The 115,343-nt window shown below is 46.4% G+C and carries 101 protein-coding genes (1 of these 101 running past the window's edge); 58 read left to right on the top strand and 43 right to left on the bottom strand.

The features are described from left to right. Positions 1-414, top strand: partial view of an aldose 1-epimerase gene (locus FHW36_RS21990; RefSeq protein WP_145672044.1) — the 3' end only. 540 nt of this gene lie to the left of the window's left edge; only the last 414 of its 954 coding nucleotides appear in the window; its start codon lies beyond the left edge, outside the window; it ends in the stop codon at positions 412-414. Positions 415-584: 170 nt separating this feature from the next. After that, complete coding sequence (locus FHW36_RS21985) at positions 585-1,307, top strand: carboxypeptidase-like regulatory domain-containing protein (RefSeq protein WP_145672041.1); 723 nt, start codon at positions 585-587, stop codon at positions 1,305-1,307. A gap of 108 nt (positions 1,308-1,415) precedes the next feature. Here FHW36_RS21985 and FHW36_RS21980 read toward each other — a convergent pair whose 3' ends face one another. Both FHW36_RS21980 and FHW36_RS21975 read right to left on the bottom strand, forming a co-directional pair. Further along, positions 1,416-2,549, bottom strand: coding sequence for a S1C family serine protease (locus FHW36_RS21980; RefSeq protein WP_145672039.1), 1,134 nt, complete (start codon positions 2,547-2,549; stop codon positions 1,416-1,418). Beyond that, a complete protein-coding gene (locus tag FHW36_RS21975; protein ID WP_145672037.1) occupies positions 2,524-3,099 on the bottom strand; it encodes an RNA polymerase sigma factor in 576 nt (191 codons plus the stop codon). The genes FHW36_RS21980 and FHW36_RS21975 overlap by 26 nt, the downstream gene beginning before the upstream one ends. A 130-nt stretch (positions 3,100-3,229) precedes the next feature. On the opposite strand from FHW36_RS21975, the gene FHW36_RS21970 reads away from it, so the two are divergent. From FHW36_RS21970 to FHW36_RS21935, 8 genes are all read left to right on the top strand, one after another. Beyond that, positions 3,230-3,466 (top strand): hypothetical protein, encoded by a 237-nt coding sequence (locus tag FHW36_RS21970; RefSeq protein WP_145672035.1) that lies wholly within the window; start codon positions 3,230-3,232, stop codon positions 3,464-3,466. A gap of 563 nt (positions 3,467-4,029) precedes the next feature. Then, positions 4,030-4,854 (top strand): prephenate dehydratase, encoded by an 825-nt coding sequence (locus FHW36_RS21965; protein WP_145672033.1) that lies wholly within the window; start codon positions 4,030-4,032, stop codon positions 4,852-4,854. 8 nt (positions 4,855-4,862) lie between these two features. Continuing rightward, positions 4,863-6,026: a pyridoxal phosphate-dependent aminotransferase gene (locus FHW36_RS21960; RefSeq protein WP_145672031.1), complete on the top strand. Its 1,164-nt coding sequence runs from the start codon at positions 4,863-4,865 to the stop codon at positions 6,024-6,026. Further along, entirely contained in the window at positions 6,023-6,865 is an 843-nt protein-coding gene (locus FHW36_RS21955) for a prephenate dehydrogenase (protein ID WP_145672029.1), read from the top strand. The genes FHW36_RS21960 and FHW36_RS21955 overlap by 4 nt, the downstream gene beginning before the upstream one ends. 33 nt (positions 6,866-6,898) lie before the next feature. Continuing rightward, entirely contained in the window at positions 6,899-8,002 is a 1,104-nt protein-coding gene (locus FHW36_RS21950) for a chorismate mutase (RefSeq protein WP_246121211.1), read from the top strand. 90 nt (positions 8,003-8,092) lie between these two features. Next, positions 8,093-9,118, top strand: coding sequence for a 3-dehydroquinate synthase (gene aroB, locus FHW36_RS21945; RefSeq protein WP_145672027.1), 1,026 nt, complete (start codon positions 8,093-8,095; stop codon positions 9,116-9,118). 40 nt (positions 9,119-9,158) lie between these two features. Beyond that, positions 9,159-10,421, top strand: coding sequence for a 3-phosphoshikimate 1-carboxyvinyltransferase (aroA, locus tag FHW36_RS21940; protein WP_145672025.1), 1,263 nt, complete (start codon positions 9,159-9,161; stop codon positions 10,419-10,421). A gap of 70 nt (positions 10,422-10,491) precedes the next feature. Beyond that, positions 10,492-11,499: a chorismate synthase gene (locus FHW36_RS21935; protein WP_145672023.1), complete on the top strand. Its 1,008-nt coding sequence runs from the start codon at positions 10,492-10,494 to the stop codon at positions 11,497-11,499. A gap of 45 nt (positions 11,500-11,544) precedes the next feature. Here FHW36_RS21935 and FHW36_RS21930 read toward each other — a convergent pair whose 3' ends face one another. The 4 genes from FHW36_RS21930 to FHW36_RS21915 form a co-directional block, all read right to left on the bottom strand. Beyond that, positions 11,545-12,264, bottom strand: coding sequence for an FKBP-type peptidyl-prolyl cis-trans isomerase (locus FHW36_RS21930; protein ID WP_145672021.1), 720 nt, complete (start codon positions 12,262-12,264; stop codon positions 11,545-11,547). A 140-nt stretch (positions 12,265-12,404) separates the two neighbouring features. Then, positions 12,405-14,297 carry a CocE/NonD family hydrolase gene (locus tag FHW36_RS21925; protein WP_145672019.1) on the bottom strand — a complete coding sequence of 631 codons (1,893 nt, stop codon included), beginning with the start codon at positions 14,295-14,297 and terminating at the stop codon, positions 12,405-12,407. 79 nt (positions 14,298-14,376) lie between these two features. Further along, positions 14,377-14,724: an MmcQ/YjbR family DNA-binding protein gene (locus FHW36_RS21920; RefSeq protein WP_145672017.1), complete on the bottom strand. Its 348-nt coding sequence runs from the start codon at positions 14,722-14,724 to the stop codon at positions 14,377-14,379. Positions 14,725-14,932: 208 nt separating this feature from the next. Further along, positions 14,933-15,445 (bottom strand): hypothetical protein, encoded by a 513-nt coding sequence (locus tag FHW36_RS21915; RefSeq protein WP_145672015.1) that lies wholly within the window; start codon positions 15,443-15,445, stop codon positions 14,933-14,935. A 311-nt stretch (positions 15,446-15,756) separates the two neighbouring features. Between FHW36_RS21915 and FHW36_RS21910 the strand changes: the two genes are divergently transcribed. Continuing rightward, positions 15,757-17,010, top strand: coding sequence for an alkaline phosphatase family protein (locus tag FHW36_RS21910; protein ID WP_145672013.1), 1,254 nt, complete (start codon positions 15,757-15,759; stop codon positions 17,008-17,010). A gap of 74 nt (positions 17,011-17,084) precedes the next feature. Here the strand turns inward: FHW36_RS21910 and gcvP are convergent, their stop codons facing one another. Beyond that, entirely contained in the window at positions 17,085-19,952 is a 2,868-nt protein-coding gene (gene gcvP / locus FHW36_RS21905; protein WP_145672011.1) for an aminomethyl-transferring glycine dehydrogenase, read from the bottom strand. A 164-nt stretch (positions 19,953-20,116) separates the two neighbouring features. Between gcvP and FHW36_RS21900 the strand changes: the two genes are divergently transcribed. Beyond that, positions 20,117-20,611, top strand: coding sequence for a YkgJ family cysteine cluster protein (locus FHW36_RS21900; RefSeq protein WP_145672008.1), 495 nt, complete (start codon positions 20,117-20,119; stop codon positions 20,609-20,611). A 36-nt stretch (positions 20,612-20,647) separates the two neighbouring features. On the opposite strand, the gene FHW36_RS21895 is transcribed toward FHW36_RS21900, so the two are convergent. Next, entirely contained in the window at positions 20,648-21,895 is a 1,248-nt protein-coding gene (locus FHW36_RS21895) for an MFS transporter (RefSeq protein WP_145672739.1), read from the bottom strand. A gap of 91 nt (positions 21,896-21,986) precedes the next feature. Between FHW36_RS21895 and FHW36_RS21890 the strand changes: the two genes are divergently transcribed. Together FHW36_RS21890 and FHW36_RS21885 are read left to right on the top strand one after the other, a co-directional pair. Further along, a complete protein-coding gene (locus FHW36_RS21890) occupies positions 21,987-23,216 on the top strand; it encodes a PQQ-dependent sugar dehydrogenase (RefSeq protein WP_145672005.1) in 1,230 nt (409 codons plus the stop codon). A 208-nt stretch (positions 23,217-23,424) separates the two neighbouring features. Then, positions 23,425-25,545 carry a carboxy terminal-processing peptidase gene (locus FHW36_RS21885; protein ID WP_145672000.1) on the top strand — a complete coding sequence of 707 codons (2,121 nt, stop codon included), beginning with the start codon at positions 23,425-23,427 and terminating at the stop codon, positions 25,543-25,545. 164 nt (positions 25,546-25,709) lie between these two features. Here FHW36_RS21885 and FHW36_RS21880 read toward each other — a convergent pair whose 3' ends face one another. Further along, a complete protein-coding gene (locus FHW36_RS21880) occupies positions 25,710-27,317 on the bottom strand; it encodes a S41 family peptidase (protein ID WP_246121210.1) in 1,608 nt (535 codons plus the stop codon). A 215-nt stretch (positions 27,318-27,532) separates the two neighbouring features. On the opposite strand from FHW36_RS21880, the gene FHW36_RS21875 reads away from it, so the two are divergent. From FHW36_RS21875 to FHW36_RS21840, 8 genes are all read left to right on the top strand, one after another. After that, positions 27,533-28,381 carry a BadF/BadG/BcrA/BcrD ATPase family protein gene (locus tag FHW36_RS21875; protein WP_145671992.1) on the top strand — a complete coding sequence of 283 codons (849 nt, stop codon included), beginning with the start codon at positions 27,533-27,535 and terminating at the stop codon, positions 28,379-28,381. A gap of 19 nt (positions 28,382-28,400) precedes the next feature. Next, on the top strand, positions 28,401-29,219 hold the full coding sequence (murQ, locus tag FHW36_RS21870; RefSeq protein WP_145671990.1) for an N-acetylmuramic acid 6-phosphate etherase: 819 nt from the start codon (positions 28,401-28,403) through the stop codon (positions 29,217-29,219). Between the two features lie 22 nt (positions 29,220-29,241). Further along, positions 29,242-29,805 carry a hypothetical protein gene (locus FHW36_RS21865; RefSeq protein WP_145671988.1) on the top strand — a complete coding sequence of 188 codons (564 nt, stop codon included), beginning with the start codon at positions 29,242-29,244 and terminating at the stop codon, positions 29,803-29,805. 187 nt (positions 29,806-29,992) lie between these two features. Continuing rightward, complete coding sequence (locus tag FHW36_RS21860) at positions 29,993-30,676, top strand: succinate dehydrogenase cytochrome b subunit (protein WP_145671986.1); 684 nt, start codon at positions 29,993-29,995, stop codon at positions 30,674-30,676. A 19-nt stretch (positions 30,677-30,695) separates the two neighbouring features. Then, the gene (locus FHW36_RS21855; RefSeq protein WP_145671984.1) at positions 30,696-32,669 is read left to right on the top strand and encodes a fumarate reductase/succinate dehydrogenase flavoprotein subunit; all 1,974 of its coding nucleotides are present in this window, start codon (positions 30,696-30,698) and stop codon (positions 32,667-32,669) included. A 63-nt stretch (positions 32,670-32,732) separates the two neighbouring features. Next, a complete protein-coding gene (locus tag FHW36_RS21850; RefSeq protein WP_145671982.1) occupies positions 32,733-33,497 on the top strand; it encodes a succinate dehydrogenase/fumarate reductase iron-sulfur subunit in 765 nt (254 codons plus the stop codon). Positions 33,498-33,687: 190 nt separating this feature from the next. Continuing rightward, complete coding sequence (locus FHW36_RS21845) at positions 33,688-35,073, top strand: Gfo/Idh/MocA family protein (protein WP_145671981.1); 1,386 nt, start codon at positions 33,688-33,690, stop codon at positions 35,071-35,073. 137 nt (positions 35,074-35,210) lie between these two features. Beyond that, complete coding sequence (locus FHW36_RS21840) at positions 35,211-37,259, top strand: S9 family peptidase (protein ID WP_246121209.1); 2,049 nt, start codon at positions 35,211-35,213, stop codon at positions 37,257-37,259. Positions 37,260-37,310: 51 nt separating this feature from the next. On the opposite strand, the gene murI is transcribed toward FHW36_RS21840, so the two are convergent. Both murI and FHW36_RS21830 read right to left on the bottom strand, forming a co-directional pair. Then, entirely contained in the window at positions 37,311-38,126 is an 816-nt protein-coding gene (gene murI / locus FHW36_RS21835; RefSeq protein ID WP_145671976.1) for a glutamate racemase, read from the bottom strand. Positions 38,127-38,128: 2 nt separating this feature from the next. Next, complete coding sequence (locus FHW36_RS21830; protein WP_145671974.1) at positions 38,129-38,791, bottom strand: carbonic anhydrase; 663 nt, start codon at positions 38,789-38,791, stop codon at positions 38,129-38,131. 274 nt (positions 38,792-39,065) lie between these two features. On the opposite strand from FHW36_RS21830, the gene FHW36_RS21825 reads away from it, so the two are divergent. Beyond that, a complete protein-coding gene (locus tag FHW36_RS21825) occupies positions 39,066-40,709 on the top strand; it encodes an ABC-F family ATP-binding cassette domain-containing protein (RefSeq protein ID WP_145671972.1) in 1,644 nt (547 codons plus the stop codon). A gap of 84 nt (positions 40,710-40,793) precedes the next feature. Here the strand turns inward: FHW36_RS21825 and FHW36_RS21820 are convergent, their stop codons facing one another. Next, complete coding sequence (locus tag FHW36_RS21820; protein ID WP_145671970.1) at positions 40,794-41,186, bottom strand: response regulator; 393 nt, start codon at positions 41,184-41,186, stop codon at positions 40,794-40,796. A 563-nt stretch (positions 41,187-41,749) separates the two neighbouring features. Further along, positions 41,750-42,712: a hypothetical protein gene (locus FHW36_RS21815; protein ID WP_145671968.1), complete on the bottom strand. Its 963-nt coding sequence runs from the start codon at positions 42,710-42,712 to the stop codon at positions 41,750-41,752. Between the two features lie 106 nt (positions 42,713-42,818). On the opposite strand from FHW36_RS21815, the gene FHW36_RS21810 reads away from it, so the two are divergent. From FHW36_RS21810 to FHW36_RS21800, 3 genes are read left to right on the top strand one after another with little or no spacing between them, the layout of a single operon-like run. Next, positions 42,819-43,544, top strand: a complete 726-nt coding sequence (locus tag FHW36_RS21810) for a ribonuclease H-like domain-containing protein (protein ID WP_145671966.1) — start codon at positions 42,819-42,821, stop codon at positions 43,542-43,544. Positions 43,545-43,556: 12 nt separating this feature from the next. Next, complete coding sequence (holA, locus tag FHW36_RS21805; protein ID WP_145671964.1) at positions 43,557-44,552, top strand: DNA polymerase III subunit delta; 996 nt, start codon at positions 43,557-43,559, stop codon at positions 44,550-44,552. 30 nt (positions 44,553-44,582) lie between these two features. Continuing rightward, the gene (locus tag FHW36_RS21800) at positions 44,583-45,125 is read left to right on the top strand and encodes a hypothetical protein (protein ID WP_145671959.1); all 543 of its coding nucleotides are present in this window, start codon (positions 44,583-44,585) and stop codon (positions 45,123-45,125) included. Here the strand turns inward: FHW36_RS21800 and FHW36_RS21795 are convergent. After that, positions 45,122-46,054, bottom strand: a complete 933-nt coding sequence (locus FHW36_RS21795; RefSeq protein WP_145671957.1) for a bifunctional riboflavin kinase/FAD synthetase — start codon at positions 46,052-46,054, stop codon at positions 45,122-45,124. The genes FHW36_RS21800 and FHW36_RS21795 overlap by 4 nt on opposite strands. Before the next feature lie 137 nt (positions 46,055-46,191). On the opposite strand from FHW36_RS21795, the gene FHW36_RS21790 reads away from it, so the two are divergent. After that, positions 46,192-47,370 (top strand): AIR synthase related protein, encoded by a 1,179-nt coding sequence (locus FHW36_RS21790; RefSeq protein ID WP_145671955.1) that lies wholly within the window; start codon positions 46,192-46,194, stop codon positions 47,368-47,370. 88 nt (positions 47,371-47,458) lie between these two features. Here the strand turns inward: FHW36_RS21790 and FHW36_RS21785 are convergent, their stop codons facing one another. The 3 genes from FHW36_RS21785 to FHW36_RS21775 form a co-directional block, all read right to left on the bottom strand. Next, the gene (locus tag FHW36_RS21785; protein ID WP_145671953.1) at positions 47,459-47,914 is read right to left on the bottom strand and encodes a TonB family protein; all 456 of its coding nucleotides are present in this window, start codon (positions 47,912-47,914) and stop codon (positions 47,459-47,461) included. A gap of 90 nt (positions 47,915-48,004) precedes the next feature. Next, entirely contained in the window at positions 48,005-49,687 is a 1,683-nt protein-coding gene (locus tag FHW36_RS21780; protein WP_145671951.1) for a M56 family metallopeptidase, read from the bottom strand. Further along, positions 49,684-50,055: a BlaI/MecI/CopY family transcriptional regulator gene (locus FHW36_RS21775; protein WP_145671949.1), complete on the bottom strand. Its 372-nt coding sequence runs from the start codon at positions 50,053-50,055 to the stop codon at positions 49,684-49,686. Before FHW36_RS21775 ends, FHW36_RS21780 begins: the two co-directional genes overlap by 4 nt. Before the next feature lie 132 nt (positions 50,056-50,187). On the opposite strand from FHW36_RS21775, the gene FHW36_RS21770 reads away from it, so the two are divergent. The 3 genes from FHW36_RS21770 (at position 50,188) to FHW36_RS21760 (ending at position 53,820) form a co-directional block, all read left to right on the top strand. Further along, positions 50,188-50,916: a cell division ATP-binding protein FtsE gene (locus FHW36_RS21770; RefSeq protein ID WP_246121208.1), complete on the top strand. Its 729-nt coding sequence runs from the start codon at positions 50,188-50,190 to the stop codon at positions 50,914-50,916. Between the two features lie 148 nt (positions 50,917-51,064). Next, the gene (gene rpsO, locus FHW36_RS21765; RefSeq protein WP_145671947.1) at positions 51,065-51,337 is read left to right on the top strand and encodes a 30S ribosomal protein S15; all 273 of its coding nucleotides are present in this window, start codon (positions 51,065-51,067) and stop codon (positions 51,335-51,337) included. Positions 51,338-51,462: 125 nt separating this feature from the next. Next, complete coding sequence (locus tag FHW36_RS21760; RefSeq protein WP_145671945.1) at positions 51,463-53,820, top strand: polyribonucleotide nucleotidyltransferase; 2,358 nt, start codon at positions 51,463-51,465, stop codon at positions 53,818-53,820. Positions 53,821-53,906: 86 nt separating this feature from the next. Here FHW36_RS21760 and FHW36_RS21755 read toward each other — a convergent pair whose 3' ends face one another. Beyond that, complete coding sequence (locus FHW36_RS21755) at positions 53,907-54,476, bottom strand: hypothetical protein (RefSeq protein ID WP_145671944.1); 570 nt, start codon at positions 54,474-54,476, stop codon at positions 53,907-53,909. A gap of 92 nt (positions 54,477-54,568) precedes the next feature. On the opposite strand from FHW36_RS21755, the gene prmA reads away from it, so the two are divergent. From prmA to FHW36_RS21740, 3 genes are all read left to right on the top strand, one after another. After that, positions 54,569-55,387, top strand: a complete 819-nt coding sequence (gene prmA / locus FHW36_RS21750) for a 50S ribosomal protein L11 methyltransferase (RefSeq protein WP_145671942.1) — start codon at positions 54,569-54,571, stop codon at positions 55,385-55,387. Between the two features lie 123 nt (positions 55,388-55,510). Beyond that, entirely contained in the window at positions 55,511-56,152 is a 642-nt protein-coding gene (plsY, locus tag FHW36_RS21745) for a glycerol-3-phosphate 1-O-acyltransferase PlsY (protein ID WP_145671936.1), read from the top strand. A 106-nt stretch (positions 56,153-56,258) separates the two neighbouring features. Beyond that, positions 56,259-57,062, top strand: coding sequence for a M48 family metallopeptidase (locus FHW36_RS21740; RefSeq protein ID WP_145671930.1), 804 nt, complete (start codon positions 56,259-56,261; stop codon positions 57,060-57,062). Positions 57,063-57,156: 94 nt separating this feature from the next. On the opposite strand, the gene FHW36_RS21735 is transcribed toward FHW36_RS21740, so the two are convergent. Continuing rightward, positions 57,157-58,101 (bottom strand): hydrogen peroxide-inducible genes activator, encoded by a 945-nt coding sequence (locus FHW36_RS21735; protein WP_145671929.1) that lies wholly within the window; start codon positions 58,099-58,101, stop codon positions 57,157-57,159. Between the two features lie 107 nt (positions 58,102-58,208). Beyond that, positions 58,209-59,426: a hypothetical protein gene (locus tag FHW36_RS21730; RefSeq protein ID WP_145671927.1), complete on the bottom strand. Its 1,218-nt coding sequence runs from the start codon at positions 59,424-59,426 to the stop codon at positions 58,209-58,211. A 298-nt stretch (positions 59,427-59,724) separates the two neighbouring features. On the opposite strand from FHW36_RS21730, the gene FHW36_RS21725 reads away from it, so the two are divergent. Genes FHW36_RS21725 through FHW36_RS21715 form a run of 3 tightly spaced genes read left to right on the top strand, consistent with a single transcriptional unit; the run spans position 59,725 to position 62,109 of the window. Next, positions 59,725-60,462 carry a glycosyltransferase family 2 protein gene (locus tag FHW36_RS21725; protein ID WP_145671925.1) on the top strand — a complete coding sequence of 246 codons (738 nt, stop codon included), beginning with the start codon at positions 59,725-59,727 and terminating at the stop codon, positions 60,460-60,462. A 16-nt stretch (positions 60,463-60,478) separates the two neighbouring features. Further along, complete coding sequence (locus FHW36_RS21720; protein WP_145671923.1) at positions 60,479-61,276, top strand: O-methyltransferase; 798 nt, start codon at positions 60,479-60,481, stop codon at positions 61,274-61,276. Positions 61,277-61,311: 35 nt separating this feature from the next. Further along, the gene (locus FHW36_RS21715) at positions 61,312-62,109 is read left to right on the top strand and encodes a carboxylesterase family protein (protein WP_145671921.1); all 798 of its coding nucleotides are present in this window, start codon (positions 61,312-61,314) and stop codon (positions 62,107-62,109) included. Between the two features lie 75 nt (positions 62,110-62,184). Here FHW36_RS21715 and FHW36_RS21710 read toward each other — a convergent pair whose 3' ends face one another. The 11 genes from FHW36_RS21710 to hemA form a co-directional block, all read right to left on the bottom strand. After that, positions 62,185-63,618 (bottom strand): TolC family protein, encoded by a 1,434-nt coding sequence (locus FHW36_RS21710; protein ID WP_145671919.1) that lies wholly within the window; start codon positions 63,616-63,618, stop codon positions 62,185-62,187. Next, positions 63,611-66,751, bottom strand: coding sequence for an efflux RND transporter permease subunit (locus tag FHW36_RS21705; protein ID WP_145671917.1), 3,141 nt, complete (start codon positions 66,749-66,751; stop codon positions 63,611-63,613). The genes FHW36_RS21710 and FHW36_RS21705 overlap by 8 nt, the downstream gene beginning before the upstream one ends. A 22-nt stretch (positions 66,752-66,773) precedes the next feature. After that, positions 66,774-67,892 (bottom strand): efflux RND transporter periplasmic adaptor subunit, encoded by a 1,119-nt coding sequence (locus FHW36_RS21700; RefSeq protein ID WP_145671915.1) that lies wholly within the window; start codon positions 67,890-67,892, stop codon positions 66,774-66,776. Between the two features lie 136 nt (positions 67,893-68,028). Further along, positions 68,029-68,448: a hypothetical protein gene (locus FHW36_RS21695; RefSeq protein ID WP_145671913.1), complete on the bottom strand. Its 420-nt coding sequence runs from the start codon at positions 68,446-68,448 to the stop codon at positions 68,029-68,031. 190 nt (positions 68,449-68,638) lie between these two features. Next, positions 68,639-69,925: a glutamate-1-semialdehyde 2,1-aminomutase gene (hemL, locus tag FHW36_RS21690; protein WP_145671911.1), complete on the bottom strand. Its 1,287-nt coding sequence runs from the start codon at positions 69,923-69,925 to the stop codon at positions 68,639-68,641. A 37-nt stretch (positions 69,926-69,962) separates the two neighbouring features. After that, the gene (gene hemB / locus FHW36_RS21685) at positions 69,963-70,934 is read right to left on the bottom strand and encodes a porphobilinogen synthase (protein ID WP_262713401.1); all 972 of its coding nucleotides are present in this window, start codon (positions 70,932-70,934) and stop codon (positions 69,963-69,965) included. Positions 70,935-70,956: 22 nt separating this feature from the next. Beyond that, a complete protein-coding gene (gene hemF, locus FHW36_RS21680; RefSeq protein WP_145671899.1) occupies positions 70,957-71,874 on the bottom strand; it encodes an oxygen-dependent coproporphyrinogen oxidase in 918 nt (305 codons plus the stop codon). Between the two features lie 39 nt (positions 71,875-71,913). Then, positions 71,914-72,942: a uroporphyrinogen decarboxylase gene (hemE, locus tag FHW36_RS21675; protein WP_145671897.1), complete on the bottom strand. Its 1,029-nt coding sequence runs from the start codon at positions 72,940-72,942 to the stop codon at positions 71,914-71,916. Further along, entirely contained in the window at positions 72,939-73,682 is a 744-nt protein-coding gene (locus FHW36_RS21670) for a uroporphyrinogen-III synthase (RefSeq protein ID WP_145671895.1), read from the bottom strand. The genes hemE and FHW36_RS21670 overlap by 4 nt, the downstream gene beginning before the upstream one ends. Then, entirely contained in the window at positions 73,672-74,592 is a 921-nt protein-coding gene (gene hemC / locus FHW36_RS21665) for a hydroxymethylbilane synthase (protein WP_145671893.1), read from the bottom strand. The genes FHW36_RS21670 and hemC overlap by 11 nt, the downstream gene beginning before the upstream one ends. A gap of 3 nt (positions 74,593-74,595) precedes the next feature. After that, positions 74,596-75,849: a glutamyl-tRNA reductase gene (gene hemA, locus FHW36_RS21660; protein WP_145671891.1), complete on the bottom strand. Its 1,254-nt coding sequence runs from the start codon at positions 75,847-75,849 to the stop codon at positions 74,596-74,598. A 299-nt stretch (positions 75,850-76,148) separates the two neighbouring features. On the opposite strand from hemA, the gene hemH reads away from it, so the two are divergent. From hemH to FHW36_RS21625, 7 genes are all read left to right on the top strand, one after another. Beyond that, positions 76,149-77,195, top strand: coding sequence for a ferrochelatase (gene hemH, locus FHW36_RS21655; RefSeq protein ID WP_145671885.1), 1,047 nt, complete (start codon positions 76,149-76,151; stop codon positions 77,193-77,195). A 9-nt stretch (positions 77,196-77,204) separates the two neighbouring features. Further along, on the top strand, positions 77,205-78,551 hold the full coding sequence (hemG, locus tag FHW36_RS21650; protein WP_145671878.1) for a protoporphyrinogen oxidase: 1,347 nt from the start codon (positions 77,205-77,207) through the stop codon (positions 78,549-78,551). A 61-nt stretch (positions 78,552-78,612) separates the two neighbouring features. Next, positions 78,613-79,743: a Re/Si-specific NAD(P)(+) transhydrogenase subunit alpha gene (locus FHW36_RS21645; protein ID WP_145671872.1), complete on the top strand. Its 1,131-nt coding sequence runs from the start codon at positions 78,613-78,615 to the stop codon at positions 79,741-79,743. A gap of 28 nt (positions 79,744-79,771) precedes the next feature. Beyond that, positions 79,772-80,083, top strand: coding sequence for an NAD(P) transhydrogenase subunit alpha (locus FHW36_RS21640; RefSeq protein WP_145671870.1), 312 nt, complete (start codon positions 79,772-79,774; stop codon positions 80,081-80,083). 120 nt (positions 80,084-80,203) lie between these two features. Then, positions 80,204-81,613, top strand: a complete 1,410-nt coding sequence (locus FHW36_RS21635; RefSeq protein ID WP_145671868.1) for an NAD(P)(+) transhydrogenase (Re/Si-specific) subunit beta — start codon at positions 80,204-80,206, stop codon at positions 81,611-81,613. Between the two features lie 63 nt (positions 81,614-81,676). Further along, on the top strand, positions 81,677-83,080 hold the full coding sequence (locus FHW36_RS21630) for a methyltransferase RsmF C-terminal domain-like protein (protein WP_145671866.1): 1,404 nt from the start codon (positions 81,677-81,679) through the stop codon (positions 83,078-83,080). 281 nt (positions 83,081-83,361) lie between these two features. Next, positions 83,362-84,348, top strand: a complete 987-nt coding sequence (locus FHW36_RS21625; RefSeq protein ID WP_145671864.1) for a LysM peptidoglycan-binding domain-containing protein — start codon at positions 83,362-83,364, stop codon at positions 84,346-84,348. A 71-nt stretch (positions 84,349-84,419) separates the two neighbouring features. On the opposite strand, the gene fmt is transcribed toward FHW36_RS21625, so the two are convergent. Continuing rightward, positions 84,420-85,352, bottom strand: coding sequence for a methionyl-tRNA formyltransferase (gene fmt / locus FHW36_RS21620; RefSeq protein WP_246121207.1), 933 nt, complete (start codon positions 85,350-85,352; stop codon positions 84,420-84,422). 38 nt (positions 85,353-85,390) lie between these two features. After that, positions 85,391-86,557, bottom strand: coding sequence for an exo-beta-N-acetylmuramidase NamZ family protein (locus FHW36_RS21615; RefSeq protein ID WP_145671862.1), 1,167 nt, complete (start codon positions 86,555-86,557; stop codon positions 85,391-85,393). Between the two features lie 104 nt (positions 86,558-86,661). Here FHW36_RS21615 and FHW36_RS21610 point away from each other — a divergent pair, with 104 nt between their 5' ends. Further along, complete coding sequence (locus tag FHW36_RS21610) at positions 86,662-87,090, top strand: FKBP-type peptidyl-prolyl cis-trans isomerase (RefSeq protein ID WP_145671860.1); 429 nt, start codon at positions 86,662-86,664, stop codon at positions 87,088-87,090. A 53-nt stretch (positions 87,091-87,143) separates the two neighbouring features. Here FHW36_RS21610 and FHW36_RS21605 read toward each other — a convergent pair whose 3' ends face one another. Both FHW36_RS21605 and metE read right to left on the bottom strand, forming a co-directional pair. After that, positions 87,144-87,353 carry a cysteine-rich CWC family protein gene (locus FHW36_RS21605; protein ID WP_145671858.1) on the bottom strand — a complete coding sequence of 70 codons (210 nt, stop codon included), beginning with the start codon at positions 87,351-87,353 and terminating at the stop codon, positions 87,144-87,146. Positions 87,354-87,361: 8 nt separating this feature from the next. Beyond that, entirely contained in the window at positions 87,362-89,659 is a 2,298-nt protein-coding gene (gene metE / locus FHW36_RS21600; protein WP_145671856.1) for a 5-methyltetrahydropteroyltriglutamate--homocysteine S-methyltransferase, read from the bottom strand. 194 nt (positions 89,660-89,853) lie between these two features. Here metE and pepT point away from each other — a divergent pair, with 194 nt between their 5' ends. From pepT to FHW36_RS21585, 3 genes are all read left to right on the top strand, one after another. Beyond that, positions 89,854-91,101: a peptidase T gene (gene pepT, locus FHW36_RS21595; protein WP_145671854.1), complete on the top strand. Its 1,248-nt coding sequence runs from the start codon at positions 89,854-89,856 to the stop codon at positions 91,099-91,101. An 85-nt stretch (positions 91,102-91,186) separates the two neighbouring features. Next, positions 91,187-91,903, top strand: a complete 717-nt coding sequence (locus tag FHW36_RS21590; protein WP_145671852.1) for a MotA/TolQ/ExbB proton channel family protein — start codon at positions 91,187-91,189, stop codon at positions 91,901-91,903. Positions 91,904-91,914: 11 nt separating this feature from the next. Beyond that, complete coding sequence (locus tag FHW36_RS21585) at positions 91,915-92,310, top strand: ExbD/TolR family protein (protein WP_145671851.1); 396 nt, start codon at positions 91,915-91,917, stop codon at positions 92,308-92,310. Between the two features lie 97 nt (positions 92,311-92,407). Here FHW36_RS21585 and prmC read toward each other — a convergent pair whose 3' ends face one another. Next, positions 92,408-93,259 carry a peptide chain release factor N(5)-glutamine methyltransferase gene (gene prmC / locus FHW36_RS21580; protein ID WP_186452558.1) on the bottom strand — a complete coding sequence of 284 codons (852 nt, stop codon included), beginning with the start codon at positions 93,257-93,259 and terminating at the stop codon, positions 92,408-92,410. 108 nt (positions 93,260-93,367) lie between these two features. Here prmC and ribD point away from each other — a divergent pair, with 108 nt between their 5' ends. The 6 genes from ribD to FHW36_RS21550 all read left to right on the top strand — a co-directional run bounded on the left by ribD (position 93,368) and on the right by FHW36_RS21550 (position 103,445). Beyond that, the gene (gene ribD / locus FHW36_RS21575) at positions 93,368-94,411 is read left to right on the top strand and encodes a bifunctional diaminohydroxyphosphoribosylaminopyrimidine deaminase/5-amino-6-(5-phosphoribosylamino)uracil reductase RibD (RefSeq protein ID WP_145671847.1); all 1,044 of its coding nucleotides are present in this window, start codon (positions 93,368-93,370) and stop codon (positions 94,409-94,411) included. Positions 94,412-94,436: 25 nt separating this feature from the next. Further along, positions 94,437-95,039 (top strand): IMPACT family protein, encoded by a 603-nt coding sequence (locus FHW36_RS21570; RefSeq protein ID WP_145671846.1) that lies wholly within the window; start codon positions 94,437-94,439, stop codon positions 95,037-95,039. Positions 95,040-95,326: 287 nt separating this feature from the next. Continuing rightward, on the top strand, positions 95,327-97,135 hold the full coding sequence (locus FHW36_RS21565) for a type VI secretion system Vgr family protein (RefSeq protein ID WP_186452557.1): 1,809 nt from the start codon (positions 95,327-95,329) through the stop codon (positions 97,133-97,135). A 17-nt stretch (positions 97,136-97,152) separates the two neighbouring features. After that, positions 97,153-98,526, top strand: coding sequence for a hypothetical protein (locus tag FHW36_RS21560; RefSeq protein WP_145671844.1), 1,374 nt, complete (start codon positions 97,153-97,155; stop codon positions 98,524-98,526). A gap of 39 nt (positions 98,527-98,565) precedes the next feature. Continuing rightward, on the top strand, positions 98,566-102,924 hold the full coding sequence (locus FHW36_RS21555) for a DUF6531 domain-containing protein (RefSeq protein ID WP_145671843.1): 4,359 nt from the start codon (positions 98,566-98,568) through the stop codon (positions 102,922-102,924). Positions 102,925-102,926: 2 nt separating this feature from the next. After that, complete coding sequence (locus FHW36_RS21550) at positions 102,927-103,445, top strand: hypothetical protein (RefSeq protein WP_145671841.1); 519 nt, start codon at positions 102,927-102,929, stop codon at positions 103,443-103,445. 366 nt (positions 103,446-103,811) lie between these two features. Here the strand turns inward: FHW36_RS21550 and FHW36_RS21545 are convergent, their stop codons facing one another. Both FHW36_RS21545 and FHW36_RS21540 read right to left on the bottom strand, forming a co-directional pair. Continuing rightward, positions 103,812-104,699: a 3-hydroxyacyl-CoA dehydrogenase family protein gene (locus FHW36_RS21545; protein WP_145671838.1), complete on the bottom strand. Its 888-nt coding sequence runs from the start codon at positions 104,697-104,699 to the stop codon at positions 103,812-103,814. A 60-nt stretch (positions 104,700-104,759) separates the two neighbouring features. Continuing rightward, entirely contained in the window at positions 104,760-105,425 is a 666-nt protein-coding gene (locus tag FHW36_RS21540) for a carboxypeptidase-like regulatory domain-containing protein (protein ID WP_145671833.1), read from the bottom strand. Between the two features lie 129 nt (positions 105,426-105,554). Between FHW36_RS21540 and FHW36_RS21535 the strand changes: the two genes are divergently transcribed. Next, positions 105,555-106,652 (top strand): Mrp/NBP35 family ATP-binding protein, encoded by a 1,098-nt coding sequence (locus FHW36_RS21535; protein WP_145671831.1) that lies wholly within the window; start codon positions 105,555-105,557, stop codon positions 106,650-106,652. Between the two features lie 331 nt (positions 106,653-106,983). Next, positions 106,984-107,808, top strand: a complete 825-nt coding sequence (gene pyrF, locus FHW36_RS21530) for an orotidine-5'-phosphate decarboxylase (protein WP_145671827.1) — start codon at positions 106,984-106,986, stop codon at positions 107,806-107,808. A 61-nt stretch (positions 107,809-107,869) separates the two neighbouring features. Here the strand turns inward: pyrF and FHW36_RS21525 are convergent, their stop codons facing one another. Continuing rightward, complete coding sequence (locus tag FHW36_RS21525; protein ID WP_145671821.1) at positions 107,870-108,307, bottom strand: YciI family protein; 438 nt, start codon at positions 108,305-108,307, stop codon at positions 107,870-107,872. Positions 108,308-108,388: 81 nt separating this feature from the next. On the opposite strand from FHW36_RS21525, the gene FHW36_RS21520 reads away from it, so the two are divergent. After that, a complete protein-coding gene (locus FHW36_RS21520) occupies positions 108,389-109,567 on the top strand; it encodes an acyl-CoA dehydrogenase family protein (protein ID WP_145671814.1) in 1,179 nt (392 codons plus the stop codon). 50 nt (positions 109,568-109,617) lie between these two features. Further along, positions 109,618-110,634 carry an FAD:protein FMN transferase gene (locus tag FHW36_RS21515; RefSeq protein WP_145671808.1) on the top strand — a complete coding sequence of 339 codons (1,017 nt, stop codon included), beginning with the start codon at positions 109,618-109,620 and terminating at the stop codon, positions 110,632-110,634. A gap of 74 nt (positions 110,635-110,708) precedes the next feature. On the opposite strand, the gene FHW36_RS21510 is transcribed toward FHW36_RS21515, so the two are convergent. The 4 genes from FHW36_RS21510 to FHW36_RS21495 all read right to left on the bottom strand — a co-directional run bounded on the left by FHW36_RS21510 (position 110,709) and on the right by FHW36_RS21495 (position 114,149). Further along, on the bottom strand, positions 110,709-111,329 hold the full coding sequence (locus FHW36_RS21510; RefSeq protein ID WP_145671802.1) for an outer membrane beta-barrel protein: 621 nt from the start codon (positions 111,327-111,329) through the stop codon (positions 110,709-110,711). A gap of 32 nt (positions 111,330-111,361) precedes the next feature. After that, positions 111,362-112,000: a DUF4136 domain-containing protein gene (locus tag FHW36_RS21505; RefSeq protein WP_145671796.1), complete on the bottom strand. Its 639-nt coding sequence runs from the start codon at positions 111,998-112,000 to the stop codon at positions 111,362-111,364. A gap of 208 nt (positions 112,001-112,208) precedes the next feature. Beyond that, positions 112,209-112,826, bottom strand: a complete 618-nt coding sequence (locus FHW36_RS21500; protein WP_145671791.1) for an HAD family hydrolase — start codon at positions 112,824-112,826, stop codon at positions 112,209-112,211. 30 nt (positions 112,827-112,856) lie between these two features. Continuing rightward, complete coding sequence (locus tag FHW36_RS21495; RefSeq protein ID WP_145671785.1) at positions 112,857-114,149, bottom strand: DUF2130 domain-containing protein; 1,293 nt, start codon at positions 114,147-114,149, stop codon at positions 112,857-112,859. A 260-nt stretch (positions 114,150-114,409) separates the two neighbouring features. Between FHW36_RS21495 and FHW36_RS21490 the strand changes: the two genes are divergently transcribed. Then, entirely contained in the window at positions 114,410-115,105 is a 696-nt protein-coding gene (locus FHW36_RS21490; protein WP_145671780.1) for a type II toxin-antitoxin system HipA family toxin, read from the top strand. Positions 115,106-115,343 lie beyond the last annotated feature (238 nt).

Genomic DNA, 115,343 nt, shown 5'->3' with positions numbered 1-115,343 from the left:
CATCCCTATTTTAGCACGGGTACGCATGTAGATGAACTGGAACTGACTTTCGCATCCAAAGAAATCGTGGAATTCAATGATAAACTGCTGCCTACCGGGAAGCTGTTGCCCTATACCGAATTCGCACAGGGTAAGTTGCTGAAAGGAGTAGAACTGGATAATTCCTTTGTGCTCGATAATGGCCAATCTCAGCCGCTGGCTACGATCCACGATCCAAAGAAAAACATCCGTATTGCTTTTTACCCGGGCAATAGTTACCCGATTTTACAGATCTATATTCCACCTCACCGCACCAGTATTGCGGTGGAAAACCTCAGCGGTGCACCCGATGCCTTTAATAATGGCCTGGGACTGGTTCAGCTGGCTTCCGGCGAAAGTAAAGTCTTTGATACGCGTATACAGGTGTCGCTGTAACAAGTATCACGCAAATAATCGAATCCTTCTGTTAACAGACAGAAGGATTTTTCTTTTTTAACACGGCCGCATTTCGTTTAATTTGTACTTTCATAAAGGATATGAACAATGTCTATAGAGATATGTTTGAAAGAGAGGAGAGGGTTCAGCAGTCAAATTATTATATTTATATGAAGGTTCTATTACGCGCCATAGCGCTAGGCGGTATACTCAGCATGGCATTTGCTCCACTGGTACAGGCACAGGTAACTGTTACCGGGATGATTTCAGACAGTAATAAACTGGTGTTGCCTTATGCCACGATCAGCAATATCAGTTCAGGAAAACGTTCCTTGTCTGATCAGGGTGGTTTCTATAAGATATCCGCTTCCCGCAATGACCGCCTGGTATTTACTTTTGTGGGCTATAAGCCCGATACCCTGATTGTGGGACAGTCTTCCGGTACGCAAACCACCAATATCATCATGGAACCTGCCGGAAAGTTCCTGAAAGGCGTAGAGGTTACCTCTCAATACACCCCTTACCAGCGCGATTCTATGGAAAGACGCCAGCAATATGGTTATATACTGGATTTACCAGATCAGCCGCTGGCTGGTGGCAGTACCCCGGTGGGAGCAGGCATTGTGGTAAGTCCCATTACCCGTTTTTCCAAGAAGGAAAAGCAAAAGCGGCAGTTTAAAAAGAATTACGAAGAGATGGAGAAACAAAAATTCATCGATTCCCGTTTCACACCGTTATTGGTCAACAAGGTAACCGGGTTAACAGGCGATTCTTTACATTTATTTATGAGAGATAATTACCCGGATTATGGCACCATGAGGGCGCTCGCCAACAACGACCTGCTGTACTGGATTACAGATAAGTACAAAGCCTGGGTAAAACAGGGGCACTGATAAGATTTACAATACGTATAAAAGCCACTGAGGCGAATGAACAATGCGGGAGTTATCCGCTAAGTTCATTCGCCTCAATAGCTTTATGCCGAATACTAATTAATTCGCTCAGTTATACACCTTTACCATGTATACGAAGTCTTCCAGTTTTTTGATCTGGTCAACCCTGTTCATACCTTCCAGGTGGCTTTTATGATTCCAGTCCTTACGGGGTTGCTTGTCTTTAGGCATTTCATCGAGCAGGTGTTTCAAATGGGCTGATTTTACCGCAAAGGCAATACCATCTGAGGTAGTTTGCTTGCCGGTAACGATACCCACTACGTCCCCTCTACTGTCGAGCAGGGGAGCGCCACTGTTGCCCGGATTTACCGGGATAGACACCTGGTAGGCAGTAGTATCTCCGTTAAAACCTGTTTTAGCGCTGATATACCCTTTACCATATACAATTTCATCCCTTGGGAAGCCCATGGTGAATACTTCTTCCCCGATTTTTACGCTTTGTGGTTTCAAAGCATAGGGGAGTGGCTGGCTTTTAAAAGTGGAATCTGCAATTTTTAATACGGCCAGGTCACTGGAAATATCCTCAAATATGCTGACTGCTTTAAACGCTTCACCCTTGGTATTTTGTACATATACAGAATCGGCACCGGCTACTACGTGGTAGTTAGTAACGATATAACCGTTGCCAGATACAGCAAAACCGGTACCTCCGTAGGTGCCTGGGTTTAATGGTGCTTTACTCTTGCTGTTGATATCATTGATGAGTGCATTCTGGGAACGTTGAATATTATTCAACACCCGTCTTACATCTTCATATTGTGCGGTAGACTTGTTCCGGGTTACATTTTGAATCACGGCAATGGTCGATAGGGAAGTAACGAGGGCAATACAGGCGGCAGCGGCCAGGTTGGTAATGGTTCTGCGGCGTATAGACAATCGTTTGGCGGCCTGGTTGCTTTCCTGGGCTTGTTGGCGCAGGGCAGGCATATCCAGTTGCTGATGGATCCGGTTCAGTTTAGCTTGTAATTGCTGCCGTTGTCCATAATTACCCAGGTGAAGGAGAAATAACTGGTGTTCTTCTACCTGTTTGTTAATCAGGGGATTAGTACGGCGTAATTCTTCGAAAGCAGTTTTTTCCTGTTCGCTCATTTCCCCTTCCAGGTAACGCTCAATATCACGTAATAAACTCATTTCCTCTTTCATGGCTGCTTTCTGCTTATAATGATGTGTTGTACTGATCAAAAAATAACTTCTTCAAACGCATGAGGCATTTGTACTTCTGATTTTTCGCATTTTCAGCGTTGGTATATCCAAACTTCTCTGCTATTTCCTGCATCGATCTTTTATGCAGGTAATAATCTTCCAGGATTGCCTGGCAGGGCTGACCAATATTGCTCATGGCCCCTTCCATAATCCGGAACTCCTGATCCTTGGCCTGATGTGCTTCCAGTTCTTCCGTGGCAGGAATCACTTCTTCCAGTTCGGGCGATAGGCTGTATAATCCGTAGGTACGTTGTACTTTTTTTAACCAGAGATGGCGACAAACCGAATAAAGAAAGGTTTTAAGCCGGCTGCTTAACGTAAAGTCGTTGTTTTGCACCTTTTCATATAAGACTATAATGGCCTCCTGGAAAATATCCTTGGCATCGTCTTCGGAGCCATTGTGTTGCAGGATCATTCTTAATACCACCGGAAAATTCTCAGAATAGATGATTTCCAATGATTTATCCTCACCTTTTGCCAGTCCCAGCAATAATTCCCTGTCTCTTGTTATGTCTTGATGTTGCTTCACTCTTAATACAGTTATTAGGCATTTGGTAACCCAAAGTACCGAAAAAAAATATTTTTAAAAGTTGGGTTACCTTTTAGGTGACCCTGGTATAAAGGTTAAATCATTCAAAAACAACTTAAATAATTGTATCATGAAGAACGTAATTAAAATCGGTTTCTTAGCTCTGTCTTTCGGTATCTTCGCTGTAGCTTGCGGTGGTGGTGCTAAAACTGAAAATGCTACTGACTCAACTGCAACTGCTGCAGGTAACACTATCGATTCTGCTGCTAAAGCTGCTACTAACGTAGTTGATTCTGCTGCTAAAGCTGCTACTGCTGTTGTTGATTCTGCTGCTAAGAAAGTAGATTCAGTTGCTGCTCACAAATAATTAAACCTTTAGGTTTTAATAAAATGACCGTCCCGGCTTAGCCAGGACGGTTTTTTTGTGCCCGTTTGGCCACGAAAATATGTTTTTTTGAAAGTTATTCAATAAATGGTCTTTATTATTGAAAAAAGTATATTTTTTGATATTAGCCCTTGGATAATTAAAATCGTGCCGTATTTTTGTCCTACACTCATAGAGAATAACAATTCAGATGAAACTACAAGCGACTTTCGGTTTTTATGGCTTTTATTATTTCTGGCACCAGAAGTAGGAAGGTCGTTTGTATAAAAATAAAAGATACTACAAGAGGCCTTCCGGTAAACGGAAGGCCTTTTTTTAATCGCATTAACACACAGACAGTATAGTATATGTTATCACCTTCAAACAACAACTTTTTTTATTACTTCTCTTACTTCTTTTATGCGAAGAAGCAGGGGACTCGTTTGCAATAACATACTTACTCATAAAAAGTACAGCGCAAAGGGTCCCACGGATGGGGCCCTTTCTGTTTTAAATAGCTAGTTGCTACAGCAACTATAAATAAATCAAAAATCAATCACATACACATGAAAATTGCCATACAGGGATTTGAAGGATGTTTCCACCAGGTTGCCGCCCAGGGATATTTCGGTAAGCAGATAGATATCGAATGCTGTGCGTCCTTTGCTGAGCTGGTGAAGAAAACAAAACAACAGCCCGATGTAGATGCAGGTATCATGGCTATCGAAAATTCTATCGCTGGCAGTATCCTCCCTAACTACAGTCTCATCAAAAACTCCGGTCTGCACATCATTGGTGAAACTTACCTGCAGATCAACCAGCACCTGATGGTATTACCCGGTCAGACGATGGAAGATCTCCGGGAAGTACATTCCCATCCTATGGCCTTATTACAGTGTATGGATTTCCTGGAAAAATACCCGCATATCAAGCTGGTAGAAACAGAAGATACGGCACTCAGCGCCAGGCATGTACGCCAGAAAAAACTGAAAAGCACAGCCGCTATTGCCGGTAAACTGGCCGCAGAAATCTTTGAACTCGACATCATCGCGCCTAATATCCATACCAATAAAAATAATTATACCCGCTTCCTCGCGGTATCACGTACACCGGTGGCCACAGCGGAAGATGCCAATAAAGCTTCGGTGTATTTTCAAACCAGCCACGATCGCGGTAGCCTTGCCAAGGTATTAACACAAATCGCCGTTGCCGGTATTAACCTGTCTAAACTGCAGTCTTTCCCTATCCCTGCCAAAGAATGGAACTATTACTTCCACGCAGATATGGAATTCGACAATGCCGCACATTTCGAAAAAGCACTGGAGAAAATTGCACCGCTGACAGAACACCTGAAAGTATTGGGTATTTACAAAAAAGGAAAAACACATTAATCAGTTTTATGCAGATACAGGTTGCTAAAAGATTGCAAGGCACAGAAGAATACTACTTCTCCAAAAAGCTCAGGGAAATTGAGGAAATGAACCAAACAGGTACCAGGGTAATAAATCTCGGTATCGGTAGCCCGGATCTACCTCCTCATCCTGCAGTGGTGGCTGCATTAAACGAAAATGCTGCTTTGCCTAATACCCACAACTACCAGGGGTACAAAGGTATTCCGGCACTCCGTAAGGCCATGGCCGGCTGGTACCAGCAATACTACCGGGTAACACTGAACCCGGATACGGAAGTATTGCCGCTGATAGGTTCCAAGGAAGGTATTATGCACATCTGCATGACCTACCTGCAGGAAGGCGATGAAGCATTGATCCCTAACCCGGGATACCCTACTTACCGCTCTGCCGTGAGTCTGAGCGGTGCTACCGTGGTGGATTACGACCTGGTGGCAGAAAATAGCTGGTTACCCGACCTGGATGCCCTGGAGCAAACAGACCTGAGCCGTGTAAAACTGATGTGGGTAAACTATCCGCATATGCCTACCGGTGCTAAATTTAACCGGGAGTTCGCCGCTAAACTGATTGCATTTGCCAAACGCCACCAGATATTGATCTGCCACGATAATCCCTATAGCTTTATCCTGAATGAGCAACCGGAAAGCCTGTTGCAGTTTGAAGGAGCAAAAGATGTAGTACTGGAATTAAACTCGCTCAGTAAATCATCCAACATGGCAGGCTGGCGTATAGGCATGCTCGTTGGAAAAGGGGAATGGATTGCACAGGTATTGCGCTTTAAAAGTAATATGGACTCCGGCATGTTCCAACCTATGCAAATGGCCGCAGTGAAGGCTTTGCAGCTGGGAAAAGACTGGTATGATAACCTGAACAGCATTTACCGCGCCCGCAGGGAAAAAGTATTTGCATTGCTGGAGCTGCTGCATTGCACCTTCGATAAAAACCAGGTAGGAATGTTTGTATGGGCAAAAATTCCCGCTACTATCGATAACGGATATACGCTTACTGATGAAATATTGCAAAAAGCCCGTGTATTTATTACACCCGGCGGTATATTCGGTAGTAACGGCAACGGCTATATCAGGGTGAGCCTGTGCCAGGAGGAAAAGGTTTTCCAGGAAGCGATAGATCGCATCAAAACAAACGTAAAATGATCGCAACAATAATAGGAACTGGTTTAATAGGTGGGTCGCTCGCCATCACGCTGAAAGAAAAAGGCGTGGCAGAACGGATCATCGGGGTAGATCAGAATGAGGCGCATTTGCAAAGAGCGCTGGATCTGAATATCATCGATGAAAAAGCTACCCTGGATGAAGCGATGCTTCGTTCCGACCTGGTAATACTGGCTATCCCGGTAGATGCCCTGCTGAAGGCCCTGCCAGCAATTATGGATAAAGTACGTCCCAACCAGGTAATTATGGACGTAGGTTCTACTAAAGAAAAAATACTGCAACTCGTTGCCGGTCATCCTAACAGAGGTCGCTTCGTGGCGGCTCACCCGATGGCCGGCACCGAGTATTCCGGCCCTGATGCTGCTGTCCGCAACCTGTTCGTACATAAAACGATGGTGTTGTGTGATGTAAAAAACAGTGATGAAGATGCCCTGGAACTTGTGGAAAATATGGTAGATCAGCTGCAGATGCGCACCGTATATATGAACGGAGAAGAGCATGACCTGCACACCGCCTATGTATCTCACATTTCCCACATCACTTCTTTCGCACTGGCATTGACGGTGTTGAAAAAAGAAAAAGAATCGGGCCGCATTTTCGAACTGGCCAGCGGTGGTTTCGAATCTACCGTGCGCCTGGCTAAAAGCTCTCCCGATATGTGGGTGCCTATTTTCAAGCACAACCGCAACAATGTACTCGATGTACTGGATGAGCATATCAGTCAGTTACAACAGATGAAATCGTTGCTGGAAGAAGAGGACTACGACGCGTTTTATAAATTGATTCAAAAATCAAATAAAATCAGGAAGATCCTGAAATAATTAAATTCTGATAATCTACTTAACTTCAATACTATGGTACAGACAATGGAACAAATATTATCCAAAACCAAATTCTCTGATCCGTCTTCCGATAAAAAGCCGCTGATCATTTCCGGACCCTGCAGTGCAGAAACCGAAGAGCAGGTATTAGCCACCGCGTTGGCCCTGCAAAAAACAGGTAAAGTAGACGTATTACGCGCTGGTATCTGGAAACCACGCACCCGCCCCGGTTCTTTCGAAGGTATCGGCACCAAAGGGCTGGCATGGCTGCAGAAAGCCCGCGAGCTGACCGGTTTACCTTTAGCGGTAGAAGTAGCTACTGCCAAACAGGTAGAAGACGCGCTGCACTTTGGCGTGGATATTTTGTGGGTAGGCGCACGTACTACCGTAAACCCATTCTCTGTACAGGAAGTAGCTGATGCCCTGAGAGGAGTGGATACTACTGTATTGATTAAGAATCCTATCAATCCCGATCTCGAACTGTGGATTGGTGCAGTAGAAAGAATTCAGAAAGCAGGTATCTCTAAAGTAGGTTTAATCCACCGCGGATTTTCCAGCTATGGTAATACGCAATACCGTAATGCCCCCATGTGGCACCTGGCTATTGAGCTGAAACGCCGTATGCCTGAACTGCCTATGATCTGTGATCCTTCCCATATCTCCGGCCGCCGCGATATCCTGCAGGAAGTATCTCAGGAAGCGATCGACCTGGATTACGATGGTCTGATGCTGGAAACACACGTAGATCCAGATAACGCATGGAGCGATGCCAAACAACAGGTAACCCCTGAAAAACTGGCTGAAATCCTGGATGGTATTACCTGGAGAAGAGAACATTCTGATAAGAAAGATTTCAACTCCGCCCTGGAAAAACTGCGCGCGCAAATCAACCAGGTAGATGATGAAATTATGCTGCTGCTGGGTAATCGTATGAAGATTGCAGAAAAGATCGGTATGTACAAAAAGGAAAATAACATTACCATCCTGCAAACAAATCGCTGGAATGAAATCCTGGACCGCAACATCGCAAAAGGCGAAAAGCTGGGCCTGACCAAGGAATTCATCCTGAAATATTTCGATGCGGTGCACCTGGAGTCCATCAACCGTCAGAACAAGGTGATGAACGAAGAAAAATAGCTATACAGCTGTTAGCCTCTGGCTGCCGGCCTTTATCACCGGTAGCCTTAGGCGCAGCCATTTTCCTGAATGCTAAAAGCAAATTGCTCCATGCAAAAACAAACCCACCAGTTTCAACAACAGGAAACTACCTACTTCTTAGGCGAAAGCCTGTTGCAACTGGGCAACCACGTAGACCCGAACAGGGCGGTACTGGTCATAGATGAAAATGTGGAACAACATCACGGTCATCATCTCCATAACTGGAAAAAAATCGTGGTACCGGCAGGCGAAGAAGTGAAGAACATGGCTACGATAGAAAGGATCATCGACGGACTCACCGCTTACGAAGCCGACCGCAAAACTACGCTGGTAGGCATCGGTGGCGGTATGATCACAGACGTGGCCGGATTTGCAGCCAGCATTTATATGCGCGGCATTCCCTTTGGCTTTGTACCTACTACTTTACTGGCCCAGGTAGATGCATCTATTGGCGGTAAAAACGGAGTGAGCCACGGTAAACATAAAAACCTGCTGGGTATTATCCGTCAACCGGCTTTTATCCTGTTCGATTATACGTTACCGTTAACTATGCCTGCAGAAGAATGGCATAATGGTTTTGCCGAAATCATCAAATATGCCTGTATCATGGATGCAGCGCTGTTTGATTATCTCGAAAAAAATAAAGACAAAGCACTGGCACGTGATGTAGCCGTACTGGAATACCTGGTGGAAAAATCAGTGGCTGCAAAAACAAAGGTGGTTCTGGAAGATGAGCTGGAAAACGGCCCCCGTCGATGGCTGAACTTCGGTCATACCCTTGGGCATGCAGTGGAAAAGCTGGAGCATATTGCGCATGGCAAAGCAGTAGCTATTGGCATGGTAGCAGCCACCCGTTTTTCTGAAAAACTGATGAACCTGCCCGCAGATCAGACGACACGCCTGATCCGGCTAATCAACGATTACCAATTGCCTGTTGCATTTACGTCGGATAAGGAAGCAGTGTTTGATATTTTCAAACTGGACAAAAAACGGGAGAAGGACGTGATACATTTTGTATTACTGGAAGAGATAGGAAAGGCGACTACGATGCCGATACCTATTGCAGAACTGAAACAGTTACTGCAGGAATTGTAAAACATTTTCTAATTCATTTAAAGGCGGACGAAATACACATATGCAAGTTACTGTATCACCAGCTATCATTAAAGGGACCGTTACGGCCAATCCCTCCAAGAGTGCTATGCAACGCGCAGTAGCTGCGGCCTTGCTGGCTAAAGGGACCTCTATCATCCGTAATCCGGGCCTGAGCAATGACTGCCTGGCAGCCCTGGAAGTAGCCGAAAATCTGGGCGCTAAAATTAAAAGAGAGCACGATTATTTTGAAATCACCAGCAACGGCGTACAACCGTTTTACGATGAAATCAATTGCGGCGAATCAGGGTTAGGTATCCGTATGTTTACCCCCATCGCATCGCTCTCTTCCCTGGCTATCACCATTGAAGGACATGGCAGTTTAACCACCCGCCCGATGAACTTCTTCGAAGAAGTGTTGCCGCAGCTCGGCGTAAAATGCAGTACCCGGGAAGGGAAATTACCGCTGCATATACAAGGCCCACTGCAACCTAAAGATATTACCATCGATGGTTCTCTGAGCTCCCAGTTCCTGACAGGGTTGCTCATGGCTTATGGTGCAGTGGCAGAAAACGCCACCATCACAGTAACAGACCTGAAAAGTAAACCATACATTGCGTTAACCCTGCAACTGATGGCACATTTTGGCGTGCAGGTGGAAGAAAAGAATTTTGAAACATTCCATTTTGGAAAGAAGCAGGCCTATAACCCTTGCGACTATACGGTGGAAGGCGACTGGAGCGGCGCCGCATTTCTGCTGGTAGCAGCGGCGGTAGCTGGTAAAGCAGAAGTGCAGCACCTCAACGTAGCCTCTGCGCAGTCTGATAAAGCCATCCTGGAAGCGCTGGAAAAAGCGGGTGCTCACATGATGTCTGGCGTGTTTACCGTAAATATTGAAAAAGGTGGCCTCCGGGCTTTTGAAATAGATGCCACTGATTGTCCGGACCTGTTTCCTCCTTTAGTAGCGCTGGCAGCTAACTGTAAAGGCACTACGAAAATAAAGGGTGTAAGCCGCCTGGCGCATAAAGAAAGTGACCGTGGTGTAACATTGCAGGAAGAGTTTGGTAAAATGGGTATTCAGATCGATCTGCAGGGCGATATCATGCTCGTACACGGTGGCACTGGTATTAAAGGTGCTACGGTGCATTCCCACAATGATCACCGTATTGCCATGGCTTGCGCTGTAGCTGCCCTCACGGCAGATGGACCCGTAGTCATTGAAAATGCAGAAGCGATCAATAAATCTTACCCGGAATTTTATGATCACCTCGCATTATTAGGTGGTAAGGTAGCCATCCTGGCGTAATTTAGCAGCAGGCACCCTGCTTTGACAGCTCAAAGCAGGATGCTGTTTTTTCACTTTAAATCATCAGCGTGTGAACAGTTTTGGCAGATTATTCAGGGTCAACGTTTTTGGAGAATCGCATGGCGCCAGCGTAGGCGTAAATATAGATGGGATACCGGCAGGTATACCCTTGAAGCAGGAAGACTTTTTAGCCGACCTGGAACGCCGCAAAGGCGGATCAAGGGGCACCACTCCCCGTAAAGAGGAAGACCTTCCCTTTATCAAATCCGGCGTATTTAACGATCATACTACCGGCGCCCCGGTAACGATACTTTTTGAAAACAGCAATACACGCAGCGCAGATTATGAAAAGCTGCGTGAATTTCCCCGTCCGGGTCATGCCGACTTTGTAGCCACTGAAAAATTCGGGGGCTTCGAAGACTACCGTGGCGGCGGGCATTTCAGCGGCCGCCTTACCTTAAACCTGGTAGCGGCAGGTGTAATTGCCAAGAAAATTTTAGGCAGCCATATCCAGGTAAATGCCACCATTACAGAAGTGGGAGGATATGCCAATGCGGAAGAGGGATTGGAAGCTGCCATTGCCGCTAAAGATTCGGTAGGCGGTATCGTGGAATGTGTGGTAGAGGGACTACCTATTGGTTTGGGAGAACCATTCTTTGACTCATTGGAGTCGGCGCTCGCACATGCGGTATTTGCAATTCCGGCAATTAAAGGCATTGAATTCGGTGCTGGCTTCGCTGCCGCAAAGATGAAAGGACTGGAACATAATGACGCCATCCTGGATAAAACCGGTAAAACAGCTACCAACCATGCCGGTGGGGTAGTAGGAGGAATTTCCAATGGTAATCCACTGGTGTTCAGGATTGCGGTTAAACCTACCTCCAGCACACCTAAGGAACAACAGACACTGAATATAAAAAGTGGAGAAGTGGAAACATTCAGCGTAAAAGGTCGCCATGATCTTTGTATCGCGCTCCGCGTACCCGTTGTACTGGAAGCGGTGACCGCAATGGTGCTGGCAGACTTTATGCTGCTGGAACAGCGCAGGCCCCGTGTATGGCCAGCTACAGGCTTTTAAATATAAATGTCCGGCTTTCTGCATACAGAGAGCCGGACATTATTACTATTGTTCGATCGCGAGTAATTCTACATCAAAAACCAATGCCGCTCCGGGGCCAATTTTAGGACCAGCACCACGGTCGCCGTACGCCAGCTCAGAAGGAATAAACAAGCGCCATTTGGAACCTACCGGCATTAATTGCAGCGCTTCTGTCCAACCCTTAATCACACCGCTCACAGGGAAAGAAATAGGTTGACCTCTCTCTACAGAACTATCGAATACAGTACCGTCAATTAAAGTACCATGATAATGTGTTTTTACTTTATCATTGATGGTAGGTTTAGGACCATTACCTTCTTTCAGGATCTGGTATTGTAACCCATCAGGAAGCGTTACAACACCTGGTTTCACTTTATTTTCCGCCAGGAATTTCAGTCCTGCTTCGCGGTTTTTGCTTGCTTTCTCAGCTTTCAGCTGTTGCAGATAGTTACTAATGCTCATATCTATTTGATCTTTTGGCAGTAATGATGTTTGATTTTTCAGTGCCGCCTGTATGGCTTGTGCCAATATAGCAGTATTAATATTCTCCAATCCCTGTGCTTTCAGGTTTTCAGCGATACTAACACCTATGCCATAGCTCACGGTATCCAGGCGTGTTTTCAATACCGGCGCTTTAACGGCTGCAGGTTTGGTTACTGGTTTCTTCGGTGTAGGTTTGGCTTGACTGAAACCTTGAACAGACAAGCATCCCAGCGCACCTATAAACAGGTATTTTTTGTACATAAATGAATGATTATCGAAATAATAAGTAAAATAAGGGTTTTTAAGAAAGTGCAAGTTAATATTTTACCCGATACCGCCGGGGCGGCCAGCACATTTAGCATGTTGTGGCTATCCACCACAGCATGCTAAAAGGCCTGTTATTATTTTACTACTGGCAACATCACGTTGGACGGATGCTGAGCATCGTGGTAGATGCGGATCGTAGCTTTTTTAAAGTCTTTATCAGTGGCTTTATAGATATCCATGAACTGTTGCGGATTGCGGTCGGCCAGCGGGAACCAGCTGCTCTGTACCTGTATCATAATGCGGTGTCCCTTCTGGAAGGTATGGGCAACATCCGGTAAGGTGAACTTTACAGGGGTAGGCTGATCAGGAACAAATGCTTCCGGCACTTCATAGCTGTTGCGGAATTTTCCTCTCATGATATCGCCCCGTACCAGCATCTGGTAACCGCCCATGGGATAAGTAGCAGAAGGTATCCGGCGATGGTCGCTGGCTTCAGCTTCTTCATATTTAAAATCATCTGGGAATACATCTATCACTTTCACTACAAAATCGGCGTCTGTGGTGCTGGTGCTGGCTACCAGGTCGGCTACCACTGGGCCTGCCAATGTAAGATCCTGGTCCAGGACTTCGCTTTCAAAAACGGCTACATCGGGTCTGCGGGCAGCAAAGCGCTGATCGTCGGTCATGTAGTTGATGGTCCGGTTAAAATGCACATCTTCGGTATAAGGCACTGGTTTGGCAGGATCACTCACGTATTCGCTGAAGCTATTGCTGGCAGATGGTTTGCTGAAAGAGAGCTTGCCGTTTTCCTGTAAATAAACAGGCGCTTCCTGCATAGCTGCCGGAGGCCATTTAGGCAATTGCTTCCAGTTGTTTTCTCCGGTAAAGAAGACAGTGGCTTCTGCTATAGCAGGGGCTTGTCCTTTACCTTTCAGGTAGTAGTTAAAGAAAGGGATCTCGATATTATTAGCATAGTATTCAGATGTGTTGCTGCCAAAGCGAACATTGCCCAGGTGGGTACCGTCGTTGGATGCCCATTGTCCGTGATACCAGGGACCCATTACGATGCGGTTATTGGTATTCGGATTTTTTTCTTCTATTGTTTTGTAAGTATTCCAGGCGCCAAAACAATCTTCTGCATCAAACAGGCCGCCTACTTCCAGCATAGCGGGCTTTACATCCCCGAGGAAGTTACGTACGTTGCGGGCTTTCCACCAGCTGTCGTAAGTAGGGTGGGCATACATTTCATTCCAGAAAGGAACGCTGTCGCCAATAATTTTGGAGAAGTTAGGCAGTGCGCCGGTTTCGAGATAATATTTATAGTTGTCGTGTGTATAATAGCTGATGCCTTTAGGCCCTTCTGTGGTAGGCTTCGGATGCGGGTGATCGAAAACCGTGTAAAAAGAGAAGGCATCGGTGAGCATAAAAGCGCCGTTGTGGTGAAAGTCATCACCTATAAACCAGTCGGTCACAGGCGCCTGCGGGCTCACGGCCTTCAGCGCCGGATGTCTGCTCAACGCCGCCATGGTAGAGTAGAAGCCGGGATAAGAAATCCCAAAAACGCCCACGTTGCCATTGTTGCCGGTAATATTCTTTACCAGCCAGTCGATGGTATCGTAGGTATCGCTGGCTTCATCGACATCTTTCTTTCCTTTTTTAGCGGGATTAAAAGGGCGGACGTTCACAAATTTCCCCTCACTCATCCAGGTTCCTCTCACATCCTGGATCACCATAATATAGCCTTCTTTCAGGTATTCTTTATAGTGATTTTTGTATAAAGGACGAAAGGTATTTTCCCCGTAGGGTGCGCAGGAATAAGGCGTCCGGGTCATTAAGATCGGGTGCTTTTCAGACTGATCTTTGGGGATATAAATGGAGGTAAATAATTTTACTCCGTCGCGCATAGTGATGTACACTTCTTTCTTGGTGTAATGTTCGTACATCCAGAGGGAGTCCTGGTTAACGGCTTTACACGCAACCGGTAACAAGAACATCACGGCGCAGGCCAGCAGCAGCCATTTTCTCATAAACAGTAATTTTAGATTTAGATGGTGACTAATGTAATAAAAAAAACGGGGACGGCCCCGTCTATGTGGGGAATGGTGATTACCCCAGCTTTTCCCGTTCTTTTTTCGGCAAGCTGGCTACTACCAGATTATACGAGTTTTTGATCCACTCCAGCAGCAGTTTGTTGGGAATACCCGAATGTACATCCACCGTATTCCAGTGTTTTTTATTCATGTGATAACCAGGAATCACCCCTTCATATCGTTCGCGTAATTCAATAGCTTCTTCGGGATCGCATTTCAGGTTAACAGATCCGAAGTCAACGATGTTGGCGAGGGCGAATACTTTTCCTTTGACTTTATACACAAGGGTTTCCTCTCCGAAGGGAAATTCTTCCGTTACGCCGGGAAGGGCCAGGCAATATTCCTGAAATTGAGCCAGGTTCATAATGGATGCAGTTTACAGATTTTTGTATGCAGATGTTTGCATACAAAAATCTGTAAAATTTGGGAGATATACATGACGATCCTTTTCCCTACTTAACCGTGCTGAAGTCAGGTTGACGAATAACAAATAAATAGCCTTCACAACAAATTGGCTGCAATTTAACTGCATCCTTTGTCATGAAGGCTATTTATTTAGATCAGGATAAACTTTACTTCTTGCTGATACTGATAATCACACGGGAATATCTTGCATAGGTGATTTCTACTTCCTGGCCGGCGCGATAACCTTCCAGCGCTCCCCGCATCCAGTAAAACAAACGTTTCTTTTTGTTTTCCAGCAATATCATAATATTGGTCTGACTATCGTTGTTTTCCAGGTAAACGGCTTCCATAGGCGCCTGCACTGTACCCTTCTGTAAGGCAGTAAGGTCCTTTTTTATGGCCCAATAACGGATATCTGTCACTTTGATCAGGGCAAATACCAATGCTACTACGAAGCTCAACAACCATATCCAGAACCAGAAATTCTTGAACGACAACAAGGAGTCGTCTGCATCACCCAGTTTGTTATGTGTGTACAGATAGATTTGAGGAATAACAGCAGCTACCATTAATAAACCAAAACCAATTAAAGCAAACTTGGTTAACTGTTGTTTGTTCTTTTTCAGCGCATCCTGCAATAAAAAATGTTCCTCTGTGGTGATAAAGGTATAGTCAGACATAGTGTTGAAATGGTTTTTCAGTTGGCTAATATATAGATAAACAATTAATTAATATAATTTATATATATAAAATTTTACTCAGTGATTATGATTTTGCTTGATTGTTGCTCTTTTGTGGTAAACTGTGTTAAAATATTATTATACATGAGAGGGATGGAAACCGATAAATGTTAGGACCGCTACAAGCCTGTTAACGTATATATAATTTCTCCATGTCGCCATGAGTGAAAATAGTTTTCTAATTTGCGACCCATCTAACCCATCATTTGTTATACTTCCCATCTAAACCTGTTAATAATAAAACGACAATAGTGAAAAGGATTTTTTTATTCGCCGCCGCCCTGTTGCTGATCAACATAGGCAGCCAGGCGCAGGATACCACCCAGTTAACGGTACCGGAACGGAAAAACAGCGCTACGCAACAAACCAGGCCTTATGTCATCATGATATCGATAGACGGATTTCGCTATGACTACGCCGAAAAATATAATGCCACACAACTATTGCAGCTCTCCGGCAACGGGGTACGGGCTACAGCCATGCAACCCTCTTTTCCTTCCCTCACTTTTCCTAATCACTATTCCCTGGTCACCGGCCTGTACCCGGCGCACCACGGACTGGTAGACAATCTTTTCTACGACCGTAAAAGAGATGCTGTCTATAAAGTAGGCAACCGCGATGCCGTAGAAGATGGCACCTGGTACAATGGTGTCCCATTGTGGGTACTGGCAGAAAAACAGCAAATGCTCAGCGCCAGCTACTTCTGGGTAGGATCGGAAAGCGCTATTCAAAATGTGAGACCCACCTATTATTTCAAATACCAGGAGAAAACAGGTATCGATCAACGTATTCAAACAGTGGTAAACTGGCTGCAACTGCCCGAAGAACAGCGCCCACACCTCATTACCTTCTACTTCCCCGAAGTAGATCATATGGGGCATAAGTATGGACCCGACTCCGACAGCACCCGCAACGCGGTGAAGTTTGTCGACGCCGCCATCGGCAAAATGGTAGCCGCCGTGAATCAACTTCATCTCCCGGTCAACTTTATCGTGGTGTCCGATCACGGTATGATGGAAGTAGATACGGTGCACACCATCAGCATACCCGATGCCCCGCAATTAGAGCCATTGAAGAAAATGCCCGGCAATGAAAAGGTGATGTATTACGGGAAAAATGAAACCGAAATAAAAGCAGCATACGATTATCTGAAGAAAAATGAAAATCATTATACTGCGTACCTGAAGCAGGAAACACCCGCCAGGTGGCATTATGGACAAGAGGATATCTACAACCGCATTGGCGACATCGTGTTGGTAGCTGAAGCGAATTACGTATTTGGTGAGCCAGGCAAAATGCAACATCCCGGACATCACGGGTATGATAATAATCTCACTAACATGAATGCCATATTCATGGCCTGGGGGCCGGCTTTCAGGAACAATACCCGCATCGCTACTTTCGAAAACGTACAGGTGTATCCGTTAGTCGCCCAGATCCTGGGCCTGGATATTACCCAGCCCATCGATGGCAAGCTGGAAGTATTGGAACCTATCCTAAAGTAACCGGAAAGTATATACATAAAAAGGGCGAATCACCATGATTCGCCCTTTTTATATATGTTTAATGGCCGCAGCGTTTAGATGCTCACTGCTTCTTCTGCATAAGCACTGGCAGGTTCGCAGGTGCATATCAGGTTTCTGTCGCCGAAGGTGTTGTTGATACGGCTTACAGATGGCCAGAACTTATTGGCTTTTACATAGTCCAGCGGGAAGGCTGCTTGTTGACGGCTGTATGGACGTGTCCATTCGTCGGCAGTGATCAGCAGCTGTGTATGTGGCGCATTTTTCAATACGTTGTTTTGTTTGTCCACACTACCGTTTTCTACTGCGCGAATTTCTTCGCGGATAGATAACAGCGCATCACAGAAACGATCCAATTCACCTTTATCTTCACTTTCGGTAGGCTCAATCATAATAGTGCCCGGAACCGGGAAGCTCATGGTAGGAGCGTGGAAACCATAGTCCATCAAACGTTTGGCTACGTCTTCTGCTTCTACCCCGGCGGAGGCTTTAAACGGACGGAGGTCTACGATAAACTCGTGCGCACAGGTACCGTTAACACCTGTATACAGGATATCATAAGCTTTTTCCAGTCTTGCCTTCATATAGTTGGCATTCAGTATAGCATATTCAGAAGCTTGTTTAACACCGTTGGATCCGAGCATACGAATGTAGGCGTAAGAAATCAACAGGATGCTGGCAGAACCAAATGGTGCAGCAGATACGGCGTTAGATTTTTTACCATCGTTCAGGCTAACGTGACCAGGCAGGAACGGAGTCAGGTGTTTGGCCACACAGATCGGACCCATGCCAGGGCCACCACCACCGTGAGGAATAGCAAATGTTTTATGCAGGTTCAGGTGACATACGTCCGCACCAATCAGGCCGGGAGCAGTTAACCCCACCTGCGCATTCATATTGGCGCCATCCATGTATACCTGTCCGCCATGTTCGTGGATGGTAGCACAGATATCTTTTACGCTTTCTTCGTATACACCGTAAGTAGATGGGTAAGTGATCATGATACCCGCCAGGTCTTTGCTATAAGCAGCTGCTTTCGCTTTCAGGTCTTCTACATCGATATAACCGTTTTCCAGCGCTTTTACAATCACTACCTTAAATCCTGCCATTACCGCAGAGGCAGGGTTGGTACCGTGTGCACTGATAGGAATCAGCATCACGTTGCGGTGTCCCTGGCCAATGCTTTGTTGGTATGCTCGGATCACCAGCAAACCTGCGTACTCGCCTTGCGCACCACTGTTGGGCTGCAGGCTGCATGCATCAAAGCCGGTAATCTTGCTCAGGTATTCACTCAGTTCGTTAGCCATCTGTAAATAACCACCTACCTGGTTCTTAGGTGCAAATGGGTGCATTTTGCTCCAGTGTGCCCAGCTTAAAGGAATCATCTCAGTGGCTGCATTCAGTTTCATGGTGCAGGAACCGAGCGATATCATAGAAGTATTCAGGGAAAGATCTTTATTTTCCAGCATTTTCAAGTAGCGCATCATCAATGACTCGCTGTGATAGCTGTTAAACACGGTATGCGTGAGATAAGCAGAAGTACGCTGTAAGTCGGCTTGAATACCAGTGGCGCCTGCCGTTACTTCAGCAGCATCTGTTTTTCCTGCGCCAAACAGGTGCAGGATATCGTTTACATCTGCAATGGTAGCTGTTTCATCCAGGGAAATACCTACGCTGCCGTTAGCAAAATAACGGAAGTTGATACCCGCTGCTTCTGCGGCAGATTTTACATCTGCATTTTCCACTACAATGGTATCGAAGAAGTTGTCAGCAGCCAGTTTCAGCCCTTTCGCCTTCAGTTTCTGCGCCAGTGTATTGGTGAGCAGGGAAATGCGGGTTGCAATGTTTTTCAGTCCTGCCGGGCCATGGTATACGGCGTACATAGCGGCCATATTCGCCAGCAATGCCTGGGCAGTACAGATATTGGAAGTAGCTTTTTCACGTTTGATGTGCTGCTCACGGGTTTGCAGTGCCATACGCAGCGCGCGGTTGCCCTGTGCATCGATGCTCACACCAATGATACGGCCGGGAATGGAACGTTTAAACTCGTCCTTCACTGCAAAGAATGCAGCGTGCGGACCACCAAAGCCCAATGGAACGCCAAAACGTTGAGCAGAACCAAAGGCTGCGTCAGCACCCATTTCGCCCGGAGAGGTGAGCAGGGTCAGCGCCAGCAGGTCGGTAGCTACACCAACAAAAGCGCCGGTAGTGTGTACACGCTCAATAAACGCACGGTAATCGGCAGTTGCTCCTACGTTATCAGGATACTGTACCAGCGCACCGAAATAACTAGCGTCAAATTCGGCTGTTTTATAATCGCCTACTACTACTTCGATATGCAGCGGTGTGGCACGGGTATAAATAACATCCAGTGTTTGCGGATATACGTTGTTGTCTACAAAAAACTTAGGTCTGGTTACGTGATCATGATCTTTGTTCAACGCATTGAAGAACATGGTCATTGCTTCAGCCGCTGCAGTGGCTTCATCCAGCAGGGAGGCATTGGCAATCGGCAAACCGGTCAGGTCAGCTACCATCGTCTGGTAATTCAGTAAGCTCTCCAGGCGGCCCTGAGAAATTTCTGCCTGGTAAGGAGTATACTGGGTATACCATCCCGGATTTTCAAATACATTACGCAGGATAACACTCGGGGTAATGGTATCAAAGTAACCCTGGCCAATATAGTTGCGATATACCTTGTTCTTCAGTGAAACTTCTTTCAGGTGACGGAGGTAATCACTCTCACTCATTGCAGCAGGAATCGCCAGCGGCTGTTGCATACGGATGGCGCCCGGAACGGTTTTGCTGATCAGCTGGTCCAGGTTGGAGGCCCCAATGGTTTCCAGCATCTGGTTGGTCTCCCCTTCATTCGGCCCTATGTGACGGTGCACGAATTCATTTTGTTGAATATCAAAAAGATTCATGATGTAAGCAGGTAATTTGAAATAGAATGCGCAAAGCTATGCAGATTTTGTACAACGGCCAAACAATCAGCAGGGGCGGGGTAAAACGGTGATAAAAGCCACCCCCTCGGATGTCGACTATGTCATAATTTTGTCCATCTGTTAATTACTTATCTTTGCGGCAAATGAACAAAATACTAGAAGACTGGGAACAGAAAGCCCGGGATAAGCAAAAGGTAAATAAACAGTTTCTGGCCAAACTGCAAACCCGCCGTGGAAAAGGAGTAGAGAAGATGCTCCCGGAACTGCATGAAGAAGCATTCAGTAAAATTGATTGCCTGCAATGCGGCAACTGCTGTAAAACCATCAGCCCCCGCTTTAAAGGACCCGATATCCGCCGCATTTCCAAACACTTAGGAATGAAAGAAGGCGAATTTATCGATACCTATCTCCGGATCGACAGCGATGAAGATTATGTGGTGAAATTTACGCCCTGTCCCTTCCTGGGCGCTGATAACTATTGCAGCATCTACGAAGTACGCCCCGGCGATTGCGGCAACTATCCCTATACAGATAGCTACGACTTCTTTAAACGGCCTAAAATTACTTACGAAAACAGCACCGTATGCCCCGCCGTTTACTACGTGTTGGAAAAGTTGAAAGAAAAAATGAATTTATAAGATGCCAGCTTTCAGTAATACACTGAAAGCTGCCCGCTATGCTTTTAAGTCCAGCTTACGCATCGCTGGTGATATCACGTAAGTAGTGATCACTACGCCCAGCGTAACACAGCCCCCAAATACTACAGAAGGCACCAGTCCCATAGCCCTGGCCATAAAGCCGCTTTCAAAGGCGCCCAGTTCGTTCGAGGAGCCCACAAACATAGAGCTCACAGAAGCTACCCGCCCACGCATGTCATCAGGCGTTTTTAATTGCAGGATCGTTTGACGGATAATGACACTGATGCCATCCAGTGAGCCACTGATCAGCAAAGCAAATATGGACAGGTAGAAGTTTTTTGATAAACCGAAGAGTATGATGGTCAACCCAAAGCCGAAAACTGCCGCCAGCAGCTTAATGCCCGGCTTGTACACCAACGGCCGGTGCGCCAGGATAAACATAGTCACCAGCGCGCCAACGGCCGGAGCCGAGCGCAATAATCCATACCCGAAAGAACCTACATGCAGTACGTCCGTTGCGAATGCCGGCAACATGGCCACTGCTCCTCCAAACAATACGGCAAACATGTCTAATGCCATCGCATTCAATACCACCTTGGTTTTCCACACAAACCGCATCCCCTTCGTCAATCCATCCAGGAAACCTTCGCCCCTGGCCTGGTAGTAAACCGGCTTGGGCGCTATTTTTATGATGCTGAATAATGGGGGAAACAACATGAAAACAACGATCAGCATCGACCAGTGTACACCAAACCAGTGTATGAAAAGCCCGCCCAGCGCAGGACCCAGCACACCGCCGATCTGCCAGGCCGAACTGCTCCAGGTAGAAGCATTAGCGTATAACTCACGCGGTACCAACAGAGAAAGTAAAGTGAAATTGGCCGGACTCGTAAAAGCCCTGATAATACCGCCCAGGAAAACCAGCATATAAATGAGATTCAGTACCCATTCTTTGGAAATGCCGGTTACGGCACGATCCCAGGTGAGAAGGAACAACCCGGAACTAATAAACACATAGGCAATGATACATTTCATCAGCATCCCCCGCTTCTCCCGTTTATCTACCAGGTGACCGGCAAAAGGCGCCAGCAGCACAGCTGGTATCACTTCCGACAATCCAATCAATCCCAGGGAAAAAGGATCTTTGGAAATCTCATATACTTTCCACTCTATAATGGCAAATTGCATGGCTAATGCAAATACAATTGCAAAGCGGATAACAAGATAATAATTGAATTCAGGGAACCGCAACGATGCGTAAGGGTCATTCTTTTTCGGTGCCATCGTGTCCAAGCTGTGGTATTTTGCTTGCGAAGATACATATAAAGCTTTCTGCTTTCTTCATTATATTTATTCTGCACTAATACTGCATGCTATGAAGCTATTTCCCCGGATGTTGCGGGCATTATTGCCGGTATTGCTTGTCCAGGCAGCTTGCGCAAACAATGCCTCCAAAGAAAAGGCCGGTAAACAGCCGGATGCCCCGGTATATAAAGCGAAACTCCAGTTGGTCACCGATGCTTTCATCTCTCCCGTAAACATGGCAGTACCCGGAGATGGCTCCGGCAGGTTGTTCTTCTGTCAGAAAGAAGGAAAAGTATGGATCGTACAGCAAAACAAGCTGTTACCGGCTCCTTTTCTCGATGTAAGCCGGGAACTGGTAAATATCAACCCGGGTTATGATGAAAGAGGGCTGTTGGGAATGGCCTTCCATCCTGAATTCCGCACTAACCATAAGTTTTATGTGTATTACAGCGCGCCGGCAGAGAAAAAAGGGTATAACCATACCAGCCGCCTGGTAGAATTCACCGCCAGCGCTACCAACCCCAATGTGGCCGACCTAGCCTCCCGGCGGATAGTGATGGAGGTAGATGAACCGGAATCTAATCACAACGGTGGTCAGCTTCAGTTTGGTCCCGATGGCTATCTCTATATCGGCCTGGGCGACGGCGGTGGTGGCGGAGATAGACACGGTACCATTGGCAATGGGCAGGACCTGTCGACCTTACTGGGAAAGATATTACGGATTAATGTAAATGGTACGCCCTATGCAGTCCCGCCAGATAACCCTTTTGTGAATCATCCTGGCGCCAGGGGTGAGATATGGGCCTACGGCCTGCGCAATCCCTGGCGTTTTTCGTTCGACAGGAAAAGTAAAATGCTCTTTGCTGCGGACGTAGGACAAGATAAGTATGAAGAGGTAGACGTTATCATTCGGGGAGGCAACTATGGCTGGCGCATCATGGAAGGCCTGCACGATTACCAGGTGCCTGCCGGTACCAATAAATCCGGCCTGATAGCGCCTATTCATGAATATAGCCACGATCTGGGGATAAGTATCACCGGTGGCTACGTATACCGGGGCAATATGATCCCGGCACTGAAAGGGGCCTACGTTTTTGGCGATTACAACGGGAAATCTTTTGTATTGATTCCCCAGGGGAAAAGTTGGCAACGCGTCAACCTCGAACTGGTGGGCCTTCCGGCCGAAAATATGCAGATCCTCAGCTGGGGAGAGGATGAACAGGGAGAATTGTATATGCTGACCAGTATTTCGGGGAGAAATGGTTTCCAGGGCGCCATCTATAAGTTGATAAAAGCCTAGGGATGCCCAACATTTCAAATGTTTTTTTCGTTTAATACCCCGGAGCGGGCGTAGTTTAAACCCGCCGCCAGCAGGCCGCGGAGAGCCGCATATCTGGCCCGGCGCCCGTTTGGCCCAATTTTTTGTTAAAAGGAAATAAATTACTCAGGCAACGGGTGATTTTATTTTATATTTGATTTGACAACATTTAAGTTCAATTGAGATACATATGAGACTGAAAGTGATTATACCGGTTGTGCTGCTTAGCATCTCCGCAGGGGTGTTGGCTTTTAATAAGCTTGGACATACAGACGATCCGCCCGGACGTTATGAGGTGATTATGAACCTGGTAGGCCAGATGCTGAAAGAAGGGCACTATCAACCGAAGGCAATAGACGATAAATTCTCCACCGAAGTTTTTAATAAATACCTGCGTAGCCTGGACACTGAAAAGAAGTTTTTCCTCAAATCTGATGTGGAAAAACTACTGCCCTTATCCACGCATATCGACGATGAGCTGAAAGGTGCTCCCATCGATTGTTTCCGCAGTATCAATGCATTGATTAAACAACGCGTGGCAGAAGCAGCCGCTATCTACCCGGAAATTCTTGCCCAGCCGTTCGATTTTACTGTGGATGAGAAAGTTACCCTCGACCCCGATAAAATCGACTACCCTGCCGATGAAAAAGCACGCAGGGAAGCATGGCGCAAAGTGCTGAAATATCGTACGCTCGAGAAACTTACCGACCTCCAGGAAATGAGGGAGAAAGATAAAGGGAAAGACAGCGTAAAAGCAAAAACAGATACAGAACTGGAAGCAGAAGCACGCGTAAAAGTAAAACAATTGTATGATCGCTACTTCGACCGTTTAAAGACCAGGCAGAACGATAACGATCGCTTCAACCTATATGTAAACGCAATCACCACTACCATGGACCCGCATACCGACTACTTCCCGCCCGACGAAAAACGCGCGTTCGAAGAACAAATGGCCGGTAAATTCTTTGGTATCGGTGCACAACTGAAAGAAGAAGGTGATAAAATCAGGGTGGTAAGCATCGTTACGGGTAGCCCCAGCTGGAAGCAGGGACAACTGAAAGCCAACGATGTGATCCAGAAAGTAGCCCAGGGAAATGCAGAACCAGTAGACATTACCGGTTATCCTGTGGAAGATGCTGTAAAACTGATCCGCGGTAAAAAAGGCACACCGGTAAAACTCACGGTGAAAAGCGCCGATGGTACCGTAAAAGACATTACCATCGTCCGGGATGAAATTGTTACAGAAGAAACTTTTGCTAAATCCGCTATCATCAACGGTCAGCATAAAATTGGTTATATCTATCTGCCGGAATTTTATGCGGACTTCAACGACCGCAACGGCGCCCGCAGTGCCGACGACGTAGCGAAAGAAGTGGCTAAACTGAAAGCGGAGAAAGTAGAAGGCATCATCCTCGATCTCCGTTTCAATGGCGGTGGATCTTTACAGGACGTAGTACAAATGGCCGGTCTCTTTATTCCTGAAGGCCCGGTAGTACAGGTACGCTCCCGTGGCGGTGATGCGGTGGTACTCCGCGACCGAGATAAAAACGTACAATATGATGGCCCGCTGGCGATTATGGTAAACGAATACAGCGCTTCTGCCTCCGAAATTATGGCCGCTGCTATGCAGGACTATAAACGTGCAGTGATCATTGGCAGCACCCAAACCTTTGGTAAGGGCACCGTACAGCGCCTCTTTAACCTGGATGATTTCTATCCGGTAAAGGATGGGGGCAGCCTGGGCGCCCTGAAACTCACCCAGCAGAAGTTTTACCGGGCAAACGGTGGTTCTACCCAGTTGAAAGGCGTTGCAGCTGATATCGTGTTACCAGATCCCTACTACGAAATTGCAGAGCGTAAGGATTCTGATGCCCTGGCCTGGGACGAAATTCCCCGCGCTAGCTTTGCCGCCTGGTACAACCCGGTGAATGCAGAATCTCTGAAAAGAAACAGTGAAAAAAGAATGGCCGCCAGCCCAGCCTTCAAACTGCTCAACGAAAACCTGAGCACATTGAAGAAACTGGAAAAGCAGGAGACTTATTCACTGAACCTGCAGACCTATAAATCAGAACAGAAGTCTAACACCGCTGCGCTGAAAAAATACGATGCAGTAAACGATAAAGTGAAAGAACTGAACATCATCAATATCAAATCTGATATGGAGAAATTTGGTGGTGACTCTTCCAAAATAGCCCGTAACAAAGACTGGCTCAAGGTAAGAACCAAAGATATCTATCTCGATGAAGCAGTAAATGTAATGAACGACCTGATTGTGCAATCGCTGCCAAAAATGCAACGTAAGAATCAGTAAGCACTTCCTTCGACAGTAAGTACAAAACAACATAAAAGTGAGCCCGTCTACGGACGGGCTTATTTTATATACCAGGTAACTGTTACGTCGCCAGCTGGTCTGGCGTAAAAAAGCCCCCGTTCTGATCAACAGAACGGGGGCTTTTCTTATCTTTCTGAACCGGATTAATCTTTCTCTTTTTCTACTACTTCCAGCGCTTTTTTCACCATCGGGTCGTCTGCATTGATCGCTTCATAGAAGCCTTCTGTTCTGTATAGCTGACGGGCCAGCATGGCTTTTAATCGCTGGTGAATTTCTTTTTCATCGCGAGGGGTGAGGTGGTCCATACCCGGAACGCTGTCTTTCTTCGCATATTCCCTGAACTCATTGAACAGATCTGCACCTGGTTGGTAGGATTTGATGAAATCTTCCGCATTCTTATAAGATTTAAATGCGTCCCTATGTGAAGTATAGTACTGGTAAGCAAAATTGCTGAAGGTATTACGGGTATAGATAGCCGTTAAAGTAGGCGTGAAGCGGGAGGTGTCAAACGGAATAAAGATATCCGGGGTAATACCACCACCACCATATACTGTGCGGCCGGCGGCCGTTTTATACACAACGGTATCCGTGATTTTAATACTGTCTTTATTTACCAGTTCTCCATGATGATAGCGTTCGGCAATATCTTCATCGTAGTCATCATGTCCCTTACCATAAGGTTTCTGTATACTTCTGCCGGAAGGAATATAGTAGCGGGCTACAGTAAGGCGTAGGGCGCCGCCGTTGTCGAGGTCATATTGTTCCTGTACCAGGCCTTTACCGAAGGTGCGGCGACCGATAACGGTACCACGGTCCCAGTCCTGTATAGCACCGGAAAGGATTTCGCTGGCGGAGGCAGAGCCTTCATCAGTTAACACAGCCAGGGAGCCTTTTTCAAACATACCAGGGCGTTTGGTTTTATAGTCGGTACGTGGAAAATCTTTTCCCTTGGTATATACAATGAGTTTGTCATCTCCCAGTAACTCATCAGCAATGCGGGTAGCCGCATCCAGGTAGCCGCCAGGATTTTGCCGGAGGTCGATGATCAGCTTTTTCATGCCCTGTTTATCCAGTCCGCGGATCGCTTTCATGAATTCGTCGTAGGTAGTGGCGGAAAACTTACTGATCTTGATGTAGCCCACACCCGGAGCTGCCATATAACTGGCGTCGACACTATATAAAGGAATAACGCCTCTTTTGATAGGGACTTGAATTTTCTTTTGCTGGCGTAGGATCTCGGTATTTACCAGGGAGCCGGCCGGGCCGCGCAGCAGCTTGCGGATTCTGTCTGGCGTTATATTGTTGCCCGCTACCAGGCTGTCATTTACCTTGAGGATCTTATCGCCGGTTTGCACGCCTGCGGTTTCAGAAGGGCCGCCACTCAATACGCTTACTACGTTTACCGTATCGGCGGTGATGTTGAATTCTACCCCTATGCCTTCGAAATTACCCTCCATGTCTTCATTAACCCGTTGCAGTTCTGAAGGTGGAATATAAATGGAATGTGGATCGAGGTGGCTCAACAAGCCGTCGATAGCTTCCTGTTGTAAGTCATCGGTATTAAGTGAATCAACATATTTGGCTTTGATCAGATCCATTACCTCCTGCAGGGGCCCTTTATTGGGCTTGGCAAAGAATACGGTGGCTCCTCCATTATTCGATCCGGGCATTTTATGCCCGAGAAACATTCCCAGGGCTAGTACAACCGCAAAGAGCAGAGGTAAAAAAACATTCAACTTCCTGTTAGACATAATCAGATTATTATCCCGCTAATTTTATATGACCAATCTTTAGACATGTGGTGTAAGGACCTGGCGGAAAGCCGCCTGCCGCACACATGAATCATCATCATTTAAACTTAAAAGGCCTATTTGCTTATATGATGCCCTTTTGTTTAAATTGTGACAAAAATAGCATAAATCAGGTGCAAACTTTTAGGATTCTTTAATTTCATAAATTACCGGATATGGGCACTGGAATAAAGCTGATAGCAGATAGTGGATCTACCAAGACCGAATGGGGCGTTTTGGGCGCTGGAGAACCAATTATATTGAAAACGCAGGGGGTAAGCCCCTATTTTCAGTCGGCAGAGCAGATCAGGGCCATCCTGGCAACAGAGCTGCAGCCGCAATTGCCCGCCAATAGCCAGGTGACAGCCGTCTATTTTTATGGCACCGGTCTATCCCAGCCAAAGAATTTGCAACTGGTTACCGATGCTATTAAGGCCATTTGGCCACAGGCAGAAGCAGAGGTACAACACGATCTGATGGGGGCTGCCCGCTCACTTTGCGGACGGGAAGAAGGCGTAGTCAGTATTTTGGGTACTGGTTCCAATTCCTGTTATTATGATGGTAAGGAGATTGTAAAGAATAATCCCGGCCTGGGATATATCCTGGGCGACGAAGGTAGTGGCGCTTACCTGGGCAGAAAAGTGCTGCAGTACTACCTCTACAACAGTTTTGATGAAGACCTGCATGCCCGCTTTGAATATAAATACAAAACCAATAAAGATGAAATACTGGAAAACGTATATCGTAAACCGTTAGCCAACCGCTACCTGGCCGGGTTTACAACGTTTCTCTCGGAAAACCGCCAGCATTTTATGATTGAAAATATCCTGGAAGATGGTTTAAACGACTTCTTCTTTAATCATATTTATAAATACCGGGAAAGCTGGACCACCTCCCTGCATTTTACCGGTGGGGTAGCCTGGACTTTCCGCGACATCCTCACGGAGTTGTGCGAACTATATGAATTACCCATGGGTAAGGTAGTACGTACGCCTATGGATGGGCTGCTGAAGTATCATCGTTAATCATTTTCAAGTTATCAATATGTCATTTATTAAAGTAACGGAACAGGCTTCCCATTACCGCCACCTCGAGAAAATGAGTGTGACCGAATTGCTGGTGAATATGAACAAGGAAGATCAGACCGTTCCGTTGGCGGTGGAAAAGTGTATTCCCCAGATAGAGAAGCTGGTCACTGCCATTGCCGATAAAATGCTGGCTGGCGGCCGTTTATTTTATTTAGGTGCAGGTACCAGCGGCCGTCTGGGAGTGGTGGATGCATCGGAATGCCCGCCTACCTTTGGCGTGCCGCAGGGATTGGTAGTAGGGCTTATTGCAGGAGGCGACAGTGCCATCCGCAAGGCCGTGGAATTTGCAGAAGATGACCGGCAGCAGGGATGGGCCGACTTACAGGCTTACAATATTACCGACAAAGATGCGGTGGTAGGTATTGCCGCCAGTGGTACCACTCCTTATGTGATCGGCGCGCTGGATGAATGCCGCCGCCATGGCATTGTAACGGGCAGCATTAGCTGTAACCCCGACACGCCGGTTTCAGCGGCAGCAGACTTCCCGGTAGAAGTAGTGGTAGGCCCTGAATTTGTAACTGGTAGCACCCGTCTGAAAAGCGGTACGGCACAAAAACTGGTATTGAATATGATTTCTACTGCCGTGATGATACAATTAGGCAGGGTAGAAGATAACAAGATGGTGAATATGCAACTCAGTAACGAAAAGCTGGTAGACCGTGGCGTAAAAATGCTGATGGAACAGTTGTCGCTCACCGATTATAACCAGGCCCAGGAGCTGTTACTCAAGGCTGGCAGCGTAAAAAAAGCAGTGGATGATTTTGTAAAAAAATGACGTTTATACAGATAACCCAAGTATGCACGACATAGAACCATATTACAATTGGCGGCATTTGTACACCGCGGAAGAAGATGAGTATTCGCCTTTCTATGGGCGGGAATACAGCGAGTTTGAATATTCCAATGCAGTATATAACTATTATATACATCCTCAATGGGATGAATTTGGTTCCCGCAATCTCTATATGAAAATCCTGTTTACGGATTACCAGTTCAATTTTACCATTATAGAATTGTTGGGAGAATGGAATGATGCGGTAGATAATGATATTATGACCATGAAGCGCAATATCATTGATACGCTTATCGCACAAGGGATTACCAAGTTTATACTCATTACTGAAAACGTGATGAATTTTCATTCTTCCGATGATTGTTACTACGAAGAATGGTGGGAAGATATCCGTGACGAGGGCGGGTGGATCGTAAGCCTGAATATGCCATTGCAGACCCGTGCTGAGTTTGAACAGGGACACCTGCATCATTACGTCCACATGATAGACGACGATAAATGGCGGACATATCAGCCTATGCACCTGTTTAATATGGTGGACAATATTATGTTGAAACGCCTGGAATAATATTAATTTTCATTACAAAATGAAAGATATTATGCGTGAATATTTAAAAATCATTTTATTATACGTGTAAATATTTATTTATTCGTATGAAAACCTGATAAATATCATTTGGTTTTTATTTTTCCTGCGTTAAATTTGCCCGACATTTCAATCATCTTTTTATACTAGGAAGCTTAGAATTTTACTTATGAAGTGGTCACAGTTCTTTAATACCTCTATCGGTAAGAAGTTATTGGTAGGTGCTACCGGCTTGTTTCTTTGCAGTTTTGTTATCGTACACCTGGCTGGAAATTTCCAGTTGTTGTACAATGACGAAGGCAAGGCCTTCAACGCGTACGCCGCGTTTATGGGACACAATAGCCTGATTCAGTTTATTGCCTGGGGGCTGAAAATTGTGATTCTGTTACACGCATTTATTGCGATACAGCTTACATTCAGCAACAGAGCTGCCCGTCCGGTGAAATATGCCGTTAGTCCGGGTAATCAAACATCTTCCTGGTTCAGCCGCCAGATGGCCATCATGGGAAGTATTCTCTTCATCTTCATCATTATCCACCTGGCTAACTTCTGGGCAAAATTCCACTACGGTGAAATGCCGCTCCGCACTTATCCCGGCCAGGAAGAACCACTGAAGGATTTGTACCTGGTATCCCAGGAAACTTTTAAAACCGGTTGGTTAGTAGTATTGTATGTGATCGGCATGATCGGCTTATCTTTCCACCTGATCCACGGTTTCAAAAGCGCCTGCCAGACCTTTGGTTTAAATCATAAAAAATACAATGGCTTACTCAGCTTCATTGGTATATGGCTGTTTGGAATAGCGATCCCTGTTGGCTTTGCTATTATCCCTGTTGTAATCTATTTCAAATAATTCTGTAAAGTAAGGATATATGTTGGACTCAAAGATTCCTAAAGGCCCATTAAATTCCAAGTGGGAAGACTATAAAGGACATTGTAAATTGGTAAACCCTGCCAATAAACGTAGTCTGGAAATAATTGTAGTAGGTACAGGTTTGGCCGGCGCGTCTGCTGCTGCGTCATTAGGTGAGTTAGGATACAAAGTAAAAGCATTCTGCTTTCAGGATAGTCCGCGTCGTGCCCACAGTATTGCTGCACAGGGCGGTATCAACGCGGCCAAGAATTATCAGAACGATGGCGACTCCGTTTTTCGTTTGTTCTACGATACAGTAAAAGGTGGTGACTACCGCGCCCGTGAAGCTAATGTTCATCGTTTGGCAGAAGTGAGCGGTAACATTATAGATCAATGCGTGGCTCAGGGTGTTCCCTTTGCACGTGAATACGGCGGCCTGCTGAGTAACCGCTCTTTCGGTGGTACCCAGGTACAACGTACTTTTTATGCCGCTGGTCAAACCGGTCAGCAGCTCCTCCTCGGCGCCTACTCCGCATTGGAGCGCCAGGTGGCTTTAGGGAATGTGAAAATGTATAACCGCCATGAAATGCTCGACATCGTGAAAATAGATGGAAAAGCACGCGGTATCATTGCACGTAACCTGATCAATGGTGAACTGGAACGTCATTTCGGCCACGCAGTACTGATCTGCAGCGGCGGTTATGGTAACGTATTCTTCCTGTCTACCAACGCAATGGGTTCTAACGTAACAGCCGCCTGGAAAGCCACCAGGAATGGCGCTTACTTCGCTAACCCTTGCTTCACACAGATCCACCCAACCTGTATTCCGGTTTCCGGCGATCACCAGTCTAAACTGACCCTCATGTCAGAATCACTGCGTAACGATGGCCGCATCTGGGTGCCTAAAAAACAAAACGATACCCGCAAAGCCAGCGATATCCCTGAAGAAGAAAGAGACTATTACCTGGAGAGAAGATATCCTGCCTTCGGTAACCTCGTTCCCCGTGACGTGGCGTCCCGCGCGGCAAAAGAAAGATGCGATGCCGGCTATGGCGTAGGTTCCTCCAAACAGGCGGTATACCTCGACTTCGCCGCAGCGATCGAACGCTATGGTAACATTGAAGTGGGTAAACGCCAGATGAACAATGTTTCTAAAGAAGAAATCATTAAACTGGGTAAGGAAGTAGTTGCCGAAAAATATGGTAACCTGTTCGACATGTACGCCAAAATTACCGGTGAAAACCCTTACGAAACTCCAATGCGTATTTACCCCGCCGTACACTACACCATGGGTGGCCTGTGGGTAGATTATGAACTGGGTACTACCGTTCCTGGTTTATATTCTCTGGGTGAAGCCAACTTCTCCGACCACGGCGCTAACCGCCTCGGAGCATCTGCACTGATGCAGGGACTGGCCGACGGGTACTTCGTTATCCCTTACACCGTAGGTAACTACCTGGCAGATGAAATCCGTACGAAAGCTATCCCAACCGACCACCCTGCTTTCGTAGAAGCAGAGAAGAAAGTTAGAGATACTATCAATAAATTCTTTGCCATCAAGGGAACCAAATCCGTTGATTTCTTCCACAAAAAACTGGGTAAGATTATGTGGGATAAATGCGGTATGGCACGTAATGAGCAGGGCCTGAAAGAGGCTATCCAGGAAATCAAAGCATTGCGTGCTGAGTTCTGGAGCAATGTAAGAGTTCCAGGTGAAGCCAACGAATTTAACCCGGAACTGGAAAAAGCCGGCCGCGTAGCCGACTTCCTCGAACTGGGTGAACTGATGTGTCTTGATGCATTGAATCGCCGCGAATCCTGTGGTGGTCACTTCCGTGAAGAATCACAAACAGAAGATGGCGAAGCAAAACGTGACGACGAAAACTTCAGCTATGTGGCTGCATGGGAATACAAAGGCGAAGGCCAGTACGAACTGCACAAAGAACCACTGGTGTTCGAAGAATGTAAACCTACACAACGTAGCTACAAATAATGGTTATTGGCTGACTGTTCAACGGTTAACCAGGATTATAAATCAAATAATTGTCCAAGGTATATGGAACATTATAACATGAACCTCACATTAAAAGTGTGGAGGCAGAAAAACAAAAACGATCAGGGTAGATTTGAAACTTTGCAGGCTAAAAATATTTCTTCTGAAATGTCTTTCCTGGAAATGTTCGATGTGGTGAATGAAGAACTGATCAACGAAGGAAAAGATCCCATCGCATTCGACCACGATTGCCGCGAAGGTATCTGTGGTATGTGCTCCATGCACATCAATGGCCGCGCTCACGGTCCATGGGATGGCACTACTACCTGTCAACTGCACATGCGCGCTTTCAAAGATGGTGATACGATCACAGTAGAACCCTGGAGAGCTGGTGCATTCCCGGTAGTAAAAGACTTAACGGTAGACAGATCCGCTTTTGATCGCATCATTGAAGCAGGTGGTTATATTTCTGTAAATACAGGTAACGCACAGGATGCTAACTGCATCCCGGTAGATAAAGCCAAAGCAGACCTGGCTTTTGCAGCAGCAGCCTGTATCGGTTGCGGCGCCTGCGTAGCAGCCTGCAAAAACTCTTCTGCTATGTTGTTTGTGTCTGCAAAAGTATCCCAACTGGCCCTGCTGCCACAGGGACATCCTGAAAAACACAGCCGTGCACTCAACATGGTGGCTCAAATGGATAAGGAAGGCTTTGGTAGCTGTACCAACACCGGCGCCTGCGAAGCAGAATGTCCGAAAGAAATTTCCCTCACTAATATCGCCCGCCTCAACCGCGAGTTTATTGGTGCCGGTTTTTCTTCTGAGAAATAAGCAAATAACAAGTTATAAAGAAAGCCGTCTCTACTTAACAGAGACGGTTTTCTCGTTTTACAACTGTTATATTCTTGTCACCGATTCTTCATTCATCCCGCTCATTGTTCGTTCATAATTTGAAATTTAACTTTCTAAATTTTTTTATTATCATGTGTTTTTTCCACGTCACCCTATTAAATAAAAGCATATGTCAGAACAATCACGCAGAAAGTTTATCAAGCACATAGGCAGTACTGCAGCACTGCTTGGTATAGGCCAGCTGGCCGCCATGGCCAAAGAACAGGAAACCGTACACCTGCTGCAACCTGAAAAAAGAATAGCCGCCAACGATAAAATACGCATCGCCTGCGTAGGCATGGGTATCATGGGCTTTGGAGATGTACACACTGCTATTAAAGTGCCGGGAGTAGAATTTGTAGCCGCTGCCGATCTTTATGATGGCCACCTTACCCGTATTAAAGAAGAATTCGGTCCCCAGGTATACACCACCCGCGATTACCGCGAAATCCTGAAACGGAAAGATATTGACGCCGTGATTGTGGCTACGCCCGACCATTGGCACGATACTATCGCCATCGCCGCCATGGAAGCGGGGAAAGCAGTTTACTGCGAAAAGCCCATGGTACAACAGATTGAAGAAGGACATAAAGTAATTGCAGCACAACAGCGCACCAAAGCGGTATTCCAGGTAGGCAGCCAGCGGGTAAGCAGCATCGCATTAGCGGAGGCCCGTAAACGTTACCAGGCCGGCGAAATAGGTCAACTTAATGTAGTGGAAGCCCGGATGGACCGCCACAGTGCGCTCGGCGCCTGGCAATATTCCATTCCACCGGACGCTTCACCGGCTACAATAGACTTCGACACCTTCCTGAAAGACACCGCCAAAATGCCTTTCGACCCGGTGCGCTTCTTCCGCTGGCGCAATTACCAGGCCTATGGAACCGGTATCCCCGGCGATCTATTCGTACACCTCATTTCCGGCCTGCATTTCATTACCGGTTCCCTCGGTCCTTCCTCCATCTATGCCAGCGGCAACCTGGTACAATGGAAAGACGGCAGAGATGTACCAGATACAGTAGTGGCCATCTTCAACTACCCTGAAACCAAAGAACATCCGGCCTTCCAGATGACACTCCGCGTAAACTTCGCCGATGGCAGCGGTGGCGGTGAATACACCCGCCTGATTGGTACAGATGGCGTACTGGAACTAGGCTGGAACGATTTTAAAATCAAGAAACATAAACTCCCCGAAGCTCCCGGCTATGGCGGATGGGATACCTATAACACCTTCCCCAAAGCGCAGCAGGACCTGTTTGTGAAAAATTATAACGCCAAATATGCCGGCAACAAAGGAGAAGCCATCGAAACCTCCAGCGCCTACGCCGCCCCAAAAGGATACGACGACCGCCTGGAGCATTTTACCAACTTCTTCGAATCTATGCGTACCGGCAAACCCGTGGTGGAAGACGCGGTGTTCGGTCTCCGGGCCGCAGGCCCTGCATTGCTCACCAATGAAAGCTATTTCAGTAAAAAGATCATGAACTGGGACCCAGTGACGATGAAAATAGTATAAAGAGAATGCGTAATTTGTAATTCTTTATTACATTTAACTATACTATTAAATCACCACCTATGTTTAAAAACTTCCAGGGTAATTTTTTGTTGCTTTTGGGAACAGTACTTTTGTCTTGTAATGAAAAGAAACATACTATGAATGATCAGGCAGACATCAAACCTCCTGTGGCAGAAAAGATAGCGAAAGAACTCAGTATCCACGGCGACAAACGCACCGACAATTATTACTGGATGAACGACCGCGAAGACCCGAAAGTAATATCGTGGCTGAAAGCGGAAAATGCATACCTCGACACCATCCTGGCGCCGGAAAAGAAACTGCGGGAAAAACTCTTCGATGAAATGAAATCCCGCATCAAGGAAACAGATATGAGCGTACCTTATCTCAAAAACGGTTATTACTATTATACCCGCTTTGAACAAGGGAAGGAGTATCCTGTTTACTGCCGTAAAAAAGGCAGCCTGGAAGCTACGGAACAGATCATACTCAATGTAAATGAACTGGCCGCCGGACATGCCTATTGCCATGTAGGCGGACTAAGCGTAAGCACTGATGCTAAACTGCTGGCTTACGGTATTGATACCGTAAGCCGCAGGCGCTATACAATTCACATCAAAAACCTGGAAACAAATGAATTGTTGCCCGATGTGATTACCGAAACAACCGCCACCAGCTGCTGGGCCAACGATAATAAAACCTTGTTCTATGCCCGCAAAGATACCGTTACCCTCCGGGCTGACCGTATCATGCGCCATACCCTGGGAACAGCCACCGACAAGGAAATATATCATGAAGCCGATGAAACGTATGATGTAACAATATCCAAAACCAAGTCCGGAAAATATATTGTTATCAACAGTGAAAGCACCCTTTCCTCCGAAAGCAGGATACTGGATGCCGATAAGCCCAATGACGCTTTCCACGTTTTCCAGCCTCGTGAAAAAGACATGCTCTACACCATCGATCATCGCGATGATAAATTTTACATTGTTACCAATTGGGACGCACTTAACTTCCGCCTGATGGAAACCTCACTGGACAAGACTTCCAGGCAGAATTGGAAAGAACTTATTCCCCATCGCACGGATGTATTGCTGGAAGGAGTGGAGTTGTTCAAAGATTTCACAGTACTGGAAGAGCGGAAAGGTGGGCTCACGCAAATCCGGATCATCAATGATAAAACCCATACGGATAAATACCTGGCATTTTCAGAAGCCGCTTATACTGCATCGGTAGGCAATAACCCGGAAATGGATAGTAAAGAACTGCGCTATCATTATACCTCCATGATCACGCCTAACTCGGTGTATGACTACAACATGGAAACCGGTAAAAGTGAATTGAAACGCCAGCAGGAAGTATTGGGTGGTTATGATCCTAAAGACTATGCTTCCGAAAGATTGTTTGCCACCGCTACTGATGGTACTAAGATCCCGATCTCGATTGTGTATAAGAAAACTTTTGAGAAAAACGGCAGAAGTCCGCTATTGCTCTATGGCTATGGTTCATACGGACATAGTTTAAATGCTTCTTTCGATGGTGATCTGTTGAGTTTACTGGACAGAGGGTTTGCTTTCGCAGTAGCCCATGTACGTGGTGGACAGGAAATGGGAAGGCAATGGTATGAAGACGGCAAAATGATGAAGAAGAAAAACACTTTCACCGATTTTATCGCCTGCGCCAATTATCTGGTACAGCAACACTATACCGATTCTGCGCATCTATACGCTATGGGCGGTAGTGCTGGTGGCTTATTGATGGGAGCTGTAGCCAATATGGCGCCTGCCTTATTCAATGGTATTGTTGCCCAGGTGCCGTTTGTAGATGTGGTAACCACCATGCTGGATGAAAGCATTCCATTGACCACCGGTGAATTTGACGAGTGGGGTAATCCCAAGAATAAAGACGCTTATGACTACATGAAATCATATTCTCCTTATGATAATGTAGCGCATACTGCCTACCCTAATATGCTGGTCACTACCGGGTTGCATGATTCGCAAGTACAATACTGGGAGCCGGCTAAATGGGTCGCTAAATTAAGGGAAATGAAAACAGACCATCACCTGTTACTCCTGCATACCAATATGGAAGCCGGTCACGGTGGGGCTTCCGGGCGCTTTAAGGCATTGGAAGAAGTGGCGCTGGAATATGCTTTTCTATTAAAGTTGGAAGGAAAATAATCACAACCGGGGAGATGAATAATTCTTGAGTAATTCATCTCCCCGGTTTTTTTATAACACTAACTTCTTGGACGTAACGCTTTTACCGAAAAATATTTCCGCCATTTTATCGAAAATGGCCGGATCATCGGTGGTGTAGAAGGTGCGATGCTGGCCTTTTTGCAGGCGGCTTTCCATCTCAGGATGCCGTTTCAGGTAATCTTTCAGGCTATGTGCCACAATCTTTCCCTGCGATAATACCGTGACGCCCCCCGGCAAAAACTGTTTAATTTTTTTCATCAGCAACGGGTAATGCGTACAACCCAATACCAACGTATCAATATCTGAAGAAAGCGACAGTATCTTGCCCAGGTATTCTTTCACGAAATAATCTGCTCCTTCACTTTCATGCTCGTCATTTTCAATCAGCGGCACCCACATGGGGCAGGCCAGCTGATAGGTTTTCACATGTGGAAAGAACTTGTGAATTTCTATCGGGTAAGATTCGGAATTAACGGTACCGTTGGTCGCGAGTATACCCACTTCCCCAGTTTGCGTGATCGTGCCTACCATTTCTGTAGTAGGACGAATAACGCCCAGCACGCGGTTGTCGGGAGCTATGTTGGGAAGGTCTTTTTGCTGGATGGTGCGTAAGGCTTTTGCTGATGCTGTATTGCAGGCCAGTATCACCAGGGGGCACCCCATGTTGAACAACTGTTGTACGCATTCCAGCGTATAGGCGTGTATAGTATCAAAACCGCGGTTGCCATAGGGCGCGCGGGCATTATCTCCCAGGTAGATGTAATCATAATCCGGAAGTTCTGCTACGATTTCTTTGAGCACCGTTAAGCCGCCGTAGCCGGAATCGAATATGCCGATAGGACCCATGATTATTCGTTGTCTTTTTGCATCAGGCCGGAACCTGTTAAGTCGTAAATCTTTTGAATTTCATGTAATACGCCTTCAAAGTCGATCTCCAGGTCTTTCAGGGCACCATTTTTCAGGTCGTATACCCAGCCGTGTACAGTAGGATAACCCCTGGCTACATATGATTTTTGTACAGCAGCGGTTTTTATTACGTTAATGCACTGCTCTTGTGTGTTGAGCTCTACCAGGCGGTTATAACGGTCGTGTTCACCAGCGATGGCGTTGAGTTCGTCCATATGCAGGCGGTATACATCGCGGATATTCCGCAACCAGGGATTGAGGATGCCCAGGTCTTTTGCTTGCATGGCAGCTTTTACGCCTCCGCAGTTGTAGTGCCCGCACACAATGATGTGTTTTACCTGCAGGTGTACCACCGCGTAATTGATAACACCCATCACATTAAGATCGGTGTTGGGAACCAGATTGGCGATGTTGCGATGTACAAATACTTCCCCTGCTTCCAGGCCCATAATTTCATTGGTAGGAACGCGGCTGTCGCTGCAACCAATGTACAAGTAATCAGGAGTTTGTGTATCGGCCATTTTTTCGAAGAACTCGGCATCTGTAGCCAGCTTGGTAGCTACCCAACGCCTGTTATTCTCAAATATCTGGTTATATGCAGTCATGCGATAAATGTGTTTATGGGATAAAGATACGCACGAATGACTATATGTACAGATAAAGTATGTATTATGAAATTGATTATCAAGAAGTGAGGTGGCTACCCCCATACATTAAATAATCATGAAATAGCAGAACGGCCAGGAGGGGTTTAGGATTCAAAAAATAGAGAAATACATGATTATCAAGATGGTATACTTTACAGGTAAGAGGCTGATCCTGCTTGGAAAGCCGGCATAAAATCTGTACCTTTGCAGCTTCAAAATTTACATAGCCAGCATGATCAGTGTTAAAAACGTAACGCTCTCTTTTGGAAAGAGAGTATTGTTTGACGAAGTAAACCTCAATTTCACAAAAGGGAACTGTTATGGTGTGATTGGGGCCAATGGAGCAGGGAAGTCTACTTTTCTGAAGATATTGTCCGGTGAAATAGAACCGAATAAAGGTACTGTGGAAATTACTCCCGGAGAGCGTATGAGTGTGCTCTCCCAGAACCACTTTGGATTTGACGAGGTGACTGTGCTGAATACCGTATTGATGGGTAATAAGAAGCTTTGGGAGATAGCCCATGAAAGGGATGCTATCTATGCCAAAGAAGATTTTACCGAGGAAGATGGTATGCGTGCGGGGGAACTGGAAGCCGAATATGGAGAAATGGGTGGTTATACCGCAGAAAGCGATGCAGGAGTACTGTTGAGCGACCTGGGTGTAAGAGAGGATATGCAGCAAATGCTGATGAAAGATATTGCCGGTAGCATGAAGGTGCGCGTTTTGCTGGCGCAGGCCCTGTTTGGTAACCCCGATATCCTGTTGCTCGATGAGCCCACGAATGACCTCGATGTAGAAACCATTGGCTGGCTGGAAAATTTCCTGGCTGACTACGAAAATATTGTGATTGTGGTATCGCACGACCGTCACTTCCTCGATGCGGTTTGTACGCACGTAGCCGATGTGGATCGCGCCAAGATCCAGATCTTCAGCGGTAACTATACTTTCTGGTATGAGTCTTCCCAGTTGATGGCCCGCCAGATTGCGGATAAGAACAAGAAGATGGAAGATAAGCGTAAAGACCTCATGGACTTTATTGCCCGCTTTAGCGCCAACGCTTCTAAAAGTAAGCAGGCTACTTCCCGTAAGAAGGCCCTGGAGAAACTGGTAATCGAAGATATCCAGCCTTCCAACCGTAAATATCCTGGTATCATCTTCAAGCAACAGCGTGAAGTAGGTAACCAGATCCTGAACGTAGAGAAACTGGAAAAATTGGTAGATGGCCGCAAGCTCTTTACAGATGTAACTTTCTCTGTTAATAAGGGGGATAAAATTGCCTTCCTGTCTAAAGATCACCTGGCGCTGACTACCTTCTTTGAAATTATCAACAACGAAGCACAGCCTGATAGTGGCAAGTTTGAATGGGGGACTACCGTTACCAGCGCTTACCTGCCCAACGATAACGCCGCGTTTTTCACCAATAAGGACCTGAACCTGATGGATTGGTTACGCCAGTACGTGCCGGCTCATATAACCGATGTGGATGAACCGTTCCTGCGCGGATTCCTGGGTAAGATGTTGTTTGGTGGAGATGAGATTATGAAGAAAACTTCCGTTTTGAGCGGTGGTGAAAAAGTACGTTGCATGACCAGCCGCATGATGCTGCAGGACCCCAACGTGTTGATCCTGGATGAACCAACCAACCACCTGGACCTGGAATCTATCCAGTCTTTCAACGAAAGCATGATCAACTATAAAGGTATCGTGCTGTTTACTACGCATGACCATACCTTCATGCAGTCGGTAGCTAACCGCATCATCGAACTCACTCCTAAAGGCATCATCGATCGCCTGATGACCTTCGATGAATACCTGGCAGATGAGCGCGTAAAAGCATTGCGTGAAGAAATGTACAGCAATGCAGTATTGGCCTAAGTCATAGAAATAGCTATAAATAAAATGACCAGAGAAGGGAGTAATATCCGCTCTGGTCATTTCTTTTTACAGCGTTATGCTGGCCTATAAATATTCTTCTATTACTTTCAGTTTATTCTTATCCAGTGGCTTGGTGATATACGCCATCAGCTCCGGCGTATGTTGTACTTTCTGCATGTCCCGGACATCTACAGAGGAGGAGCACATGATAATCGGAATGTTATTTTTGAGGGAGGTTTTCAGACCTCTGTAAGCTTCAATAAAATCCCATCCATTCATTCGCTGCATATTCATATCAAGAATAATAAGGGAGGGTAGAGTGGAGGGAGGGTTGTTGGAAAGCTGCTCCAGGGCTTCTTCTGCACAAAGAAAAGAAGTAACTACCAGATCGCTTTGCTCCCCCAACATCTTTTTGATAATGAAATGAAAAATTTCATCATCATCTACGACGTACACTATTTTATTCATGTCTTCCATGCTTCAATTTTAATTGGGCTTCTGATCTTTTCCGTTAATAACAAAAGGCGCACAGAAAGACGATGTTGAAGGAAGAATTACACTACATAGGGTGCCATGCCGGGAAACATACCTGATGAACAATTACAGCATATTTTCAACTACTGCAAACAGTCACGGTATATTGTGAAACATGGGTTAATACTGGCAGGTTTTATCTGCCCTGTCACATTCTTCTTCTCAAGCATTGGTCTGGGAACTCAGTGGCCTCCGGCTAATTATGAAAGCAAAGAACGTTAATTTAATTTTATTTTTATATATATCTTTTTGTCAATAACTAATCATTAACAAATTAGATAAGTGAAAAAAACATCAAGGAGAAAGTTATTCGACGGTGAAAAGGAGCAACAATAAAGAAAAATGGAATAGTATCTACGTAAATATAAGCTAAAAAGCTATCAGGCGAACAACCGTAAAAAAATATAACATACCCTGAAAACATGGTTAAAAGTAAATGCCCAGGAGGCTAACAGCGCCCTGGGCATTTACTCTTAACTGAATAAGATAACTGGTAGTGGATAAGTTTAAAACAGGCCACCTTTTCTGAGGGTAACTTTACCCTGGCCTATTTTGTAACCATTGTGATAGATTTCTACTGCGTAGTCGCCTGGTTTGAAATCAGAATTTTGTTTCCAATCCATGCTTACAGATTGTTTCTGACCGGTAACATAAGCCACTGTTTTCTTGGCGGTATACAGTTTTTCGGTACCGTCTTCCAGGGTGAAACGACCGGATCCCAGTGCTTCTACTGCCAGTGGTGAACCATCAGGTGCGGTAATCGCTACAAAGATTTCTTTGTCGCCGCTAGGAGCAATACGGTTGTCATCCAGGTCAAAAGTAACACGCATCATGTCGGCACGTTTGGCTTTAGTGGTTTCTATTTCCTTGCCATTGTGTTTTACATGTACCGGTTGCAATTTGATGTTGGAAGCGTGTAATACAGAACCCAGATCCACTTTCTTGTTAAGACTATCCTTTACAGTGGATACAGAGTCACGCTCTTTACGGGCTACATCCCTTTCTCCTGCCAATACGATCTTTTCACCTTCGAGTCGCTCAATAGTTTGCTGATAGCCTTCGATATTGCTCTTCAGCTGTTCGATCAGGCGACGGGCTTCTGCCAGTTGGGCCTGTGTAGCGTTTTTGTTAGACAGGATGCTGGAGATCCTGGCTTTCATATCCTGTATTTCCTTATCTTTTGTTTTAACAAGGCTATCCATCCGGGTATTCTGAGAAATCAGGTCATCCAGACGCGCGTTAGCTGCGTTATATTCCTGTTGTAAAGCGTCACGGGAAGAAGAGATAGAATCTATCTGCGTGTTTTTTTGTACGATTTGCTCGCTGGATTTATTCTTGTCGTATAACATATATATCCAGGTACCAGCCAATGCTGCAATTAAAATACCGTAAATTAGCCCATTGCGGCTTTTCGGTTTTTCTGGTCCGGGTGAACCCGGTGCAGGGGTGTTAAAAGTGTTCTCCGTCATAAATTGTGAGTTTTATGTTTAATTGTTATATGGTTAAAAATCGTCATTCAAAAATAGCTATTATATTCCTATTTATTAATAACAGATATAAAACAGTTTTTCAATCGTGCTTCCCAATATTGCGTTAGACCAGCTACTACTGTTAGATATAGAAACTACGCCGGCTGTATCCGCCATGGAACAACTATCGGATGAGATGCAACAGCTGTGGCGTGAGAAAATTGCAAAAACTGCGCCAGAATCCGCAAGTCCGGAAACAGCATACGCCGACCGGGCAGGCATCTACGCCGAATTTGGGAAAATTGTCTGCATTTCGGTAGGCTTCTTCAGCGTGGAAAATAATCAGTACCAGTTACGCCTGAAATCGTTTTATAATGACGATGAAGCAGTTGTACTAAGCGGATTTTTAGAATTGATCAATAAATTCTATGCAAAACACCCCCGCTTCCAGTTTGCCGGGCATAACATCAAAGAATTTGATATTCCTTTTATTTGCAGGAGGAGTGTTATTCATCAGTTATCTTTGCCCCAGCCTTTACAGCTGCACGGGTTCAAACCCTGGGAAGTTCCCATGCTGGATACCCTGCAACTGTGGCGGTTTGGCGACTTTAAGCACTATATTTCCCTGAAACTCCTCACGGCCGTTATGGGGATTGAAACACCAAAAGACGATATAGACGGCAGCATGGTCGGAAAGGTATATTGGGAGCAGAAAGACCTGGAACGCATTGCCGCCTATTGTCAGAAAGATGTACTGGCTGTGGCCCGGCTGCTGCTCAAGTTTAAACGCCTGCCGGCATTGTCGCCCGAAAACGTAGTGATCGTAAAATAGCAACTAAAGCAAATGGATTACCAGGATATCATCAAAGATTGGAAACAACACAAGTTCAAATCACTTTACTGGCTGGAAGGAGAGGAAGATTTTTTTATCGACCAGGTAACGGCATATGCTGAACATGAATTGTTGCCCGAATCGGAACAGGGATTTAACCTTACTGTGCTCTATGGAAAGGATACGGATTGGACCACCGTTATAAATGCCTGTCGCCGGTATCCAATGTTTGCTGAACGCCAGGTGGTATTGTTGAAAGAAGCCCAGGCCATGCGCGATTTACTCAAACTGGAAGCTTATATCGATAACCCCCTGACATCCACCATATTCGTGGTGGCACATAAACAAGGCAAAATCGATGGCCGCAGTAAAATGGCCAAACTTATAAAAGAAAAAGGCGTACTCCTGTCTACCAAAAAATTATATGATAACCAGCTCCCCACCTGGGTCGAATCCTATGTAAACAGCCGGGGACTGGCTATTTCCCAAAAGGCAGCCATCCTGTTGGTAGATCATATTGGTAACGACTTGTCCCGTATTGCCAATGAAATCGATAAACTGCTGGTAAACCTGCCCTCTCAGAAAAAAATTGATGAAAGCGATATCGAGAAATATGTGGGGATCAGCAAAGAGTACAACGTATTTGAATTACAAAACGCGCTGGGGCAAAAGAATACCGCCAAAGTATTCCGGATTATCGCATATTTCGCCGCCAATCCCAAAGCTGCTCCCATCCAAATGACCCTGCCGGCACTCTATAATTTCTTTGCTAAAGTAAACCTGGTATTCAGTGTAAAAGGAGGCGAAAAAGAAATAGCGGCCGCATTGGGCGTACATCCCTTCTTCGTAAAAGATTACCTGAACGCAGCCAGGCAATATGGGCCCGATGGCACCGAAAAAGCTATATTACTGTTGCATCAGTATAACCTGCGGAGTATAGGCATTAACGATAGTGGGGTAGAAGATGGAGAGCTGATGAAGGAATTAATGTATAAAATGATGAGCTGATAGTGATCATCGCTATATAACCTATATTGTATGTCCCATCGTTTAAAGGCTGTATTGAAAACAATATTGGCGGTCATCTGTCTGCTATTGGGATTGTTGCTCACTGCCAGCATCGTGAGTGTGCTCATTAGCCGCTTGCTGTATGAATCATTCGATGCCGTTACCGCGGTAGGCTTTGGTATTGCGGGCACTATTTTCCTCGGTGTATCGGGATTACTTTTTGTGGCTGCCTGGCGCTTGCATAAAGCAGCCAAGAAACACTGGGCTTTACTGCCAGCAAGCAACTTGTCATTTCCTGTCAGAGTTATATTGGCTGTTGCCTGCTTTTTGGCGGCAGCGTTTTTAGTGCTGATAGAAATCGGATTCCTCGACGATACGGCAAGTTTTAGTAGTGCATTCAATGCGGCTCCGGGCGAAGCTGGAGATTATAACCGGGGTACCGCAGTCGGATCCTGGCTGGTAATATTATTAATGCTGTTGATCATTTTCTGGCTGGTCAAAACCGGCTACCGCCTGCTCCGCCATCCCAGGAAGAAAAAAGAAGTAATAGAATTGCTGGGAGAAGAATTTTAAAGCGTCGCCAATATTTCCCGGGCCTGTTCTGAATCCTTGTTCATCTGCACTATCAAGGCATCAATATTATCAAACTTCAGGTTAGAACGGATATAATCCACAAAATACACCGTGAGCTCCCGGTCATAAATATCTTCGTGGAAATCAAAAATGTGCACTTCCAGTCGCAGGTCGGTGCCATTGAAAGTAGGGCGGAAGCCAATACTCATCACTGCCGGGAATATACGTGCTCCCAACTGGGCCTGTACCGCATAAATGCCCTCTGCGGGAATCAGTTTCCTTTCATCGTTGAGATGCAGGTTGGCGGTAGGATACCCCAGCTGCCTGCCCATTTTATCGCCATGTACCACTTTGCCGTTCAGGAAATAGGTATAGCAAAGCAGTTCATTGGCCAGCCGGATATTGCCTTCCTGCAGGCTTCTCCGGATTTTGGTAGAACTAACGGTGAGATCATGTACTACCTGTTGCGGAATTTCTATCAGCTTAAAGCCATATTGCTGCTGTTCAGCTTCCAGGAGTTCCAGGCCGCCTTCCCGGTTGTGGCCAAAGCGGTGGTCGTATCCAATGATAATGGTATGTGGTTTAAAGCGCGCTACCAGGAAGTCTTCCAGGTAACTGCGGGCCGACATTTCTGAAAATGACCTGGTGAAGGGAACTACTACCAGGTGATCGATACCGGCGTGTTCCAATAAGGCAATTTTTTCCAGTAAGGTGGTCAGTAAGCGGATATTGCCTGGTTGGGGTAACAATACTTCCCTGGGATGTGGGTCGAAAGTGATAATCACGGTTTCCCCCTCACAATCCCTGGCCGCCTGCTCCAATTGCTGGATAATGAAGCGGTGTCCTGCATGTACTCCGTCGAAAGTGCCTATTGTAATAACAGCATTGCGGAATTCCGGTAAGTGGTCTAAGTCCCTGTGAACCTGCATATAATTCAATAACTATCAAAAACGCCGTGCAAATCTAACACATTCGGCGGGCATTCTGCATGGAATCTGTTACTTTTGCAGCCTGAATAGTATCTTAATTCAGATTATTTTTTATTTACATACTTATTTATTTCCCGGTGGATAATAATATTTACGCCAAGCGAGGTGTTTCAGCAGGTAAAGAAGATGTGCATAATGCCATTAAAAACATTGATAAAGGTTTATACCCAAAAGCATTCTGCAAAATAGTACCCGATATCCTCGGGGGCGATGAGGCATACTGCAATATCATGCATGCAGATGGCGCCGGCACCAAATCTTCCCTGGCTTACATTTACTGGAAAGAAACCGGCGACCTGGGCGTATGGAAAGGGATTGCCCAGGATGCAATTATTATGAACATGGACGACCTGCTTTGCGTAGGCGCTACCGATAACATTCTCCTGTCGTCTACCATAGGTCGTAATAAGCAACTGCTTCCCGGTGAAGTGATTGCCGCTATTATTAATGGCACGGAAGAAATCCTGGCCGAACTCCGCCACCATGGTATCAGTATCTATTCTACCGGTGGTGAAACCGCCGATGTAGGCGACTTGGTACGTACCATCATCGTAGATTCTACCGTTACCTGCCGCATGAAACGGGCAGACGTAATTTCCAACGACCGTATCCAGGCCGGCGATGTAGTGGTAGGGCTGGCTTCCTATGGACAGGCTACCTACGAAACGGAATACAACGGTGGTATGGGTAGTAATGGTCTGACCAGCGCCCGTCATGATGTATTTAATAAAGACATTGCCACAAAATACCCGGAAAGCTTCGATCCGAATATTCCTTTTGAACTGGTATTCAGTGGTAAAAAGTCATTGACAGATAAAATAGAGGTGCCCGGTTTTGGCGCTATCGATGCCGGTAAACTGGTGTTATCACCTACCCGCACCTATGCCCCGGTTATCAAGAAAATATTGGAGCAATTCCGCCCGCAAATCCATGGGATGGTACATTGCAGCGGTGGAGCACAAACAAAAGTGCTGCATTTTATAGAACAACTGCACGTGATTAAGGACAGTCTTTTCCCGGTACCTCCTTTGTTCAGCCTGATCCAGGAACAATCCGGCACGCCCTGGAAAGAAATGTACCAGGTGTTTAACATGGGCCACCGTATGGAACTCTATGTACCAGAAGCTATTGCGGCCGATATTATCGCTATTTCAAAAAGCTTTAACATCGATGCACAGATCGTAGGAAGAGTAGAAGCAGCGCCGCAAAAGAAAGTAACCGTGAAAGCACCTGCTGGTACTTTTGTATACGAATAAAGAGAGGAGATAAAAAAGGGAATTGCCGTTGCGCCATACGCCGCAACGGCAATTCCCTTTTTAGTATTTTTCTAGCGGTAAGTCTTTATTATTTCTTCGGTTCTGGCAAAGTAAACGTAACCGGCAAGTCAAACTTTACATTCAGCGCCTTCCCTTTCTCTTTCCCAGGTTCCCACCGGGGCATACTACTCACTACCCTTATGGCTTCTTCCTCTAGTCCGTATCCTTTGTAGGGTCCGGAAACATTGGGATACAAGAGATTCCCTTTTTTATCAACTACAAACTGTACATACACCGTACCGGCAACTTTAGCCGCTACAGCTGCTTTAGGAATCCGGAGGTTTTTATTGAGATAATTTTGCAGGGCGGAATCTCCACCCGGAAAGTGCGGGGGATCTGCTACCAGTGTAAATACCTGCTCCATGTCGGGTTGCCGGGAGGTATCTGCCGCGTAATGATGGAAAGCTGCCTGTCGATGGGTAGTGGAAGAAAAAGATAGCCCCATGATAACGGGGATCACCAGGTGACAATAGGATAGTGGCATAGGATTTTTTTTATAAAGATGGGTAAAATGAGGCAAAATAAAAAGCCCCTTGCACTGGCAAAGGGCTATGTTGTATAAATGATAGTTGTGTTACTCTTGCAGTGTAAACCGGATCGGCAGGTTAAATTCGGTATTAACGGCGTGCTTGTTCTGAATACCTGGATTCCATTTGGGCATGGCTTTCACTACCCTGATGGCTTCCTCATCGAGCCCGCCACCTTTCGGGGCGCCAACAATATGTATATCCCTGAGATTACCATCATCCATCACAATGAACTGAACGAAAACAGTACCTGAAATACCATGTTCCTGGGCATCCCGCGGATATTTAATATTGGAAGACAGGTATTTGGCCAGTGCTGCCTCGCCGCCACGGAAGGTAGGAAGTTGTTCTACCGACGTAAATATCTCAGCAGGTCGTGGCGAAGGAGGAGGCGGTGGTGGCGGGGTAAACTCAACGTGCTGCTTATCAGTGGCAGACTTGCCGTCATTCAATGAAAAGCGGATAGGGAGATTGAATTGTACGGCTACCGCGCGGCCGCTTTGTTTGCCGGGTACCCAACGCGGCATTGAATTTACCACGCGCAGAGCCTCCTGGCATATACCCGCACCAGGATCTCTACCTACAGTTTTTGCATTGGTGACGTTTCCTTTTTTGTCTACCACAAATTGTACGAAAACGATACCCGATATCTTTTTAGCTACTGCCTCTTTGGGGTATTTGATATTCCGGGCCAGGTAGCTACTCAAAGAATCTTCTCCTCCTTTAAACACGGGTGGTTGTTCTACAAAAGTAAATACCGGTTCGGAGGCTGTTTCTTTTTGGGGCGTTATTTTACGGGGAGTAGTATCCATTACTGCCACTTCACTGACAGTGGTGTTAAGCGTCCGAATGGCGGAAGGACGCTTATCAGCCACAAAAGCAAGCGAGCAGAAAATACCGGTGGCTACAGGCAATACCAGGATACGCCGTAGGTAGCTGAACCGGGGCGTATGAAATTGTGTAAGCATAAGTATTCTTCTTTTAATAGGTGGGTGAAAAAAATCGTTGGTGAAACTGAATTGTTTGCTGTGGAAGGCCATTTGCAGGATTGTTTGCGCATAACCGGCTACTTCTTCCCCGGCTGCTTTTTTATCAGCCATAAATTCATGTACCAGCGCCAGCTCCCGTTTGATAATATGGAAGACGGGGTTAATCCAGTATATAGCCGTAATAATTTCCATGAAAAGCTTGTCGGCACTGTGTTTTTCCTGCAAATGCACCAGTTCATGTTTTAGTATTTGCTGGCCTTCTGTTGTGTGCAGAGAGGTGTGCTGGTCCCAGAAAATATAGGAAAAGAAAGAAAAGGGGGCTTGGATCTCCTGGTTTTCCACAAACTTATAAGGTGGTACTTTCTGCACCCGGCTGCGGCGTATCAGTTGACGGATATTGAAAATACTTACGAGTATACGTAAGAGTAATAATGCCATCACCAGTGTATACAAGGCATTCATGATGGTTCCGGTGGTAATGGCTGGGTTGGCGGGAGGTATCACCGACTCCCGGAGTGTGATCATGCGACTGGTATACGACATCATGGTCGATGGCTCTTCCTGCGGTATGGGCAATGGAATACGCAACAGGGGGGTGAGCAGCGATATCACCGTAATTAATACCAGGTAATACCGGTTCCATTGGTGAAAGCGATTGTTGCGCAGTGCTATATAGTAATAACCATACAATACGGCCGAGCAGATGATCACCTTAGCGATATAGGCGAGTAGCAGGTTCATTGTTTGGGTTTTTGTGATTCCTTAATTTGGGTAATCAGTTTTTCCAATTCAGAGATGCTTAATTCCTTTTCTTTCACAAAAAAAGAAACCATGTTGCTGAAAGAGCCGTTGAAATAGCCCTTTACGATGTTATTCACCGTTTTATGGCTGTAGGCATCTTTGGTAACCAGGGCAAAATATTGATGTGATTTACCAAAGGCTTTAAAGTCAACAAAGCCTTTCTCTATCAGGATTTTGATGAGCGTAGACACTGTGTTGTAATGCGGTTTGGGTTCGGGCATTACTTCAATAATGTCTTTCACAAAAGCAGGACCCGTTTCCCACAGGGCTTGCATAATTTGTTCTTCTGCTTTGGTAAGTTGTTTCATCTCTTTTTCAGTTTATGATTCTAAGTTAAAACTAATTATTTAGTTTTAAAACTATTTTTTTAGTTTTTGAGAGAAATAAATCTGGCGAGATTGACATATTAGCACAACGAGTTATTTTTTAATTAGTTATTTTTGCCAGCAACAGATCGTAAAACAGAAAAGGACATGACGGCTGAACAACCTATTATCCAGTTAACAAATGCCAGCATTTACCAGGGGCAATCATTGATTTTGTCTGATGTGAACATCACGGTGAACAAGGGGGAGTTTGTATATCTGATTGGCAAAACCGGTACAGGTAAATCCAGTTTACTGAAGACATTATATGGTGATTTGTCGTTAAACGATGGTACAGGGCAGGTCGTAGGTTTTGATCTGAAGAAGATGGATTGGAAAAAAGTGCCTTATCTTCGCCGGAATTTGGGAGTGGTATTCCAGGATTTTCAGCTGTTGACCGACCGGAATGTGCATGATAACCTGAAGTTTGCGTTGCGGGCTACGGGTTGGCAGGATACCAAGGAAATGGAGGCTAAGATCACAGATGTACTGGAAAAAGTGGGATTGGGTACCAAGGGATTCAAGATGCCTTATGAATTATCGGGAGGAGAGCAGCAACGTGTGGATATTGCCCGTGCTATGCTGAACTCGCCGAAATTAATCCTGGCAGATGAACCTACCGGTAACCTGGATCCGGAAACTTCCGATGGTATTATGCAGTTATTGTTCCGTATCTGCAGGGAGGGAACCGCCATTGTGATGGCCACGCATGATTATATTGTATTACAGAAATTTCCGTCGAGGGTGTTAAGAACCGAAAACGGACATGTAACAGATAATGCCGCTGTGAATTTTTCTTCTTAGGAGTTGTTGAAGGGGAAGGATTTACGAATGGTGGTTATCATTCATTTATTATAAATTTCGGGTTAATTGGTAATTCCTATTTTTTAAATTACCTTTGCACCGGAAAAATAGCGACAAAAAACATTATTATTACTTATTATTTTTAAAGATGTCTTACTTAACTGTTGAAAAGAAAGCCAATATTTTTAAGGAATTTGGTGGAAGCGAAAAAAATACCGGCTCTGTAGAAGCACAAATCGCGCTGCTGACTGAGCGTATCAACAGCATTTCCGGTCACCTGAAAGAAAACAAAAAGGATTTCTCTACCCACCGTGGTTTGATGAAGATGGTTGGCCAGAGAAAGCGTTTACTTTCCTACTTATCTAAAACCAACCTCACAGGCTATCGTGCCCTTATCGAGAAGTTAGGTATCAGGAAATAACCATGACTTAATTATAGCGCTATTCCCAACTTTTATGGTTGGGAATAGTTTTTTTGTATGTATACGTTTTGTTATCCTTGTGATTGTAAAATGGATAACGTTATCTCATTAATCCTCACTTTATTATGAATCTGACACCTATTTCAGTGAAGTTCGATATAGGAGACGGTCGTATGGTGACCATCGAAACCGGTAAGTTGGCCCGTCAGGCCGACGGTGCGGTAACGGTGCGTTTAGGGAATGCAATTTTGCTGGCCACTGTGGTAGCAAATAAAGAACCCAAACCAGGCCAGTCATTCTTCCCCCTTACAGTTGATTACCAGGAAAAATTTGCATCCGCCGGCCGCATACCCGGTTCCTTTTTCAAGCGTGAAGGTCGGTTGTCTGATTCCGAGGTATTGATTTCCCGTCTGATTGACCGCGCCCTGCGCCCGCTGTTCCCCGATAACTATTTTTGTGAAGTACAGGTACTGGTTACCCTGATATCTTCCGATCCGGAAGTAATGCCGGACGCACTGGCCTGCCTGGCTGCATCTGCTGCCCTGGCAGTTTCTGATGTGCCCATCCAGGAAATTATTTCCGAAGTACGTGTTGCCCGCATTGATGGCAAATACGTGATCAACCCTAACCGCACAGAACTGGCTAAAGCCGACATGGACTTCATCATTGGTGCTACCGACAAGAACATCATGATGGTGGAAGGTGAAAGTAAAGAATGCCAGGAAGAAGACCTGATCCAGGCCATCGAGGCAGCGCATGCTGCGATCCGGATACAGGTGAAGGCACAGGAAGAACTGCGTGACCTGAAAGGTGTGAAAGGCAAACGTGAATACGCACAACCTCACCAGAACGAAGAACTGAAAGCAAAAGTGACTGCTTTTGCCAAAGATAAAATATACCAGGTAGCCAAGTCTGCCTCTGCCAAGCACGATCGCAGCGATGCTTTTGCTGCTATCGGCGAAGAGCTGAAAGAACACCTGGGCGAATTGCCTGAAGAAGATCAGCCGTTGGTAAAAGAATACCTGCATGATCTGGAAAAAGAAGTGATCCGTAATATGATCCTGGACGAATCCGTTCGCCTGGATGGCCGTTCACTGGACCAGGTTCGCCCACTGGCGATGGAAACTGATATCCTGCCTTCTCCTCACGGTTCTGCCCTGTTTACCCGCGGTGAAACACAGTCCCTGACTACTGTTACCCTCGGTACACCAGAAGATGAACTGCTGATAGAATCCGCCGCTGTTTCCAACTATTCCAAATTCATCCTGCACTACAACTTCCCGCCATTCTCTACCGGGGAAGTAAAAATGATGCGCGGTCCCGGCCGTCGCGAAGTAGGACACGGTAACCTGGCTATGCGCTCTTTGAAGCAAATGATGCCGGGAAGCGATTACGCTTACACCGTAAGGGTGGTTTCCGATATCCTCGAATCTAATGGTTCTTCCTCCATGGCTACGGTATGTGCCGGTTCACTGGCACTGATGGATGCAGGCGTACCGTTGCCTAAACACGTTTCCGGTGTGGCAATGGGACTGATTTCCCGCGCTTCCGATGGTAAATGGGCGGTATTAACCGATATCCTTGGCGATGAAGATCACCTGGGTGATATGGACTTTAAAGTTACCGGTACCCGCGATGGTATCGTTGGTATACAGATGGACATTAAAGTAGATGGTTTAAGCATGGATGTAATGCGCTCTGCACTGGCTCAGGCCAAAAAAGGCCGCCTGCATATCGTTGAGGCCATGTATGAAGCAGTACCTGCTGCCCGTCCTGAACCTAAACCACATGCTCCACGCATGGAAAAGATTATTATCGACCGTGAATTTATCGGCGCAGTAATCGGACCCGGTGGTAAGATTATACAGGAAATTCAACGCGAAACCGGTACTACCATCAACATTGAAGAAGTGGGTGAAACCGGTGAAGTAAGTATCTTCTCTGCACAGAAAGAAGGCCTGGATAAAGCAGTAGCATGGGTGAAAGGAATCATTGCGGTACCTGAAGTAGGTGAAGTATATGAATCCGTAGTAAAATCCATCATGCCTTATGGCGCTTTCGTTGAGTTCATGCCTGGTAAACAAGGCTTACTCCACATTTCTGAAGTTTCCTGGAAACGCCTGGAAACGATGGAAGGTGTGCTGTCTGAAGGTGAAAAAGTGAAAGTGAAACTGACTGGTACCGATCCTAAAACCGGTAAGTTTAAGCTGAGCCGCAAAGTGCTGATGCCTAAACCAGAAGGTTATGTAGAAAGACCAGAACGTGAAGAACGTGGCGACAGACCAGAAAGAGGCGACTTCCGTGACCGTGGTGATCGTGGCGACAGACGTGGTCCCCGTGATGACAGACGCGGTGGCGACGACAGACGTGGCGGTGGCGACAGACGTGATTTCAACCGTGGCGACCGTGATCACAACCGTGGTGGTAGCGATTACAACAGCCGCAACGAAAAACCACAGGAGCCTACCTTTGATGCAGAATAAGCATCGTAATAGCTAGCGATAACTGGAATTAAATAAAAAGAAAGCAGTCACCCCCGGTGGCTGCTTTCCCATTTTAAGTCAACTCACTACCGCCTGGTGAGTTGCTCTACCCGGAAAGTACTCTCCCGGAAAATCTCTTTCCCGCTGTTTAACCGGAATACCCGGTAATTTTTTCCATCTACCGGTTCTGCAATCATCTTATACGCAGGTTGCGCGGCTTTGGTGCTCCTGTCGATCACCCGTACGGTGCCTGCTGCCAGGAGGTCTGGCAATAATTCTTCCACATAAGGCAGCATAATGCCTCCATCTTCGGCCCACAACATATTCATTTTACTGGTGCTATAGCTGAAGTCCTTATTGGTGCTATCTTCCAGGTAGCAATAGGCTTTACGGAAATGATTACCCATATCGATCGCATTCATCCGGGAAAACTGTACGCTATTAAATACTTTATTGTCGTACTTATGCCCACGTAGCGTGGTATCCATAGACACCATATAGTCATACAGGGTTTTACGATCGAAGATCATGGTTACATTTTCAGTCTGGTACACGATAGAATCAGTGATAGGTTCAGCAGGTTTTACTTTAATCACCTGGGCCATGCCGGCACATGATAGGGTAATACCGGCCAGCAGTAGAAACAGTGCTTTCATAGGATATTTTATATTATTTATAAATCAAATATAAATAAAAAGCACCAAGCAGAGCGAAGAAAGCTTTCGGCTTTACGTTATCTTTGCGCTCTATGTCTTACATTGCTATAACTATGCGTACAGGCGCGGAGCAGTCTGACCTGTTGGTGGCCCAGTTATCGTTGCTGGGTTATGAAGGATTTGAGGAGCAAACCGATGCACTGGTGGCCTATATCCCGGAAGCTGATTTTGATGAGGCTTTATTGAAGGAAACACTGGCTCCTCACGGTGTTAGCTATACGAAAGAAACAATTTTACCGGAGAACTGGAATGCAGTGTGGGAAAGCAATTTTGAGCCAGTGCAGGTGGACGATTTTTGTGGTATCCGGGCCGATTTCCATCGCCCTTTTGATCCGCAGCCTGCTTATGAAATTGTGATTACACCTAAGATGTCGTTTGGAACAGGGCATCATGCTACTACGTCTTCCATGATAAAGCTGATGGAATCGCTCGTTTTTTCCGGAAAACGCATATTTGATTTCGGTACCGGCACTGGTATACTGGCTATCCTGGCAGAAATGATGGGTGCTGCCGTGGTAGACGCCATTGATTACGATGAATGGGCTGTTAATAACACCATAGAAAATATCGCTGCCAATAATATGAAAAAGATAAAGATCTGGCAGGCGGATAATCTTGATGCTATTACCGAAAAATATGATATATTGCTGGCAAATATCAACTGTAACATTTTACTGCAATTTATGGGAGATATGCGCAGACTGTTACAACCAGGAGGAATATTGCTATTGAGTGGAATCCTGCCATCGGATGAGGTACAAATCACCGAATCTGCTGTTAGCCAGGGATTTGTAAAGGAAAAGAAGATAGAAAAGAACAACTGGCTGGCGATGCAGTTTGTGGCTGTCTGACGAAATTTATTAAAAGTTACATATAAAAAGTGTTGATAATCCAACTTTTGTGTTACAATCTTTTCTAATATTCTCTCTATTTTAACATAGAATTTGTTATCTTAGCATTCCTAACTTGTAGTGATGATAGAAGTTTTATTGCTTTTTTGTGCTTATCTGATAGGATCTGTTCCTACAGCTGTTTGGGTGAGTAAAGGCGTTTTCGGTATGGATATCAGGGAGTACGGTAGCGGCAATGCCGGTGCTACCAATACTTTCCGGGTACTGGGGCCTAAAGCCGGTACTTTTGTAATGGTGGTAGATATGCTGAAAGGTGTATTAGCAGTACGATTGGCTTATCTGGCGCCCTATTACCTTGATCCCGAACACCTTACTCAACTTGTGAACCTGCAGATAGGTTTAGGCTTGGCTGCTGTGGTAGGTCATATATTTCCTATTTGGGCAAACTTTAAAGGTGGAAAGGGAATTGCCACTTTGTTTGGGCTGGTACTGGCTATCCAGCCGTTGGTAGCTCTTTGCTGTGTGGGTGTGTTTTTAATGATCCTATTCCTGACCAGGTATGTATCGCTCAGTTCTATCATTGCCAGCATTGCTTTCCCGATATTGATCCTGTACATTTTTAATGAGCCTGAGATATTTTATCGCATTTTTGCTATTGCTGTGGCACTCATGGTGGTACTCACACATCAGAAGAATATTACGCGGTTGTTGAAAGGCGTGGAAAGTAAAGTACCCCTGTTTAAGAACAAAAAAGACAAAAACTAATTATAGTTATATTACTAAAGCATGAAGCAAAAAGCTATGGCCACAAAATGTGCATGCTTTTTGCTTTGTGCTTTTTGCGTTGTACGCATTTCTAAATAATACTCCCATGAAAAAGTATTTCTTACTCTTTACAGCTAGCCTGGGATTGGCAGCTTGTTCGCGTGTACCTATTACTGGTCGTAGCCAGCTAAATCTTGTTCCTGAAAGCACTATGCAATCAATGGCCTTGCAGGAATACCAGTCATTCCTGTCATCTAATAAGGTAGTATCACAAACTACGAGCAAAGATGCTGAAATGGTCAGGAGAGTGGGGCAGCGTATCGCGGCGGCAGTGACCCGGTACATGAACCAGAATAATATGGGAAATGAAATCGCCAATTATAAATGGGAATTCAACCTGGTAGACAGTAAAGAAGTGAATGCCTGGTGTATGCCTGGCGGAAAAGTGGTAGTATATACCGGATTGTTGCCTGTTACCCAAAATGAAACCGCACTGGCCTGTGTAATGGGGCATGAAATTGCGCACGCTATTGCCCGTCATGGTAACGAACGTATGAGCCAGGGATTGGTAATGCAGGGAATACAGGTAGCTGGCGCTGTGGCATTGAACAAGAACCCAACAGCAGTAAATATATTTAACCAGGCATTTGGTGTAGGTGGTAATATGGGGATGCTGGCATTTTCCCGTGGTAATGAGCTGGAAGCAGATCATCTGGGTGTGATATTCATGGCTATGGCGGGATACAACCCACAGGAAGCTATTCCATTCTGGCAGCGTATGGCCAATATGAGCAACGGACAAAAGCCACCTGAGTTCTTAAGCACTCACCCCAGCGACGCTACCCGTGTGCAGAAATTACAGCAACTGATGCCGGAAGCAATGAAATATTATACGCCGGGAAGAGCATAATAAGCATAAAGCATAAAGCTATTGTGGAGGATGATTAAAGCGAATTTTTAAATACTCGCTTAGTTATTCTCCACAATAGCTTTTTGTTTTCTGCTTATTCCGTTAAAATATCTATTACTTTTTTATTCTTCTGGGCCTTCATCTTATCTGGTATATGAGCCAGGATCTCTTTTTTGAAGGCCTCTATCAGCGCCTGCTTAATAAAATGGCGATGAGTTACCAGGCTGATTTCCCTCACCGGTTCCGGCGCTTTGAAATAGCGGACCATATTGAGTTGCCGGGTATTCAGGTCCTGTAGCGACAGCTCCGGTAAAATCGTATAGCCTTCATTGAGATCTACCATCCTTTTCAGGGTTTCAACACTACCTGTATTATATTCCAGGTTTTTGTTATCGCCCATGGTGAATTTATCCTTACAGATATTCAGCACCTGGTTGCGCATGCAGTGTCCTTCATTCAGCAGCCATACCTCTTTGATGTCCAGCTCTTCGGCCTTCACTATTTTCTTGTCGTAGAGTGGATTACTTTTAGCCGTATATACCACGAACGATTCATAAAACAGTGGATGCTCTTCCAGGTGTGGATTGTGTAAGGGAGTAGCCAGCAAGCCACAATCAAGCAGTTCCTGCTTCAGTTGCTGCATGATCTGCTCCGTAGGGTATTCCCATATTTCCAGCTTTACCTTAGGATACTTTTTCATAAAGCCGGTAAGGATACGGGGAAGCAGGTAGGGGGCCAGCGTAGGGATAATGCCCACTTTCAGGTTTCCCTGTATTTCTTTTTTCTGATCGGCAATGATTTCACGGATGCGGGCATTTTCCTTGATAATGATCCTGGCCTGGGCTACCACGGAAACGCCTATTTCAGTAGGGACTACGGGTAGTTTGCTACGATCAAACAGTTTAATCCCTAATTCATCTTCCAGTTTCTGTATCTGCATACTCAGTGTTGGCTGGGTCACAAAACACTTTTCCGCTGCTAATACAAAGCTCCTATAGGTATCCACTGCCACGATGTATTCCAATTGAACTGTCGTCATTTCCTCTAAATTGATAGCGCAAAGGTATCAATAAAATCTATAGGGTAGTACATAAAAAAAGCAGAAAGTATTATACTTTCTGCTTTGTATCTTTTGAATTAATACCGTTAGAATATCCTGTAACGGTATTTGATTTTTTCTGTATTGCTATAGAGCTCACGAATATTGATAGATGCCTGGATTTCGCCCACAGCTTCTGTTTTCAGGTTTCTGAATTCTGCCTGTTTGGTATCGATAATGCTTTTATCCGCCAACCCGTTGTCCTGGGCTATTTTCAGCGAATTGTTCACCTTGGTGTAATAAGAGTCCAGCAGGGTAAAGTATTCGTTGTACAGGTTTTCGAAACGTTTGGTTTGAAGTACCAGGTCTTCCAGCTGGTTATTTACCTCTTTCAGGGAAGAATTTTCCCGGAGCAGGGATTCGTAATCGATACGTTTGTTTTTGGTATACTTCGCTTCCAACTGGTTGAAGTAATCAACTACCTTTTCCTTCTTGAAGTCAAAAAAGTATTCATTCATGGTCTGGCTCAGGCCCTGGTTGCCTTTTTGAGGTGCAGGGAATTTAAGCGAGGTAGCTGTGAACGACAGGTGATCGAACAGGTTATCCTGCAGCAGGCTTAACTGATCTTTATTGAAGTTGAGGCCATATTCAAATTTCTGGTTGGCATCGTTCAATGCGGTGTAATAAACAACATATTTATTGAGTTCCTTCTCAAATTCCTGCAGCGATTTTTGGTTGATCTGTTTGTTATTCACACTTACACTGTGCAGGAAATTCATCACCGAATTGGCAATGGCCAACGGCGGTGTTAATGAAGTGAAGCTCTGGAAAATGGGGCTGTTGATAATGGATTTGGTCGATTCAACAATTTTTGAATTCTTTTCTCCCTTATCACTTTTATTTTTCAGAATGATTTTTTCCACCAATTCCACAATGCGGTCACTTAGCGAGAAGCCCAGGGCTTTACTTTCCGGGTTATTCAGCGAGGTGATAAATACATCCAGGTTATTGGTAGTAGTACGTGATTTAAGGTCAATAATCTTTTTGTTGAGTAAATAATAAGTCTCACTGGCGTTAATGATATTGTTTTTAATCAACTCATATTTAGTGATATTATCAATTTCTTTACCCTGTAATAAAGCCTGGATGGCGTTGGAGTTTTGCTTATCGTTATCGGTGATCCGTTGTACTTCTTCCATAAGTTTACGGATGGTAGTATCCTGGGTTTTGATAACAGGAGCAACAGTGCTTTTTAATTCAGGATCTTGTGCCTGTGCAGTATGGAAGGTTAAAAGAAGAACAAGCGGAGCTGGTATAACTTTCATCCATCCTGATGACAGGAACCTTTGAGCCATTTGTACTAACGGTAATGAACCATAACACTTGTCAGTCAAGGGTTTATCATGCTTCATTTCCGTTGGTAGGTGTTTTAACATGTGATTGTTACTTTTTGTTAACAAAAATTTAAGAAAATATGATGCCAAAAACATCATCAGGCAAAGATAAATAATTAATAACAGTTAAAATTAAATCATGATAGGTGGTGAAAAGGGAGCTTTTCTGCGATATATTTTGAATTATCAGCAGGTGACTTACCTTTGCAGCCAAATTTGATCCACTTTCATGCTTAATAACAAAAAGATTGTGGTTGTATTACCGGCCTACAACGCAGCTTTAACGCTGGAAAAAACCTTCCGGGAGATCCCTTTTGAGATCGTAGATGATGTAGTATTGGTAGATGACGCCAGTAAAGATGATACCCTGGAAGTAGGGCGTAAGCTGGGTATCCAACATCTGATTCGCCATGATAAGAACAAAGGTTATGGTGGTAACCAGAAATCCTGTTATAACAAGGCATTGGAACTGGGCGCAGACATCGTGGTAATGCTGCATCCAGACTACCAGTATACGCCCAAGCTGATTACGGCCATGTGCAGCATCATTGCCAACGACGTATACCCGGTGGTGTTTGGCTCCAGAATCCTGGGAAAAGGTGCCCTGAAAGGCGGTATGCCGATGTACAAATATGTTTTTAACCGTTTTCTGACATTGACCCAAAACATCCTGATTGGGCAGAAGCTGAGTGAGTACCATACAGGTTATCGTACTTTTTCGGCAGAAGTACTTAACAATATCAACTACATGGCTGATAGCGACGATTTTGTGTTTGACAATGAAATGGTTTCGCAGATCTTTATGAAAGGCTATGATATTGCTGAGGTGACTTGTCCTACCAAATATTTCGATGAGGCATCCAGTATCAATTTTAAGCGCAGCGCCATTTATGGACTGGGCGTATTGAGAGTATCGGTGCAGCATCGTTTGCACAAATGGGGTATTATAAAAGCTAAGATTTATTAAAAATTTAATATAGGCAGTGGGTTTAGCGCAACAGTATAATTTAGCCAGTAAATACCTGAAGTACTATTTTACTTCAGGTAACCGTCATGATGTACATTCTCCTTTTGTATATGCACTGATAGAGGATGTGTTGCTGGATAAAAGCAGGCATACCGCTTTTGCGGAAATTGAAGCGTTGCGCAAACAATTGCTCCACAGTGAGGAAACGCTGCAGGTAACCGACCTGGGCGCCGGATCGCTGATTTCAGCCGGTAATGAACGGCGGGTGAGGGATATTACCCGTTATGCCGCCAAACAACCCAAATTCGGGCAGTTGTTCTACCGGCTGATACAATACCTCCAACCGGCCAGGATCCTGGAATTAGGGACCTCTATGGGTCTTTCTACGGCTTATATGGCCAAAGCGGCCCCCAAAGCAAAAGTATATACCATTGAAGGCTGCCCAAACATTGCTGCCCGGGCAGCGAAGAATTTTGAAGCCCTGCACCTTCGTAATATCACCCAGGTAACGGGGAACTTTGATACCGTACTGCCGGATGTATTAAAGCAGATGCAGCTGCCGGATTGGGTTTATATAGACGGCAACCACCGTAAGGAACCAACGTTGGCATATTTTGAGCAATGTCTGCAGTTTGCTGATGAGTACTCCGTTTTTATCTTTGACGACATTCACTGGACGCCCGATATGGAAGCCGCCTGGCATACCATCCAGGCCCATCCCCAGGTAACCTTAACCATCGACCTGTTTTTCATCGGGTTGGTATTCTTCCGGAAGGATTTTAAAGTGAAGCAACATTTTACATTGAAATACTGACTTAGCGGTAGTATATTGGGTATAAAATTCCCGCTATGCGATACCTCAAAGTCTTGTTACTGGCCTGCCTGTTAACTACCGGTATGGTGGCTTCGGCGCAGGAGGACCTGTCGGCCTATAGTTCTCAAACATTTATCCGTAAAGGCGATACCCTTCGTTACCGTCTTTTGCTACCGCTGCATTATGATGCCCACAAGAAATACCCGTTGATCGTATTCCTACATGGCGCCGGGGAACGGGGCTCTGACAATAATGCACAACTGCTGCATGGCGGCACGATGTTTTTGCGCGATAGTATCCGGGAGCATTATCCCGCGATTGTAGTTTTCCCGCAATTACCATTGAACCAGACCTGGGCGCCGATGGAATTTGTAAGTGATAGCGCCGGAAAGTTTCAACGGGTAGATTTCCCGCTGAAAGTTACGCCTTCACCGGCTACAACGCTCGTCAATAGTTTACTGGATAGTTTGCTGGCTTCCGGCAAGGTAGATACCAAACGTGTATACCTGGGTGGTTTATCGCTGGGAGGCATGGGTACATTCTACCTGATTACCAAACGGCCTAAGCTGTTTGCCGCTGCGTTCCCTATTTGCGGCGCCGGTAACGTAGAAGCAGCCGGTAATTTCGCTAAAAAGGTACCAGTATGGATTTTCCACGGTGGCGATGACAAGGTAGTACCGGTAGAAGCCTCCCGCGCTTATGATGCCAAACTGAAGGCCCTGGGAGCAGAAGAAAAGTATACGGAATATCCCGGTGTAGGACATAATAGCTGGGATAATGTGTTTGTGGAGCCGGGGCTCATGACCTGGTTGTTTGAACACCAAAAGAAATAATAACATCTTTAAAATAAAATGGGGAGATAGCAACCACCGGGTGGCCGCTATCTCCCCATATTTTTTCCCTGCCTGCTATTGGGCAACGTTAAACCCTCCGCCCAGGGCGCGGTACAGGGAAACCAACCCCTGGTATACATTCCGCCGGGTAGTGACCAACGCCAGCTCTGCTTCCAGCACATTTTTCTGTGCGGTAATTACCTCCAGGTAATTGGCATAGCCGGTGGTAAACAGGATGTTGGCGGTAGATACCGCTTCCTGCAACACCAATACTTCATTGCTTTTCAGGGCAAAAGCCTGTTGCTGGTTGTCTACTTTGTTCAGTGCCGAGGCTACTTCCTGGTAGCTATTCACTATCGCTTGCTGATAATCATAGAAGGCCGTATAGGCGTTGGCGGTACTAATATTGTACTGTGCTTTTAGCTGTTTTTTATTGAAGATAGGCGCTGTTAAATTGCCTACCGCGCCCCAGGCGATAGAGCCGGGCGATTGGAACAACAGTCCCGCTTTAAAGGCATTAAAGCCGGTATAGGGCGTAATGGTCAGTGAAGGCAGGAATGCAGCCCTTGCCGCTTTTACATCTGCTTTGGCGGCTGTAAGTTCCAGCTCTGCACGTTGTATGTCGGGCCGCAACAGCAAGAGACTAGACGGAATACCTCCTTTCACCGCAGCAGGTAACGTCTGTGTACCGGTAATAGTAGTACGTGAAATGGGTTGTGGCAGCCTGCCCATTAAGGCGTTTAACTGGTTTTCCAGTGAGGTAATTTCCTGTTTTACCCCAAACTCCAGGGCTTTGGTACTCAGCAGTTGTGCAGTAAACTGTTGCACCGCCAGCTCAGTGGCCCGGCCGCCGGCCTTTTGTATATGCACAGTGGCCACGGCTGCTTCCTGCAGGGTGATATTGCGTTGAATAATAGCCAGCTCGTTGTCCATCGCAGTGAGTTCGTAGTACAAACCGCTAACGCCTGCCACAATCTGAGTTACCAGCAGGCGGCGCCCCTGTTCGCTCCCCAGGAAACGGGCATAAGAAGCTTGGCGCTGGCTTTTTAATTTCCCCCAGAGATCAATTTCCCAGCTGCTGCGTAAACCGGCAAAATACTCCGGGGTGGGGCCGGGAATGTGCTGATCTTTACTGATGTTGGGCGACAGGTTGGTATCAAAATTACCAACGCCGTTGAGGGTATAGTCTGCGTACTTATCCACGCCGGAGGATAGCGCCAGGTTGAGCGATGGCAGCCAGGCATTTTTAGCCATCATCAGGTTGGCCTGCGCTACAGCTACCCGCTGAGCAGCAGAAAGCAGGTCGAAATTGTTATGCAGTGCGGTATCTATCAGTCCCTGTAAGTATGGGTCATTGAATACCTGCGAAAAACTGCTGAGCGATAACGTATCCGTAGTAACAGGAACGGTTATACGCTCAGGTAAAGACAGTTCTTTCTGGGTGCTGCAAGCGGCTGCCGTAACAGCCATACCTGCACTGAGTATATAGTGATATATTCGTTTATTCATTAGTGTAAGCTTTAAGTTCTACGGATTTTTTCCGGGTCATCGAGGCAAACAGCACATATAATCCGGGTATGATTAGCACGCCGAAGATGGTCCCGATCAACATACCACCGGCAGCGGCAGTACCAATAGAGCGGTTACCCATAGCGCCGGCGCCGGAGGCAATACAAAGCGGGATCAATCCGGCAATGAAAGCAAAGGAAGTCATCAGGATAGGACGCAACCTGGATACCGCGCCTTCTTTGGCTGCTTCCATTACTGTAGCGCCATGCTTGTTCCGCAGGATGGCAAATTCCACGATGAGAATAGCGTTTTTACCCAGCAAGCCAATCAGCATTACCAGGGCCACCTGGGCGTAGATGTTGTTTTCCAGGCCCAGTAGTTTCAGCGACAGGAAGGCGCCGAAAATGCCCGCCGGTAATGATAATAGTACCGGCAACGGCAAGAGGAAGCTTTCGTATTGGGCAGCCAGCAACAGGTACACAAACACCAGTACAATAATGAAAATATAGATAGCCTGGTTACCAGAGAGGATCTGTTCACGCGTCATACCGCTCCATTCATAGCTATAGCCACGGGGCAGCTCTTTCGCTGCTACTTCCTGTACAGCCGCAATGGCCTGGGTGCTGCTGAATCCCGGGGCCGCGTCACCATTGATCATAGCGGCGGTGTACATATTGTAACGGGTCAGCTGTTCCGGGCCATATACCCGCTCCAGTTTTACAAAGTCGGAGTAAGACACCATTTCGCCGCGATCATTTTTTACATGGAGGCGCAGCAGGTCGTCGGGTTTGGTTCTATAGCGGGGATCGGCCTGCACCATTACTTTGTACATCTGGCCAAAGCGGATAAAGTTAGAAGCGTAAAAGCTTCCCAGTAGTGTTTGCAGGTTGCTCATCGCATTATCTATGCTTACACCTTTCTTTGCCGCCATGGCCTGATCCACATGGATCAGGTATTGCGGGAATTCCGCATCGAAGCTGGTGAAGGCGCTGCCTATTTCTTTCCGCCGTTTCAGTGCGTCAATAAACTGGTTGGTGATCTGAGCCGTCTGGCGCAGGTCGCCGCTACCGCTGCGATCCAGCAGCCGAAGCTCAAAGCCGCTGGAGTTACCGAAGCCCGGAACAGTAGGCGGTGGGAAAAACTCGATGCTGGCATCAGCAATTCCGGCCGTTTTTTGCTGCAGCACTTCGATAATTTTTTGTACCGATGCTTCGCGATCCTCCCAGGGTTTCAGGTTTACCATGCCCATACCGTAAGAGGCTCCGGCTACTTCGTTTACCAGGCTGTAACCTGCCAGTGTGGATACTGATTCTACTTCGCCCAGTTGCTGCGCAATGGCCTGTACCTGGTCCAGTACTTCCTCCGTACGCTCTACAGTGGCGCCGGGAGGTGTGGTCACGTTTACATAAATCATTCCCTGGTCTTCCGTTGGAATAAAGCCGGAAGGTAGGATAGCGCTTACGCCCCACGTGGCTGCAAAGAAGAAGAGCAGGGCGGCCAGCGTGATGAGGCGCCTGCCGGCGATGAAGCCCACCAGTTTGGCGTATTTATTTTCAGTGGCATTATAACCTTTGTTGAAGCCGTTGAAGAACCGTTGTAATAAGTTCTTTTTACGGGGCTTTCCGTGGGTATCTTTCAGCATGATGGCACAGAGTGCCGGCGTTAACGTTACCGCGTTGATACCTGAAATCACGATGGAGATAGCCAGGGTGAGGGAGAACTGCCTGTAAAATACGCCCACAGGGCCGGAGAGGAAGGCAACGGGAATAAATACCGCCGACATTACCAGGGTGATGGCTACCAGCGCGCCGCTGATTTCCCGCATGGCGGAGAGGGTGGCATCCATGGGGGAAAGATGTTCTTCGCTCATTTTTACGTGCACAGCTTCTACCACTACTATCGCATTGTCGACCACGATACCGATAGCCAGTACGAGGGCAAAGAGCGTGAGCAGGTTAATGGAAAAGCCCATCATCTGCATAAAGGCCAGGGTACCGATCAATGCTACCGGCACCGCCAGCGCGGGAATGAGGGTAGAGCGGAAATCCTGGAGGAAGATAAACACCACGATAAATACCAGCAGGAAGGCTTCAAACAGGGTACGTACCACTTCATGGATGGAAGCATCCAGGAAGCGGGATACATCGTAGTTGAAGTTGTAGGTCATGCCGGGAGGAAAAGAGCTGTTTTTCATCTCTTCCATCTTCATTTTCACGTTGTTGATCACATCGCGGGCATTGGAGCCAGGCCGTTGTTTGAGCATGATGGAGGCCGATGGCTTACCATCGGTTTTGGATACCATGCTGTAGGTGAGTGAGCCGAATTCCACATCGGCAATATCTTTCAGGTGAAGTACCGATCCATCTTGTCCTGCGCGCAATACAATTTGCTGGTATTGTTCCGGTTCAAAAAATTTACCGGTGTATCTTAGCACGTACTGCAGCATCAGGGGATTTTTATCGGAGCTTTCGCCCGTTTTACCGGGGGCAGCTTCGATATTCTGGCGACGGATAGCTTGTACCACTTCTTCAGCAGATACGTTGTAGGCCAGCATGCGATCGGGTTTCAGCCACACGCGCATCGCGTATTCCTTAGCGCCCATAATTTCCGCACGTCCTACGCCGTCAATACGCTTCAGCTCCTGCAGTACGTTGATATCTGCGAAGTTGTAAATAAACTGTTCATTGAGGGTGGTGTCTTCACTCATCACGTTGAGGTAGAGCAGCATACTGTTTACCTCTTTCTCCGTGGTCACGCCGGCTTTAATTACTTCTTCCGGTAGCTCATCGATAATGGTAGCTACCCGGTTTTGAACGTTTACAGCTGCCTGATCGGGGTCTGTACCTACCTGGAAGAATACCTGGATAACAGTGATCCCGTCATTGCTGGAAACAGACGACATATAAGTCATGCCCGGTACGCCGTTGATGGCTCGTTCCAGGGGAGTAGACACGGCTTTGGCGGATACTTCTGCGTTGGCGCCGGTATATTTGGCCGTTACCGTTACCGAGGGAGGTACAATATCGGGGAATTGGGTTACTGGCAGGGTAAAGAGCGCCAGTAAGCCTACCAGGGTGATAATAAGCGATATGACCAGTGACAGCACTGGCCTTTTTATAAAGATTTCGAACATTATTCTGTGATTTCAGCTGTGATTACAAACTCAGTAAACTATCCATGGGCAGGCTGCGCGGGGCGATTTCGATACCATCGCGGATATTGCGCACACCTTCGCATACAATGCGTTCGCCGGGTGTAAGACCGGATTTTACAATGTAGAAATGCGCGAAGCGGGCCTGCGGGATGAAGTTTTTCATTTTCACTCTGTTGGCAGCATCTACCACGAAAACATAGTTCTTATCCTGCATTTCGAATACAGCTTTCTGCGGGATGATGATAGCGCTATCCATTTCGGTAGTGAGCCGCACTTTACCGCTGGCGCCATGTTTCAGGAGTTTGGACGGGTTGGGGAAACGGGCACGGAAGGCAATGGAGCCAGTATTTTCTTCAAATTCTCCCTCCATGGTTTCTATATTGCCGGGTTGGTTGTAGTCTGCCCCATCTGCCAGTACGAGCGCTACTTTGCGGTAGCTATTATCGCCTTTGGCGAGCGCCTTATTGTATTGCAGGTATTCCGTTTCAGATACGTTGAAATAAGCATATACTTCACGTGTATCCGATACCGTAGTTAACAGGGTACCCTCGCTGATGAGACTTCCTTTTTTCAGGGGAATACGGTCAATAATACCATCGAAAGGCGCGCGGATGCTGGTATAGGAGAGACGCATTTCCGCATTGGAAACAGCGGAACGGGCTTCTTCTATTTTGGCCTGCGCCGCTGCGAGCTTGGCGTTGGCTACCTCCAGTTCGGAGGGGGCGATTACTTTTTTATCTACCAGCAAAGTAACGCGGTCTACTTCCAGTGCGGCCGCTTTACTTTCAGCAATCAAACTGCTCAGTACTGCTTTGGCTTTTACCAGCTCAGCCCGGTACTCAGCGTCGCTGATACCGAAGAGCAGTTGCCCTTTTTTTACTTCCTGTCCTTCGTCTATGAATATTTTATCGAGAAACCCATTTACACGGGCCCGTATTTCTACATTTTGCACTGCCTGTATATCGGTTACGTAAGAGCGGTGGAGTGTAGTATCTTTTGTTACCAGGGTGGTAACAGGTAATGATTTCAGTGCCTCTTTGTTGGTACTTTCTCCCTTGGTGGCACAACCAGCCATAAAAAGAGCGGTCAGCGATGTTAAGATCCCTGTATAATGACGCATAGCAATAAGATATTGATCCCGGTTTAACCGGAATAAGTGAATACAACACAGCAGCTACCTGTTTGCCGGAATAACAGCAAATGCAGGCATCTCCTTAAACAATAAAAGTGGGTACAATGGCAAAAGAGGGTGGTATTCAGAAGGGGGTAAACCGGAAGAGAAAAGAATAGTAGGCGGGCAGAAAGGACTTCTGGCGCACATATTCACCGGTTTTATTTTCGGTGAGATAAATACTTCTTGCCGTGTTATCAGGGTCCAGGTATACAATACGGGTAGCCGTACTTACCTGTGGTGCGGAGGCAGTGAGGCACCAGCGCGTTTTACGACGATGTTTGGTTACGTGCCATACATCTATGCCATCGTCATCGGCTTCCAGTTGCACTGGTATTTTGTTTACCAGGTGTAGCAGCTGGTCTTGCTGCGCCTGTTGTACCCGGATTTCGTGCAGGAACTGACGATGTGCCGCAAACGTAGGTACAACGCCGGCTACCAGCTGTATACACAGCAGGAAGGCGACAGTTATCCAACGTTTTAATATGGGCAGCTGGTTATTCATGAAGGCCCAAAAATAATATTTTTTGAATTATTGGCAGGTTAGTTTATTGTAAAGGGAATATAGCCGGATAAAAGGTAAGGAGCCTGTTGAATAAAAAGGGCGCTTGGAGAGCAGGTTTGAAGGGAAAAATAAAAGGCCGCCCCAGGGTATGAGGCAGCCTTTTCCACTCAGCACAGGATTGGATTGTTAACTATTTGATTGCCTGCATGGCAGATTTAGCAGCGGCTATGGTTTGATCCAGGTCTTCGGTGGTGAGTGCATTGGACATGAACCAACTTTCGAAGGCAGAAGGCGGCAGGTATACGCCGCGTTCCAGCATAGCATGGAAGAAACGCCTGAATATTTCGTTATTGGCGGCAGAGGCAGACGAGAAATCGATAATTGGATACTCGGTAAAGTGTGCGCTCAGCATAGAGCCTATCTGGTTAATACTATGAACGATACCGGCCGCGCCAAAGGCTTCTTTTAAGCCATTTACCAGGTAGGTGGCTTTTTCGGCGAGTTGCTGGTAGATCACCGGGTTGTCGTTGAGCGTTTGCAGTAAGGTATAGCCTGCGATCATAGCGATCGGGTTACCACTCAGGGTACCTGCCTGGTATACTTTCCCTGCGGGCGCCAGGTTTTCCATGATTTCTCTTGGACCCGCAATGGCGCCTACCGGCATGCCAGCACCGATAATTTTACCGAAGGTAACCAGGTCGGCTTTAATGCCCAGCAGTTCCTGTGCACCGCCACGGGCCAGCCGGAAGCCAGTCATCACCTCATCAAAGATCAGCACGATATTATGCTCATCGCAAATCTTGCGCAGTCCTTCCAGGAATCCCGGTTGTGGCAGGATACAGCCCATATTGCCAGCTATCGGTTCTACGATGATAGCTGCAATTTGTCCTGCGTATGTTGCTACCAGTTGTTCTACTGCCGGCAGGTTATTATAGGGAGCGGTAAGCGTATCATCGGCTACGGTAGCAGTTACACCGGGAATAGACTGGAGGCCCAGCGTAGCAACGCCACTGCCGGCGCTCACCAGGAACGCATCGGCATGCCCATGGTAGCAGCCTTCAAACTTGATGAATTTATTCCGGCCGGTATAGCCCCGGGCCAGCCTGAGGGCCGTCATACAGGCTTCTGTGCCGGAATTGACCATGCGTACCATGTCGATATTAGGTACCATGCTCACAATTAGTTCTGCAATTTTTATTTCCAGTTCGGTGGGAGCACCGAAAGAAGTGGAGTAGGTGGCATATTCCTGGATCGCTTTCACTACGGGCTCATAAGCATGACCAAGGATCATCGGGCCCCAGGAATTAATATAGTCAATATAGCGGTTACCGTCTACATCGTACATGTAGGCGCCTTTCGCGCGTTCCATGAATATGGGAGTGCCGCCTACGCTTTTAAATGCACGTACGGGAGAGTTTACGCCGCCAGGGATCACCTCTTTGGCCTTCCCGAATAACATTTCACTTTTACTGTACATCTGTGGGATGATTTATTGTTTTACGCAAGATACTGAATTATGCATTCAGCAGTTTTACGGCGTCTTTCGCGAAATAGGTAGCAATCAGATCAGCACCTGCACGCTTAATGCTGGTAAGGCTTTCCAGGACGGCCTTGTTTTCATTGAGCCATCCTCTTTCTGCTGCTGCTTTGATCATGGAATATTCACCGCTTACGTGATAGGCACTAACGGGAACGGTTACACGGTCTTTAATGATACGCATGATATCGAGGTAGGCCATCGCTGGTTTTACCATCACGATATCTGCGCCTTCTTCAATGTCCATCAGTGTTTCCTTAATGGCTTCGCGGGAATTGGCGTAGTCCATCTGGTAGGTTTTTTTATCACCGAATCCGGGCGCAGAGTCGAGTGCATCGCGGAAGGGGCCATAGAAGCAGGAAGCATATTTGGCGCTGTAGGCCATTATACCGGTTTTATCGAAGCCATTTTCCTCCAGGATATTACGGATAGCAAGGATACGGCCATCCATCATATCGCTGGGTGCTACGATGTCGGCGCCTGCCTGTGCATGACTGAGGCTCATACGTGCCAGTACCTCCACAGTAGGATCGTTCACAATTTCGGTACCTTCTACAATACCATCATGGCCATAGGAGGAGTAAGGGTCCAGGGCCACATCCGTCATCACCACTATTTCCGGGATGGCATTCTTGATGCCACGGATAGCGCGTTGCATTAGTCCGTTGGGATTAACGGCTTCCGTTCCTTTATTATCTTTTACATTGTCGGGCGCTTTTACAAACAGTAAAACACTTTTAATGCCGAGGCTCCAGAGCTCTTTAGCTTCTTTAATGGTCAGGTCCAACGAGTACCTGAAATAGCCTGGCATAGAGCTGATCTCTTCTTTCACATTTTCTCCTTCGGTAACAAATAACGGCGCAATGAAGTCGCTGGGTGTTAATATAGTTTCCGCTACCATTGCACGAATGGCGGGAGATACTCTTAGGATTCTGTTTCTTCTGATCATCTTTATAAAAGTTTTATTGTTTCTATTGGGCTGTCTTTGTCCAGTCGCGTGGCTTTAAAAACTCTTCCAGCTGTGCTTCGGGGCTTCCCGGAGTAGTGTGGAAGTCGTATTCCCAGCGGGCTACAGGGGGAAGGCTCATCAGGATGGATTCGGTGCGGCCATTGGTTTTTAAGCCAAACAGGGTGCCCCTGTCATGTATGAGATTGAACTCTACATAACGTCCACGTCTGTACGCCTGCCAGCTTTTATGCTCTTCGGTGTAGGGAGTGTGCTTGTTTTTTTCCACGATAGGCAGGTACGCCTCCAGGAAGGCATTGCCATTGGCTTGGGAAAAGGCCAGCAGTTCCTCTGCTGTTTTGCTTTCGTTAGGCCGGAGATAATCGTAGAAAATACCGCCTATACCGCGGGCTTCGTTGTTGCGATGTTTATTGATAAAATATTCATCGCAGTGTTTTTTATATTTTGGGTAGAGGTCTGTGCCGAAAGGATCGCAGGCATTTTTAAAGGTCTGGTGAAAATGGATGCCATCTTTTTCGTCCAGGTAATAGGGCGTCAGGTCGGCGCCACCGCCAAACCAGTTGTCTTTCAGCGTACCGTTGGCTTCATACAGTTCAAAGTAGCGGAAGTTAGCATGTACGGTAGGTACAAACGGATTGAGGGGATGAATAACCAGGGAGATGCCGCAGGCCATGAACTGGCTGTTGGAAACGCCAAACTGCTGTGCCATGGCTTCTGGCAGGTCGCCATGTACTACGGAGGTGTTTACGCCCCCTTTTTCAAATACATTTCCATTGGCGATTACGCGTGATTTTCCGCCACCGCCGCCGGCCCGTTCCCACCGGTCTTCCCGGAAGGTAGCTTTACCGTCGGTCTTTTCCAGGGCAGCACAAATTTCGTCCTGTAACCCGTGTATAAAAGAGATGAAATCGTTTTTTACCATAGAGCCTTGCTTTTAAAGATCAATCGCCTGTATGTCTTGTTACCCGTGTGCTTTCACGGTTTCCACGAATGCTTTGGCATGGTCTACCGGTACATTGGGCAAAATGCCATGTCCCAGGTTAGCGATGTAACGTTGTCTACCAAAGCCTTTCAGCATTTCCTTCACTGACTTTTCAATTTCAGGGATGGGCGCCAGCAATTTAGCCGGATCGAAGTTGCCCTGTAAGGTAATGTTGTTGCCGGCAAACTGGCGGGCCAGTTCCGGTTTAATGCACCAGTCGATGCCCAGGCCATGCGCGCCGGTAGCAGCCATATCTTCCAGGGCAAACCAGGCGCCTTTGGCGAATACGATAGTAGGACAGATATCTTTCATGGCGGCTACTATCTGGCGGATATATTGTAAAGAAAATACTTCGAAGTCCTGCGGGCTCAGCAAACCACCCCAGGAGTCAAATACCTGTACGGTATCCGCGCCGGCGGCTACCTGTGCTTTCAGGTAAGCGATGGTGGTATCGGTGATCATTTGCAGCAGCTGATGGGCTACTTCAGGTTGCTGGTAGCAGAATGCTTTTGCTTCGTCGAAGGTTTTGGAGCCTTTTCCCTGTACCATGTAGCAGAGCAGTGTCCAGGGGGCGCCGCCGAAGCCGATGAGTGGCACGCGGCCATCCAGTGTCTTTTTCGTGAGTTTCAGCGCATCAAATACATAGTGCAGTCTTTCCTGTACATCCGGCACGCATACACGTTGCAGGTCGGCGGCGGACTTGATGGGGGCAGGCAGCAGGGGACCTACTTTTTCTACCAGCTGTACTTCCAGGCCCATGGCTTGTGGTACTACGAGGATGTCAGAAAAAATGATGGCGGCATCAACGCCCACCTGGTCTACCGGCATAACGGTTATTTCTGTGGCCAGCTCTGGATTTTCACAACGTTCAAAAAAGGAATATTTATCACGCAGCTTGATATAATCCGGGAGGTAGCGACCAGCCTGGCGCATCATCCATACGGGTGTGCGGGAAACGGTTTCACCTTTAAGGGCCTTCAGTAATAAGTCGTTCTTCAATGCGCTCATTCGTAGCAATTAATGTTGTTAAAATAAAATATAGCTGTTTGCACCATGTACGCTTCATCTGTACCGGGGCTTATTATAATCTTATTGTCGGTATGTTCTTTCAGCGAGGTAGCTGTTGTACGGCCAATGGCAAAGCAAACCGTTTTAGGCGCCAGTTTATTGGCAGAAAAATAGCTTTTAACGGCGCTGGGACTGAAAAAGAATATACCATCATAATCGGTGGCGACTACTTCCGGTGTGGGAATATTTTCGTAGATCACGTATTCGTTGACGGTAATCCCTGCTGCTGTCAATATACCGGGTAGTTCATCCCTGCGTTGTGTACCGCAGAAGAAATTTACCTCGGTGATATTGCCCAGTTGAATGATGGCTGTTGCCAGGTCTTTGCCGTAGGCTGCTTCCGCCAGTATTTTACAATCTAAGAAGGTTTCTTCCAGTAGCTGTTTTGTTTTTCCGGAGATACAACAGATGTTGGCGTCCCGGATAATGTACCAGTCGGCCCCTTGCCTTATGTAATATTTAGCCAGTATTTTTACGGCATTGGCGCTGGTAAAAACCTGTACGGTACCGGGCCGGAAGAGATGGCGTATTTTTTCCGGGCCCCATAATGCTTCGTTGGGAAGCGGTTTTATCTGGATAAAATCTTTAACGTCTATATGAATACCATTTTCACCAGCAACAGCGATGGAGCTGTCTGTCAGCGGCCTGGTGCATAATATGCGGTATTGATCATTTGGCATTTCTGATCTGAGCTACAATTTCAGCGCCACCTTGCGCCATAATTTCCTCTGCTGCACGTTGGCCCAGTTGTTGGGCCTGATCCAGGGGCACTTCATGTGAAGTACTGAAAAACTGGGATCCGTCCAGGCTGCAGAGTTCTCCGCTAAAGTGAACGGTATGGTCTTGTATATAAGCATACGCGCTGATAGGGGTGGTGCATCCGCCCATGAGGGTACGTAAAAATTCGCGTTCTATTTGAGTGGCCAGGGCAGTGTCGGCATCGTTAAAGGCGGCACAGGCATCGAGGCAAAATTGGTCATCTTCCCTGCATACGGCTACTACGGCGCCCTGAGCGGGAGCTGGCAGCATCCAGTCGAGATAGACGGAAGTGGCCGGGCGTACATTAATCCTCTCCAGTCCTGCAGCGGCGAAGATAGCACCGTCCCAGCTTTCAGCGGCCAGTTTCTGAAGGCGGGTATTTACATTCCCGCGCAGGTTGTGCAGCTGGTGTTGTGGATATTTGCGCAGCCATTGCGCTTTACGGCGCACGCTGCTGGTAGCAATGTGAGCAATATACCCGGGTTGTTCCAGGAAGTCGGTATTGGTTTTATATACCAGCAAATCTTTTACCGGTCCACGTTTCAGGATGGCGGCATGTACTATTTGCTGCGGTAGTTGTGTAGGAACATCTTTGAAGGAATGAACGGCAATGTCTATACGGTTATTAAGCAGTGCCAGGTCCAGGCTTTTGGTGAAGATACCTTGTACGCCTATTTCATAGAGGGGTGTTACCAGGTCAATATCGCCTTCACTTTTGATGGGCACCAGTTCGGTGCGGTAGCCCTGCGCGGTGAGCAGATCGTTTACCTGGTGTGCCTGCCAGAGTGCCAGCTGACTGTCTCTTGTACCTATCCTGATAACTTTTTCCATTGTTTATTCCTGATTAACGCCTGTCTCGAAAATATCGTTGATCATAGCAATGTACTGGTCGCTTTTATCGGCTTCCTTGCGTACTTTACCTGCCATGAGATTAATCATTTTTTGTATGATGCGGGAAGATACCAGTTCTATATCTTCCAGTTTATAATGTTCTCCGTTCTTCTGCTGTTGTATTTCGCGGGTATGTATTTCCTGCAGTTTATCTTTCACTGCTTTGAGTACCACGGCGTGTTTGCGCATTTTGTACCAGTAGAGGAATTCTTCCATGTACTCATCGATAATAGCCATGGCTTTAGGCACTTCACCCAGCCTGTTTTGCAGCGTTTCATCCTGTACTTTGGACAGTTCATCCACATTTACCAGTTGAATATGCGGCAATTCTCCTACGGCGGCTTCTACGTTGAACGGTATAGAAAGGTCGATAATGAGCTTTGGAGAGGAGCCGTGGAAATGTTCTGCCAGTACGGTGGGTTGTGGCGCATTGGAGGCCACCAGGATTACATCTGCCTGTTGCATTTCGCTGACCATATTTTCATAGGGTGCGTATTTCAGGCCATGTTGATCTGCAAAATCGGCAGCTACCTGTTCGGTGCGGTTAATGAGTGTAATCTCCTTTACACCGAGGTATTCGATCATGTTCTTGCAGGTATTGCGGCCTATTTTGCCTACACCCAACAATACTACTTTTTTATTTTTGATATCGGGGCAGATACGTTCCAGCATCCGTACGGTAGCAAAAGCCACAGACACGGTGCCTTTGCTGAGCCCTGTTTCTGTTTTAATCAGTTTGGAAACCTGTAATACGCTGTTCACCAGTCTTTCGAGAAAACTACCGAGGCTCTGTTGTGCTTTGGCAAATTTTGCGGCATTGCGGATCTGGCCGATGATTTCATAATCACCGAGTATCTGGGAGTCGAGGCCGGTGCCTACCTGGTAAAGATGTCTTACGGCTTCTTCGCCTGATTTGGCATAGGCTAATTCTTCCAACTGGTTTCTGTCACCGTTTGATTCCTTGCACAACAAGTCTATCAACTGCCCGGGATGCGCGGCAAATCCGTATACTTCTGTTCTGTTACAAGTGGATAGTACAAAAAGATCGTTCAGTTGTACTGTCCTGGCCTGCTCCAGGAGCTGTTGGTATTGGGCCGGATTGATGGCGTATAATCCCCTGATAGCAGCGTCGGTTTTCTTATAGTTGATCCCAACAATATGAAAATTTGCTATTTCTTTTGAATGACTGACCTGCATGTTCTTGTATAAGCTTCCGGGTGCAAAAGTACTTGCATACGTTGCAAACAAAAGGGTTTAGGCTGTCATTAGTGTGTCATTTCTCCTACTGGTAATCATCACGACGAAAAAATGATTTTTATCAGGTTTTGTATTTACAAAATAATGACACTAGGGAAGCTAAAAGCATAAAGCACAAAGCTATTAAAGCGACTGATGAACCCAGGTAAATATCCGTAAAGATTATTCGCTTCAATAGCTTTGTGCTTTATGCTTTCTGCTTTCGCCTTTTTCGTTAGTTTTGCTGCAATTTATAAGAAATGGTGTCTAAATCTGATGTAGGAATAATATTGATGAACCTCGGGTCGCCCGATTCTACCGCTGTACCGGATGTAAAACGTTACCTGATAGAGTTTCTGATGGACAAGCGCGTGATAGACTATCCATGGTTGTTTCGTAAAATATTAATTGAAGGGATCATTGTACCCAAACGTGCCGAACAATCTGCCAAGGCGTATGCTTCTATCTGGTGGGACGAAGGTTCTCCGCTGGTGGTGTTAACGAAGCAGTTACAGATGGCCGTGCAGAATGATATGGAAGTGCCGGTGGAGATAGCCATGCGTTATGGGAATCCCAGCCCGGAAGTGGCATTTGAGAACCTGCTCAAGCAAAACCCGCAGCTGAAGGAAGTGGTGGTGTTACCATTGTACCCGCATTATGCCATGTCGTCTTATGAAACAGCGGCAGAATATGCGCAGGAAATATTCAAAAAGAAGCAATATAAGTTTAAGCTATCGATCGTACCGCCGTTCTATGATGAACCGGATTATATTCATGCATTGGCTGAAAGTATGCGTCCTTACCTGCAGCGCGATTACGACTATGTACTGTTTAGTTATCACGGATTGCCGGAGCGGCATTTGCGTAAAGGCGATCCTACCGGAGCGCATTGCATGAAAGTAAATGATTGCTGTCATGTAAAATCACCGGCGCATGATTTCTGTTATCGCCACCAGGTAACGATTACATCGGAATTGGTGGCAGAAGCGCTGGGATTGCCCCCGGAAAAATGGGGCATCTCTTTCCAATCGAGGCTGGGACGTGAAGAGTGGATGAAGCCTTATACGGCTTCCCGGCTGGAAGCTTTGCCGGCAGAAGGGAAGAAGAAACTACTGGTCGTGTGCCCGGCGTTTGTGTCAGATTGCCTGGAAACGCTGGAGGAGATTGCGGAAGAAGGTAAGCATAGTTTCCTGCAACATGGGGGAGAAACCTTTACGATGATACCTTGTTTGAATATCCATCCTTTGTGGGTAAAAGCGGTAGTAAAATATTGTACCCAGATCGTCACACAGCAGGAAGCTGTATAATTTTTTCTTATGAATGAACAACCCGTATTGATCATTGGCGCCGGTTTATCCGGGCTGAGCATAGCGTATGAACTACAGCGGCAACAGGTGCCCTACCTGGTGCTGGAGGCCTCGGATCATGCGGGCGGGGTCATGAAATCGTTGCACACCGATGGATTTGAGCTGGATGCCGGCGCTAATACCATCGCCGCTTCCCCCGAAATACTGGCTTTTTTTAAAGAGCTGGAATTGGAGGGAGAGATTTTGCAGGCAACGGCTGCCAGCAAACACCGTTTCCTGGTAAGAAATAACCAATTGCATGGGGTATCTCCCCATCCGCTGAAGATCCTGTCTTCACCCTACCTGAGCGGAAGCAGCAAGTGGCGCCTGTTTACCGAGCGATTTCGGAAGCCGGCACCTCCTGCTGGAGAAGAAACCGTGACTGCCTTTGTTACCCGCCGGTTTAATATAGAGATAGCCGACTATGTATTTGACCCTGTATTGTCGGGCATTTATGCGGGCAATCCTGATGCTATGAGCATCGGCGAAGTATTGCCGGCCTTGCCGCGCTGGGAGCGGGAATATGGGAGTGTTACCAAAGGACTGATGAAAGATAAAAATGCGATGGGAGGCAGGAGAATCATCAGTTTCAAAGGAGGCAACCAGGCATTGACCAACCGTTTACAACAGTTGTTGTCTACCCCGGTACGTTTTAACAGTATCGTCACCAGTGTTGGTAAGGCGGATGAAGGCTACACGGTGAACGTAACCGACAACGGCGTATCCACTATCTATACTGCTGCCAGGGTGATATTTACCACGCCTGCCTATGTAACCGCCGATACCATCGGCGCACTGGACCCGTCATTGCAAGGCCTGTTGCACCAGATAACTTATCCACATATGGGCGTATTACACCTGGGATTTGATGCTACGGCATTGCCCCAGCCGCTGGATGGTTTTGGTTTCCTGGTGCCGCATGCAGAAAACAAGCATTTCCTGGGAGCCATTTGTAATTCGGCTATATTTCCTGATAAGGCGCCTGCCGGCAAGATACTGTTTACCGTATTCCTGGGTGGAGCGCGGCAGGAACACCTGTTCCGCGAAATGGATACGGCTACTTTGCAACAGCGTGTGATCGCGGAAATTACCGCCCTGCTGGGACTTACCGCCGCCCCGGTGATGCAGCGGCTCAGCGAGTGGAAGCATGCTATTCCCCAATTGAATGTGGGACATGCGAAGTTGCGCGAAGCAGTACACGCATTTGAAGAAAAATACCCGGGACTAATAATCAGCGGCAACTATGTGCAGGGCGTGGCTATTCCCGCATTACTGCAGCATGCTGCTACGTTAGCCGCTTCACTGAAGAAAAATTAATCAAAAAAAATAGTTCGTTGTTGCCGTTTTTTCTTTATATTCCATTATAAATTTCCACCAGATGATTGCAGGAATTTTAAAGGAAAAAAACGGCGAAACCAGGGTGTCGCTAACGCCCGAAGTAGTAAAGCAACTGCAGCAAATGTCGGTGACCGTGTGGGTGGAGCAGGGCGCCGGCGATAGTGCATTTTATAACGATGACGCCTATATGCAGGCGGGCGCGCTGGTTAAAACCGGCGAGGCCATACTCGCCGGTGCAGATATAATCTTCACCCTGCAGGCTCCTTCCCGCGAATGGATAGATCAGATCCCTCCCGGCAAAATCATTACAGGTATTTTACAACCACTATATCGCGTCGGCGAGGTGGAATACTGGGCTTCCCGGAATATTACGGCTTTCAGCCTGGATACCATTCCCCGTACCACCCGGGCGCAGGTAATGGATGTGCTTAGTTCTCAGGCCAATATTGCCGGCTATAAGGCGGTATTACTGGCGGCGTATAGCTATTCCCGTTATTTCCCCATGTTTATGACGGCAGCAGGCAGCATAGCCCCGGCCAAGGTATTGATACTGGGCGCCGGCGTAGCTGGTTTGCAGGCCATTGCCACCGCCCGCCGGCTGGGCGCAGTAGTGGAGGTATTTGATACCAGGCCGGCCGTGAAAGAGGAAGTGATGAGCCTGGGCGCAAAATTCGTGGAAGTGGAGGGCGCCGCAGATGCCTCCGGTGCCGGGGGATATGCAGTAGAACAAAGCGAAAGCTATAAACAACAGCAACAGCAACGTATTGCTGAAAGCATTGCCAAGGCCGATATTGTGATCACCACAGCACAAATACCCGGCAAAGCAGCCCCTGTATTAGTTAGCAGCGACATGCTGGACCGGATGCGCCCAGGCTCCGTTATTATCGACCTGGCGGCAGCTACCGGCGGCAATACCGCTGTTACGAAGAACAATGAAACAGTGTATTACAGAGGCGTTACTATTATCGGTAATTCCAACCTGGCTGCTACTATGCCAGCCGATGCCAGTAAACTATATGCAAAGAATGTGTTCAATTTCCTGAAACTTCTGCTGACCAAGGAAGGAACACTGCACCTGAATTTTGAAGATGATATCGTGAAAGGTGCCTGTATCACACACAATGGAGAAATAGTGAACGATCGTGTGAAAAGTATGATGCAACCGGCATAATTGTCAGGAACGTAAACATCCGCTCAATATGGAATATATTTTATCGTTTTTGCATCAGCATATCGACCTGATTTATATCGTTATCCTGTCTATCTTCCTGGGAGTAGAAGTTATCTCCAGGGTGCCGTCTGTATTACATACGCCCCTGATGAGCGGTGCCAATGCTATTCACGGCGTAGTTATCATCGGTGCTATCATTGTGATGGGGAAAGCAGAACCGGATAATTACCTGGCATTGATTATCGGGTTCCTGGCTGTGATACTGGGTACTATCAACGTGGTGGGTGGTTTCGTGGTAACTGACCGTATGTTGGAAATGTTTAAAGGAAAAAAGAAATAGCAAACGGATTGGCGCTTGTGTGCAGCATTTTAGCCAATGCTGCAGCTGAAGTGGTACCGGTAGCGCCGCATTTACTAACAGCCAAAGACGGGAGGCTAACGGCTTTAAGTACTATTCATTATGGGATCCAGCATTTTATCAATTATCTACCTGGTCGGCTCTGTTACATTTATCCTGGGACTGAAAATGCTAAGTAAACCGGATACTGCCCGCAAAGGTAACCTGGTGGCGGCCGCCGGCATGACGCTCGCTATCCTGGGCACTATCTTCCTTTATAAAGTAGATGATGTTCCCCTGCACAATTACGGTTGGATTTTTACCGGCTTATTCATCGGCGGAATCATTGGCGTGTTATCTGCCAAAAAAGTGAAAATGACGGCTATGCCGGAAATGGTGAGCATGTTTAATGGCATGGGCGGCGCCTGCGCAGCGTTGATATCCATTGTAGAATTTAATCACCTGGTAGCTTCCGGAGCCACTACGGGAGGGATGGTAGCCATTATCCTCCTAAGCCTGGTAATTGGCGCGGTTTCCTGTGCCGGCAGTATTATCGCCTGGGGCAAGCTGGCAGGGAAAATCAAAGACTTTTCGTTTAATGGTCAGCATATCCTCAATCTGGGGGTGCTGGCTGTTATTATAGGCCTGTTTGTTTGGCTGGTACTGGGTGTGGGGGCTACAGCCTCCAGCCTGGTAGTATTTTATACCATACTGGCACTGGCCTTGTTCTATGGCATTCTCTTCGTATTACCCATTGGCGGTGCAGATATGCCGGTGGTCATCTCTCTCTTAAACTCCTTTACTGGCGTAGCCGCTGCCTGTGGAGGATTTTTATACAATAATCCCGTGATGCTTACCGGGGGAATCCTGGTGGGCTCTGCCGGAACTATCCTGACTATCCTCATGTGTAAAGCCATGAATCGTTCGCTGAAGAACGTGCTGATTGGCTCCTTTGGTGGTAGCGCCGCCGCTGCTGCTGCTGTAGGCGGCAAAGAACAGGGGAACTATAAGGAAATCAGTTTAAATGATGCGGCCGTCGTCATGGCCTATGCCAATAAAGTAATCATTGTGCCGGGATATGGATTGGCGGTGGCCCAGGCCCAGCACGCCTGCCATGAACTGGAAAAGCAGCTGGAAGAAAGAGGGGTGGAAGTAAAATATGCCATTCACCCGGTGGCAGGGCGTATGCCCGGGCATATGAACGTGCTGCTGGCAGAAGCTGACGTGCCCTATGAAAAATTACTGGAGATGGAAGATGCCAATACCGGGTTTCCCACCACAGATGTAGTACTGGTGTTAGGCGCCAATGATGTGGTGAATCCGGCCGCTAAAAATGATCCAGCCAGCCCTATCTATGGGATGCCTATACTGGAAATAGAGCAGGCAAAGGTGGTGATCGTAAATAAGCGTAGCATGAAACCAGGATACGCCGGTATCGAAAATGATCTTTTCTTCCAGCCTAAAACATCGATGCTGTTTGGCGATGCCAAAAAGGTATTACAGGAACTGCTGGCTGCTATCAAAGAAGTATAGTGGCTATTCTTCATCCCCCTGCACAAAATCTTCATTTTCATTATTTTTGCGGAAAAAATTCCTTTGTCCAGTCATTTACCAGCTGCCCTGCTTGACTCGTTAGCGGGACTTCCGGGGTATAACCGGGAAACATTTGAACGAGTACATGCTGCTGCTGAAAAGATTACTTCACTGCGCCTTAATCCGCTTAAAATAACTACCCCTGAACGTGTGCAGCAGGTGCTGCAAGCCTTATCAGCCAATGGGGTACAAAGAGTGCCCTGGAGTAGCGAAGGTTATTATCTGCCTGCCAGGCCTTCTTTTACTTTCGATCCTTATTTTCATGCGGGCGCCTACTATGTGCAAGAGGCATCTTCCATGTTCCTGGAGCAGGCAGTACGTGCTACGGTAGATCTGTCGGCGCCGCTGAAGGTATTGGATTTATGTGCCGCACCAGGCGGAAAATCCACGCTGTTGCAGTCGCTGATCACGGAAGATAGTTTGCTGGTAACCAATGAAGTAATAAAACCACGGGCAGCCTTGCTGGCGGATAACCTTACCAGGTGGGGCGCCGCCAATGTGGTGGTTAGCAACAATGATCCGCGTGATTTTTCCCGCTTACCGGGGTATTTCGATCTGGTAGTGGTAGACGCTCCCTGTTCTGGTTCCGGGTTATTTCGCCGCGATCCGGAGTTGGTATCGGAATGGTCGCTGGAAAATGTAACACTCTGTAGCCAGCGTCAGCAAAGGATCCTGGCAGATGTATTACCCGCCGTAAAGGACGATGGAGTCATTATTTATTCTACCTGCTCTTTTTCTGCCGAGGAAGATGAAGTAATACTGGACTGGCTGGCAGATCATTTTGAGTTGGAAAATATTACGATTCCGCTGGATGCAGACTGGCAGATTGTACCAACGGTAACGACTAAACGAAATTGCACCGGCTACCGTTTTTACCCCGATTTATTAAAGGGAGAAGGCTTTTTTATTGCCTGTTTCCGTAAAAAGGGCAGCAGCCAGTCTATACGCAAACAGAAAGAGTCCAGGCAGGTAGCGCTTACCGCCCGGCAACGGGAACTGGTAGCTCCCTGGGTGAATATACCGGCTTCCTGGCAGTATTTCCTGCACCAGGACGAAGTATTGATTTTACCGCCTTTGTTGGCAACAGACATTACAATGTTGCAGCAACAATTGTATATTCGCAAAGCGGGCGTTAAAGCCGGGCAGTTGGGACAGAAAGAGTTAATACCCGATCACCAGCTGGCGGCAAGCACAATACTGGCCGAAACATTACCAGTTGTATCACTTAATTTGCAACAGGCATTATTATACCTGCGTAAAGAAGATCCTGGCGTAAACACCGATATACGGGGGTGGGCGCTGGTGACCTATAAGGGAATGCACCTGGGATGGGCCAAGTTTTTACCCAACCGCATGAATAATTATTATCCGAAAGAGTTACGGATTTTGAAGGAGATTAACGGGTAATGAGGGAGCTTATCCGGTGGCCTATCTCAACAGGAAATGTAATGTCAACGAGTATTTGAAAGGAATGTTAAAAGGTACGGACTACAACAACAAATGAGATCTTTGTTCGTTTGGTGTAGTAAGTAAATTTGTCAATTTTAACACATATATTCGTTGCCCGAATCAGCAAAAGAATTTTTCAGATTTTTGATGTTGCAATGGTATACTTGGGTTTCCAGCTTTAGAGGGAAGCAGAAATATCCTGAGCAGCAGGCAAAATATCAATCATAAACAGAGTTAGTATGATAAAATTGATGTTATCAGTCGCCTTGTTTGGTGTAAGCGCGGGAGCGGTGCAGGCGCAAGACACGCTGCAGGTACAGGGTACCTCGCCGTCTCTTTACATATCCCATGTAGTAAAGAAAGGAGAAAATTTCTACAGCCTTAGCCGGGCATATGGAATTCCCCCCAAAGAAATTGCCGCGGCCAATAAAGTAACGATGGAGCAGGGATTGCAGCTTGGACGTACCCTCCATATCCCGCTTACCGCCGCTAACTTCTCGCAGAAGGCGGATGCCAGCGGAACCCCCGTATATCACAAAGTAACTGAAAAGGAAACTTTATACCGGGTAAGTGTCAATTACAATAAAGTACCACTGGACAATATCCGTCAATGGAACGGCTTTTCCGGAGATGGGCTGAAGAAAGACAGCTATGTCATCATCGGCTATGTGAAAGCTGGTGGTGCGGGAGCAGAAGTGGCTTCCAAAGTGGAAAAAGTAAAAGAAAAAGAAAAAGCAGTACCTCCAGTAGTGGAAACAGAGGCTACTAAAGCGGAGAGTGAACCCGCACCACCGCCCGTAAAACAGGCGAAGGAAATGGTGAAGAAAGAAGAAACTTCCCGCCCGGTAACAGATGCCACTATTGCTCCGGCTCCGGCGCCAGCGGCGTCCAAGCCTGTTGCTGTTAGTACCAGTACTGACTTTGAACAGTTATACGACCAGCAGACCAATGGCGGTAAAAAAGCGTCAACCGAAAAAGGTCCTGGTACCTGGTTTAAAAGCAATGCAGTAGGCAAGTATTACGCCCTGCACAATACAGCGCCACGTGGCACCATTATCAAGGTAACCAACCCCCTGAATGGTAAAGCTGTGTATGCCAAGGTACTGGATGTTATTCCACAGATGAAATCCAATGCTGGCCTGATCATTAAATTGAGCGACAGTGCTATGCAGGCATTGGGTAGCAATGAAACCCGGTTTTATTGCGAGTTGAGTTACGAGAATTAACAGATTTAACTGATAATGAAAAAGCCGTCTCTACGCAGTAGAGACGGCTTTTTCATTATCAGTTATCTTCATTATTCCTGGAAGCGATAGCCTCTCAGAAATGCTTCAATATCCATTTTCTTTTTGCCTTCCAGTTGAATTTCATCCAGGTAGAGGTATCCATCCGGCGCTGCAATTTTTACATATGTTTTTTGATCCGTTTCAAATTCTCCCGGTGCTTTGGAAGGTGTGATATGCTCTTTATGCGCTTTGTATATTTTGAGATTTTTTCCCTGGAAAACTGTCCAGGCTGCGGGATAAGGACTGAGGCCGCGTACCAGGTTATAGATACTGTTGAGCGGTTGTTGCCAGTTGATCTGGCAGGTATCCTTGAAAATTTTAGGCGCGTGTTTAATGGCCGCTGCGGGAATATGTGCCTGCGGTGTTCCTGCTATATTACCAGCGGCAATGGCCTGTACAGTTTTCAGTAGCAGGGTGGCGCCGGTATGCATCAACGCGTCATGTAATTCGCCTGCGGTTTCATCTTCCCGGATGGCTACGGTGTCGCTGAAAAGGATATCGCCGGTGTCGATCTCATGTTGCAGTTTGAAGGTGGTAACGCCGGATTCTTTTTCGCCGTTGATAATCACCCAGTTGATCGGCGCCGCCCCCCGGTAATTAGGCAGCAGGGAAGCATGTACGTTGATAGTGCCTTCCGGCGGCATGTTCCATACCATTTCCGGCAGCATACGAAAAGCTACTACTACCTGCAGGTCTGCTTTTAAATCGCGCAAGGCAGCAATGAAATCAGGATTTTTCAGTTTCTCAGGTTGTAAAACCGGTAATCCTTTACTGACGGCATACTGTTTTACTGCGCTCTCGTGTAGTTGCAAACCTCTGCCAGCGGGCTTATCGGGTGCGGTGATAACGGCTACTACATTAAAACCGTTCTGCACCAATATATCCAGCGACGCCACGGCAAAATCGGGCGTACCCATAAAAACAATGCGGAGATCTTTATTCATAGGGTGCAAAAATAAAGAGGTTTGACCGAATGATACGCCTAGTACAGCAAGTATTTTGCGCGTATAGCTTTGAATTTAGCGAGACCGGGCTCCCAGCTTTTGCGGATATCGGCTTCTGACATTCCCTTGATGATTTGTTGCTGCAATTGTGTATTGCCGGCCACTTTACTGAAGAAAGGGATAAAGAATTTACTCTTATCCGGATAGGCGTGGTAAGCATCGATCAGCCATTTTAATTCAATTTTTCGGCCCAGGTGTGGTACTGTTTCCGGTACATTACTCAGGTCTACACCATAGCAACGCTGATCTTTCAGTACCGGTGTAGGATTGGTGGCGCTGGCACGGGGAATAAAGGAAAAACCTTTGTCGGGTAGCAGGGGAGAGCCATATACCTGGAAAGGCTTGTCGGTGCCGCGTCCCAGGCTGAGTGCTGTTCCTTCAAAAAAGCAGAGGGACGAATACAGGTTGATAGCCGCCATGTTGGGTAAATTGGGAGAAGGCTTGATGGGTACGCGATAGAAGGTTTTGTGACTGTAATTTTCACACGGAATTACCTTGATATCGCAATGGAGTCCTTTGCTCAGCATATGTTCGCCATTGAGCATCCGGGCATATTCTCCTACCGTCATGCCATGTACAATCGGAATGGGTTGCATACCTATGAAAGAGCGATAGGCGGTATCGAGAATGGGGCCGTCTACATAGTCGCCGTTGGGATTGGGGCGATCGAGTATCACCAGTGTTTTCTTGTTTTCAGCAGCAGATTCCATCAGTTCCTGCAGGGAGGAAATATAAGTGAAGAAGCGGGTGCCTACATCCTGTATGTCGAAGAGCAGGATATCCACATCTTTCAGGTCTGCCGCAGTAGCTTTGCGATGTTGTCCGTACAGGGAAACGATGGGAATACCAGTAGCAGAATCGATGCTGTTGGCCACTGTTTCGCCGTGACCGGCATTGCCACGGAAGCCATGTTCCGGGCTGAATATCTTCTGAATTTTTATATGCAGTTTCAACAGGGAATCTACCAGGTGGGTATGGTCGATGGTAGCTGTTTGGTTGACCATCATGGCTACCCGCTTGTTTTTCAATAACGGCAGGTAGCGGGCTGTTTGTGTAGCGCCGGGTAATACATGATCCGCGTATTGAGCGGAGGTTTCTCCAAAAAGGCCTGCGAGGAGGATACAGATGAGATATATACGGTTCATGTTGTTAAGATACGGTAAAGGTTTATTGACTGTATCAAAAAATAGGGATTATAGCAGCTTTTCGTATCTTGCGCGTAATTATTAACACTAAATAACTAATTTTTATGCAAGCTGTTAAAAACGGGGATACCGTGAAAGTGCATTACCATGGCCGTTTAACGAATGGAACTACTTTTGATTCCTCCGAAGGTAGAGCTCCACTTGAATTCAAGGTAGGCGCCGGTATGGTTATCAAAGGTTTTGAGAATGGTGTGCTCGACATGAAAGTGGGAGACAAAAAGACCATTCATATCCCTGTTGATCAGGCATATGGTCCTAAGAGCGATGAGATGATCATGGATTTTCCTAAGGAAAATATTCCAGCTGATCTGAATCCTGAAGTGGGCATGGAATTGCAGATGAGCAATCCACAGGGCCAGGTATTCCAGGTAAAAGTAGCTGCTATCGGCGATACTTACATTACTTTGGATGCTAACCACGCGCTGGCGGGAGAAGACCTGATTTTCGACCTGGAACTGGTAGAAATCGTTTAATATTAAGACTTTTATTGGCCGGATACAGCATATAGTCGCTGTATCCGGTTTTTTTATGCCTGTCCATGAGGTGATTCTGAAAATGCTATTTTCATTTCGCGTAAACAGTCAGCGCAAAGACATCCATGATATTGCTGCCGGATGAAGTCCAGTTCATCTTCTGTTAGCGGTACTTCCTGGCATTGACAGCGAAGAATAGTGCCTACGCGGCATTCAAAGTCGCGATGGCATCGTGGGCAGGTAACTGTTTCATGACATGGCATTCATCAATTTACGAAGCTTTTTCCTTTTTGCTTCGCATATTCCGGGCTGCTACCACCATATTGAGCAACGCCTGTTCTGTTTCCGGCCATTTCCTGGTTTTTAATCCACAGTCGGGGTTTACCCATATATTACGTACAGGAAGCAATTGCGCTGCTTTATCCAGTAATCCTTCCATTTCCGCTACGGTAGGCACCCGTGGCGAATGAATGTCATATACGCCGGGCCCTGTTTCATTGGGGTAAGAGAAGTGAGCAAAGGCTTCGAGCAGTTCCATTTGTGAGCGGGACGTTTCGATGGTGATCACATCTGCATCCATAGCGGCGATGTGTTCAATGATATCATTGAATTCGGCATAACACATATGCGTATGAATCTGGGTGGCGTCATCTACGGTGCTAACAGCCAGCCGGAAGGCTTTTACCGCTTCCACGAGGTAAGCCGCCCGTTGCGCTTGGCGCAGGGGAAGTCCTTCGCGCAGGGCGGGTTCGTCAACCTGGATGATAGTAATGCCGGCGTCTTCGAGGTCTTTCACTTCATCGCGGATCGCCAGCGCCAGCTGAAAGGCTGTCTGCATGCGGGGTTGGTCATTCCGAACAAACGACCATTGCAGGATGGTAATGGGGCCGGTAAGCATTCCTTTTACCGGTTTGGTGGTGAGCGACTGTGCATAGCGGCTCCAGGCCACGGTCATAGGCGCGGGACGTTGTACATCTCCAAAAATAATGGGAGGTTTTACACAGCGGGAGCCATAGCTCTGTACCCAGCCATTTTGCGTGAATACAAATCCATCCAGTTGTTCACCGAAATATTCCACCATATCATTCCGTTCAAACTCGCCGTGTACCAACACATCCAGCCCCAGGCTTTCCTGGCGGTAAATGGTTTCCGTAATGGCCTGGCGGATATCGGCCTGGTAGGTTTCTTCGGTGATAACGCCTTTTTTTAGGTCGGCGCGCAGCTGCCTGATTTCCGTAGTTTGCGGGAAAGAGCCGATGGTGGTGGTAGGAAACAGGGGAAGCTGTAATACCGATTGCTGCAATACCTGCCGGTGTGGGAAGATACTGTGGCGTTGCATGTCTACATTACGAATATCGGCCATCCTGGCTTTCACCGCGGGGATATGAATAGCGGCAGATGTTTTGCGGCTGATCATGGCGCTTTGGTTATCGGCGAGAGGCGACAGATCGCCGGCTGCTATTTGTTTCAGGTCCATTACCTCAGCCACTTTTTGTTGGGCAAACGCCATCCATTGCCTGATACCCGGATCCAGTGCGGTTTCCAGGTCGAGATTATAGGGTACATGCAGGAGGGAGCAGGAGGTGCCCAGCAACAGGCGCTCTGTTCCTATTTTGTTGACTGCCTTTTCAATGAGCGCAAGGGATTGGGCATAATCGTTTTTCCAGATATTGCGTCCGTCTACCACGCCGAGCGACAACCACTTATCTTCCGGGAGGATGGGCAAGATGGTATCCAGTTGCTCCGGTGCGCGTACGAGGTCGATGTGCAATGCTTTTACCGGCAATTGTAAAGCGAGTACGGTATTATCTTCCAGGCCGCCGAAATAGGTGGTCAGGAGTACGTTGAGCTGGGGCAGTGCCTGGCGGATAGCGCTATAGGCGCGGTGATAAAGGTCGCTCACAGCGGGATCGAGGTCTGTTACCAGGAAGGGTTCATCGAGTTGTACCCAGTTAGCGCCGGCCTGCTGTAAGGCTTCCAGGAGTTGAATATATACCGGAAGCAGTTTTTCGAGCAATTGAGGATAACTCAGTTCTGCATCTTTTATTTTCCCGCACAACATTAATGTCACCGGCCCTGGCAGCACCGGTTTGGTGGTAATGCCGAGGCTGAGGGCTTCTTTAAATTCTGCTACACATTTAGGTTGGTATAGCTGGTATTCCTGCGCCGCTTCAAATTCAGGTACCATGTAGTGATAGTTGGTATCGAACCATTTGGTCATTTCCAGGGCGGTGATGTCGAAATTATTTTTTTGGTATCCCCGGGCCAGGGCAAAGTACAGCTCGGGGCAGTTGGGATTGGCGAAAGTAGCTCTCAGGGCCTGGAAGCGGGCCGGTATGATACCCAGTGTAACGCACATATCCAGTATCTGATCGTAGTAAGAAAAGTCGTTGGAAGGGATAAGATCGATGCCGGCTGCCTGCAGGAAGGTCCAGTTCTCTTTTCGTAGTTGCCTTGCCGTTAGTTCTAATCTTTCCAGTGAAATTTTTCCGGTCCAGTAACTTTCGCAGGCCTTTTTCAGTTCGCGCTGGCTACCTATTCTCGGGTAGCCTGGAATGTTGGTAATCATGTGTAGGATGTATTTTATTCTATGCAAACCTATCATTATTGATCATTTGTTCGAATAGTTGGCTAGAATTCAGTTTTTTGTATTAAAATTTTATATTTTTTTAGAATAAATTACTGAAATGAATATTGTGAGCGGTGGTAAAACAGAATAATCTACGGTGGAGGTGTGAAGGTGATTTTCGTTACGTTTGCAATATGTTTACAAATTACTCATATACAGTCGATACGCGCTTCATGCGTTATGCACAAATAGATACGCAATCAGATCCACTGAGTTCCACTTTTCCTACCACGGAAAAACAAAAGGATCTTTCCCGTCTGCTGGTAAAGGAATTGCTGGAAATGGGCCTCACAGATGCCGAATTAGACGAGCATGGTTATGTATATGCTACCATTCCAGCCAACACGGATAAACAAGTACCGGTGATTTGTTTCTGTTCACATGTCGACACTTCTTCCGATAGCAGTGGCACAGGCGTAAAACCCATTGTGCACCGGCAATATGATGGGGGAGACATTGTACTGCCCGATGATGAAAATGTGGTGATCAGCGCCAAAGAGCATCCTTACCTGGCCAGCAAAAAGGGCGATGATATCATTACAGCCAGCGGTACCACGCTGCTGGGGGCTGATGATAAAGCCGGTGTAGCTGAAATTATGGATGCTGCTCATTTCCTGGTTACCCATCCGGAAGTAAAGCACGGGGCTATCCGCATCCTGTTTACGCCCGACGAAGAGGTGGGCCGTGGGGTAGAGAACGTAGATATGAAAAAGCTGGGCGCCAGCTTTGGTTATACCATGGATGGCGGCGAACTGGGTTCCCTGGAAGATGAGAACTTTTCCGCCGATGGCGCTAAAATCACCGTACATGGCATTAGTACGCATCCGGGCGCGGCAAAGGATAAGCTGGTCAGTGCGATTAAAATAGCCGGTGAAATCGTTGATGCGTTGCCGAAAGACAGTCTTTCTCCTGAAACTACGGAAGACAGGGAAGGCTTTATTCACCCGGTTCGCATACAGGGTACGGTAGAAAAGACAGAGATAGATTTTATTATCCGGGATTTTGAAACGGCACAGCTGGAGGCTCATGAAACATACCTGCGTCGCGTGATGGATAAGGTATTGGCGAAGCACCCGGGTGCCCGGGCTACGTTGAAAGTAACGGAGCAGTATCGTAATATGAAGGAAGTACTGGTACATCATCCGGAAGTAACGGCTTATGCTGCGGAAGCTATGCGCCGCGCGGATGTGCAGCCGCTGAGAATGAGCATCCGTGGCGGTACCGACGGTTCCCGCCTGTCTTTTATGGGTTTGCCTTGTCCTAATATTTTTACGGGTGAAATGGCGCTTCACAGCAAGCAGGAGTACGTAAGTATCCAGGATATGAAGAAGGCCGTACAAACAATTGTGTATCTGGCACAGCTTTGGGAGGAGAAGGCGTAAAATATTGCGAAGAACTTTCGCAAATATTTTACTACTTTAACCGTTTATATAGTGATCTACTTATGCACCCGTTAAAATATAGTTCATGTTGTTAGGTTTAATTACATTATTACAGGATTCTTTATTACAACCCAAAGCAGATACTGTGGCGCAGGGCATTGGCGTTGCTCCAGCTGCTACACCGCAAATACACCTGATAGATATGCTGATGAAGGGTGGTGTGCTGATGATCCCATTGGGGATACTTTCCCTGGTGGCGGTATATGTATTTGTGGAAAGGGCTATTACCATCAGTAAAGCCGGTAAGCTGCCTGATAACTTTATGCCGATGATCCGCGATCAGATTACCTCCGGTAATATGCAATCTGCCAGATCACTGGCTAAAAATACTGCAGGGCCTATTGCCAGGATGATTGAGAAAGGGATTCAGCGCATTGGTAAGCCGATCGAGAATATTGAGAAATCTATGGAGAATGTGGGTAAACTGGAAATTTACGGCATGGAAAAGAACCTGGTCATCCTGTCTATTATTGCAGGTATTGCGCCCATGTTCGGATTCCTGGGTACCATTGCCGGTATGATCCAAACTTTCTTCAACATTTCTATTACCTCTGATATCACCCTGGGCACTATTGCCGGTGGTATCTATGTAAAGATGATCACCTCTGCGTCTGGTCTGATTATCGGTATCGTGGCCTTTATCGGTTATAGCTACCTGAATGCGCAGATAGATAAGGTAGTAAACAAGATGGAGGGCGCTTCTGCTGAATTCATCGACATTTTGCAGGAACCAACCCGCTAAAACAATCACTCATGAATTTACGCAGGCGAAATAAGCGGCATGTGGAAATGCACAACTCTGCACTGAACGATATCCTGTTCATCCTGTTGTTGTTTTTCCTGATTGTTTCCACACTGGCCAATCCAAATGTTATCAAGCTGCTGTTGCCCAAAGCAAAGAGCAATACCAAGGCCAAACAAACCGTGGTGGTGAGCATCAACGACAAACGTGAGTTTTTTGTGGGTACCAATAAAGTACCGTTCGATCACCTTAAACAGGCATTGGCGCCTTCTATCGCCAATGAAAAAATAGAACCTACTATTGTGATCAATGCAGAAAAATCAGTACCGGTAGAAGATGTAGTGAATGTGATGGAAGTAGCCCGGGAAATGGGCGCCAAGGTAGTGTTGGCAACAGCGCACAAATAAAAGCTGAAGGCATAAGGCATAAAGCTATTGAAGCGAGTGATCAAAGCGGGTTAATATCCCCTGAGATCACTCGCTTCAATAGCTTTATGCTTTTCGCTTATATTTTTCCTTTTACCATGCGGTCTTTCCCAAACATATCCTGTTTCAGCGTAACCTCCTTAAATCCCAGTTCTTCCATTAATGCCACCACTTCTTTGCCCAGTGCTTCGTTGATTTCGAAGTAAAGTGCGCCGCCGGGAAGCAGCTTTTGTTGGGCCATCATGGAAATATGACGGTAAAACAAGAGCGCATCGCTATCGGGAACAAAGAGCGCAATAGAGGGCTCATAGCCCCAAACCCGCTCCTGCATGGACTGTTGTTCACTTTGTGTAATATAGGGGGGATTGCTCACAATCAGGTCGAATGACGGCAACGTGCTTACCTGTGCAGGATTCAGCGCATCCATCAATAAGAAGTTTACATCCAGGTGGAGCCGGGAAGCATTGCTGCGGGCTACTTCCAGGGCACCTTCACTCACGTCCACGGCGGATACCTGCGCATCGGGTAATGATTTTTTCAGGGCCAGGGGAATACAACCGCTGCCGGTGCCAACATCCAGCAAATGAAGCCGGTGCCGGTGTGCAGCATCCTGTACTATCCATTCTACCAGTTCTTCTGTTTCCGGCCGGGGAATCAGCACGTTTTTATTGACGAGGAGTTCCATGCCATAAAACCAGCCGGTGCCGGTAATGTATTGCACGGGTTCCTGCCGTTGTAAGGCCTCTATCGCCGTTTTCAGACGTTGCTTCTGATCGGGGGAAAGTATTTTTGTTTTGTGAACAATACGATCCAGTTTGCTCATACCCGTTAGATGCTCCATGATGATATGCGCTATACTGGCGGCTTCCCGCTCGTCGTATAATTCACTGATGGCACCTGTGATATAGGTAAAGGCAGTTTGTATAGTCAATATGAATAGTTTAAGGAATATGCCCGGAAAAATGCAAACCGGGGAGAGGAGCATTTTCCATTGGCTAAAAACGATACTTTTGCAAAGTTATTATATCACTCTGGGATTATGGATAGCACATTAGATGAATTTTTTATGCAGCGCTGCCTGGAGCTGGCCGCTATGGGAGCCGGCAGGGTAGCCCCTAACCCGATGGTAGGCGCGGTGTTGGTGCACCAGGGTCGCATTATTGGCGAAGGATACCATCAGCAATATGGACAGGCCCATGCGGAAGTGAATTGTGTGCACAGTGTTGCGGAAGTTGACCGGACGCTGATTCCACGGGCTACCATGTACGTGAGCCTGGAACCCTGTGCGCATCATGGTAAAACGCCTCCCTGTGTGGACCTGATCGTATCGCAGGGCATTCCGAACGTAGTAATCGGTTGTGTAGACACCTTTTCGGCCGTAGCAGGGAAAGGCATTGAGAAATTGAAAAAAGCAGGCGTTACCGTAAAAACAGGGGTGCTGGAAAAGGCCTGCCGTGCTATTAACAGGCGTTTTTTCACTTTCCATGAGCAGCAACGCCCGTATATTGTCCTGAAATGGGCACAAACCAGCAATGGACTGGTAGCCGGCGCCGATGGCGCACCAGTGAAGATATCCAATCAATATAGCAATCGCCTGGTGCATAAATGGCGCAGCGAAGAAATGGGGATACTGGTAGGTACCCGCACCGCGATGATAGACAATCCCCGGTTGAATAACCGGCTGTGGACCGGCAAAGACCCGGTACGACTGGTAATTGACAGAGAACTGAAAGTGCCGCGCACGCACCATCTCTGGGATGGCAGCATTCCGACGATTTTTATTACCGCCGCTGCGGCCGATACGCATGGCCTTACGGAAACCATGCAGGTGGATTTCCGGGAGTCGCTGCTGCCCCAGCTGCTGCAACAGTTGCACCAGCGGCAGCTGCAAAGCATCCTGGTGGAAGGCGGGCCCTATATCCTGCAGCAGTTTATTGATGCCGGCTTATGGGATGAAGCCCGTATTATTACCGGTACACATAGCCTGCCGGAGGGACTGGCTGCACCCGTGCTCAGCCGCGGGATACGGCAGCATACACAGCTCCTTGCCGGTGATCGTATTGATTTTTATCATCATGTGTAGATTTTAGAAGCATTAAATTTTATTGATGGAGGTTTATTTTACAATAGATAAAACAGCAGTAGCAGAATTCAAAGACAGGGGCAGCAAATTTTTGGCATATGCCTTCCCCGTTAAAACAACGGAAGCCGTGAAAGAATGCCTGGCGGAAGTGAAGAAAGAACACCCCAAAGCCACCCACCACTGTTATGCCTATCGCCTGGGCACCGAAGGGTTGCAATTTAGAGCCGCCGATGACGGAGAACCATCAGGATCGGCCGGAAAACCCATTCTCGGGCAGATTGACAGCAAACAGATTACCGATGTGCTGATCGTAGTAGTACGGTATTTTGGTGGCAGCCTGCTGGGGGTGCCTGGTTTAATTAATGCCTATAAGATGAGCGCTGCGCTCGTGTTACAATTGATTCCCGTTATCCAGAAGAATATTGAAGCTAAGTATCATCTCAGCTTCGACTACACTATCATGAATGATGTAATGATGGTAGTGAAACAACATAACTGTACGGTGATTTCCCAAGAGCTGCAATTGTTTTGTGAGATGGAAATAGGCGTACCTAAATCAACGGAAGAGCTGTGCCTGCTACGACTGAACGATATATACGGATTGGTCGTGAAGAAAGTGAAAGGATAGACCGATATGGATGATCCTGTTTACATATCCATGTTGCAACAGGAAGATAGGAATCCGTACCTCGCAGGATCATCCAACCCTGGAAGGGAATTAAGTTTTTTTCTACATTCATGTAAAATTGATATTGCCTTAATATAATTTCCTTAAATTTAGTTTTGTTAACTGGTCATTAAATAGCCCGTTTTATTGACGTTGTTTTAAAAGAAGCAATTGCTGCAAATGCAATGCGCTTCTACCCGATTTTAAGGCATGAAACCATATTTTTATTAAAAAGCCCCCCTTTGTATATGTTACATACCATTACCACCGTATCTATCGCTGACAAACAGTTTAAGCAATTCCATTCGCTCCGCCTGGAACAACCATTACAGGGGCACCATCATTTCGAATTGAAAATAGGATACGATTGGTTACAGGAGCTCGGTCCCGGTATTGTATCCGCTACCAAGGCGTTCCTGGGAAAAGAGGTAAGTATTACCATCCAGCCGTACGAGCCGTTAGAACACTATGAGCCATTGGTATTTAACGGCATTGTGATGTCGGTAAGCTCCGGTAAGGAAAGCGATGGTACGCATGGTTTTTGTGTAATCCGTGGATATAGTCCCACTATGTTATTGAATAATGATTTGCATATACAATCATTTGAGAACCAGGAGCTCAGTTCCATTGTACATACCGCGCTAAAAGCTTGCGGGCCTTATATTTCACGACCATTGGTAGAGCCGAATACCAGCGCTTCGCTGAAGTATATTGTGCAGTATAAAGAAACCTCTTTTGATTTTCTGCATCGGATGTCAGAACGTTTTGGAGAATGGTTTTTTTATAATGGGCAACAGGTTGTGTTTGGTAAATATCAGCCCAGGGATATTTCATTGGTACACCTGGTAGATCTGATGAGCTTTGACTTGGAAATGAAGGTAGCGCCTAATAATCAACACTTGAATGGTTATGATTACCGCAGTAATAAAGTAGTAGATAATACCACACTGGCGCAACCATCGGGCAAGGTAGATGATTATACCCAACATGTGCAGGGGGTAAGCGAGAAGCTTTACAGCAATACTTCCTTGTATAAAATGAATCATGCTTTTACCAGCAACGCTAAAGCAGAACTGGATACGCTGGTGACCCGCCAGAAGAAGGGGCGGATGGCATCTATGGTACAGTTGAAGGGAAGCAGCCGGCATACGGCTTTGCGGGTGGGAGATCATATTTCTATCAAAGAAAATGTATATGCAAAAGATGACCATGGCAAGTTCATGATCTGGGGCCTGACCCATCATGTAACTGGTAATGGCGATTATTATAATGAGTTTGAAGGGATCCCGGCGGATGCAGCAGCACCGCCGGTAAACCTGGAAAATATTCCCAACTGTGAGGCCCAGAGCGCCGTTGTGGTGGATAATCACGATCCGAAAGATCTCGGTCGGGTGAAAGCACGTTTTAAATGGCAGCAACAAGGTACTACGCCCTGGATGAGAGTACTTGCTCCCCACGGTGGCGGTAGTAAAGGCATGTATATGATCCCTGAAAAAGGAGAGGAAATTGTGGTGGATTTTGAAGGTGGAAACCCCGAACTGCCTTATGTATTAGGGACTACGTATAATGGCGAGGGTAAGTCCGGCTTTGGTACGGCCGCCAATGATATGAAAGCCATCCGTACCCGCAGCGGCATTTCAATTTTGCTGAATGATGCCCAAGGCAGCGTCACCATTGAAGATCCCAGTGGTAATAAAGTATTTATGGATGGAAAGGAACATATTTCCATCTCTTCAAAAACAAAAATCTCCATTTCTTCCAAAGAAATTGAAATTAGCTCAGAGACTTTTAGCATGACAGCATCAAAAACCGGTAGCATCATCGCGACAAAAGATCTGCATGTGGAAGGTACGGAATCAGCGGTGGTAAAGGGAAAAGATACACTGGTAAAAGCAGATAGCTCACTTTCCATGCTGACAAAAGAATTTCTCGCACAGGGTAGTACTACCGCTCACGTGATGGGAGATTCTGTAACGATGACCGGTAAAAAAGATCTCTCCGTGAATAGCCCTGCTGATATAATGGTTTCCGGCGGACTCGTTAAAATTAATTCCTGATCCCTTAAAATTGATATATGACAACCTCACCATCTATTGGGCAGGAGTTCTATAAAGTAAGGGAAACATGGGCTGCTGCTGATCAGAATAAACAATGGAAACTGGCACTGTGGCTAGTACAGTATGCAGATGTGGATATTATTGATAAATTCCTGGAAACAGAACGTACTGCCATTGGTATTTTTAAAGAGATATTTTTTCGTTTTGATACCCCTTACAGCGAGGATCATGAAGCATATGAACAAGCACTGTGGCAGGAATACCTGGATTGGTTTAAACCCATACCGCGAGAGGAATACGATATTTATGGTGCACTGAAAAAAGATCGTTTGTTAAAAGAAGATTATCAGCCGGATGGTAGTCTCCCTCCCTGCGTACAAAGTATCTGGACAGAACTATTACGTTTTAAATCGCTTATCATTGGTTTGGAAGACGTAGGCTGTTGCATTTATTTTCCACCATTAAGGCCTGATCAGGCACATGGTGGCGAATGGTTAGCCTCCGTACTGAAAAAAGGGTTACCGGATGGTATCCGCCTGGTGACGATTGACGTGATTACCAATCCTGTTATTGCCATCCCCCGAAAAATACCAGCGGAACAGGTACTCATTTTACAGCCCTCACTGAATATGGTGGGCGCCGTGAAAAATGAGATGGACAAAGCGGGCGGCAATTCTGATAATGTCAGTGTTGATGCGCGTTTTCGTGCACAGATCCGTAAGGTGCTGGACTGCACCACCCAGGCAGATGCCGGCGTGATGGATTATGAAGTAACGATCTTGCTTTCTCTCTGTAAAAAAATGGGTGGGGTCAGTTATATGGTATCTGGCTATATGATTGCGGCGCAGGCTTACTTTATGATCCGGGAACAAAATAAGAGTAGCAGCTATGCTGATAAAGCGATCACACAATCCAGGCAACTTATGGATGCGGAGGATCCCGCCGGCTATCCTACCTGGAAATCTTGTGTGATGATCAAAGCAGCGATCCTCGTAGGCAAAAGGAAGCGTAAACAAGCCATCGCATTATATGAAGCACTGGCCTATGAAGGCGCCAACAGAGGTGATGCGTTTATGATCCTGGAAGGCAACCGGCTTTGCGGGCATCTGTATTATGAACTGGGGCAGCTGAATCTGGCTTTTGAACATCTGCTGTTGGCGCTCACCGGCGGTAGCTACCTGGAACTGGAAGTAAGACGACAATCTACTTTTCTGCATGCTGCCGCGATGTCTGTACAGCTCTGCGAGAAAGTAAGAGGACAGGAAGACGGGAAAATATTGCAAGATCAATTACACGAATTACTGGGAGACGACTGGGCGGCACTGTTGCAGGCAGAAGGCCTGGACAACGCTATGGTAAGGCGTAAAGCCACATTGTTTGAATTTAACTAACATACTGATCTCTTAACGGAGATTAAAATAAACCATATCATGGCTGGAGAAAATAAAGGCTTTGGTGCTTTATTCGCAGAAAAGAAAAATTCGCTGGATCATATTCAGAAAGGGATGGCGAGCGTATTGCCTTCCTTTCCGGGAATGCCTGCGGCCAAATACTTCGACCTGGGTATCGGTATAGATTTTCATGACTCCGTTTTTCCTCCTTCACCGTTGCTGCCGGTTCCTCATATAGGGATGATTTTTGATATTATGGGCGCTATTATGGGCGCAATTGCCAGTGTGGTACCACGGCCACCAGAGCCGCCGGAACCTGAAGATGGAAAAGAGCCGCCGCCGCAACCCTTTTCCCTGGCAGCTACTGCGCAGATGTTGATACATGCGTTAAGTCCTTCTGTAAAAGTGCATAACCAATGGATCGCTAATGCGGGCACGACCATTTTTCATTTGCCTGCGTTCATTGCGCATCTGCCGTTTCCTATTATAAAGCCCAAGGCAGCTTCTGAAATGTGGATGGGCAGCTCCACCGTATTGGCTGATGGAGGCCCTTTCTCTACACAGTTTCATCCGGCCCTGTCATGTAATCTAGTGGGATTGCCATCACCTCCCCGGTTGAATAAAAAGAGCACGGCAATGGCACTGATGGCGCCTACTTCTGTATTACTGATCATGACGTCTGCCGGCAAACCGGTGCTGGTGGGTGGTCCTCCTACGATAGATCTGTTTCAGCTGATGTTTAAGCTAGGCCTGAAAGGGTTGTCGAAGGCCGCAGGCGCGGTATTGCAGAAAGTGATTGATAAAATAAAAAGCCGCTTTCCCAAGCTGGCAGAGATCCTGCAGCATATCAAGTGTAAAGGTTTTGGTGAGCCGGTGGATGCAGTGACCGGAAGAGTATTTTCTTCCAATGTGGATTTCGAATTGCCTGGCCCGATTCCGTTGGTATGGGAACGTACTTACTACAGTGATGCGGCTGTACCCGGGCCACTGGGTTATAATTGGCATCACCCCTATAACATGAGCTTATATGATCTGCACAACGGATATTTCAGCATTCGTTTATCGGATGGGCGGGAAACGGTTATGCCGGCATTGGCTAATGGTGGCGCGTATTATAACAGAATAGAACATCTGTGGTGGCAACGGGATAATAGTGGCTATTATTTGAAAGATGGAGGCGGACGCCTTTATCGTTTTGCTGTCATACCTGCGCCAGACGGGAGTTGTATGTTGTCTGAAATCAGTGATACCGCTGGTTTCCGTATCCGGTTCCTGTATAACGGTAACGGCCATTTGGAAAAAATCATTGATAGCAGCAACCGTTTACTTGTCATTACCAATGATGATAAAGGGCGCATCGAAAAGATTCATACCCGGAATGGCGCCAGTACTATTCCGTTGGTGCGTTACAGCTATGATGAAGATGGAAACCTGTGTAGCACTACTAATGCACTGGATGTCAGCAAGTATTTTTTCTATCAGCAGCATCTGTTGGTAAAACTGACCAACCAAAGTGGTGACAGCTTTTACTGGGAATATGAAGGTAAGGGAGATGATGCCCGTTGTATTCATACCTGGGGAGACGGTGGTGTGCTGGAGTATCATGCAAGATATGAAGACGGCAAAACCAGTGCTACCAATAGTCTTGGCCATACCACGGAATATTTTTATGATGAACGGCATCTCATTTATAAAATTATTGATGGCAATGGTGGTGTTACGTTGCAGGAGTATAATAGCTATGAGGAGTTGGAAGTGGTGGTGGATGCTGCGGGTAATACGACAAAAACTATTTATGATGATTATGGTTGTGCCATAAAGGAGATTAACGGTAATGGAGAGGCGATTAGCTATGCTTATGATGAAGAACAACGCCTCACGATGGTTCATAGTGCTGGTGGAAGAAGGATCAGGTGGAGGTATAATGAACAGGGCTTATTGGATAAAAAGACCTATGCCAATGGGAATAGCTTACGATATTATTACAACGGACCTTGTCTTACGCGGCTTGTTCATAGTAGCGGACGGACTTTCGAGATGACCTATGATGAGCAGTATAATCTGATCCATATGCAGATGCCTGGTGGGGCAAAGCAGTATTGGGAATATGATGAACTGGGCCAACTGACAAAAGAAACTACTGCAACAGGTTACTGGTATGCATATACGTATGATGCTGCCGGAAATATGATCCGCATGGAGGAAGCGGATAGCACCGTTAATATATTCGCTTATGATGCCGCCGACAATATTATATCCGCCAGAGATGGGCGTCGGGAAGTAGATTTTACTTATGGCCCGCTGGGGATTTTGACTGGAAGGAAGCAACATGGGGTGCAGGTACGTTTCAACTACGATACAGAACAGCAGTTACGCACCATCGTTAATGAAGGAGGAGAGTTATATCGGTTTGAACCCGATGCGAACGGTAACATCATCCAGGAATGGGGTTTTGATGGTATCCACAGAAAGTATGAGCGTGATGGTGCAGGACGTGTAAAAAAAGTATTACGCCCAGGGAATCGTTGGACGCAGTATGATTATGATGGCGTTGGTAACGTAGTGAGAGAAGAATATCATGATGGATATGTTGCAGCCTATGGTTATGATAAAGATGGGATGCTGACAGGCGCCTTCAATGAAGAAGGCGAAATTGCGATTCAGTATGACTCCGCAGGCCGCGTGATAAAGGAAATACAGGGAGCGCATACGGTTAGCCTGGAATATGATGAGAACGGTGAAAATTACCTGATAGGTAGTAGTCTCGGGGCGTCGGTTAAGATGCAATACAGCGCAGCAGGTTTTGTAGAAAAAATGCAGGCTGCCAATGGCGCTTCTGGTGACTGGGAAGCTCAATGGGAGCGTAATAACATGGGACTGGAGCTGGGAAGAATGCTTTCCGGCGGCGTTAATGTACAAACGCAGCGGGATAAAAAAGGCAGAATAATTAAGCAATCTATAGGCGTACATAAAGTAGAGCAGCGCCGCACCCGATATGAATGGGGACGTAGCAGCCAATTGCGCCGGATGATCAATGAGTTGAGTGGTACCCAAACGCAGTTTGATTATGACGAATTTGATAACCTGTCCAGTGCTACCTATACGGCAGATGGAAGTGCGGCTACCACCATTTACAGGGTACCTGATAAATTAGGTAATCTTTTCAACACCCCCACGCGGAAAGATCGTGTCTATGGTAAAGGGGGACGCTTACTGGAATGCCCGGATTATTATTATCACTATGATGAGGAAGGTAACCTGATATTTAAAGAATTTAAACGTAATACGCATGTTAATGCTGGGAATAAACAACGTTATACCAAGGCGCTGAAAATAGCTGCCAGAGGCAGTCACACAGGGTGGATATACGATTGGAAGGCAAATGGATTGTTGCATCAGGTCATTACGCCAGTCGGCAATGAAATTATATTCAGCTATGATCCGCTGGGCCGGCGCATTGCGAAAGTCAATAAGCGCAAAGAACAAGTGACCCGCTGGTTGTGGAATGGTAATGTGCCCTTGCATGAATGGCAGTACAGCGGTGATTATCCACCACATCTGAAAGCTGTGACAGATGGTGAATTACAGCAAGGAGAAGAACCTGTTGAAAATCTGATCACCTGGGTTTTTGAGGAAGATTCATTTATTCCCTGCGCCAAATTGCAGGATGATCAAACCTATAGTATTATTGCGGACCATCTTGGCACCCCTACACATGCGTATGATAGCTCAGGGAATAAAGTATGGGAACGTGAATTGGATTGTTATGGAAAGGTAAGACATCTACATGGAGATAAAGCATTTTGTAATTATCTTTATCAGGGGCAATATGCAGATGGGGAAACAGGGTTATGTTACAACCGGTTCCGGTATTATGATGCAGAGACAGGGGGATATTTAAGCCAGGATCCGATTGGGTTGAATGGAGGCATGCGGCTTTATGGATATGTGGATGATCCAAATAGCTTGGTAGATGTATGGGGACTTGCTGGTCAGAGATGGGCGAGCAAAACCAAAAAAGACGGTACCCCTTATTCAAAACCAGGTCCAAAAACAGATCCAAATGGCCCTCACAACACTACTATTCGGGAATGGGGTGATGAAGTAGAAAGGAATGGCGGTAGAGTGTTGAATGGAGGAGGAAGAGAAGGGGAAAGATTCTTCCCGACACCAAATGGTAGAAGGGAGGGTAGAAGGCCAGATATTATTTGGAGAGATGCTGATGGAAAAGTACATTGGGGAAATGTCGGAAAATCTGGTGTGAAAGGTAAAGCCATTCCGAGAGAAATTGAGGCTATGCAAGATCTTAACGCTATAAGACACCAAAATGGAGTAAGAGATAGAGTTGAATTCAGATCCTATAATCACCCTGAGCAGAACACTAAAAAACATCACTAGAAATGCAGATAAATGTTGTAATGACAAGAGAGTCGTTGAAGACATCAATAAATCAATTTTTGGAGGAAAATCATCTCATTTTCTTTTATGAAGATGCAACAAGAAAACTTCAAATATCTACTCATATTGTTGATGACATGTTTAATACCCGCGATTTTATGATCTATATTGGGAATGAACAGGTATATAACGACAGGATTTTGAGTTTGGATAGAAGGCCTACATCAACAGATAAAATTGATTTTATCTATCTATACGCTGAGTTGTATCCAAATGAAATTAAGATCACGGATACTGTTTTTTCCTGGAACACGAAAAGCGCCTCTGCCGGAAAAAATGGTAAACTGTTGAAGGCTTTTTTTGATAAGAAATTTCATAAAGGCATGCAATCAGCGGATGAAAGATATTCATCACTGAATAAGTCATTACTACAATATTATTGGTCTGACGATATTGCCAGGTTTAATGACAAGATATTTAATACTGGAGGAGTAGTAAAGATTACTCCGATGTCAAAGTAAGTAGCTACAGTATTGACAAAATAATTATCTGTAGATGGAAAAATATAAAGTGGACTATAGTGAAACGGCAGATTTTAGGGGAATAAGAATATAAATCAGATGGAGATAACATGGGGAAGTGTTCCTTCTTTGTCAGGATTAAAAAGCCTTCCGGCGTTGAAAGAATTGTGGAACATTTTGGTTTTTTGCTACAGCAGACAACGATTTAAGTCCCCTGTTGTATCTACCCAAAATAGAAAAATTGTCGTTTTACCCGAATAAAAAGAAATATTCCCACACTATGGAAGAACTGAATAATATACTGGAGCAAAAATAATATACATACAACGGGAATGACGATGCTCCCCGTTGTATGAGTCTGAAATGCTACGCAAATCGCTCACTTACCACCAGGTCTTTACTGCCGGCTGTGTATTTATAAAATCCTTCCCCGCTTTTTACGCCGAGATAGCCTGCGGTCACCATATTCACCAGCAGTGGACAAGGAGCATATTTAGGATTACCAAAACCATCGTGCAGTACCTGCAAAATCGAGAGGCAAACATCGAGTCCTATGAAATCGGCCAGCTGTAAAGGGCCCATGGGATGTGCCATTCCCAGTTTCATTACCGTATCAATTTCTGCAACACCCGCTACTCCTTCAAAGAGGGAGCAGATCGCCTCGTTGATCATAGGCATGAGAATGCGGTTGGCAATAAAGCCGGGGTAATCGTTTACCACGCAGGGCACTTTATCCAGTTTTTCGGATAAGGCTACAATCGCATTGGTAACAGCTTTATCGGTAGCATATCCGTTGATGATCTCTACCAGTTTCATTACCGGCACCGGATTCATAAAGTGCATGCCTATTACCTTGGCAGGACGTTTGGTGACTGCGGCAATTTTGGTGATGGAGATAGAAGACGTGTTGGTGGCCAGGATTGCATCGGCGGGCGCGTGCTGATCGAGGTCCTGGAATATTTTCAGCTTCAGCGCAATGTTTTCCGTTGCTGCCTCTACTACCAGCGATACGTCTTTTACGCCGGCGGCGAGATCGGTGTGCAGGGTAATGTGGCTGATAGTCTGGTCTTTGATCTCAGGGGGGATGGTGCCCTTGGCAACTTGCCTGTCGAGGTTTTTGGTGATCGTTTGCAGGGCTTTTTCGAGTGCTGGGGCCGCAACGTCTATCAGGTTTACGGCGTAGCCGTGTTGAGCAAATACGTGGGCAATACCATTTCCCATGGTACCCGCGCCAATGACCGCAATTTTTTGCATGGTGTAGTGATTTGTCAGAAATGAATAAGCCACTAATTTAATGAAAATTGGGGTTACGTATCAATCTCCGTAACTCTCATCTTTTCTTTTAAAGTCGCCACGTTTCCAGGCCTGTATAAACTGGGCCCAGGCAAGCGGGTTAAAGATATTTTGTGGAGGGGGCTGACCGGCATAGTAGAGATTCTGTGCCTGTTTGTTGAAATACTGGTTCACGCCTTCCCTGCCATCGACTGGCAGGAAACGGGCCATGGCCCTTAACCGGGCATTGCTGGTATTTTTTCGGGCTACTTCGTAGGCATCATCGGGGATGTCCATATTGGCGAAGGCCCGTTCAAATTCTTCCCTGGAAAGATAAGGTTTGATGATGGTTACCGGCAGATAAGTGGTATCTTCTACCATTAGTTGTATCAGGGAGAAGCTATTGCCTTTGATGTTGGGTGGTACCCGGTAATTTTTATGTTTAAAGCCTACGGCGCTGAAAGAGAGGGTATCTCCTTTAAATACCACAATGGAGAAAATACCGCTCCTATTGGAAATGGTACCTCTGCCCTGACCTCTTACCATAATACTTACAGCGGGAATGGCCCGTAAGCTGTCGGCAGTCATGGTAATACCTGAAATCTGTATAACGCTGTCTCTGAATTCCGCGATCTGCGCTTTCAGCAGGAAAGGAGACAATAGGAAAACAACTAAAAGTGACAGTATGTAGGATCTTTTCTGATGCATGCCGGTCCTAAGATATAAAAATTTATTTACGTGTCTATATGCAGTTGATCAGCTGCACCAGATTGAAATTGTAAATTAAAACCCAATTGGGTTAACTTTGTATCCTGGATTCAAAATTAACAACAATTTATGATCACTAAAGAGCAGGTTTTAAAGGCCCTGAGCAACGTAGAAGAGCCGGATCTGGGGAAAGATCTGGTTACGCTGAACATGGTAAAAGATATAGAGATTGACGGTAATAAAGTGAAATTTACCGTGGTGCTGACTACCCCGGCGTGTCCGTTGAAAGATATGATCCGGAATGCCTGCGTGAATGCGATTCATATGCTGGTAAGTAAGGAGGCGCAGGTAGAAGTTGTCATGACCGCCAATGTAAACACCAAAAGAGCTGGGGGGCAGGGTATCCTGTCTAAGGTGAAAAATATTATCGTGGTGGCTTCTGGTAAAGGGGGCGTGGGTAAATCTACCGTAGCAGCCAACCTGGCCCTGGCTTTGGGCAGGGATGGCGCAAAAGTAGGGCTGATGGACGCCGATATTTACGGACCATCCGTGCCTATTATGTTTGGTTTGCGTGGAGAGCGCCCAATGATGGTGAATGTGGATGGTAAGGGCATGATTCAGCCGATAGAAAAATACGGCATCAAAGTAATGTCTATTGGGTTGCTGATCGATGAAAGGCAAGCCGTTGTATGGCGTGGCCCTATGGCCAGCAGTGCATTGAAGCAATTTATTACCGATGTATTCTGGGATGAACTGGATTACCTGATCATAGACATGCCTCCCGGAACAGGTGATATTCACCTGACCCTGGTGCAAACTGTGCCTGTGACCGGTGCCGTGATCGTTACCACGCCACAGGACGTGGCCCTGGCTGATGCGAAGAAAGGTATTGCCATGTTCCAGGGACAACAAATCAATGTGCCTATCATTGGTTTAGTGGAAAATATGGCCTATTTCACACCTGCCGAGCTGCCGGAAAACAAATATTATATTTTCGGTAAAGACGGTGGTAAACACCTGGCAGATGAAATGGAAATTCCATTCCTTGGCCAGATTCCGCTGGTACAAAGCATCCGCGAAGGTGGTGATGCCGGGGTGCCTGCTATGATGGGTGAAGAGAAAGCGACCCGCAAAGCATTCCTGGACGTTGCCGGCACCGCGGCCCGTAGTATTGCCATGCGCAATGCCAATGTAGCGCCTACCAAGATTGTGGATATTATAGTTTAGCTTAAAGCATAAAGCAAAAAGCAGAAAGCTATTATAGCGAATGACCCCTGCAGTTTTAAATATCGGCAAGATCATTTGTTATAATAGCTTTCTGCTTTTTGCCTGGGGCTTTCTGCTATTAAAAAATATTTTATCTTTCCGCTTGATGATCATAATCACAAAAAGAAATATCTTTAATTTATCTGCCTCAAAAAAAACCAACATTGTCGGTAAACCACAGCTACCACAGTGAATATTTAAAGTTGTTTTTCAATAATAGGTAATCATAATATGTTTAAAGCAGCGTCAATGCTTAAGTTTTACTTAACTTTGCGCCCCAAATTAACCGACTATGAATCGACAGGAATTGGTGAATCTGATTAAGGAAAAGCAATCCTACCTCTGTGTAGGATTGGATACAGACATACAAAAGATTCCAAAACACCTGCTTTCTCATGCAGATCCGGTGTTTGCCTTTAACAAGGCGATTATTGACGCCACAAAGGATCTTTGTGTGTCTTATAAGATCAATACCGCCTTTTATGAAAGTATGGGCATCCGTGGCTGGGAAAGTTTGCAACGCACAGTAGAATATATCCCTTCCGGTATATTTACCATCGCAGATGCCAAGCGTGGAGATATTGGTAATACTTCCACTCAGTATGCCAAAACATTTTTTGAAACTTACAAGTTCGATGCGGTGACTGTAGCGCCTTATATGGGAAGAGACAGTGTAGAACCGTTTTTACAGTTTTCTGAAAAATGGGCGATTGTACTGGGATTAACTTCCAATGAAGGCAGCCAGGACTTCCAGCTGCAACCCGTTGGCGACGGATTTTTATTTGAGAAAGTACTGAAAACCTGCATGGAATGGGGTACTCCTGATAACATGATGTTTGTGGTAGGTGCTACGCAGTCTTCTTCCCAGCTGGGATATATCCGTAAACTGGCGCCAGATAACTTTTTCCTGGTACCAGGCGTGGGAGCACAGGGCGGTAGCCTGGAAGAAATTTCCCTGCAAGCCATGAATAAAGACTGTGGCCTGCTGGTGAATGCCAGTCGCGCTATCATTTATGCCGGTAACGGAGAAGATTTCGCTGACGATGCGAGGAAAGTAGCCCGGCAATACCAACTAGAAATGGCTAGCTATCTGAACAAAATGGTAGCTGCGGCATAAATTTTTTTAAAGGAAATTGGTATTTGGTTGTTGTGTATAACGGTGACTGAATACCAATTTTTTATTTAAAAACACAGTTCTTAGCAGTCCACCACGGTCTTATACTAAAACTCAGCTGTCCTGCTTTTACCGCTGGGTCCTGGCTGACCAGGGAAACGACTTCTGCACTGTCTTTGCAATCCATGATAAAAATGCCCCTTAAAGCGCCATCATCACCGAAAGGGCCTGCCACCAATAACTTCCCGGCATTGGCCAGCTGCCGGATATTTTGGAGATGCCCTTCCTGCAGCTGTGCTGCCAGCGCAGTATCATTGGTCCGGTGAGCGCCCCTTTCCAGGAAAACCATCCAGTAACGTTTTAGATCATAGCTGGCGTCAGGATTTACTTTTGGAGGAAATATTTTCAGCGCCGCTGATTGTAATGGCCTGGGGTGAAATGATAACATCACGATGACTAAAAATCCCAATAGCAACAGCGCAGGTAGAACTTTGCTTGCCATAACTCCCGATTTTGAAGGAAAGGTACGAAATTCCCGCTTTCCACTTATTTTCTTACATTGAGTATCCTAAACCTGTAGTTCATGCAACAAGATTTGTTTCAGTCACCGGATTATTTTGGCGTAGATGAGTTGTTGAAGGAAGAGCATTTGTTAGCCCGCGATGCGGTAAGGCAATGGGTGAAAAAAGAAGTATCTCCGATTATCGAAGATTATTGTCAGCGCGCCACTTTTCCCACGCAGATATTAAAAGGATTGGGGGAACTGGGTTGTTTTGGTCCCACTATTCCGGCGGAATATGGCGGCGGTGGAATGGATTATATTTCCTACGGTTTAATGATGCAGGAATTGGAGCGTGGTGATAGTGGGGTTCGTTCCACCGCGTCTGTACAGGGTTCGCTGGTGATGTTCCCTATTTTTACTTTTGGCAGTGAAGCGCAGAAGCGGAAATATCTTCCCAAATTGGCCACTGGCGAAATGATGGGCTGTTTCGGTTTAACAGAACCAGACCACGGTTCTAATCCGGCCGGTATGCTCACCAATTTCCGTGAAGATGGTGATCATGTAATATTGAATGGCGCTAAAATGTGGATTTCCAATGCGCCTTTTGCAGACATAGCAGTAGTTTGGGCCAAAGATGAAGCCGGCGTAATTCGTGGGCTGATCGTGGAAAGAGGCATGGAAGGATTTTCGACCCCAGAAACAAAAGGAAAGTGGAGTTTGCGCGCCAGCGCTACCGGTGAACTGGTGTTTGACCAGGTACGGGTACCAAAAGAAAATATTTTACCTGCCGCCAAAGGATTAAAAGGCCCTTTAACCTGCCTTTCCTCTGCCCGCTATGGTATTGCCTGGGGAGCGGTAGGCGCTGCTATGGATTGCTATGATACCGCACTGCGTTACGCAAAAGAGCGGGTACAGTTTGGCAGACCCATAGGTGGTTTTCAGCTAACCCAGAAAAAGCTGGCGGAGATGATAACGGAAATCACCAAAGCGCAATTGCTCAACTGGCGTTTAGGTATGTTAAAAAATGAGGGCAAAGCCACGGCTGCACAGATTTCCATGGCCAAACGAAATTCCTGTGAAATAGCTGCCAACATTGCCCGCAATGCCCGCACGATCCTGGGCGGCATGGGTATTACCGGCGAATTTTCCGTGATGCGCCACATGATGAACCTGGAAAGTGTAATGACTTACGAAGGCACCCACGAAATACATTTACTGATCACCGGTATGGATGTTACCGGTTTAGATGCATTTAAATAACAATCGATACAGAGAGCAGCGCTGGTAGCTGCTCTTTCTCTTTAAATATCATGACGAAATTATTTTTACTGGCAGGTGCCTTGTTATGCGCCACTGCCGTAAAGGCGCAGCAATCGCCCATGAAACTGATGGCCTGTGAAGGAAAGGCGCAGGGCACTTATTACATTGTGAAATATCTATCTGCCGACACCACTTCCCTGCAACCACGCATTGATTCCATTTTTCATGTTATTGATCAGTCGTTATCCCTGTACAAGCCGGGATCCGTTATTAACCAGTTTAATGAAACCGGCCGGGTGCAGATGGATGCGCATATGAAGGCGGTGATAGAAAAGGCTTTATCAACGAATAAAGCAACTAACGGCCTGTTTGACATTACCGTGAAGCCATTGGTATACCTGTGGGGATTTGGGGTCACTAAACCGGGCTTTAAGGGCGTTCCGCCAACAGACAGTATTAAAGCTGCGCGGACGTTGGTAGGTTCCCGTTATCTCCGGGTAAAAGGGAACGAGCTGTATACTATAAAGAAGGGCGTACAAATAGATTGTAATGGTATTGCACAGGGATATACCGTAGATGTAATCGGGCACTTCCTGGCATCGTTGGGTATTGAAAACTACCTGGTGGATGTAGGAGGGGAGTTATGCGCCCATGGACATAATCACCTGCATAAAGTGTGGAGTGTGGGAATAGAAAGACCATCGCCCGGCGATACCACCTACGAGCCTGTGCAGGGGCTGGTAAGACTGCCCGATAAAGGGATAGCTACCAGTGGCAATTACCGCCGTTTTTTTGACCTGGGACGTACACGCTTTGCGCATACTATTCATCCGCTTACAGGGATTGCTCTACACAATAACATCATCAGTGTAACGGTGATTGCGAAAGATTGCTTTACTGCCGATGCCTTCGATAACCCGTTAATATTAATGGGAGTAGATAAGGGGATGGCGTTTATTGACAGGCACCCGGAGTACGGACTGGAAGCTATTTATATTTATAAAGATAAAGACGGAACTATCAAAGAGACTTTCAGTAAAGGCTTTAAGCAGTACATGGAGTTCTAAAAAAATGTCCCATCCGCTGTAATAACGGATGGGACCCTCGCTCACATTTCTCACAGTATATTGGTAATCGGATGTTAGTTCAGGTGGAACTTCAATCCTATGTTGCCTTGTACGCTGTTGAAGTTGGTAATATCGTTGTACTTGTACGGTGCATAATTGTAGCGCACATTGGCGTTAAACATCAGTGGCGACGCCTTGCCAAACGGCACATTGATACCAATTTCAGGGCTTACCAAAAATTGCCAGCTATTATTCTTCTCCACAAACTCACCCCAGTACTTTTCATAATTCATACTGGCAGCACCCACGCCCACTGTTGCATATGGAATAACGGCAGATTCAGGTTTAGTAAAAGCATAACTTACCGTTGCCTGGATCGGAATTACCTGTAACGTGCGTGTTTGCACAGCCGATACATCACCTTGTTTGTCAGGATATACGGCGCGTGGCAGTTTCTCATAAAAATCCTGGTAACCGGAGCGTAAGCCTACGGACCACTGGTTATTCAACATATATTGTAACCCGGCGCTCCAGCCACGGAAGCTGGTTTTGTCGGAATAATCCTTTAACGAGCCAAGGGGTTGTGCAATGGAGTAATTGACATCCACTGATAAAGGTGGACGAACCTGCGCGGATACTGCCTGGGCAGTAAAACAGCCTGCAAAAACCAATATCCAGTTTATTATCTTTTTCATCTTCCTGTCAGTTTAAAAGTTCGTGATCAACATTATTTGTTTGTCAGGTACGGTGATTGGGCGAAAGAAGCCTGTACCATGGAATCGATATTATCGATGTTCCATACACCTGAACCGCGCCAAAGGGAATTCCACACGGCAACAAATTTGTCGTTTTTCGGATTTTTAAGATCGAAAGCATCGATGGCTACCTGTTTCTCATTTACGCGGTATACCGTGTAATAAGAGGGCCAGTACCAACCACCACCGGGGTAGCCCCAATAACCAGGGTCCCAGTAGCCCCATCCACCCCACCATCCTGGATTCCAGGAGATAGCGCTGTAGGAATTGTCGATGCGGGTAAGATTAATGCCAAGGTCTGGTTTCGCATTTTTACTCACCAGTGTGTAACCTTTTTGCTGCATCGCAGCAGTTACAGACGCAATCAGTTTTTTGTCGTAATCAGTCAGCGCTTTTTTAGCGCTGTCGCCAGCCAGTGTCAACACCGCCACCGAGTCTACTATGCTAAAAGTTGAATAGGCTTTGAAGTTGGCGGTACTATCGTGATTGGTAATATAGATCCGCGACTCCTCATTGGTCATGTCTTTCAAAGGATCTTTCCGACAACTGCTGAATGAAACCATCGCCACCACCACGGCAGCGGCACTGAATAAAAACAATGTTTTTTTCATGTCCGAGCGTATTAAATTTAAAAATAGATTCTACAAGGTTAACCTTCATGTATCCAAACAGGTTTGAATTCCTGACAATCATGTTTCCGTTGTATTCCTTTCTTGAACGGTTTAGATAGCTGATTGTTACAGGAAGTTTAGCTGTGGAGTGTTAATGAAATCTTAAAGTGAAAGAAGGGCTAACAAATTCAGTTATTAATAAAGTGCATTAAACGATAATAGATCTTTTTTCTAATTCATTTTTTAACTGATGTGAATTTTCAAATAAAATGCTGTCGATGCCAAACTCACGCGCAGCAATAACGTTGCGTATGTTATCATCGATAAACAATGCTTGCGCTGCAGGTACCTGGTAACGGTTGAGCAACAACTGATAGAATGCATGGTCGGGTTTGCGTATTTTTTCTTTGCCGGATACCACGATGCCATCAAACCAATGAAGCGAGGGATAGATGGCCCATGCAATGGGGAATGTTTCGTTAGACCAGTTGGTGAGCGCATACAATTTATATTGTCCGCTTTCTTTCAGCTGTTGTAATATATTTTTGGTGCCTTCTATTTCACCGCCGAGCATTTCCTCCCATCTGCCGTAGTAGGCGCGGATATTGGTTTCATGCTGTGGAAAGCTTTTTATCAACAGGTTGGTGCCTTCTTCAAGGCTTCTGCCTTCGTCTTGCACTTCATTCCAGTCGGATGTACAAACATCGCGCAGAAAGGCTTCCATTTCTTCTTCGGAAGAAAAAATTTTACGATAGAGATGACGCGGATTCCAGTCTATCAATACTGCGCCCAAGTCAAAGATAATGGTGCTGATAGTTTGACGCATAGATGGAGATATGGTTTTTAAAAATTAGAATCAGTCTAGTAATTCATCCGCTGCATCTTCCAGCAATTGCAGATCTACTGAATCGCTGCCGGCAATGCCTTCAATAGATCCCCTGATATGAGCGGCGTTGAGCAATACTTTTTCAAGTTGTTTTTCGCGGGCCTTCCAGAGTTTTTCCATGGCGTCGCGTTCCCGTTGAATAGATAGTTTCATGGCCATAAATCCTTCCCGGATTGCTTTCCATTGTTCGGCAAACTCGCCACCGGTAAGGTATTCATAGAGCATGTGCATTTTATCGCCTTTGTTTTCCTGGGAGCGGAGTTTGCTGGAAATTTTGATGATGCCATCGCGCAGCACGTGTGCGAGTGCCTTGGCTTCGGCGAAAGTACAGATCCATACGCCGTCTTTTTCACCAAAGCGTTCCATGTCTTTAGGCATGGTTTGGGTAACGAGAATGGCTACTTCCACACCCTGGCTGCGCATATCGGCTTTGAGTTTTTCTACCCAGTCGCGGGTAAACTCTTTAGTGCGTTTACTTTCGTAGATGATGCGGCCACATTCCTGGCCATATTGGTTTCGTACCAGCTGGATACAATCCGCGCCCCGCACGCCTTTGCCCACCGGCGTAATTTCATCGAAGGGGAAATGAGTGCGCAGCATTTCTTCTAATACCAGTTCCTGCGCTTCTCCTTGCAGTTGAGTAGAACCTTGTTCTGCTTTACGCTTCATTTCTTCTGCGAGTTTGCGCTGGTCGTCGAGTTGTTTTTCCAGCTCTTTTAAGCGCATATGGTATTCGGTATCTTTCAGCGCGTTGCGTTCTGCTTCTTCGCGGCGTATTTTATCAGCCAGTTCTGAGCGGGCTTCCAGCAGTTTCTTTTGCAGGTTTATTTCCAGTTCCTGTTCCCTGGCTTTTAGTTCCTGTTCCTTTCGCAGAAATTCGAGCTCGTGTTTCCTGGCTTCTTTTAGCTTTTCTTCCTGTTCCAGGTTGGCTTCTTTCAATACTGCCAGCTGGTTGTCGAGATCGGCGGTGATAGATTTGCGTAACTCGGCTTCCAGGTTTTCCTGTAGTCGTTTTTTCTCCGCCAGTACACGTTTGGTGACTTCTTCTTCCTGTTGTTGTTTGAGCAGGTCTATTTGACGGCGTTCCTGCGTCATCCGGTCTTTTTCCGACTGGAGCGTATCTTTTTCTTCCTGGAGGGCTTTCAGGCGTTTACGCCATTCACCTTCCATTTTACCACGCATTTCTTTTTCGATATCCGCTGCAAAGGCATCCTCCATGACAAATTGGTGCCGGCAACTGGGACAGGTAATTGATGTTCCCATAGTATTCAGTAAAAAAATTACGTAAAGATAGGGGATTGGCAGCCGGAATAAAAAAGGAAGGGATTTTCACCGCCTTCCTTATCATTCAACGTTAAGAAAAACAAACAATAGGTAAGAGGTTTTCCCGGATAGCAACCAGGGTAGGGATATGCATGTAAATTCAGCCATTATTGTTAGCCGCATATTAAGCGGAGGTTAGTTAATTGTTAAGGATGATATGTATAATTTGTATAATAAGTTTAGTTGATCGTTAGTTCGAGATGGGAATAGTAATGGCCAGGAGAACCGGCGGCAAATTTTACCGGTCCTTCCACCAGCAGGGAGCCGTCGGTGGATCTGATGCGGATTTTGAGTATTTAACCTATCAACTGGCGGTAGTTGCGGGAATACAAATGGCCCCATCCAGGCTTGAAAAAGTATATGGGCCATATAGTACTTTTTTTACAAAGAGGTTTGACAGGGAAGGGAAAGACCGCATTCATTTTGCTTCTGCCATGACGATGACAAACAGGTCGGAGGAAGGTAACAAAGAGGATGCTCCCAGTTACCTGGAGTTAGCAGAGTTTATCCATAACACCAGTTGCGCAATTAGAGAAGATTTGCATCAGTTATGGCGAAGGATCGTATTCAATATGACAGTATCCAATACCGATGATCATCTGCGCAATCATGGATTTATAATGACGGTTGGTGGTTGGAGATTGGCGCCTGCCTACGATTTAAATCCATCTATAGAAAAGTCCGGACTGTCTTTAAATGTTGATTTGGAATCCAATGCGCTGGACTATGATCTGGCATTCAGTGTTGGTGAGTATTTTGATCTCACCCATACGGAAATGAGTAAGATAGTACGGGATGTAAAAAAAGCTACACAACAATGGGAAAGCCTGGCAGAAACGCTAAAAATACCACGTCAGGAGAGGACGCTCATGTCGCCGGCTTTTCTGACTAACTAAGCAAGGCATTCCGTTTTTGCTTGTGTTTATATTAAAATTGCCATAAGGACAATCGATAAATCTTAAGTACGTTTTATCAGAGAACGGGTTAATAAGATTTAGCGTATAGATGGGATCAAGTAGAAAACTTGGGGGATTGTCCGAAAATTGTTTTTTTTGCAATCTAATTAGATAGGACACCGTGGATAAGAATTTAAATCTTCTCTTAGAAGCCCTTCTTCCCGAGGGGATTTTGTAT

Source organism: Chitinophaga polysaccharea (assembly GCF_007829335.1).
Taxonomy (GTDB): Bacteria; Bacteroidota; Bacteroidia; order Chitinophagales; family Chitinophagaceae; genus Chitinophaga; species Chitinophaga polysaccharea_B.
This window is presented reverse-complemented; position numbering and strand designations above follow the sequence as displayed.

Excerpts from the sequence above, each read along its gene's own strand:
- FHW36_RS21985 (WP_145672041.1), top strand. The coding sequence starts at position 585 with ATGAAGGTTCTATTACGCGCCATAGCGCTAGGCGGTATACTCAGCATG.
- FHW36_RS21970 (WP_145672035.1), top strand. The coding sequence starts at position 3,230 with ATGAAGAACGTAATTAAAATCGGTTTCTTAGCTCTGTCTTTCGGTATC.
- FHW36_RS21965 (WP_145672033.1), top strand. The coding sequence starts at position 4,030 with ATGAAAATTGCCATACAGGGATTTGAAGGATGTTTCCACCAGGTTGCC.
- FHW36_RS21960 (WP_145672031.1), top strand. The coding sequence starts at position 4,863 with ATGCAGATACAGGTTGCTAAAAGATTGCAAGGCACAGAAGAATACTAC.
- FHW36_RS21955 (WP_145672029.1), top strand. The coding sequence starts at position 6,023 with ATGATCGCAACAATAATAGGAACTGGTTTAATAGGTGGGTCGCTCGCC.
- FHW36_RS21950 (WP_246121211.1), top strand. The coding sequence starts at position 6,899 with ATGGTACAGACAATGGAACAAATATTATCCAAAACCAAATTCTCTGAT.
- aroB (WP_145672027.1), top strand. The coding sequence starts at position 8,093 with ATGCAAAAACAAACCCACCAGTTTCAACAACAGGAAACTACCTACTTC.
- aroA (WP_145672025.1), top strand. The coding sequence starts at position 9,159 with ATGCAAGTTACTGTATCACCAGCTATCATTAAAGGGACCGTTACGGCC.
- FHW36_RS21930 (WP_145672021.1), bottom strand. The coding sequence starts at position 12,264 with ATGTACAAAAAATACCTGTTTATAGGTGCGCTGGGATGCTTGTCTGTT.
- FHW36_RS21925 (WP_145672019.1), bottom strand. The coding sequence starts at position 14,297 with ATGAGAAAATGGCTGCTGCTGGCCTGCGCCGTGATGTTCTTGTTACCG.
- FHW36_RS21920 (WP_145672017.1), bottom strand. The coding sequence starts at position 14,724 with ATGAACCTGGCTCAATTTCAGGAATATTGCCTGGCCCTTCCCGGCGTA.
- FHW36_RS21915 (WP_145672015.1), bottom strand. The coding sequence starts at position 15,445 with ATGTCTGACTATACCTTTATCACCACAGAGGAACATTTTTTATTGCAG.
- gcvP (WP_145672011.1), bottom strand. The coding sequence starts at position 19,952 with ATGAATCTTTTTGATATTCAACAAAATGAATTCGTGCACCGTCACATA.
- FHW36_RS21900 (WP_145672008.1), top strand. The coding sequence starts at position 20,117 with ATGAACAAAATACTAGAAGACTGGGAACAGAAAGCCCGGGATAAGCAA.
- FHW36_RS21895 (WP_145672739.1), bottom strand. The coding sequence starts at position 21,895 with ATGGCACCGAAAAAGAATGACCCTTACGCATCGTTGCGGTTCCCTGAA.
- FHW36_RS21890 (WP_145672005.1), top strand. The coding sequence starts at position 21,987 with ATGAAGCTATTTCCCCGGATGTTGCGGGCATTATTGCCGGTATTGCTT.
- FHW36_RS21885 (WP_145672000.1), top strand. The coding sequence starts at position 23,425 with ATGAGACTGAAAGTGATTATACCGGTTGTGCTGCTTAGCATCTCCGCA.
- FHW36_RS21880 (WP_246121210.1), bottom strand. The coding sequence starts at position 27,317 with ATGTCTAACAGGAAGTTGAATGTTTTTTTACCTCTGCTCTTTGCGGTT.
- FHW36_RS21875 (WP_145671992.1), top strand. The coding sequence starts at position 27,533 with ATGGGCACTGGAATAAAGCTGATAGCAGATAGTGGATCTACCAAGACC.
- murQ (WP_145671990.1), top strand. The coding sequence starts at position 28,401 with ATGTCATTTATTAAAGTAACGGAACAGGCTTCCCATTACCGCCACCTC.
- FHW36_RS21865 (WP_145671988.1), top strand. The coding sequence starts at position 29,242 with ATGCACGACATAGAACCATATTACAATTGGCGGCATTTGTACACCGCG.
- FHW36_RS21860 (WP_145671986.1), top strand. The coding sequence starts at position 29,993 with ATGAAGTGGTCACAGTTCTTTAATACCTCTATCGGTAAGAAGTTATTG.
- FHW36_RS21855 (WP_145671984.1), top strand. The coding sequence starts at position 30,696 with ATGTTGGACTCAAAGATTCCTAAAGGCCCATTAAATTCCAAGTGGGAA.
- FHW36_RS21850 (WP_145671982.1), top strand. The coding sequence starts at position 32,733 with ATGGAACATTATAACATGAACCTCACATTAAAAGTGTGGAGGCAGAAA.
- FHW36_RS21845 (WP_145671981.1), top strand. The coding sequence starts at position 33,688 with ATGTCAGAACAATCACGCAGAAAGTTTATCAAGCACATAGGCAGTACT.
- FHW36_RS21840 (WP_246121209.1), top strand. The coding sequence starts at position 35,211 with ATGAATGATCAGGCAGACATCAAACCTCCTGTGGCAGAAAAGATAGCG.
- murI (WP_145671976.1), bottom strand. The coding sequence starts at position 38,126 with ATGGGTCCTATCGGCATATTCGATTCCGGCTACGGCGGCTTAACGGTG.
- FHW36_RS21830 (WP_145671974.1), bottom strand. The coding sequence starts at position 38,791 with ATGACTGCATATAACCAGATATTTGAGAATAACAGGCGTTGGGTAGCT.
- FHW36_RS21825 (WP_145671972.1), top strand. The coding sequence starts at position 39,066 with ATGATCAGTGTTAAAAACGTAACGCTCTCTTTTGGAAAGAGAGTATTG.
- FHW36_RS21820 (WP_145671970.1), bottom strand. The coding sequence starts at position 41,186 with ATGGAAGACATGAATAAAATAGTGTACGTCGTAGATGATGATGAAATT.
- FHW36_RS21815 (WP_145671968.1), bottom strand. The coding sequence starts at position 42,712 with ATGACGGAGAACACTTTTAACACCCCTGCACCGGGTTCACCCGGACCA.
- holA (WP_145671964.1), top strand. The coding sequence starts at position 43,557 with ATGGATTACCAGGATATCATCAAAGATTGGAAACAACACAAGTTCAAA.
- FHW36_RS21800 (WP_145671959.1), top strand. The coding sequence starts at position 44,583 with ATGTCCCATCGTTTAAAGGCTGTATTGAAAACAATATTGGCGGTCATC.
- FHW36_RS21795 (WP_145671957.1), bottom strand. The coding sequence starts at position 46,054 with ATGCAGGTTCACAGGGACTTAGACCACTTACCGGAATTCCGCAATGCT.
- FHW36_RS21785 (WP_145671953.1), bottom strand. The coding sequence starts at position 47,914 with ATGCCACTATCCTATTGTCACCTGGTGATCCCCGTTATCATGGGGCTA.
- FHW36_RS21780 (WP_145671951.1), bottom strand. The coding sequence starts at position 49,687 with ATGAACCTGCTACTCGCCTATATCGCTAAGGTGATCATCTGCTCGGCC.
- FHW36_RS21775 (WP_145671949.1), bottom strand. The coding sequence starts at position 50,055 with ATGAAACAACTTACCAAAGCAGAAGAACAAATTATGCAAGCCCTGTGG.
- rpsO (WP_145671947.1), top strand. The coding sequence starts at position 51,065 with ATGTCTTACTTAACTGTTGAAAAGAAAGCCAATATTTTTAAGGAATTT.
- FHW36_RS21760 (WP_145671945.1), top strand. The coding sequence starts at position 51,463 with ATGAATCTGACACCTATTTCAGTGAAGTTCGATATAGGAGACGGTCGT.
- FHW36_RS21755 (WP_145671944.1), bottom strand. The coding sequence starts at position 54,476 with ATGAAAGCACTGTTTCTACTGCTGGCCGGTATTACCCTATCATGTGCC.
- prmA (WP_145671942.1), top strand. The coding sequence starts at position 54,569 with ATGTCTTACATTGCTATAACTATGCGTACAGGCGCGGAGCAGTCTGAC.
- plsY (WP_145671936.1), top strand. The coding sequence starts at position 55,511 with ATGATAGAAGTTTTATTGCTTTTTTGTGCTTATCTGATAGGATCTGTT.
- FHW36_RS21740 (WP_145671930.1), top strand. The coding sequence starts at position 56,259 with ATGAAAAAGTATTTCTTACTCTTTACAGCTAGCCTGGGATTGGCAGCT.
- FHW36_RS21735 (WP_145671929.1), bottom strand. The coding sequence starts at position 58,101 with ATGACGACAGTTCAATTGGAATACATCGTGGCAGTGGATACCTATAGG.
- FHW36_RS21730 (WP_145671927.1), bottom strand. The coding sequence starts at position 59,426 with ATGAAAGTTATACCAGCTCCGCTTGTTCTTCTTTTAACCTTCCATACT.
- FHW36_RS21725 (WP_145671925.1), top strand. The coding sequence starts at position 59,725 with ATGCTTAATAACAAAAAGATTGTGGTTGTATTACCGGCCTACAACGCA.
- FHW36_RS21715 (WP_145671921.1), top strand. The coding sequence starts at position 61,312 with ATGCGATACCTCAAAGTCTTGTTACTGGCCTGCCTGTTAACTACCGGT.
- FHW36_RS21710 (WP_145671919.1), bottom strand. The coding sequence starts at position 63,618 with ATGAATAAACGAATATATCACTATATACTCAGTGCAGGTATGGCTGTT.
- FHW36_RS21705 (WP_145671917.1), bottom strand. The coding sequence starts at position 66,751 with ATGTTCGAAATCTTTATAAAAAGGCCAGTGCTGTCACTGGTCATATCG.
- FHW36_RS21700 (WP_145671915.1), bottom strand. The coding sequence starts at position 67,892 with ATGCGTCATTATACAGGGATCTTAACATCGCTGACCGCTCTTTTTATG.
- FHW36_RS21695 (WP_145671913.1), bottom strand. The coding sequence starts at position 68,448 with ATGAATAACCAGCTGCCCATATTAAAACGTTGGATAACTGTCGCCTTC.
- hemL (WP_145671911.1), bottom strand. The coding sequence starts at position 69,925 with ATGTACAGTAAAAGTGAAATGTTATTCGGGAAGGCCAAAGAGGTGATC.
- hemB (WP_262713401.1), bottom strand. The coding sequence starts at position 70,934 with ATGATCAGAAGAAACAGAATCCTAAGAGTATCTCCCGCCATTCGTGCA.
- hemF (WP_145671899.1), bottom strand. The coding sequence starts at position 71,874 with ATGGTAAAAAACGATTTCATCTCTTTTATACACGGGTTACAGGACGAA.
- hemE (WP_145671897.1), bottom strand. The coding sequence starts at position 72,942 with ATGAGCGCATTGAAGAACGACTTATTACTGAAGGCCCTTAAAGGTGAA.
- FHW36_RS21670 (WP_145671895.1), bottom strand. The coding sequence starts at position 73,682 with ATGCCAAATGATCAATACCGCATATTATGCACCAGGCCGCTGACAGAC.
- hemC (WP_145671893.1), bottom strand. The coding sequence starts at position 74,592 with ATGGAAAAAGTTATCAGGATAGGTACAAGAGACAGTCAGCTGGCACTC.
- hemA (WP_145671891.1), bottom strand. The coding sequence starts at position 75,849 with ATGCAGGTCAGTCATTCAAAAGAAATAGCAAATTTTCATATTGTTGGG.
- hemH (WP_145671885.1), top strand. The coding sequence starts at position 76,149 with ATGGTGTCTAAATCTGATGTAGGAATAATATTGATGAACCTCGGGTCG.
- hemG (WP_145671878.1), top strand. The coding sequence starts at position 77,205 with ATGAATGAACAACCCGTATTGATCATTGGCGCCGGTTTATCCGGGCTG.
- FHW36_RS21645 (WP_145671872.1), top strand. The coding sequence starts at position 78,613 with ATGATTGCAGGAATTTTAAAGGAAAAAAACGGCGAAACCAGGGTGTCG.
- FHW36_RS21640 (WP_145671870.1), top strand. The coding sequence starts at position 79,772 with ATGGAATATATTTTATCGTTTTTGCATCAGCATATCGACCTGATTTAT.
- FHW36_RS21635 (WP_145671868.1), top strand. The coding sequence starts at position 80,204 with ATGGGATCCAGCATTTTATCAATTATCTACCTGGTCGGCTCTGTTACA.
- FHW36_RS21625 (WP_145671864.1), top strand. The coding sequence starts at position 83,362 with ATGATAAAATTGATGTTATCAGTCGCCTTGTTTGGTGTAAGCGCGGGA.
- fmt (WP_246121207.1), bottom strand. The coding sequence starts at position 85,352 with ATGAATAAAGATCTCCGCATTGTTTTTATGGGTACGCCCGATTTTGCC.
- FHW36_RS21615 (WP_145671862.1), bottom strand. The coding sequence starts at position 86,557 with ATGAACCGTATATATCTCATCTGTATCCTCCTCGCAGGCCTTTTTGGA.
- FHW36_RS21610 (WP_145671860.1), top strand. The coding sequence starts at position 86,662 with ATGCAAGCTGTTAAAAACGGGGATACCGTGAAAGTGCATTACCATGGC.
- FHW36_RS21605 (WP_145671858.1), bottom strand. The coding sequence starts at position 87,353 with ATGCCATGTCATGAAACAGTTACCTGCCCACGATGCCATCGCGACTTT.
- metE (WP_145671856.1), bottom strand. The coding sequence starts at position 89,659 with ATGATTACCAACATTCCAGGCTACCCGAGAATAGGTAGCCAGCGCGAA.
- pepT (WP_145671854.1), top strand. The coding sequence starts at position 89,854 with ATGTTTACAAATTACTCATATACAGTCGATACGCGCTTCATGCGTTAT.
- FHW36_RS21590 (WP_145671852.1), top strand. The coding sequence starts at position 91,187 with ATGTTGTTAGGTTTAATTACATTATTACAGGATTCTTTATTACAACCC.
- FHW36_RS21585 (WP_145671851.1), top strand. The coding sequence starts at position 91,915 with ATGAATTTACGCAGGCGAAATAAGCGGCATGTGGAAATGCACAACTCT.
- ribD (WP_145671847.1), top strand. The coding sequence starts at position 93,368 with ATGGATAGCACATTAGATGAATTTTTTATGCAGCGCTGCCTGGAGCTG.
- FHW36_RS21570 (WP_145671846.1), top strand. The coding sequence starts at position 94,437 with ATGGAGGTTTATTTTACAATAGATAAAACAGCAGTAGCAGAATTCAAA.
- FHW36_RS21565 (WP_186452557.1), top strand. The coding sequence starts at position 95,327 with ATGTTACATACCATTACCACCGTATCTATCGCTGACAAACAGTTTAAG.
- FHW36_RS21560 (WP_145671844.1), top strand. The coding sequence starts at position 97,153 with ATGACAACCTCACCATCTATTGGGCAGGAGTTCTATAAAGTAAGGGAA.
- FHW36_RS21555 (WP_145671843.1), top strand. The coding sequence starts at position 98,566 with ATGGCTGGAGAAAATAAAGGCTTTGGTGCTTTATTCGCAGAAAAGAAA.
- FHW36_RS21550 (WP_145671841.1), top strand. The coding sequence starts at position 102,927 with ATGCAGATAAATGTTGTAATGACAAGAGAGTCGTTGAAGACATCAATA.
- FHW36_RS21545 (WP_145671838.1), bottom strand. The coding sequence starts at position 104,699 with ATGCAAAAAATTGCGGTCATTGGCGCGGGTACCATGGGAAATGGTATT.
- FHW36_RS21540 (WP_145671833.1), bottom strand. The coding sequence starts at position 105,425 with ATGCATCAGAAAAGATCCTACATACTGTCACTTTTAGTTGTTTTCCTA.
- FHW36_RS21535 (WP_145671831.1), top strand. The coding sequence starts at position 105,555 with ATGATCACTAAAGAGCAGGTTTTAAAGGCCCTGAGCAACGTAGAAGAG.
- pyrF (WP_145671827.1), top strand. The coding sequence starts at position 106,984 with ATGAATCGACAGGAATTGGTGAATCTGATTAAGGAAAAGCAATCCTAC.
- FHW36_RS21525 (WP_145671821.1), bottom strand. The coding sequence starts at position 108,307 with ATGGCAAGCAAAGTTCTACCTGCGCTGTTGCTATTGGGATTTTTAGTC.
- FHW36_RS21520 (WP_145671814.1), top strand. The coding sequence starts at position 108,389 with ATGCAACAAGATTTGTTTCAGTCACCGGATTATTTTGGCGTAGATGAG.
- FHW36_RS21515 (WP_145671808.1), top strand. The coding sequence starts at position 109,618 with ATGACGAAATTATTTTTACTGGCAGGTGCCTTGTTATGCGCCACTGCC.
- FHW36_RS21510 (WP_145671802.1), bottom strand. The coding sequence starts at position 111,329 with ATGAAAAAGATAATAAACTGGATATTGGTTTTTGCAGGCTGTTTTACT.
- FHW36_RS21505 (WP_145671796.1), bottom strand. The coding sequence starts at position 112,000 with ATGAAAAAAACATTGTTTTTATTCAGTGCCGCTGCCGTGGTGGTGGCG.
- FHW36_RS21500 (WP_145671791.1), bottom strand. The coding sequence starts at position 112,826 with ATGCGTCAAACTATCAGCACCATTATCTTTGACTTGGGCGCAGTATTG.
- FHW36_RS21495 (WP_145671785.1), bottom strand. The coding sequence starts at position 114,149 with ATGGGAACATCAATTACCTGTCCCAGTTGCCGGCACCAATTTGTCATG.
- FHW36_RS21490 (WP_145671780.1), top strand. The coding sequence starts at position 114,410 with ATGGGAATAGTAATGGCCAGGAGAACCGGCGGCAAATTTTACCGGTCC.